Below are 95,179 nucleotides of genomic sequence, written 5' to 3'. Positions count from 1 at the left end.
CCACCAAATTTGGCTGATAGCACTGTTGCGATCGCGGCCGTCAGGGTCGTCTTCCCATGGTCGACATGACCAATGGTACCAACGTTCACGTGCGGCTTAGTCCGCTCGAACTTTTCCTTTGCCATTTTCAGACTCCTAACGGTATCTTGTTACCGAATCGCTCAGCATAATTGTCGCTTCGCATTATTTTTCTCTGGTGCCCATAGGCAGGATCGAACTGCCGACCTCTCCCTTACCAAGGGAGTGCTCTACCACTGAGCCACATGGGCTAAACCGGCTACTTCATTGCAATTTCCTGGAGCGGGTGAAGGGAATCGAACCCTCGTCATAAGCTTGGAAGGCTTCTGCTCTACCATTGAGCTACACCCGCTAAGCGCTATTTTCGCAATGTAAAATCAAATCTTGGTGGAGGGAGTTGGATTCGAACCAACGTAGGCGTAAGCCAACAGATTTACAGTCTGCCCCCTTTAGCCACTCGGGCATCCCTCCGAGTCAATCGGTCATTATGGAGATGTTAATGTAGTTTGTCAATTACTTCGATAAGAAGAAATGATTGTATAAATATTTATCCATGTTCAATATTACCGAGAACTCGATTGCAAGTTGATCATGGTTTTATTGGGTGTTGATAAATAAATCTTGCTGCCTGTGATTTGAAACTATAACAGAGTTTGTCCTTATTTCTATGACAACGCTGCATTTGCACGGTTATATCATTTTCTGATGTCGTTCAGACGGTTTCGTTAAAAACCATATTGGTTAGCAATTCCGACGAGATTTTTTGAACGAAGTTAATGCGATGATTATATTTCGGTTTTTAATGTTTTATATGCTGACATATATGCAATTATTGTGTGTGGAGTTGACGAATAGGTTGCGTCTCAGATAGAGATATAAAAACTGAAATTACCGCGTCAATGCTTGGAGGGGTACATGACGGCATACTTAAGCTTGGGATATATAATAATAATATCGCTGGAACCATCGCGAAAATATATTTAATCTCTCCTTCTTAAGAAGGAAGCATGCTTAATTTTTGCCTTTTAAGTGTGGTGTTTTTATTGAGTAATTTAAGGGGGTCTATGGGATAATGCAAAGCCACGCTATATCCGTGCCGTTTTTTGTGCGATCAGTTCGACTTTCCGTCGGCACTTGGTCTGGTGGGCTATTTACCTCCGTAACTCGTTGTATATAGTATAAGTATCATAGGATGATGTGTTCATGATAGGCATCGACTGTCAAAGAATTTCCGATATTGCCGCGAAAATACTTCTTGAAGTGGGGGCGGTGCATTTTAGCGTAGAGAAACCCTACATCTTGACTTCAGGCTTGGCTAGTCCAGTGTACATGGACTGCCGTAAGCTAATTTCTTATCCTCGTGTCCGTCGAACATTGGTTGATCTGGCCGAAGCAGTTATCGTACAGGACATTGGCTGCGAGCAATTCGATTCGATTGCTGGAGGGGAGACGGCAGGTATTCCATTTGCGGCTTGGATTGCCGACAAACTGATGTTGCCGATGCAGTACGTTCGAAAAAAACCGAAGGGTTTCGGACGAAATGCCCAAATCGAAGGTTATTTGCCTGAAGGTTCTCGCGTGCTTTTGGTTGAAGATTTAACGACCGATGGCCGTAGTAAGATTAACTTTTGCAAGGCATTGCGTGATGGACAGGCGAGTGTAAGTCATATTTTTGTAATTTTTCACTACGATATTTTTCCGGAGAGTCGTCAGACGTTGAAGGACATCAAAGTCGATCTTCACGCTTTGGCTACATGGTGGGATGTGCTTCGTAATGCTAAGCAGCAGGACTACTTCAACACCAAGACTTTAGATGAAATCGAGAAATTCTTGCATGCTCCTGCAGCCTGGTCGGGCGAATGTAGAGATGCAAGGTGCTTTCCGAAGGATTAACGATTATGGAGGATTCTTTGAAACAAAGTGCGTTGTCATATCACGAAAATCCGCGTCCGGGCAAAATCTCCGTGACACCGACCAAACCATTATCAAACCAAATTGATTTGTCGTTAGCCTATTCTCCGGGGGTTGCTTACGCCTGTGAGGTGATCGCGGCAGATCCATTGAGTGTTAATCGTTATACGTCACGTGCTAACTTGGTTGGAGTGATTACTAACGGCACCGCAGTGCTTGGTTTGGGTGATATTGGTCCACTCGCTGCAAAGCCTGTAATGGAGGGAAAAGGTTGTCTGTTCAAGAAATTCGCCGGCATTGATGTTTTTGACATTGAGTTGGCTGAGCATGATCCCGACAAGCTTGTTGACGCAATTGCAATGCTTGAGCCTACGCTGGGTGGTGTCAATCTTGAAGATATCAAGGCGCCAGAATGTTTCTACATCGAAAAAAAACTGCGTGAGCGTATGAAGATCCCGGTTTTTCATGATGATCAGCATGGTACAGCCATCATCGCTTCGGCTGCAATTTTAAATGGTTTGAAGGTGGTTGGTAAAGACATTGCCAACGTAAAATTGGTTTGTTCAGGTGCCGGTGCTGCTGCGATTGCCTGTCTTGATTTACTGGTGAATCTTGGATTGGCTCGACACAATATTATTGTGCTTGACTCGAAGGGTGTAATACACGTGGGTCGAGGTAAGCTTGATGAAAGCAAAGCGAGCTACGCTGTGGCAACAGAGGCTCGCACGCTTGGTGATGCTATTCAGGGTGCGGATGTTTTTCTTGGCTGTTCGACTGCCGGGGTGTTAAGCGGCGAGATGGTTAAGAATATGGGATCCAAGCCGTTGATTCTTGCACTGGCGAATCCGGAACCCGAGATTCGTCCTGAAATCGCGAAAAATGCACGTCCGGATTGCATTATTGCTACTGGGCGTTCGGATTATCCGAACCAGGTTAACAACGTTTTGTGCTTTCCATTCATTTTTAGGGGGGCGCTTGATGTCGGTGCAACTACCATCACAGAAGCGATGAAATTAGCCACCGTTCATGCAATTGCCGAACTCGCACAGGAAACTCAGCAGAGTGAAGAAGTGGCTCGGGCTTACGAAGGACATATACTCGAATTTGGCCCGGAATACATTATTCCGAAGCCGTTCGATCCACGTTTGATCATCAAAATCGCTCCGGCCGTGGCTAAAGCTGCGATGGATTCTGGTGTGGCTACTCGTCCGATCGCCGATATGGAGGCATATCGTGAACAATTAGGAGCAACAGTTTATCGAACTGGCATGGTGATGCGTCCAGTATTTGCTGCTGCTCGTGCTCGTTTCACATCTGCCCCAGCTCGCATAGTATTCTCGGAGGGGGAGGATGAGCGTGTGCTTCGGGCGGCACAATTTGTTTTGGCCGAGCGCATTGCGAAGCCGATTATTGTTGGTCGTCCATTGGTCGTCGAGATGCGACTGAAAAAAATCGGTGCTCGACTGAAAGCGGGAGTAGATTTTGAACTGGTAAATCCAGAAGATGATGCCCGTTACCAACGTTGTTGGCAGGTGTACCATGAAATTGGTGCACGCCACGGTGTGACTCCAGATGTGGCCAAAGCTGCTATGCGAAAAGACAATACTCTGATCGGCGCGATCCTAGTGCATTTGGGTGAGGCCGACGGCATGATTTGCGGTATGATCGACACTTACCATCGTCATCTCGATATCGTGGATCAAGTAATTGGCAAGCAAGCAGATGCGGAGAACTACTTTGCGATGAATTTGCTGATGCTGGCTGGGCGAAATCTTTTTATCAGTGATACATACGTTAATGAACTGCCAAGCAGTGAGCAACTTGCCGAGATGACGATATTGGCTGCATCGGAAATCGAGCGTTTCGGTATAACCCCGAAGGTTGCATTGTTATCCCACTCAAACTTTGGCAGCGTGACTTCAAATTCGTCGAAACGTGTATCTAAGGCAAGAAATTTATTAGCCGAGCGCTCTCCTTATCTCGAGGTGGATGGTGAAATGCATGGGGATGCTGCATTGTCGGAAACGATCCGACGTATAGCATTCTCTGCGTCGCGTTTGACTGGTGAGGCTAATTTGCTGGTTATGCCCAATGTGGAAGCGGCGAATATCACATATAACTTACTCAAGATGACGAGTGGCGAGGGTGTGACGGTCGGGCCATTCCTGCTTGGATGCGCGAAGCCAGTGCATATTCTGACGCCGGCTGCCACTGTACGTCGGATTATCAATATGACGGCTGTTGCTGCCGCTAACGTTAATTTGGTTGCTTGAAGGCCATTATGATGATTTTTGCGGGTGGTCCCATTGCTGCAAAAATAGCTTTCAGGTTGAATTTTTTTCTTACTTTAAATGTTTGGAAGGGATATGGAGGTTTTTTGACAAGTTTTTGAGTTTAATGTTGGTCGTGTTGTTGGCGCGCCAAGCTGCGCCAGAAGTTCTTTTACTAACGCTTCTACTCGCCGCTTAGTGCGCAAGTGTTAACTGAGTACGTTAAACCTGAAAAGATTATATTTGTTTTTTATGCTTTTTCATGAGACTTCTTTGATTGCCATGTTTTAAGAATTTCACTGTAGTTAGACGAAACTTTCTGAGAATTTAGCAATGAATGTCAAATTAATAGCTTGCGGACCATGCTATTTTATTAGTCTCTAGCATATAGGTTTATAGTCCGCGATTTTTAGAACTAAAAGTCTTCTGATACGCTATTTGGAGTAATCATATAGATTTTGGTCTGCTATGCGTTTGTCGTAATGTAATCACGGTTTTGGGTTCGGTATGGCCTATTTTATTTCCGCCAAATTGACTTGACACCAGAGCTTGAAATATTATTCTGTTTGGAGTTTGCTAAAGGGGTTCGGTTCGATTATTCTCAGAAAGCTTAAGCTGACATATGGCAACTCAACCTTGTTTTTAAGTAGTCTGATAGAGATATAGGTTTGTGAGATAGAAATATCCTTTGCATTCGAAGTGGTACTATGGACAGCAGGCTATCTCCTGCTCCCCTCTTCTTTGTAATCTTCAAGTTTGATGGAATCTATAGTATCCCTTATCATTTTCGACTCTAAGTTGGAAAGTGGAATTTCGACTATTGAGATTGATTTCTTGGTGTGACGCTGACTCCAGCGTAGCCCAATAACATAGGTGCTTATATACTAAGCTTAAATTGTTTTAAATCCTGTGAATGCAGGGAGTTGGTTGTGTCATCGGTTTTTATCGTTTCTATCACTGCCCATAGCTTAGTTGGATAGAGCATCGGCCTTCTAAGCCGACGGTCGGGGGTTCGAGTCCCTCTGGGCAGGCCAGTCAAGTAATAATGGCTTGTTCGAAGTTGACTATTATTTTTTTGGATATTATAGACGTAATAATCGAATTCAAAGTGCTGAAAAAGTATTCTCAGTGTCTGCTCTGCTTCGAAAAAATTATCATTTTTTAGTAGGTGGCTATATGAGAAAGCTCTTTTTAGGAGTATCTCTGGAGGAGAAATGATGGTTTTGAAGGAGACCTAAAGAGAAAACCAACTGACAGAAATGAGTGAGCAGATTTATTCGGCGAACTCCTCTATATATTAAGCCTACCACACTGCGTTGCTTACTTAATACACCAAAAAGCAACAGATAGCCGTCTGTACCAGACCATCCAAGATCAAAAAATATATGTTTTTGCTTGCATGTCTTTTTTCACTTAATATTTCACGTGAAACAATTCATGGTTTATATACAAGTATGTGTATGTGGTTCGCTATAATTTTAGCATTACATATTTTTGAGAATTTATTGATTCTAGTGGAATAAAGATGCTTTATCCAACCGAGTTCAATGTGATTGTGGTGGGTGGTGGTCATGCAGGGACTGAGGCCGCACTTGCGGCAGCCCGTATGGGTTGTAAAACATTACTACTAACCCATAATATTGAAACACTTGGTCAGATGAGTTGTAATCCATCTATTGGCGGAATTGGGAAAGGGCATCTTGTGAAAGAACTGGATGCTCTGGGTGGCGTTATGGCTGCTGCTACAGATGAAGGGGGTATTCAGTTTCGCATTCTTAACTCATCGAGGGGGGCTGCAGTTCGGGCGACACGTGCTCAAGCTGATCGCTTGCTATACAAGCAAGCCATTCGTTATCGCTTGGAAAATCAGCCAAATCTCTGGCTTTTTCAGCAGACAGTGGAAGACTTGATAGTTGAGGGGGATCGCGTTGTTGGCGCTGTGACCCAGGTGGGCTTGCGATTTCGTGCTCATTCGGTTGTCCTAACGGCAGGGACTTTTCTTAATGGAAAGATTCATGTTGGCCTCAATAACTACGGTGGTGGACGAGCTGGAGATGCAGCTGCAGTCACATTGTCATCACGTCTCAAAGAGTTAAACTTGCCGCAAGGTCGACTGAAAACTGGCACACCGCCGCGTATTGATGGGCGTAGTATCGATTTTTCGGTCTTGTGTGAGCAGGCCGGCGATATTGATCCTGTGCCGGTATTTTCATTTCTCGGGCGTGCTGAACAACATCCTAAACAAGTGTCGTGCTGGGTGACCCATACAAATGAACATACGCATGAAATTATTCGGGGGGGTCTCGATCGTTCGCCGATGTATGTTGGCCTGATAAAGGGTCTTGGGCCTCGATATTGCCCCTCGATTGAGGACAAAATACACCAATTTGCTGATAAGGAATCGCATCAAATTTATTTGGAGCCAGAGGGACTAACGACAAATGAGTATTATCCAAATGGCATCTCCACTAGCCTACCATTTGACGTTCAATTAGCACTTGTGCGTTCCATACGTGGTATGGAAGGTGCTCATATTTTGCGTCCCGGTTATGCCATTGAGTATGACTACTTCGATCCACGTGGATTAAGGAGATCCCTTGAGACTCGTGTAATTTCTGGGCTCTACTTTGCCGGACAAATTAATGGAACTACTGGATATGAGGAGGCTGCTGCACAGGGTTTGCTGGCAGGTATCAATGCGGCACGGCAAGCAAAAGGTCAAGAGGCATGGTGTCCCCGACGGGATCAGGCTTACCTCGGTGTGCTTGTCGATGATCTGATCACGAGGGGGGTATCTGAGCCTTATCGGATGTTCACTAGCCGCGCGGAATATCGACTATCATTGCGTGAAGATAATGCCGATATCCGTTTGACAGAAAATGGACGAGAACTCGGTGTGGTGGATGATTTTCGTTGGGAAATTTTTCAGCGTAAGCGTGATGCTGTTTCACGTGAAACAGAACGATTAAAATTCACATGGGTGAATCCAGAAACACTACCGGAGAAGGATGCGCTCCCTCTGTTAGGCAAAAAAATTGAGCATGAGTATTCGTTGGCTGATTTGCTGCGTCGTCCTGAAGTGCGTTACGAAGATTTGATGGCATTGCAAGACGGAAAATATGCGTTAGAGACCTTGTTTTCAGAGGATATTGCACAATCCGCACAAATTCGCGAACAGATTGAAATTACCATAAAATATCAAGGTTATATTAAGCGCCAAGCAGACGAAATTGACCGTAAGAAAGTAAATGAGAGGATGATTTTGCCATCAAATATGAACTACAATGAGGTGCGTGGCTTATCAATTGAAGCTCGTCAAGCTTTAATTGCACGCCGGCCGGAGACGCTTGGACAAGCATCGCGTATCTTCGGTGTTACTCCTGCAGCAATTTCACTGCTTCTAGTGTATCTCAAGAAATGCGTTGATCCTACTTATTCTCAAGACAGCGTAGTACACATTGATGATAAAAATCATTTGACTCGAATTTCACAAGAAGGATGCGATAGTGACTTTGCGTAATTAGCACAATGACAATCTTATCTAGGCTGTTGACTGCTGGCATTAAGCAGATTGGAGTGCCGATCGACGTAACGCAACATCAAAAATTACTTGACTACCAGATTCTATTGGCGAAATGGAACGGAGTCTATAATTTGACTGCTATTCATGACTCGCGTCAGATATTGATTCAGCATGTGCTAGATTCACTCTCTATCCTACCTCGCCTGATGCATGAATCAATCCATCGTATTCTCGACGTTGGGTCAGGGGGCGGATTACCAGGAATAATTCTGGCTATTGCTTGTCCGGACTGGCAAATTACAGTGAATGATATTGTCCGAAAGAAGACGGCATTTTTAATTCAAGCCAAGGGAGTGTTGGAACTTCCTAATGTCACTGTGGTTACGGGGCGTGTGGAACAATGCAAGATAGGCGAAGAAATCCCAGTCTTCTTTGATGCAATTGTTTCTCGAGCTTTCTCGGATCTATCTAATTTTATCCGTTTGACACGGCACTTATTGGCACCTGAGGCTAACATCTGGGCTATGAAGGGCCTGGTGTCAGATGACGAACTTGCGCAGATACCAGAAGATTCGCAACTATTGGAGTGCATTCCTCTTCATGTTCCATTTCTTGAGGCAAAGCGTCATTTGTTGCGTATTAAGGTTGATATCGTTTAGCTTTTGATGACAGCGCATACAATGAGTGCATGCTTTTGGCCGATTGGAACTTTAGCCTTTGGTTAGCTACGAAACTGCTTTGGAAAGTAATTCATATTTTAACCTCTTGGCAAGAGGTTAACGAGATGTATTGGGCTAATGAATTTTTGTAATAAGGTTCTGTGCCGCTCCCCTCCTAATCTCAGTTTGACTATCTTGGATGTTTTATTCCTCGATAAGCTGTTTTTTATGTGGAATGATGAATCGGCATTGTGTTGGAATTAGCAGATTGATCCATAATTTTAAGGTATGACATACTTTGTTGCGTGATTGTGCAATTGCTTCAAAAAATTGAGGGATAATACTTCTAAAAGAGTTTCTAATCATGAGAAAAATAGGCAGCCTAAATTAAAAATCTGAGCATTACTCAGATAAAGATAATTCCATCAAATTATCACAACAGCATCTCCGAGGATCATATCACGATGGGAAAAATTTTCTGTGTGGCTAACCAAAAGGGAGGGGTTGGCAAAACCACTACTGCGGTCAACTTGGCTGCTAGTTTGGCCACGCAAGGACAGCGTGTGCTATTGGTGGATTTGGATCCACAGGGGAATGCCACGATGGGTAGCGGTATCGAAAAAGCTAGACTTGAAAGTAGTGTGTATGAGGTATTGGTCGACGATATAGATGTTTTGGAGAGTTGTCTACACTCGGCTTTTGGAAATTATGACGTGCTGCCCGCAAATAGAGAACTGACAGGTGCGGATTTTGAATTAGTAGCATTGAATAACCGCGATGTGCGATTGAAGCAGGCACTGAAAAAGATTGAACAACTTTATGATTTTGTATTGATTGATTGCCCACCGACACTCTCATTGTTGACCCTTAATGGGCTTTGTGCTGCGCATGGTGTGATTGTTCCTATGCAGTGTGAATATTTCGCTCTCGAAGGCTTAAGCGATCTTTTAAACACTATTAAGCATGTTCATGCGAATTTAAACCCTGAACTACAGATCATTGGATTATTGCGTGTGATGTTCGATCCACGTATTACGTTGCAGCAGCAAGTCTCTGAGCAATTGAAACAACATTTCAGGGACAAAGTGTTCAATGCGATTATTCCGCGTAATGTCCGGCTTGCGGAGGCGCCGAGCTACGGAATGCCTGGTGTTGTTTTCGATCCTCGCTCACGTGGTGCGAAAGCATATCTACAATTGGGAGTAGAAATGATTACACGTATCCAAAATATGTAGGATCATCGCGAGATAAAATAATTCAATGTCGACTAAAAACAATGTACGTAAGAAAAAAGGCTTGGGCCGTGGTCTTGAGGCTTTGTTTGGTGTTAGTTCTGAAGCTGTCGTCCCTGTAGCTACAGAAAGTGTTCCAGCAGTGCTTGAGCTTGGTTGCTTGCGGCCTGGAAAATATCAACCACGCACGCGTATGGATGAAGCTGCTTTACAAGAGCTTGCGGCAAGCATTCATGACCATGGTTTGATCCAGCCCATTCTTGTGCGACGTTTGAGTGATGAGAAGCAGAAGCAGTATGAAATTATTGCTGGTGAAAGACGTTTTCGTGCGGCGAGTGTTGCGGGTCTTTCTGAAGTGCCTGTGTTTGTGAAAGAAGTTTCTGATGAAGCCGCTGCGGTGATGGCACTCATCGAAAATATGCAGCGAGAGAATTTGAATCCCATCGAAGAAGCACATGGGATTCAAAGATTACTGAATGATTTTAATTTTACGCATGAAAAAGCAGCAGAGTCTTTGGGACGTTCACGTAGTTCGGTGTCGAATTTATTGAGGTTGTTAAGTCTAGCACAGCCTGTACAGACGATGTTGTTGTCTGGTGATTTGGACATGGGTCATGCAAGAGCATTGCTTTCGGTCGATAGTGAGACGCAAATTGCGCTCGCGAATCAGGTGATTAATGAAGGTTTGTCGGTTCGAGATACTGAATGCCTTGTTAATACCTCTCTCAAACTAAGTGGTAAGAAGATTCATCTGCGTTTTCAACAAGAGAATGTTGGGGATGTGAGGTGCCTAGAAGAAGAACTTTCGGATTTGTTTGCGTCAACGGTGAAAATTAAAATTGGTCGAAGGGGAGCAGGCAATCTGATGATTGAGTTTGGTTGTCTTGATGCGCTTGAAGGCATAATCGCACGTATTCGTGCCAGCTAGTTAATGTTTCTCTAGTGGATTAGGTGCCATTCTTTTGATTGATATGATCTATGGATCTATGATCGTGCCACTTACAGTGCTACGAAGTGATAAGTGAAGTGAAGTTCAGAAGTCAACCATCGTCTTAATAGAGCTGGAAGGAATTGTTTAGGCAACAAAAGGAATCGAATATATTTCATGTTCCATCGGATGGACGACTGTTATTACTTCTTCGCAAACCTAGCTGCATGGTTTAACGAAAGCCTGAGCGGGATATCCGATGTGTTATTTGGTGTTAGCTAACAAAACTAGAGTTTTTGAAGTATCGAAATTCTTTGAATATTTTCTTGGTGCCGGGGACCGGACTTGAACCGGCAAGCCTGAAGGCGGCGGATTTTAAGTCCGCTATGTTTACCAATTTCATCACCCCGGCAAAGGGCGTGCATTCTAACACTCCAAACTATTTACAGCCAATTTGGTATTAGTGAGCCAAAAGAGAATGTTTCTACTGTCATGGCAATACCCGCTATATTTAATACAAGTAAATTGTCCTAGGACTTACACGACAATTGTTAACTATATAACTATACACTATTGCTAATGGCACCATTCTAAATTTTTAATCGATGTTATGCATTGAATCTATCTATCTTCGATAGTTTGATTTTGGACTGCCACCAGGGATATGGGCTGAAAGTCCAGTGATATAATATTGTTGGTGTGAGTACAAGAGTGGCCGGTAAACGGCCGATAGTCACACTTGCTTTGGTTTTTACTGGCATGAGAAACAGTGAATTTTCCTGCCGTATTCTCCAAAGTGAACACTATATCGATATTATACGACTGGCATAGCACCAGTATTACAGATGAAATTCACATCGCAACGATTATTGAAAATAAACAATGCATAAAGCAATAATCTAAAAATAAAAATTTCCTTTGCTATGCTCATTATTCAAAAATAATTGCGAGGTATTACTTATCAATTTCTCAGTTTTTTTCTCAATAGTTCATTGATTTGTGCGGGATTTGCTTTTCCTTTTGTTGCTTTCATAGCCTGCCCAACGAGAGCATTAAACGCTTTTTCCTTACCAAGCAAAAATTCTTCAACCGATTTCGTGTTAGAAATCAATACCTCTTCAATGATTGTCTCAAGCGCTCTTGAATCCGAAATCTGTGTCAATCCTTTTGATTTGATGATTTGGTCAACAGCATCGTTATCACTATTGGGTTTTTCCCAGAGGGTTTGAAAGACGTCCTTAGCTATTTTTTTTGAAATCGTGCCGTCCGCGATGCGACTTAACAACAAAGCTAACTGAGTTGGGCTTACTGGACTTTCTTTAATGTTTATGGAGTCTCGATTGAGTAGAGACGACAATTCTCCAATAATCCAGTTGGCCGCCTGTTTTTCGTTTCCTATTCCAAGATTAGCGAGGACTTCTTCAAAATAATTTGCTTGTGCTTTCGATTGTGTCAGAACGGTAGCATCATATTCGTTTAAACCATATTGCTGGATGAAACGGGTTTGCATGCTATCTGGCAGTTCCGGTAATGTTGCACGTATACATTCAATCCAGTTTTGCTCGATCATAAGCGGCATCAAATCTGGGTCTGGAAAGTAACGGTAGTCGCAGGCATCTTCCTTGATACGCATTGTCCTTGTTTCCTTCTTATGTGTATCGTACAGCCGTGTTTCCTGAATTACTTGACCACCGTCTTCAATTAGCTGGATTTGACGAATTACTTCGTAATTGATACTTTCCTCCAGGAAACGGAACGAATTGAGGTTTTTGATCTCGACTCGCGTACCGAATTCTTTTTGTCCGACTGGGCGTACCGATACATTCGCATCACAGCGAAACGAGCCATCTTCCATATTGCCGTCACAAATACCAAGCCATACGAGCAGGTGGTGCAGGGTCTTGGCGTACGCAACAGCCTCGGCAGGAGTGCGCATGTCTGGCTCTGTCACGATTTCCAGCAGAGGTATGCCAGCCCGGTTTAAGTCGATGCCAGTCATTCCAGAAAAATCCTCATGCAGTGATTTGCCAGCATCCTCTTCGAGATGGGCACGTGTTATCTGGATAATTTTTTTATATGAGGGTTGCTTTGTTTTGGAATTCGAGGGTACCTCAATTGTCAAGGTACCTCCTTGCACCACTGGAATTTCATATTGACTGATCTGATAGCCTTTCGGCAGATCAGGATAAAAGTAATTCTTTCGTGTAAAGACGCTGTGTGGCGCGATTGTGGCGCCGATAGACAAACCGAACTGGATAGCTCTCTCGACAGCACCTCGATTGAGTACCGGTAGAGTACCTGGCAATGCAAGATCGACGGGACACGCTTGTGTGTTAGGTGGTGCGCCGAACTGTGTTGATGCCCCAGAAAAAATCTTTGAAATAGTGGAGAGCTGGGCATGTGTCTCCAATCCGATCACGGCTTCCCATTGCATATTTTTACCCTTCTTCAATCAAGTGAGCTTCGACATATTTACGAGCAGCTGTCTTTGGCCTCTTCTAATACTTTTTATAAACCGGTACGGTTTATCCTATCTATTTTCGCTAGTTGGTTGGTTTTCGACCATAACAGGTTAAATTTCACTGTAAATAACTCTCTCATATATCACAAGGTTTTGTCAGAATAGTTCGACTGCGTCAGTTTGAAACCGCTATGAATCTTGTCATTAAACGCTGATGACCGAGTGGCGTTGATTGAATATATTGATATTTCCAGAGCTTCCTCGTTAGTTTGTGAAAAATAAGGCTGGCTTAGAGCGAAAATCCAGCAAATACTGGCAATGCTCCACGCTTATACATCGCTGTTCAAACGGGTATCATGACACCCGTTTGTTAGGAGCGCGTTGATGCCAATCAGTCACACGTTGCAGTGCATCTGCCACTTGTAGTAGAAGGGCTTCATGGAAATAGTTACCAATGATTTGCAGCCCTACTGGAAGGTTATTAGCTCCATGACCTGCGGGTACACTCATGGCAGGTAAACCCGCTAGACTTGCTGATAACGTGTAAATATCGGCCAGGTACATTTGTATGGGGGTACTCTTTTTCTCTCCAAGGTTCCAGGCGACGGATGGCGTGACTGGACCCATTATTACATCGCATTTTGAAAATACATTCTGGAAATCCTCGGTAATTAGGCGGCGAATCTTCTGTGCTTTCAGATAATAAACATCATAATATCCATGTGAAAGCACGTAGGTGCCCATGACAATTCGACGTTTTACTTCTATACCAAAACCCTCAGCGCGCGACTTTTTATACATGTCCATCAAATCGCTATAAGTTGTTGCACGATGGCCAAAACGTACCCCATCGAAACGAGATAGATTCGAAGCTGCTTCGGCTGCTGAAAGAATGTAATATAATGGGATTGAAAGCTCTGTTTTTGGTAACGACACTGATACTCGAATAGCTCCTAGTTTTTCATATTCACTAAGCGCCGTTTCAATCGCAAGGTATACGTCGTCATCTAGGCCTTCACTAAAATATTCTCTAGGAAGACCAATACGCAGTCCGGCAAGCGGTTTATTGGTAGTGCTGCCGCTTAGCGCACGGCCGATCCCCCGTGCGTAGTTTTCTTTAGGACATGCTAGACTTGTGGAATCGCGTGCATCGAAACCGACCATGCTATTCAGGAGCCAAGCGCAGTCGGCCGCACTGTGTGCAAGCGGTCCTGCTTGATCGAGCGACGATGCAAAAGCGATCATGCCATATCGCGATACATTGCCATAAGTTGGTTTAATCCCTGTGATGCCACAGAACGCCGCAGGCTGACGGATTGACCCACCTGTATCTGAACCCGTGGCAGCAGGTGCCAAATGGGCAGCTACAGCCACGGCCGAACCACCAGATGAACCACCTGGCACTGCGTTGAGATCCCATGGATTACGCACCGGACCGAAGCATGAATTTTCATTTGAAGATCCCATTGCGAATTCGTCCATATTGGTTTTGCCAAGCGTAACCATGCCTGCTGCGCTTAGCCATTCAACCACTGTGGCATCAAAGGGACTCACGTAACTTTTAATTATTTGTGATCCCGCAGTGCTCCGCCAGTTACGTGTCACAAAAACGTCCTTATGAGCGATAGGAATACCGAGTAACGGTCCTGTTTCGCCAGTGGCTAAGCGGGCGTCGGCGGCACGTGCCTGCGCTAGGCTTGCATCAATATTCACATCCACGAAAGCATTTAAGTCGCCTGCTAGAGCGATACGATCGAGATAATATTGCGTTAATTCAACGCTCGACACGCGACGGGTGTCGAGCGCGTCGCGTAGGTCCTGTAAATCAATCAGATCTTTTTCCATAACAACGGGAAAGTGGGAATACGAAAAATACCAGAGACAGTCAGTAGTCAATCTATAGCTGGCAACGAGATGAGACAAAAATGGTTTGTGTGCGCACTTTATTTATTCAATTACTTTGGGTACTAGGTATAGGCCATCTTGGGTAGCAGGTGCTAGCTGCTGATTATCTTGGCACACTACTGTTTCGGTGACGATATCTTCCCGCAACCGTTGCGTGATTGTTTGAATCTGTTCAATTGGATGTGCGAGTGGTGCGACGTTTGTGGTATCGACTGCTTGTATCTGTTTTAGTAGGGTTAAAAATTTATTTAACTCGCCTCCCATGTGGGAGGCTTCATCATCACTCAATTCCAAACAAGCAAGATGAGCTATACGTTTTATATCAGAAAGATTCAGAGTCATGAAAAATCCAAGAAAAATGTGAATTTGAAAATGACCTAATGCCTCGGGCCACACACTCTTTTTTCGAGCATTATGCGAGTCTATTCTCTTTGAAATGGGCATCGATGTCATTTGTGCCTTTTGGGAATAGCCAATAAGCATTTATGTCGCAAATTGGAGGTAACATCATCCTACTTGCTTTTCCTTCAAAATTATAAGGTATCATTGCAGAATTAATTCTGCCTTGAAGCGCGTTATACGCTATCAAGTGTGGTGCCGCGCAGGCTGTCCGTATAATTCAGGGACGTGGCACAACATCGCGCAGTGGATGAAAACTCTCTGACGCGACAGAAACTGCAGTATGGTGAGCCGCAGCTGTTCGTTACAGTATTTTGACTTATTTTTAATCATCTAAACTACCATCCTTTGGTAGCATAAGATTTGATTGCAAAATAGGCCGAAATCGTAAATAACAGAGTATTTTCTCAGTCCCATCTTTTATGGGATACCTTCACGCAAACACAGGATTTTGCATGTTCGGTTTTCTTCGTAGTTATTTTTCTAACGACTTGGCCATTGACCTTGGCACGGCCAATACCCTTATTTATATGCGCGGCAAAGGTGTCGTGCTCGATGAGCCTTCTGTTGTCGCAATCCGCCAAGAAGGTGGTCCGAGCGGCAAAAAAACCATTCAAGCCGTCGGCAAAGAAGCTAAGCAAATGCTTGGTAAGGTGCCGGGTAATATCGAAGCTATTCGTCCGATGAAAGATGGTGTGATCGCCGATTTCACAGTGACTGAGCAGATGATTAAGCAGTTTATCAAGATGGCGCATGAATCTAGTATGTTCTCGCCGTCACCGCGTATCATTATTTGTGTGCCTTGTGGCTCGACTCAGGTCGAACGCCGCGCTATTAAGGAGGCTGCACATGGTGCTGGCGCTTCGCAAGTATATCTCATTGAAGAACCTATGGCGGCTGCAATCGGTGCAGGCTTGCCTGTCTCGGAAGCTACTGGCTCTATGGTTGTTGATATCGGCGGTGGAACAACCGAGGTTGGTGTAATTTCGCTCGGAGGTATCGTCTACAAAGGCTCGGTACGTGTGGGTGGTGATAAGTTCGATGAGGCCATTGTCAACTATATCCGTCGCAATTACGGTATGTTAATTGGTGAGCAAACAGCTGAGGCTATTAAAAAGGAAATTGGTTCAGCATTTCCCGGGTCTGAGGTTAAAGAAATGGAAGTTAAGGGGCGCAACCTGTCGGAAGGTATCCCGCGTTCGTTTGCTATTTCTAGTAATGAAATTCTTGAAGCTCTAACAGACCCACTTAACCAGATCGTATCGTCGGTTAAGATTGCGCTAGAAAAAACCCCACCGGAACTTGGTGCAGATATTGCGGAGCGTGGAATGATGTTGACGGGCGGTGGCGCGTTATTGCGCGATTTGGATCGTCTGCTTGCTGAGGAAACTGGTCTTCCTGTACTTGTTGGGGAAGATCCATTAACTTGCGTAGTGCGTGGTTCTGGAATGGCGCTTGAGCGCATAGAGAAGCTCGGTGGGATTTTTTCTTATGAATAAAAATAAAGCTTACGAGTGAGCCTATGTTTCATTTTCACTAGGTGCACCGTCAAGTTTATCAACTCAGCGTATCTGATAACAATATGCTTTTGAGCCATCGACGAAATCCCTCACATGAGGTCATTCATCGGGCTGAGGTGTTTCTGGCACCACACAATATTTCTGTGTGAGTGTTTTCCTAAAGGGTCGCCATCCATGCAGCGGTACAGTCCTCCACCAATCTTCAAGCAAGGACCGTCAGCGTTGGTGCGACTGATTTTTTTTGTCGCACTCGCTATCGGCTTGCTTGCGATCGATATCCGCTACCAAACATTGGAATGCGTTCGCAACGTGATTGGCAAAACACTCTATCCAATGCAGCGTTTGATGTTGCTACCTCGTGACGTTCTCTTAGAGATTACAACTTTCTTTTCTAGACAAGATTGTCTCATCACACAAAATCGTATCCTGCAGACGCACAATCTCGAATTATCGATGCAAGCACAGCGCAATAATTACTTGATGGCTGAGAATCAGCACCTGCGTCAACTGCTCTCACTGCATAAATTGATGTCCATCCAATCTATTCCGGCTGAAATTGCGTACAACACGCAAGATCCTTTTACGCAACGCGTAATCATCGATCGTGGCACGACGCACGGTGTAAAAATCGGCGCACCAGTCGTCACTGAGCAAGGGTTGATTGGTCAGGTTTCACGTGTCTTCGATTTTCAATCGGAAGTGATGTTGATCACTGATAAAGAGCAAGCAGTACCTGTGCAAGTCGCACGCAGTGGTGTCCAGAGTGTTATCTATGGAGAACTGCATAGCGGTATCCTCGATTTGCGTTTCATTCCGTTATCAGCGGATGTGAAAATTGGTGACGAAATCGTTACCAGCGGCCTCGATGGGATCTATCCGGTTGGATTGCCAGTTGCACGTGTCACTCAGGTTGATCGCGTGTCAGATACCGCTTTCGCTAGGATTTTTTGTCAGCCAGTGGCTCAATTGCTGACCCAACGACAAGTACTTGTGCTGCAATATCCAGCATCATTTTTTCTACATTCACGGACTGTGGAAAATCTAACAAAAATGCCGGATCCTGCTAGTAGGTAAAAATTTCTAGTAAAGATGTATATCTACGTTAAATCACGGCTTACATCTGCGAATAAAGAGCCTTAAGGAATTGATATGAATCGCCCACAATACGTTCTCCTACGGGTCAATCGGTATTTCATCACACTTAGTCTTGTGCTGGCATTCTTACTCAACCTGTTGCCTTGGGGAAAAAATCCTATGACACCAGATTTTTTCGCGCTTGTTCTGATCTTTTGGAACATTCATCAGCCACGTAAAGTTCGCATGAGCGTGGCGTTTATCGTTGGTGTGCTCATAGACGTCCATCGGGCAGTGTTCCTTGGCGAACATGCCCTAGTCTACACGCTGTTGTCTTATGGTGCGATTATGATTCACCGACGTGTCCTTTGGGTTACACCCTTAGGACAAACGTTGCACGTGTTGCCCTTGCTATTGCTTGCCTATATTGTTCGGTTCATCATCCGACTTGTGGCTGGTACTAAATTTCCAGGGTGGCTTCCGTTGGCCACTGGCTTTATTGAAGCCTTATTGTGGCCAGTCATCTGTCTTTTGTTGCTTGCCCCACAAAAATGCGCTGTCGATCGTGATGACACACGTCCGATTTGATTACTTTTTGTCAGTTAATTTATTATTTTACGCGGCGATTGGGTTGCATGACCGAATTTAAGAATCCGCAGCTACAGCTCCAGACATTCCATTTACGATTGACCGGTGCGCTGTGGTTTGTGATGATCTGCTTCTTTTTACTTGTTGTGCGCTTCGTTTACTTGCAGGTCTTTCGTCATAATCAGTACTCGTTGCAAGCTAACGAAAATCGAGTCTCAATCGCGCCGATTGTACCAAACCGTGGTGTCATTATGGACCGTAACGGTGTTGTATTGGCGCGTAACTACTCAGCCTATACACTTGAAATCACACTATCAAAACTAGATCGACCGCTTGAGAAGGTTTTGAGTGAGTTGGCTGAGGTTCTAGAGATCACGACACGCGACAGACGTAAGTTCAAGCGTTTAATAGAAGACAGCAAACGTTTTGAGAGTTTGCCTATCCGTACACGGCTTAGCGATATCGAAGTTGCACGATTTACTGCCCAGCGCTTTCGCTTTCCAGGAGTTGATGTACATGCACGTTTATTCCGGCAGTATCCATTGGGTGAAACCGCTGCACATGTTATTGGTTACATTGGTCGCGTATCGCAAGTCGACCGTGAGCGTATTGAATTCATGAGTTATGAAAATGACCGTGACAATTTTAAATATGATATCCGGCGCGATGCAAAAAATTACAAAGGAACTGACTACATCGGTAAAATTGGTGTCGAGCAAAGCTATGAAATACAGTTACACGGTATTGCTGGTTTTGAAGAAATCGAGGTCACCGCTGGCGGCCGTCCCGTGCGTACTATTTCACGAGTACCTCCCACTCCCGGAGATAATCTAGTATTATCTATCGACATCAAGCTCCAACAAGTTGCAGAAAAGGCGTTGGCTGGCCGACGTGGTGCAGTTGTGGCGATTGAACCAAAATCGGGTGATGTACTCGCGTTTGTGTCTGCTCCGAGTTTCGACCCTAATTTATTCGTCGAAGGCATCGATCAGCAAAAATGGGATGCGTTGAATAGTTCGCCCGATAAACCTTTACTGAATCGTCCGTTACGCGGCACATATCCGATTGGTTCAACTTATAAACCATTTATGGCGCTCGCAGCACTTACTTTGAGTAAGCGCACCCCCAATTGGGGCTTCCAAGATTACGGCTCATTCACGCTTGGTAATCATACTTTCCGCAATGACGTACGCAATGGCCAAGGTTGGATCGACATGTACCGCTCAATTGTTGTTTCAAACGATACATACTACTACATGCTTGCACATGATCTAGGAGTCAATGCAATGCATGATTTTATGAAGCCATTAGGTTTCGGTCAGCTCACTGGTATTGATGTCGAGGGCGAAGCACGAGGTATTCTTCCGTCGACGGAATGGAAACGACACACCCACAAAAAACCAGATATGCAGAAATGGTATGATGGGGAGACAATTAGCCTTGGTATTGGACAGGGTTATAATTCATTTACAATTCTACAGTTAGCTCATGCGACCGCTACTCTTGTCAATGGTGGCGTGGTCATGAGTCCTCACCTCGTCAAAGCTGTCGAAGATCCAATTTCACACAAACGTATACCGAAAGTTCCGAAAGAAAGTGCGCGACTTCCTTATAAGCAGATAGATCTTGATGTTGTTAAACGTGCGATGGTTGGTGTTATTAGGGAAGGTACGGGCCGTCAGGCATTTGCTGGTATACCATACTCTGCGGGGGGTAAAACAGGTACAGCACAGGTTTATTCGCTCCGTAAAAACGAGAAATATAGCCACAACACAGTATCTGAATTCAAGCGCGATCATGCTTTGTTTATTGCTTTTGCGCCCGCAGAGGATCCGAAGATTGTACTTGCACTTATCGTTGAAAATGCAGGCTGGGGTGGCTCTCAAGCTGGTCCAGTAGCACGTAAACTGCTTGATTATTACCTCCTCGATGAGCCGAAGGAACGTGCGGCTGGCCAGGGAACGCTGATGACGCGTAATTCGGATTAGTCGATGAATGCTACGATTGGTTTCAGCAGAATTAGATGCCCGAACTGACCAGTGTTGCTTTGACAAGAAAAGTTTTGTCATCAGCCCTATATTCTCAGATATCCTTTATGATTAGCTTAATGGTCGCTAAAGAAGTTGGTCACGGAGCTGCGATTTAAAGAAAGGATACTGATCGTGTTTAGGATGGCAGGTGAGGAGCTACTCTGTGATGACGTTAAATAAAGAGCAAATTAAACGTTTATTCATAGGCTTCGACAAACCACTTGCTCTGGTCATTTTCTTATTAATGTGCGTGGGCCTTATTGCACTCTACAGTGCAGCTATCAACATGCCAGGACGCGTTGAAGATCAAATCAGGAACATTGTACTTACTTTTATTTTGATGTGGGCGGTGGCAACATTATCTACGCAAACCTTGATGAAATTCGCAGTGCCGCTTTACACCATTGGTGTTGGGCTGTTGATCGCTGTTGCGGTATTTGGACTCACAAAGAAAGGGGCTAAGCGTTGGATCAATTTAGGAATAGTGATCCAACCGTCTGAAATTATGAAAATTTCTATGCCACTGATGTTGGCGTGGTATTTCCAGAAACGCGAAGGAAATATTCAGTGGTTTGATTATGTTGTGGCACTTTTGTTATTGGTCTTACCTGTTGGTTTGATTGCTAAGCAACCAGATCTTGGTACCGGTTTACTTGTAGCCGCGGCAGGCTTGTATGTAATTTATTTAGCTGGCCTCTCATGGAAATTGATCTTTCCTGTACTGATAGCAGGACTGTTATGCATTGGCACAATTTTGGCCTTTGAAGACAAAATTTGCCAGCAAGATATCAAATGGCACATACTTCACGATTATCAGAAGCATCGCGTTTGTACCTTGCTTAACCCAACTTCAGACCCTTTAGGGAAAGGTTTTCACACGATTCAATCGGTTATAGCTATTGGATCTGGCGGCCTCGTCGGTAAAGGTTGGCTAAAAGGCACACAATCCCACCTGGAATTTATTCCGGAAAAGCACACAGACTTTATTTTTGCAGTATTCGCCGAAGAGTTTGGCTTGCTTGGCGAATGCGCACTTTTAGTACTTTTTTTGTTATTAATCGCACGTGGGTTGGTTATTTCAGCGTCAGGTGCGACTTTATTCGCGCGCTTACTCTCTGGAGCAATCACGATGGTTTTTTTTACATATGTCTTCGTGAACATGGGGATGGTCAGCGGGATTTTACCGGTCGTTGGAGTGCCATTACCATTTATGAGTTATGGTGGTACTGCACTGGTGACTCTTGGTCTTGGATGTGGAATTTTGATGATGGTTGCACGGGAGAAACGGCTGATGCAAAGTTGATAGGACTAAATCACTTCTAGTGAATCACTTCTAGTGAAAGGCGATTCAACGGATGGGGCAGGTTGTGTTTTGTTGTATTTTTTTGTCATATAGCGATGTGAGGTTTGGATATAGGGTAATGTTATTGGATAAATTGTAAATGTTGAGCGATTTTGAGTGGTTATTTCGCATTGACATAAGACTTCAATGGAGTTCAAGGACGTCGTATTCTGAGTGTAGTTTGGCTGATCAAGCCTCAATGTTGGGATAGCCTGGACTGGTGAGTGTCTGTTGATTCTTTGTGTATTAAGTAATGTGCAGCAGTAAGCTAGTATACAAATCCGCTCGATGAATAAATCTACTCTCTCCAATAAAAAACTTCTTACTACCTCATTTCTCAGTTGGCTTTCGCTTTAGGCCCCTTCAAACCATCATGCACTCTCCGTAAAATTATTTTTTCTGCAGTGATGTTACATTAAACGCCCTATCCCTATCTTCCCTAGGGTTGGATGATGTTTTTTGAAATTTTTTGCGGTGAGATGTGAGGAAATTGCAGATGTAGCGAGGAGAGTTTGCATCAAATTAAATGGCTTCCATCGTTTTATCTGAAATTGTCACTCGTACAGGTTGACTCTCATTCGCAACATCTCGTAGAATCTCGAGGGATTTGTATGCTGATGAGGCTGTGTTTATTGTCCAATGCATTTCTCAGAGTCAGTTGTCGGAAGTGGTTGCTCAAAAATGGTTGAACGTGGGATCGAAAAATCAAACACGGGTATATCAAGAATTAGAGGATTGTTGGGGATGTCAAGGACAAGAAGTCCTTGTTCCTCTCACCCGCGCTCAGGCCCAGCATTTATTTGGTCTCGAAATCTGTCGTTTGTCCCGTGTAACTCCATTTAGAGTGGTGGTTGGTCAAATCATATTGTCATTAATTATGACGGCGATTTGGGCTATTTTTTCAGCACGGCCACAAGTGGCGGCATTGTCAGCATGGCTGGGCGGAATGTTGTGTTGGTTGCCGAGCGGGATATTTGCGCTTTGTCTCAGGATGTCAGGTATTCGCTTCATTGTCACTTCATTGGTCATGGGAGAGGGAATCAAGGTAATAGCAACAATTGTGCTGTTGGGTTCCGTTGCGGTCATTTACCGGGATGTCTACTGGGCGGCAATGTTATCGTCCTTCATCGTAACATTGAAAGCTTATTGGTTTGCGATGGTATTCCACTAACGGAAGTCCATTTTCCGATTTGAGGTACTGTTCTTATGTGCGAATATTTTTCATTATTGGGTGTTTGATACGCTATGTCGGTAGAAAAAATTGATCCGAATCCGTCCGAGTATATCTCGCATCATTTGGCTAATTTCGCAAATGCGACGCAAACCAGGATCGTCGATTTTTCCATTATCAATTGGGATACTATATTCTGGTCAGTCATGATGGGGATTTTGGGTAGTTTTTTGCTGTGGTTGGCAGCGCGTCGAGTGACTTCCGGTGTTCCTGGTCGTTTTCAGGCTGCGGTTGAGATGCTCGTCGAAATGGTAGAAGACCAGTCAAAGGGGATTGTTCATGGAGACCGTAAGTTTATCGCTCCACTGGCTTTGATCGTATTCGTCTGGGTTTCACTGATGAACTCGTTAGACTTTCTGCCGGTCGATCTGCCATCAAAGATCATCGAGTGGGTTGGTCTCTCATCTGTGATCACACATCACCGTATTCTTCCTACTGCTGATCTTAACGGGACTCTCGGGATCGCTTTGGGTGTCTTGATTCTTATGATCTATTACGGTTTGAAGATCAAGGGTTTACATGGTTTTATGTATGAACTTTTTACAGCTCCGTTTGGTAATCATTTTCTGCTTTGGATTCCCAATTTTGCGCTGAATATCGTTGAACTACTTGCTAAGACTGTTTCATTGGGTATGCGATTGTTCGGGAATATGTATGCCGGCGAATTATTGTTCCTTTTGATCGCTTTGTTGGGTGGCCTTTGGAACTTTGGTCCTGACGCTTCAGTGTTTGGTTTTTTTGGTCATGTCATTGCCGGTACTGTATGGGCAATTTTCCATATTTTGATCGTATTCTTGCAGGCATTCATTATGATGATGCTTACTCTAGTTTATATTGGTCAGATGCACGATCATCATTGATTTTGACGGACCAAGTTTAAAATATTTACTAGTTATTTGGTTTTTAAATTTAAAGTTTTAAGTCTTTAACTCAAAGAGGAGTCATTATGCAAGCTTTAGTCGCTAACGTTCAAGGTCTAACTGCTATTGCTATCGCTATAATCATTGGACTGGGCGCAATCGGAGCCTGTTTGGGTATTGCATTAATGGGAGGCAAGTATATCGAAGCATGTGCACGTCAACCAGAACTGATGAATCCGCTACAAACCAAGATGTTTCTATTGGCTGGGTTGATCGACGCTGCATTCCTGATCGGTGTAGGTGTCGCAATGCTATTTGCGTTTGCAAATCCACTTCTTTCACCGCTTGGATAATTTTTTTAGGGTGTCGTGTTGGCCCCATGGATATATATACATGAACCGCATCCTCAAACAATAAGGCTGTGCTATTTTGCTAATTAATTTCTTAACACCGAAAGGAAACACGTGAATATTAACGCAACATTGTTTGCGCAAGTCGTTGTGTTTCTGATCTTAGCTTGGTTCACCATGAGATTTGTGTGGCCACCGCTGATTAGTGCTATCGACGAACGCGCTAAAAAAATTGCTGATGGGTTAGCTGCTGCTGATAAGGGTAAGGCTCAGCTGGAAGCTGCAAATAAGCGCTCTAATCAAGCCCTATCGGAAGCGCGGGAGGAAGGAGCTAAGCGCATTGCAGATGCTGAAAAGCGTGCGCAAGTCGTTGCAACAGAGATAAAGCAAGCTGCTGAAGGTGAAGCTGCTCGTATCATTGCGAATGCTAAAGCAGAAGCCGATCAGCAGACGAGGTATGCGCGTGAAGTACTGCGTGGTGAAGTGGCTGGTTTGGTGGTGAAGGGTGCTGAGCAGATTCTAAGGCGTGAGATTGACGCGAACGCGCATGCTAAACTGCTGGCTCAACTCGAGGCTGAACTCTAATTATGGCTGAACTTTCAACCATTGCTCGCCCATACGCTGAAGCATTGTTCGACGTCGCGCAGTCTGGTGATATAAATTACTGGTCCGAGCTTGTGCAGGGTTTAGCTGATGTGATACGTTTACCTGACGTTGCTGCTTTAATCGACACTCCAAAAGTATCGCCAGCGCAAGTCGTTGATTTTCTTTCAAACGCTGTTAAAGCGCCGAACAACACTACGTTGTGTAATTTCTTATCGGTGCTCGCGGAGAGAGGTCGCCTATTATTGATGTCGGAAATTTCTAAGCAGTTCGACGTTCTCAAAAACACTAGCGCCGGTTCGGCGGACGTTCAAATTGAAAGTGCTTTCCCTATTGATGATACGCAATTGTCGGATTTGGTCGTGGTACTCGAGCGCAAGTTCGACTGTAAGCTTAACGCCAATGTGAGGGTTAATCCATTGTTATTGGGTGGGGTGCGTGTGGTCGTTGGTGACCAAGTGTTAGACACTTCTGTTCGCGCTCGCCTTGTTGCCATGCAGGCGTCACTAATGGGGTAGGCTTATCAATAGTCTATCCGCCTGACTCCATATAGAATTGAATATCAGGAGCACATATGCAACTCAATCCCTCTGAAATCAGCGAACTGATCAAGAGTCGGATTCAAGGTCTAGAAAGCGGTGCCGAGGTTCGTAACCAGGGTACCGTTATTTCCGTGACCGATGGTATCTGCCGCATCCACGGCTTATCGGATGTGATGCAAGGTGAAATGCTCGAATTTCCGGGTGACACCTTTGGTCTAGCTCTGAACTTGGGGCGCGACTCTGTCGGTGCCGTGATTTTGGGTGATTACGAACACATTTTGGAAGGCAATACTGTTAAGTGCACGGGCCGTATTCTTGAAGTACCAGTGGGTCCAGAGCTGAAGGGCCGTGTTGTTGATGCCCTTGGTCAACCGATTGATGGTAAAGGTCCGATCAATGCTAAAATGAAAGATTCCATTGAGAAGATTGCACCAGGTGTGATTTGGCGTAAATCGGTGTCGGAGCCAGTACAAACAGGTTTGAAGTCGATCGATGCCATGGTGCCAATCGGTCGTGGTCAGCGTGAATTGATCATCGGAGATCGTCAGACGGGTAAAACTGCTGTGGCGATCGATACGATCATTTCCCAGAAAGGTAAGGGAATGACATGTGTCTATGTCGCGATCGGTCAGAAGGCTTCTTCGATTATGAATGTCGTACGCAAGCTCGAGGAACATGGTGCCATGGAGTATACCATCATCGTGACTGCAACGGCATCGGAATCGGCTGCTATGCAGTTCATCGCGCCGTATTCTGGGTGTTCGATGGGAGAATATTTCCGTGATCGTGGTGAAGATGCGCTGATCATTTATGATGATTTGACCAAGCAGGCTTGGGCTTACCGTCAAATTTCACTTTTGCTACATCGTCCGCCAGGTCGTGAGGCTTATCCGGGAGATGTATTCTATCTGCATTCACGTCTTCTCGAGCGTGCTGCTCGGGTCTCGGAAGAATATGTTGAAAAATTTACTAACGGAGAAGTTAAAGGTAAGAGTGGATCGTTGACTGCCATGCCTGTAATTGAAACGCAGGCCGGTGATGTCACCGCATTCGTTCCGACTAATGTGATTTCGATCACCGACGGCCAAATTTTCTTGGAAACTGACTTGTTTAATGCAGGCGTCCGTCCAGCAATTAATGCTGGTATTTCGGTCTCGCGCGTTGGAGGTGCTGCACAGACGAAGGTCATTAAGAAATTGTCGGGAGGTATTCGTACCGATTTGGCTCAGTACGGTGAGTTAGCTGCCTTCGCGCAGTTCTCGTCCGATCTCGATGAGGTTACCCGAAAGCAACTGGAGCGTGGTCGCCGGGTGACTGAATTGCTGAAGCAGCCGCAATATCAACCGTTGCAAGTCTGGGAATTGGCTGTTTCTCTCTTCGCTGTCAATAACGGTTACCTAGATGATCTGGAAGTATCGGCAGTCTTAGGCTTTGAAAAGAGTTTGCGTGAAATTCTGAAGACTGGTTATGCTGCGTTGATCAATCGTATTGAGGAGAATAAAAGTCTCTCGGCCGATGACGAAGCATTGCTACATGCTGCGATAAAGGACTTCAAGAATGCTATTGCTTACTAAGACTGATTGAATCTAACACTATTCAACAGTCAAAAGACTACAGATGTCCGTCATCTTGAAAGTTAAGATATGCCGGACTCAGAAAAGGGGCAAGCAATGACGGGAATGAAACAAATTCGTGGCAAGATCAAGAGTGTTCAGAATACATGCAAGATCACTAAAGCCATGGAAATGGTGGCCGCGTCGAAAATGCGTAAGGCGCAAGAGCGCATGTGTCGTGCTAGGCCTTATGCGGAAAAAGTGCGTCAGATTGTGGCTCACATGAGTCGGGCGAATCCGGAATACCACCACCCGTTTATGGTGCGGCATCCGGAAGCGAAGGCAGCTGGTGTCATTGTGGTAACGACTGACAAAGGGCTTTGTGGCGGCTTGAATACGAATGTACTTCGTGTTTTGCTGCGTAAGATGAAGGAAATGGAATCCGAATGTCTTGAGATCCAGGCCACCACTATTGGAGGTAAGGGATTTGGGTTCATGAATCGAATTGATGCAAAGATTGTTTCGCATGTCATTCAATTAGGTGATACCCCACATTTAGATAAATTGATTGGTGCAGTAAAGGTGCAGCTCGACGCATATGCGGAAGGGAAGTTTTGTGCCGTATATCTAGCCTATACTCGTTTTATTAACACGATGAAGCAAGAGCCGGTCTTGGAACAGTTATTGCCTTTGTCAGGAAAATTGGAAAATTCTGATGATGCATTGCTCGAACACTCACTGACTCGGAGTATATCTTCACATCATGAGTGGGATTACATCTATGAACCTGATGCACAGATGGTAGTTGATGCGCTTTTGGTGCGTTATGTCGAAGCGATGGTGTATCAGGCCGTTGCCGAGAATATGGCATCAGAGCAATCGGCCCGTATGGTAGCGATGAAGGCTGCATCGGATAATGCAAAAACAGTGATCTCGGAATTGAAGATGGTTTATAACAAGAGTCGTCAAGCAGCGATTACCAAGGAATTGGCTGAGATCGTGGGCGGTGCCACTGCTGTTTAGATAGTGTTGGCTGATTTGATGGGCCGCGTATGGCGAAATGATTTGAGTATCTAAAGGAAAAGCGATGAGTACTGCTTTGGTAGAAGGCAAGATCGTACAGTGCATCGGCGCTGTGATCGACGTGGAATTTCCGCGTGAGAGTATGCCGAAGATATACGACGCACTCATTATGGATAGTTCGGAATTAACGCTTGAAGTTCAGCAGCAGCTGGGAGATGGCGTGGTCCGTACAATTTGTTTGGGTTCCTCGGAAGGTTTGCGTCGCGGTATGATAGTGAAGAATACCGCCTTACCAATCACAGTGCCAGTTGGAAAGTCAACTCTTGGCCGTATAATGGACGTTCTTGGTCGTCCGATTGACGAAGCTGGTCCAATTGCACAGGATCATATTCGTTCGATTCATCAAAAGGCGCCTGCATTCGATCAGTTATCGCCGTCGACAGAGCTACTAGAAACCGGCATTAAAGTTATTGATTTGATTTGCCCGTTTGCTAAGGGTGGTAAGGTTGGTCTATTTGGTGGCGCAGGCGTGGGTAAGACTGTCAATATGATGGAGCTCATCAATAATATAGCCAAGGAACACGGTGGTTATTCTGTTTTTTCTGGCGTAGGTGAGCGTACGCGTGAAGGGAACGACTTCTACCACGAAATGAAAGACTCAAATGTTCTGGATAAAGTTGCGCTTGTGTACGGTCAGATGAATGAGCCGCCGGGTAACCGTCTTCGCGTTGCGTTGACTGGCCTGACGATGGCTGAGCATTTTCGTGATGAAGGTCGTGACGTACTATTTTTCGTAGATAATATTTACCGTTTCACGTTAGCTGGTACTGAAGTATCGGCACTGCTGGGTCGTATGCCATCTGCCGTAGGATATCAGCCAACGCTGGCTGAAGAAATGGGCCGTTTGCAAGAGCGCATTACTTCGACTAAGACGGGTTCGATTACCTCGATTCAAGCTGTATATGTCCCTGCAGATGACTTGACTGACCCCTCGCCTGCGACGATTTTTGGCCATTTGGATGCTACGGTGGTGCTGTCGCGCGACATTGCATCTCTTGGGATCTATCCAGCCGTTGATCCGTTGGACTCAACCTCGCGCCAGATCGACCCAAATGTAATTGGTGAAGAGCACTATTCAGTAACTCGCAGTGTGCAAACTACGCTGCAACGTTATAAAGAACTGCGTGATATCATCGCAATTTTGGGTATGGACGAACTGTCACCAGAAGATAAGCTAGCAGTTTCGCGTGCGCGTAAGATTCAGCGTTTTCTGTCACAGCCATTCCACGTTGCGGAAGTGTTTACTGGTTCGCCTGGCAAGTATGTTCCGTTGAAGGAAACGATCCGTGGCTTCAAGATGATCGTGGAAGGGGAATGTGACTACTTGTCAGAACAAGCATTCTATATGGTAGGTACGATCGACGAAGTTTTTGAAAAAGCGAAGAAGATGCAGTAATGGTTGATTGCTTGGCATTGCACGCGTTGTTATCCCGTGTGTGATGTTCAAGTGACTGCCCGCTGGGCCAAGAAAACGTTAAGCGCATCTGTGTAAGGACTCTATTTTGGCTACATTCATACCCCACTCTAACGGGAGCGATTATGGGAACCATTCAGGTAGATGTAGTCAGTGCGGAAGAACAGATCTTCTCTGGGAAGGCACGGTTTGTTGCATTGCCCGGGGAAGCCGGTGAACTTGGTATTTTGCCTGGACATGCCCCCCTAATTACACATATTAAGGCAGGTGCAGTGCGCATCAAGGATGAAAGCGGTAACGAAGAATTTGTTTTTGTCGCTGGGGGTATTCTCGAAGTGCAGCCTAACATGGTAACTGTGTTGGCTGATACTGCAATTCGTGGTAAGGATTTGGACGAGGCAAAAGCTACGGAAGCTAAGCGTCGTGCTGAAGAAACTTTGTCGAACAGAGGTTCAAAGATAGAATATGCTGCTGCTCAAGCTGAGTTGGCAGAATCGATTGCACAGCTTGCAGCGATCGCTAAGTTCCGGAAGGTTAGTCGATAAATTCTCATTATCACGTATTAGTAGTTACTTTGGATGGCCCATGTGTGGAAGTTCCTCACGTTTCGTGTGGGAAGTGTGCCATGTTTTTTCTCGCCGTAGATGCTAATACGGCATGCATAAAACAATATAACCGAGGCTATATCACTTAGATCATATGAGACAGGATGATCGATAAAGCTTCAGGAATCCCTAGTCGATTGATTACTTGGAAGGATTTATTAACGTAATGTTATATACAATCGCCTAGTGTGCTTGAGAGGTTTTTATTTATCGTTACGTTGTGGACCTTAAATTGTAATTTAACTACTACCCTGAAACCCTGCTGAATTTTTTGATTTAGGAACAAGGTATGCTTGTTTTCTTGATTCAATGAAAACAAGTTATTAAAAATGTAGTTTATTTATTAAGTGATCTATCATACAGTGGTTATTTCACTCATCAGTCTAGATGATGTTCGCGTCACTGGGTTTGGATACTAATGAAAATTCTAGTCTAAGAGAGTTTGGTGGTATCTGATTTTTGGATTTATGTCCAGGTACTCTAGTGACTCCTAATAGTCTTGAGCAACCACTAGAATATTTTTTACCCCGTCAGACTCCCAAGTCTAATGACTTCTAGTTTTTTATGTTCCGAATGCATGCTCATTATTTTCGCACAGTTTTTATTCTCGGCATCTTGTCTGCTATAGGTTCATTGTCGATTGACATGTATTTGCCTGCGTTGCCCGCAATCGCAGAGGAGTTGAATACGACGGACTCTGCAGTACAGCATACACTCGCGACGTTCTTCATTGGACTTGGTGTTGGGCAACTAATTCATGGTCCCATTGCTGACCGTTTTGGTCGTAAACGTCCACTTTATGTGGGATTTGCTATTTATACGTTGGCGTCTGCAGGGTGTGCTCTTGCACCAAATATTGTGATTTTAATCATCTGTCGTTTGCTGCAAGCCCTTGGAGGATGTGCCTGTTTCGTAATCGCAAGAGCGATGGCACGTGATTTATTTGACACGAAGACGGTTGCTCGTGTGTTTTCACGGATGACCCTTATTATGGGTGCTGCACCGATTTTGGCGCCGTTGGTAGGTGGACAGTTGTTACTCATTGCGAATTGGCGGTGGATTTTTTGGGGATTAACGGTTTTTGGTGCGCTTTGTTTTTATTTATCTTGGCGTGGTTTGCCGGAGACACGTCATGCTGAGGCCGGACCAAGGCATTGGCTTTTTATGGCATGGGATAATTATCGGTTTCTCCTGCGTGATCGTGAATTTATGGGTAATGCCCTAACAGGCGGGTTCGCTCAAGCTGGGATGTTTGCATACATCACTGGTTCTCCATTTGTTTTTATTGAGCTGTATGGTGTACCACCTACTAGCTATGGTTGGTTATTTGGGCTAAATGCATGTGGAATCATATTTGGTTCACAGGTCAATGCTCATTTATTACTTACCCGTCGTCCAGCAGATGTTTTGCGTACCACAAATAATTTGCTTGCACTCCTGGGTATGCTTATGCTTATCGTGGCAATTTTTGAGATTGGCCAGCTAGCTGGACTAATGACATTGCTATTTGCTTATGTGACCAGCTTGGGATTTTCTCAACCGAACGCCATGGCTGAGGCACTGCATCATCAGCGTGAACGGGCGGGTGCTGCTGCCGCTCTTCTGGGTGCGCTACAATTTCTTGCTGCCGCTTGCGCAAGTGCCACTGTGGGTGCATTACATGCACGATCATCGGTACCTATGGCTGCGGTGATTGCTGTTTGTGCTGGACTTTCGTTATGCTTTCATACGTGTTTTATCCGTTACAACCCCCGCAACAGTGTTTAATTTCCCGCTACATTTAGATATGTATATTTTCTCCGGCACTACAATTGCCACGAGCTGCCAGAATGGAATCTTTCAATTGTAAGTGGATTGCTGATACTGTGTAGACTTTATTGCAAGCAAACAATGGACCGATTCAATCAAGAGGCGTGAGTTGCTTGATTTATGGTGGCTCGAGTGCGTAGCCGCAGTGTCAGGGTGCTTAACGGAAGTGATCACAGCAACCTTGTGCGCCGCATTTTTTACCTTGATGGCAAGCGATGAAAGATTCCATGACATTATGGTGCGCCCGACTGGAATCGAACCAGTGGCCCTCGGCTTCGGAGGCCGATACTCTATCCCCTGAGCTACGGGCGCGGACTTAACTCGAGCATGTGCTGTCTCATAGCTATAAGAATAGCTATTTTGTGTGCTGGCGTCTATATTTCTTGTCTTATATGTTGAAATACTCAACATTATTTGAACGAATTTTAGTTTCAAACGCCTTTGGATTTTCTTTATGACAGCGGGTTAATTTCAACAAATGGAGAGCTAAGAGTTAAACGTGATAGGTGGATTTAGTTTATGCATAAATTTCAGATTTGGGATACAACACGTGAGTCTTGCTCATGCATCTTAATATTTATCGCAAAAAGTACATAGATTTATGTATCAAAATGAATATGATGGAGCAAGTACTCTCTAATGGAAGTTTGGACATAGACACTGTCATTAGGTTGATGCTTTACCCTCACGGGTGAGCATTGCTTTGAGGCTCGCGAGCCGTTCCTTTGGGCTCATTGTGTTTTCTTGAGGAGTAGTAGGCGGTAGGGCTTCGTCAAGCTGCATTTCAGATACGAAACGTGACATTTGGCAGACTATCGTTTTTCGACTACGGTTGCGTTTTTTACACCATGATAGTTGAAGAGAGCGTTGTGCACGGGTAATTCCGACATACATCAGACGCCGCTCTTCCTGAATTTTTTCATCAGTCAAATTTTCATTGTCACGAATGCTTGGTAGAATGCCTTCTTCTGCGCCAACTAAGAAAACGTGTGCATATTCAAGGCCTTTTGATGCATGCAAGGTGGAGAGTCGCACGGCATCTGGGTCTGCATCACGCTCATCGAGCATTGACATCAGCGCGATGGTTTGAGTCAACTCCATCAAACTTTTGCTTTCATCACCAAATCCATCCGCATTGTGGAATCCGCGGGAGTGTCGATCCTCATTTTCTGGGTGCGTGCCTTTACGTTTTAGCCATTCTATGAATTCGAACACATTAGTCCAGCGAGATTTTGCTTGCCGTTCTTCAAACGTATCGTATAGATAGGTTTCGTAGTGAATGTTTTCTATGAGTTCTTTGATGACTTCCGTAGCAGGATCTCTCGATGCACGTGTAGTGATGTGCTGGATAAAATTGCAAAATGCGCGAAGTTGTTCTAGCTGACGTGTTTGCACGCGTGCTTCAATCGCCCCCATATATACGGCTTCGAATAGTGATACTTTCGCTTGCCCGGCAAAACAACCAAGTATCTCGAGTGTTGTAGTGCCGACGCCCCGTCGAGGGGTGGTGACAGCTCGGATGAAAGCGGGATCATCATCTGGGTTACCAATTAGACGAAGATAGGCACATATATCCTTGATTTCTGCTTTATCAAAAAAAGATTGACCGCCAGAGAGGATATATGGAATTCGCTCTCGGCGTAGCACTTGCTCGAAAATTCTCGCCTGATAATTGCTACGGTACAAGATCGCATAATCGCGGAATTGCGTATGTCGCTCAAACTTGTGTGCCGACAAGCGAAACACGATAGATTCTGCTTCATGCTCTTCGTCGTTCATCGGTGTTACTGTGATTGGATCGCCAAGTCCATGTTCACTCCACAATTTTTTTGCGAAAAGCTTCGGATTTTTTGAAATGATGTTATTTGCGGCCGTTAGGATACGAGATGTTGAACGGTAATTTTGTTCGAGTTTGATGATCTTCAGCGTTGGGAAATCAGTTTGCAATTGCTGGAGATTCTCGAGAGTGGCGCCTCGCCATCCGTAGATAGCTTGATCGTCATCGCCTACTGCGGTAAATGCAGCACGAGGACCTACTAGCAGTTTGAGTAATGTATATTGGGAGATGTTGGTATCTTGATATTCGTCGATTAGCAAATATCTCAACCTGTTTTGCCAGCGTTCACGAATAGGTTCATCTCGAGCGAATAATTCTGCTGGTAAGCGGATAAGATCGTCGAAATCAACGGCTTGATAGGCTTGCAAAGTTGCTTTGTAATTGCGATACACCATTGCGCACTGATATTCATCGTCATTTTTGGCAGTAGCGAGTGCATTTTCTGGGGAAACGAGACGATTTTTCCAGAGTGAAATTGCCGTTTTTACACTATGAATTAGGTTTTTGTCAGTAGTGCTAAGCTGTTCTTGGATTAGTGCAAAGCAATCGTCCGAGGGCATTATTGAAAAATTTGGTTTGAGGCCAATGTTTCCAGCTTCTTTGCGTAGAATTTGTGCGCCAAGGGAGTGGAACGTACAAACCGTCAGTTGATTGACAGGGACTTTTTGACCTTCTTTGCCAGGAGTTGTGAGTACTTTGTTTTGGAGTAACTTTCCGACTCGTTCGCGCATTTCAGTAGCAGCTTTGTTTGTAAAGGTGACTGCGGCGATGTTTTTTGGCTCAAAGCCTTTAGTTTCAATGAGCCATGCAATTTTTTTTGTAATGACACGTGTTTTCCCGCTACCAGCACCTGCAATCACGAGGCATGGTTCATCGAAAAAGTGGATAGCCTGATTTTGGGGAGCATTTACCGAAATGTTAGACATAATGAAAGGCAATCGGTGAAGCGACTGGAGGAGGCAATGTAGCGAATGCAAGTGCATCGTTGCCCTTTAGGTTGGAAAAGATGTCGTAGGCGTATGCTAGACATCTTTTGTTTTTAAATTTTTATGGGGATAAAAGGCTAATGTTGTTGCGTGACTTTCCTATGATATATTGGAAAAGTCATCGTACCCTAAATGGAATACTGAGCGCTTTTTGTTTATCGTTCTCAATACACCTGGTGAGTCGTGTTCTTTTGCTCATGATTCGAATGGGCTGCTAGCGCTTTTATCACTTTTGTGATTTGATGAGCTATATGCGCCAGAATGATGGCGGGGTTGATGACTAAGTAGGCCTATATGGTTCTTTGGGATTGCTGTAATGTTTTTTGCGTTACGCGAGTGTATTCTGAATTTTTTATTGAAGAAAATTCCCAGTGTTTTCGTTGAAGAAGGAACTACTCGTTTGATGAGCTTCAATTTTTATGACCTCCCGATTGACTCCTGTGTTGTTTATGGCCAAAGCAATATCTTTTTTTTCTGAATATTGCTGAGTAATTTTAGATGGATTTTTTCACATTATCACAAGTGTTTTGGTTCAATTACAATGTTGTTCTAGCCTTGGCTTCATAACTTTTTATTGTGTAGGTTGTCCTTCAGAGTTCAGAGTACACATGATTATGTCTGTGTGCGGTCCAATTCTCACTAGAAAATTTTGGAAATTAATGATGGCGGTCTCAGTATTCGATCTTTTCAAGATAGGCATTGGCCCATCGAGTTCACACACTGTTGGCCCCATGCGAGCCGCGATGTTGTTTGTACAAGGCTTGGATCGGGACGGTTTTTTGCCGAAAGTAGCGAGCGTCCGCGCAGAGCTTTATGGATCGCTTGGTGCTACAGGTAAAGGTCATGGGACTGACAAGGGTATTTTGTTAGGCCTCATGGGTGAAGCTCCTGATACCGTGGATCCAGTTACTATTGGCGTACGGCTCGAGCAAGTACGGAAGGAAAAAATGCTCAATCTGCTTGGTAAGCACATGGTCTCATATATTGAAAAGGAACACATGGTTTTCTACCGTCGTGAGGCTATGGCTGAACATCCGAATGGCATGAAGTTTTACGCTTTTGATCCCAGTGGTGAGTTGCTTCGCGAAGGTCGCTATCTTTCGGTTGGCGGTGGCTTTGTTGTTACCGTCGATGCTGCGAATACTCAGGTGCTAACGGCACATGATCAATTGCCGTATCCTTTTAGAACAGGGCGAGAGTTAGTAGCGATGTGCCATGAATTTGATAAAAGTATTTCTCAATTGATGTTGGAAAACGAACGAGTCTGGCGTAGCGATGAAGACATTCGCAGCGGTTTACTGCGAATTTGGGATGTAATGCAGTCGAGCGTATCCCGAGGCTGTGGTATTGATAACCGTGAGGCGAATGGCGAGTTACCTGGTCCATTGCATGTCCGTCGTCGTGCTCCTCGCATGTATTGTCAATTAACACAACGCGCTGAACGGACGTTGTCTGATCCATTATCTATCATGGATTGGGTGAATCTCTATGCAATCGCCGTCAATGAAGAAAATGCGGCAGGTGGGCGCGTCGTAACGGCCCCGACAAATGGAGCTGCGGGCATCATCCCATCGGTTTTGCATTACTATGATCGCTTTGTGCCTGGTGCAAATGAAGGTGGTATTATCGATTTTTTGCTCACAGCGGGTGCTATAGGCATCCTTTACAAATGTAATGCCTCAATTTCGGGAGCGGAAGTGGGTTGTCAGGGAGAAGTTGGGGTAGCGTGTTCTATGGCAGCCGGTGGTTTAGCAGCGGTTCTAGGTGGTACGGTGAATCAGGTTGAGAACGCTGCTGAAATTGGCATGGAGCATAACTTGGGTTTGACATGTGATCCTGTTGGAGGATTGGTACAAATTCCTTGTATTGAGCGTAACGCAATGGCGTCTGTGAAGGCGGTGAATGCATCGCGAATAGCTTTGCGCGGTGATGGTTCGCACTATGTATCTCTTGATACTGTGATTAAGACGATGCGTGAGACAGGCGCTGATATGAAGATGAAGTACAAGGAAACAGCCCGAGGCGGTTTGGCTGTGAATATTGTGGAGTGCTAAAAACGACTGATGTGTCAATGTCTTTGTGAATCAATAGCGCATCGACAGGATGAATCAATTTTTTGTTGATAGTGTCGATGAAGTTTGCCAAGGTATCTATTCCCACCAGCCATCATTGTGTGTGTTTTGATTGATGAGATGTAATTTCGAGATGTGTGTCCTACTTTAAATCCATTAAATGCTACTAACAGGGAGGAGATAAACGGTATCTTTTGGTAAGTATCTGTGTCTTTTTACGCTTTATACTTTGCGCATGGCTAAATTTCCAGCGGATCCACTTCGATATGCCATCGAACTGGAGAACGAAGAGAGCGCAACTTTACTATCCATACACTTAAGAAACTTTGCAGTGCCGTGCGCGAGGGACTTTCAATCACCAATTGTGCCCGTTCGATGCCAGAAATGCGAACCATTGACATCGGTACAGGATCCCAGAGTGATAGGAGTGGATCGGCTAGTTCTGAGATTTTAGCCATTGTACGAGCAATTTTAAGGAAATCCATCGCCTGTGCGAGTTTTTTACTTTCGGCTCGAAGGAGTGCTTGGTGGGTGTAAGGTGGTAGAGATGCTTGGCGACGCTCTTCTAGCTGTTGGTTCGCAAAACCCTCGTAATCGTGACGTATTAATGCATTAAACAGAGGGTGATCAGCATAGCGTGTTTGAATTAACACGTCACCAGGGCTATCAGCACGGGCAGCCCTGCCAGCGCGCCCAGCCACTTGCATTAGTTGGGCGAAAAGTCGTTCTGCAGCGCGGAAGTCATGTGAGAAAAGTGCTGCATCGGCATTAAGTACTCCAACGAGGGTAACGTTTCGGAAATCGTGACCTTTTGTGATCATCTGTGTACCAATGAGGATATCCACGTGCCCTGCGTGCACCTTCTCAAAGAGTCCCTGTGCACTTCCTTTTCGTCGTGTGCTATCCGCATCGATACGTGCCAAGCGCGCATTTGGGAAATGCTTCGAAAGAGCCTCTTCGATTCTCTGAGTACCTCGTCCGAGTGGTGCGAGGTCCAGATTGCCACAATTTGGACAAGTATTCGGAATTCGTGATTCTATGCCACAATGGTGACAACGCAAGCATCGTTCAAGCTTGTGCAGTACTAGATGAGCACTGCATCTGGAACAATCGTTTACCCAGCCGCAAGCATCGCATGCGAGTACAGGCGCGTAGCCACGACGATTCAGATACAGTAGGCTTTGTTCACCACATTTGAGGCGATCACGTACGGCGTCGAGCAACTGTTGAGAGAGGCCCTCTTGAACGACGATGCGCTGACGTTTTTTTTCGATCTCCAGATCGATCAGTGATACGGTTGGTAATACTGCGTCAGGTGACCCGCGTTCAGGCATTGTCATGCAAATATAGCGGCCTTTTTTCGCATGCTTCCAGCTATCGAGTGAGGGAGTGGCCGAGCCAAGTATCACAGGTACTTTCAAGTGACTACCACGCCAGATAGCTAAATCACGTGCAGAGTAGCGCAAACCTTCTTGCTGTTTGTATGACGGATCATGTTCTTCATCGACGATAATTAAGCGCAGATACGGCATGGATGCGAGAACCGATAGGCGAGTACCTAGGACGATGCGAGCCTTGCCCCGATGGGCAGAGAGCCAATTCTGAGCACGATCTCCTTCTGCCAGGGCACTATGGAGTATGACAAGAACTTCCCTCGGGAAACGTGCACGAAACACGCATTCAAGCTGAGGGGTGAGGTTGATTTCTGGTACTAGGATGAGTACCTGTGCTTTGTGCTCCTGCAGAACTTTGGCGACGGTTCGTAGATATACTTCTGTTTTGCCACTGCCTGTTACACCATGAAGTATGAAAGGGGTGAATGGTGAATTTTCTAGCCGCGTATCGATTGCTTTCGCAATGGTGGAGACGGCATGAGCTTGGCAAACGGTCAACGTTTTCTCATCAGAACTACTTGATGTGCTTTTGACGTCAGCAGTGAGGCTGGCATCTTTATATATATTGGCAACCTTGATTTGCGCGATATGTTTTGCGTAATCATTGTTTGTGCTGGAGTTCAGGACATTGAATGTCGATTCGGCGGAATTTAAGGTGACAGTTTCAATTGTCACCCAGCCGCCGGCGACCCATTGCTTGATAACTTCTGACGCCTTTGAGCAAAGTGTACGAGCTTTTTGGGCATCGAGCACCCCGGATTCGATGAGTTCCATTGCTAGCCGACGTTGAGCTCGCAACCGGATAGGAACGTTGTCGCGTAGCGAGACAGCAGCTCCTTCTACTAGTCTATAGCACTGGATACTACTCAATGAGAAGAGGCGTGCCCACCGCGTGGGGGTACGCAGATGACCAGGTAAAGCTTGTAAAGCTACTTCGCCAATGCCACGGTGATAGTAGTTGGCAGCAAATGCGATAAGATTCCGCCATTCTTCACTGAGCGCCGGCATTTCTACTAAGACGGTACTGATGGCGCGTAGCCTATCTGGTTTAACTTTACTTTTTTGTGCTAATTCCCAGGCAATGCCAACTATTTGGCGACGTCTGAAGGGTACTTGCACCAATTGTCCGGGTGTGACAGATTGTTCGGTTCGATAGTCGAACAAGGTTGGAAGCGGTGTGTCGAGAGCGACACGAACGATTCGTACCCTACCAAGAACTGGTGATAGATGGTTGGTGCTCTGGGAGGTGAGAGTTGTGTCGAGGTTATGGGAGGCAGTACGATCCAAAATTAAAAAATTCCTGAAAGTATTGGTGAAACCGAATTTCAGTTGGTTTTCCCGACAGCAGCCAAAACCTGTGGATAACTATGTTAAGAACTTATTGAAATTTTCTATTGAGCCTATTTACATCGGGAACACACGTTTCATGTACTTTGCGTCTTTATCAATAAAATCCTTTTTTATCAATGGGTTTTGTATTTTTTTTGAAAAAATGATGCCCTTCGATAACATAAGCTGGGCTTAATGGAAATTTGTGAATAAGTGGATGATTTTTATCGTGAATTTTTATGTGACTGTCTGATTTTTTGCTGAATTTCAAAATTTCAAAGGGTATTTTTGAGTGCTCGACGATACAGGATACGGCTGGCCGTTGTGTATCGTCGTAGAAATTTTTTCGGAAGGTATTCAGAGTGTTTGGCGAAGTTTTCGGCTAAATGAATGAACTTCGTCGACTAACGCGACGACATTTTCTGGTGGTGTAAATTGAGAAATACCGTGACCGAGATTGAATACATGGCCGGGCGCATTACCGTAAGCATTAAGCAACCGACGTGCTTCAGCACGAATGGCTTCTGGGGGTGCTAACATGGCGGTTGGATCGAAATTTCCTTGCAATGCACAACGGTCGCCAACTTGTTGACGTGCATTAGCTAGGTTAATTGTCCAGTCGAGTCCGATGGCATCTGGTCCTGTCTGTGCGATATCTTCAAGCCATTGCCCTCCACCTTTTGTGAAGACGATATGCGGTATGCGTATACCCTCCCATTCTCGATGCACATTCGATAACGCTTTTTGCATGTAATTTAGGGAGAAACGTTGGTAGATGCCATCGGCCAATGCGCCACCCCATGTATCGAACACCATAACGGTTTGTGCGCCTGCTTCGATTTGTGCATTTAGGTATGCACCGACAGCTTGGGCATTCGTTTCGAGGATGTGCATCATGAGATCTGGCCGCTTGTACACCATGGTCTTGACGGTGCGCAAGTCTGTCGAGCCTGCTCCTTCGACCATGTAACAAGCGAGCGTCCATGGACTGCCAGAAAAGCCGATAAGTGGTACACGGCCTTCGAGCGCTTTCCGGATTTCCGAGACGGCATCGAAGACGTAACGGAGTTTGTTTAGGTCTGGAGTGGTGAGCTTGAGAATATCTGCTTCATCGCGTAACGGGTTCGAAAACCGGGGTCCTTCTCCGGCTTCGAATGATAGACCGAGTCCCATGGCGTCCGGAATTGTTAGGATGTCAGAAAACAGAATTGCGGCATCGAGTGGAAATCGGGCTAAAGGTTGCAGCGTGACCTCTGTTGCAAACGTCGGGTTTTTGGCGAGGGCGAGAAAACTGCCAGCACGGGCACGCGTGGACTTGTATTCCGTTAGATAACGGCCCGCCTGACGCATTAGCCAAATTGGCGTGTACTCGGTTGGCTGGCGCATTAATGCGCGTAAGAAAGTATCGTTTTTCAGGGCTTGGGACACGGTGTTAATTTGAGTTGAGACAATCGCTTATTCTACACTACGTCCCATGATGGGAGGTGCGGGATCTGCTCTAAAAAATTAATGGATTGAGTGGAAGAATTACCTTCTATTCGTCAATTGGTTAACGTTTTTAAAGCATTTTTGGTGCTGTAATTGCGCACATTTTATTGCTGTATTAGTAAGGAGTTCTGAGCATAAGTAGCTACATCACTAGATTACATCAAGAGATTGATGCAGCTGGTGTTAGTCTTTGTAAGACTATAAAATCCAGGCGCTATATGCTTTTCATAGCAATAGTGGTTATCGTGGAATAGTGATGAGCATACATGAATACTTTGCCTCTTTATCCTTCGATGAATCAAACTGATCAACTTGGTTAATTTTCATACTGGATGCATAGGGGAATGTCTCAACCTTTTATGCCACCACTCGAGCTGAAGCTTATTTGAAATATGGTTGGGTTCAATATGAATGTTGAGAGATAATTTTTTGAACGGCCATGGATGAATCATTTGATGTGAGCACGGTGTCCGCTACGTACGGGTTGGTTTGTCGTTCTTGACCAAAAGTAGACATTGGGCCGTGGCCTGGAATGAAAGTAACGTCGTCACCTAACGGCCAGAGTTTGGTGCGAATTGACTTAATTAAATCGACATAATTACTTTTCGGAAAGTCGGTACGGCCGATAGAGCCCGCGAAAAGAACATCGCCGACGGAAGCAAGCCTTTTGTTGTCTGAGAAGAAAACGATGTGTCCTGGAGTGTGTCCAGGACAATGGAGAACATCCAAAGTCACGTTGCCAAATGCTACGGTATCGCCATCCTTTAGCCATCGGTCGGGAGTGAAAAGTTGTGTTTTTGAAAATCCGAAACGCGCACTTTGGGTGAGGAGTTGGTTAATCAAGAAGGCATCGTCGATGTGAGGACCTTCAATAGGCACTGACATGTACTGTGCCAGTTTACCGGCTGCACCGCAATGATCTAAGTGTCCATGAGTAAGAAAAATCTTTTCGAGTGCGACACCCTGGTGCTCAATCTCGCTAACAATCCGCTCAATATCTCCACCGGGATCAATGACCGCTGCCCGCTTTGTGGTATTGCAGCACAACACTGTACAGTTTTGTTGGAACGGCGTTACTGGAATTAGAGTGACATTCATGGGATTGCGAGTCCTTTTATTGTAAATTTTCTCAGATATTGATTTTTGTTGACATCGTGCTTTTTAAATTTTGAATACGACGTATTTGTATTTGAAAATCAAGAATCTTCTTCTTTTTGAAAGAGGTATGCAGTGAAAACATAAAAAGTCTAACGTCATGGTAGAATAACTCCTTATGCAAGTACATGATAGGTTCACAAAGTTTGTGGTGGCGGGTGTTGCTGTGTGGTTGGTATCTGCCTGTGTAGTTCCGCTGGTATTCGCCCTGAGAGTACCAGGAAAAACGTTGATTCATTTGCCAGAGGAAAATGCAACTCCGGCAGCAAGTTTTGATTTGCACTGGCCAGGCAGTATACGGGGGAGTGTCGAGGGATTCTCCCTTGAGAATGGGAATGTGCCAAGGCCAGTTGGGGAAGTACCTTTGTGTGCTGGTGGTGATATATTTACTCAGACTGGCACAGCGTCGTGGTATGGCGAATATTTCCATGGCCGCCCTACAGCTGCGGGCGAAACGTTTGACATGAATGAGCTAACGGCAGCACATCTTACCTTGCCACTTGGCAGTTTCGCTTTGATTCGTAATGTGACGAACAATAAGCGTCTTGTTGTAAAAATTAATGATCGAGGTCCCTTTATTAAGGGACGGATCATCGATGTCTCTTATGGCGCTGCCAAGCAACTGGGTTTTATCAAACAGGGCAAAGCGAAGGTTGAAGTCCGCCCTTTGTCTCGCAAACAAGTTAGATCCCTTAATCCGTTGACTGGCGGAAGCGATAAAACCTAAATTAGGTTATCCCCAATGTTAGTTCACTTTATGTATTTTGAGATAAGTCTAAATTGAGGTATATACGAATTTTCCACACTCGTGTACCGGTGGAATCCATTTAGACTTTTTTTGGTCCATCTGAATAGATGTTTTTTATAGTTTTGATCTTGAGGATCGGTAAAATTTCGCTAAAAACGTTGCTTTATTTAGCAGCCTTCCGGAAGGAAGGCTGCTATTTTTGATAGATCATTCTGTTGTTAGGAAAAATTTGAAGCTCTTAAAATGGTGATTTATTTAAAAATCTTGTTAAATATGAAGTGAGTTTGTATGAAGTGAGTTTGGTTTTTGCTGAAGAGCCTTGTTAGCAAGCCTGAAGAAATTTCCGACTCATCAGATGATAGTGAAAATTCGAGATTCTTGGTACAGTTGAGAGGTTTTTATTGATTCATTTTTTTCAACATTAGTGCTCGATTATAAAGTTTATTCCTGGCTGTGCCGGTAATCGCAGAGGTTAGCTGGACTGCATTTTTTATTGAGAGTTCTCTCAAGAGTAACGTGAGTACACGTTCGGTTTCAGAATTTATCCCCGCACTTGCTGTTTCTTCAAGCGCTCCTTCTACCGCTAGAACAAATTCACCACGTTGTCGATTTGTGTCCTTGCCGAACCATGTGACTGCGTCATGTAAGTTGCATTCATGAATTTGCTCGAAACGTTTTGTCAATTCTCGACCTATCAGCAAACGCCTATCTCCGCCGAGTACTTTGGTCATTGTGCTGATTGTTTCCACAATCCGATGTGGGGCTTCGTAGAAAATCAATGTTGAAGTTTCATTTTTGAGTGTTTTTAGCATACTTTCTAGCCTTGTTGATTTGCTAGGCAAAAAGCCGAAAAATATGAACCTTTCGATCCATGAACCTGCTGCAGAGAGCAATGTAACCAGAGCACTAACTCCAGGGATCGGCATGATTTGTAGCCCGGCAGAGCGTACAGCATCAACTAATTGTGCCCCTGGATCGGAGATGCCTGGGGTACCTGCATCCGAAATGTAGGCAATACGTTCGCCAGTCCGTAAGCGCGAGACAAGTTCTTTGGCCACTACGCTTTCGTTATGTTCGTGAGTAGCTATTAGCGGTTTGTCGATGCCGTAGCGCGATAAAAGTTGGCTGCTATTGCGTGTATCCTCGGCAGCGATGACATCAACCATCATTAGCACGTGAAGGGCTCGTAATGTGATATCTGCAACGTTGCCCAAAGGTGTTGCAACGACATATAGTGTTCCGGCAGGATAGGATTGATTGTAAGCAAGTGATAATAGACAATCGTCCATTAGATGATCTCCATGATGGGGTGGGGCGCATGAAGTGCGTTGTAGAGTAAAAAATAACGATTGAGTTATTACATCGAACATACATGAACGTGGGATTCACTCGATGATGCACTTGAAAGCAGTATCGAGGAATTCTTTTGAAGTTGTATGGCAGTATCCGTAATTATTTGTGCTGCTAAGGAGAAATCGAGCTCATTATCCACGATCGTGGAAGCGTATGATGAGGAATAGAGGAGGTGGTTTCGAATTGAGCACTTGTTTTTTGGACTTTCCCCATGTTGTTTAACGTACTAAACCATGTATTTTCATTGATGTATCAGGGATAGTCATTATTGTTTGCGTTGGAGTGGATTGTATCAATTGTCACACTTGTGACGGACTTCCTATGGCGGATGATAGATTCAATTTCGGGTATCGAACTGGATTCGCATTCAGATACGATATTTTTTAACAATCTCTTCGTAAAATAGGCTGCTTTACAGTCATGCTGATTGAACGAATTCAAAAAAACTTCAGGGATAGCGCTGAACTCAAGATGGCAGCGCTTGAAATTTTGGCCGGCCCCATCGAGCATGCTACAGATATTATGTTTGACACCTTAGCTAATGGTAATAAAGTACTTGCCTGTGGTAACGCTGGTTCGGCGAGCAGCTGTCAGAGCTTTGCTGCCGAATTGATTGGCCGTTTCGAACGGGAACGTCCAGGACTACCGGCGATCTCGTTGACGGCAGATTCCTCGATATTGACGGCAGTCGGTAACGATTATCATTTCGAATCCATTTTCTCAAAACAGGTGCGTGTACTTGGACAGCCTGGTGATCTTTTGCTGGCGATCTCGACTTCAGGCAATGCAGCGAATGTATTGGCTGCAGTGGAGGCTGCTCATGAGAGAGAAATGAGCGTGGTTGCTTTGACGGGCTGTAATGGCGGAAGAATGAGTGATACGCTTGCCGAGCTTGATGTACATATTTGTGTGCCACATGAACGTAGGGCCAGAATTCACGAAGTGCATCTGCTTACGATTCATTGTCTATGTGATGGCATAGATGCGATGTTGCTTGGGGATGAATAAACTGAACGTTATTGATTAATGAGGGCCTAGTGCTCTAGATTGACACCCACATGTCTTGGCGATGGTGGCTGCCGTATCGTTGGTGGATTTCCTTCCAATAATACAAGGTATGCGTAGCACTGGTTTTTTGGAGCTCCGGTGAGTTTGACTGAAACAAGGAGAAAGTTTGATGAATGTGCAACGTGTGACTAATTTCGTATGTTTGACTGTTCTTGTAGTCTTCGTGCTGGGTGGATGTGCTCCCTTGATATTTGGTGCTGCAGGGGGGGGAGTTCTTTTGGCGACTGACCGCCGTTCAATTGGTTCACAAACCGAGGATTATGAGATTCAAGTCAAGGCAACGGTTGAACTTGCCAAAAAAATCTCCAGCGAAAAGCACGTTAATGTAGCATCCTTCAATCGTCGTGTGTTGTTGACAGGTGAAGTGTCAAATCAAGTATTGAAAGATCGTATTCTTAAACTGGTGCACGAGCTGAACAATGTTCGTGAAATTGTTGATGAGCTAGTCATTAAAGATGCTAGCTCGTTCCGCTCTCGTTCCAACGATGCTTGGATAACTAGCAAGGTAAAAGCTGCTTTGATCAACACGAAAGAAATATCGGCCAACGTGTTTAAAGTAGTGACAGAGCGTGGCGATGTATATTTGATGGGAATAGTCTCGGCAGCCGAAGGTAAGATTGCGTCGGATGTTGCTAGCCGAGTTAATGGGGTTCGGCGAGTTATTAAACTCTATGAATACCTGTCTTCTACCGAGGCGAAAGGACTAGCAGAGGAATCTGCTAAGCAGGGTATGTCGCCAGATTTGCAAGATGAAACGGTAGAGGTCACAACGACTCCGATTTCGTCTGGGTCAGTCACCCAGACACCGTTGACTAATCCTGCATCAATCATTGATGGGGAAGTGAAACGAAAATAGGCCGCTAGCTTAACCTGGAGTTAATTGGTTTTGCTGCCCATTATGTGACTACTTCTATATATTTTTTTCGATATTTGCATGGTTATGCAGTAGGCCGTTCATTTTAGGTTTTTTTATTTCATTGCGCATTTGACTTTGTTTTATTTTTTATGTTGCGAAATTAATGTAAATCGCTTCAGCATGAAGAAAACCACAATCTGTTTACTATATTCATTTAGAGATTGACGCTAGAAACAAATAGCCGATGGTTAACAATAGAAGACATTACATGCTATCTATGCATTACCACAACACCTATGGATTATTTTTTGTTGGGTACATGTCAACTGATGAGTAAATGCTGCTAACAGCATTACGCTGCCAATAAGGTTCGATGTTTCAGAATTAAAGGACGACAACTTGTCTCTCAAGTCTGTTAACTGAGGCTTCCCCTTAAATGGTGAACTCAAAGAATATGATTAACTTATTTGATAGATCGAGTGGTTGCTAGACGTTGGTTTTTGGGATTTCGAATTAATATTCGAGAAAATTTTGAGCTATAAATTCTTTATGAGGGGCATTGAGGGGCTTTGCAGTTGCTGTTGTATGTGGTGCGTCGTTAGATAGTTTAAAGCTGGCGTGTCTTGATAATCAAATAAAACTCAAAGGAGCTTTTTTTATGAAGTCACGAGTAAACGGTGGAGTATTCATGGTACTGCTAATGAGTAACCTAATGATTTGGACATCGTCAACGCAAGCGCTTGATATCACGAAGGCTAAGCATATCGCCGTTTCGAATGCCTGTATGGGTTGTCACACTTTCGATAGAAAGATAGTTGGCCCAGCTTATAAAGATATCATCAGGAAGTACAATGGAGATAAAAATGCTGTAGCGAAGCTCGTTAAGAAGGTTAGGACGGGTGGTTCTGGTGTGTGGGGAGCAATTCCAATGCCAGCGTATCCTGGATTGAGTGATGCTGATGCGAAGACGGTAGTTGACTGGATTATGATAGGAGCACCAATGAAGTAAGTGTGGGGCAACCCAGTTAGAACATCCTGTTGTATGTATTCGAAGAAGTTCGGAAGTTTGATTAAACTATGCTTATTGATTTCGCGCTCAGATGGTTGTGACGGAAAATGATTTTCCTAAAATAAAAATTTACTTATGGGATGAACGATGGTGTACTCTAATTACCGATCCCATGATCAACAGATCCTAGTTTGCGGTCCGGTAGGATGTTGGGATTGACAAGGGATGTGTGGTTCCCATTTAGAAAATCGATGATGTGTTGGAATGCACTTCTGAAATACACGGCATAACTTTCACGTTCAACATATCCAATATGAGGCGTACAGATGCAATTTTCGAGGCGCAATAGCGGGTTGCCTTGCAGGATTGGCTCGCTATCGAATACATCGATGGCTGCCATACCGGGATTGCCTCGATTGAGTGCTGCGATTAGTGCATTTTCCCCGATTAGTTTGGGATGACTTGTGTTAACGAACAGTGCGGTCGATTTCATCTGCAGGAGATCGCTGAGTTTGACGATGTCGTGTGTCTCTTTGTTTAAACGCAAGTGTAACGATAACACGTCGCTGTTCGTGAAGAGTGCTTCACGGCTGGCCGCGATTTTAAAGCCATCGTTTGCCGCAGCCGTACAGGAGTCATCACGTCCCCAAATAATGACTTCCATCTCGAAGGCTTTGGCAAAGTGAGCCACTTGTTTGCCAATTTTTCCGTATCCCCAGACCCCGAGGGTTTGGCCACGAAGAACTTGTCCTAGCCCAAAATTTGCTGGCATACCGGATGATTTTAAACCGGACTGTTGCCATGTGCCGTACTTCAAACTCGCGATGTATTGTGGAATACGGCGCTGAGCAGCCATAATTAAAGCCCATGTGAGTTCGGCAGGGGCGGTCAGGGGATCTGCACCTTGCAGTACTGCTATCCCACGGGCTGTGCAGGCATCAACATCAATATGATTGCCGACTTGACCCGTTTGGCTGATAATTTTCAGGCCAGGTAGTTTATGTATTAACTGGGCAGTGATAGCAGTACGTTCGCGGATGAGTACCAATATCTCGGCGTCGCCGATACGCGAGGTGAGTTGGCCGACACCCTTAACTGTATTGTTGAATACCTTGACGTTATGGCCTGAAAGAAGAGAAAAACATTCAAGCTTGCGAACAGCGTCCTGGTAATCGTCGAGAATGACAATTTTCATGATAAAACGAAATCAAGCGAATCCAGGTAAGAAAGAATGTAGTCGTTTGGTCGAGCGATGATTATGTGTGATACGTGATAATCACTTGTCACGATTTCTATTTCGACGCAGCATTGATGCTTTTTATACAATGGTATGCTTAAACCTTGTTTGGTCATAATAGTATGGCAGGTGTATTGCAATGGCTGGTTAGGTGATCTTGTTATCTCGATCGAAAACGACTACAGAGACACTGCTACGAGTTAGGCTTCATGCGTTTTCTGATTCATTCGCGATGTGGTCAATTCTGTATCGCCGATGTCAGTAACTATTTGGAGAATTTGTCCTCCTCATTGATCTAAATACTCGGAAAGTCAAGACGTCTTTTCCCCATGCAGATTGCTCTACCTTGATAGTTATGTGAAATGAATAGAGAGAAATTCTTATGTTTTTTAAATCTTTCACGACACGTTGACTAAATTTAAATATACTTCAGCTGATTGGGGCTTCTCTGACTGACCACGCTTTAATTCCTATTCTAATTCATTTGCTATTGCAAACTTGATGAGTTTTGCTTGTCCCTCGATATTCAACTTACGCTTGATATTTAGCCGGTGTGTCTCCACTGTTCGTACAGACAAATCGAGTTCTTGCGCAATTCGTTTGTTAGACAGTCCGCCTGCAATCCTCGTCAGGATTTCGCGTTCACGGGGCGTTAATGAGTCGATGGTGGCGTACGTAGTTGATGCCTGTAAAACTCGGGAAGCGATAGTTGCACTGTAATAAGTCTCTCCTTTGACTACCTTCTCAATGGCCGTGATAATCTCTTGAGCCGGTGCATCTTTCAAAATATAACCACGTGCGCCAGCGCGCACGGCTTGTCGTACATATTCTAGATTATCGTACATCGACAAAATCAACACAGCGATATGTGGAAAACGCGTACGAAATTGGGCTGTTAATTGGAGTCCGTTGGTACCTCTCATGTTGATGTCCATCAATGCTAAATCTGGGACGCTGATCACAGCACGGGCAATAGCTTCATCCGCATTGCCCACTTCTCCTACCACAAGCAATTTTGAAGATTTTTCAAAACAGGCACGTAGCCCATCTCGAACAAGTGGATGATCGTCAATCAATAATAAACGAATGGTGGGAAACATTATGAAGATATAGATTGAGGTAGAGGCACCCAAACATGGATCGTGGTCGCCCCAGAACGTGATTGAATTTTGAGAACACCACCGATAGTTTCCAGCCGTTCATGCATATTGCGCAGACCGATGCCCCATTTTGGGTCACGATAGTCCTGTGCATTATCGAAACCTGCGCCGTTGTCAGTAATATCTAGAAGAATGCCGTCTTTGTCGAACATCAACGAGATGGTTATTTTTTTTGCATTTGCATGGCGATTAATATTCGTCAGGGCTTCTTGTGTAATGCGAAACAATACGGTTTTGAGCGTATGATCTATCAATCGATCTTCTCCCGCAATGATTACTTCAACCGTCAGGTGTGCATGCTGGCCGAATTCGAGCCCTAATTTTTCGATTGCGTCACCAATGCCAAGCTCATCGAGCATTGCTGGGCCTAATGCTTTTGAAATTCGTCGCACTTCCATCAGTACGTTGTTTAGATGTTCGATCGCGACACTCAACGTGAGGTTTGCAGCTGCGGGGGCATTCATTATTTGCATCGCTGTCGATTCCAACAATAATTTGACTGAAACGAGCAATTGGCTAATACCATCGTGCAAATCGCGTGATATCCGTGTACGCTCGATTTCCCGCGATTGGACGACCTGACGTGCTAATTTTTTGAGCTTCAAGTCTGTGTTGCAGTACGATATGAAATTGACCACCAGCCCAGCAATACCTGCGGCCATGAAGCAGCATGCTCCGATCAGTGTAGTCCACAAGAGCGTGAGATTAATAGTCAACTTATTTATGGTGATTTGAACGTCATCGCTACACAGATTACTGCCGATTATCCAGTTCCACTTGTTTAGTTTGATCACATAACTGAACTTCGACATGATTTGCTTTGATGATGGATTTTTACGCATATATCTTACTAAACCTCCACCAGCTTTTCCTTTCTCGATAAGATATTGAGTAATGGACTCATTCTGAACATCTTGAATTTCTTGTATATATTGACTGTGACAGGTTGCAATATCTCCCTTTATAAGGCTTTCACCATTCAGATCGTAAATAAAGAAATAATTTTCTTGTCCGACTGATAGTCGGGATAGCGTGTCGATGATAGCCTTACGCAATTCTGGTGTATCAGGACCATTATGCAATAGTTCGACTATATTACATGCGAGTTTTACGTGATTTTTGAGTTCGATTTCCTTTGCGGAGAGATAGGTTCTTTCTACTATTTTAAGTTGCTGACGTGATAGTACGATGGCCTGATAGAAGATCATCAGTGTGATAGCGATTAGTGCAAAGCTCGCTGGCAGAATCACCAGTGACCAGAATTTTTGTCGTGAGTTCATAAGTTGAGGATCACGGGTTCCTAACAAAGTTAAATATACGTAATATTACTTATCATGTCTACGTAGTTTTACGCTTGTGGCACAACGTACAATTGCCAATACTACAGCCCTTGGCCATGCTTTCGAATTGTTGACCATGCCTGCTGCAGGTTGCCGTGACTCTGTTTACGGTGCGTTCATGCCAAAAAAAAGAAGTGCCGCCAAAGAAGGTGGTGTCGAGGAGAGACAATGAATTATAAATGGCAACATTTGCCGTGGGCCATCGTCGCTGTGCTGGGTGCGTTTTCGCTCGGTACTGTAGCATTAGCACGTGGGGAATCTATTAGTGCCCTTTGGGTAGTAATTGCCTCAGTGTGTGTTTATTTGATTGCTTACCGTTACTACAGTTTATTTATCGCTACTCGTGTTGTGCAGCTCGATGCAACCAGGATGACGCCAGCCTATCGCCATAACGATGGGCTTGATTATGTTCCGACAAACCGATACGTTTTGTTTGGCCACCATTTTGCAGCGATTGCTGGTGCAGGCCCCTTGGTTGGACCTGTGCTGGCTGCGCAGATGGGTTATTTGCCAGGAATGCTTTGGATTTTGGCTGGGGTTGTGTTTGCTGGTGCAGTGCAGGATTTTATGGTACTTTTTATTTCGACGCGCAGAGATGGTCGGTCGCTCGGTGATTTGGTTAAAGCTGAACTAGGCCAGATTCCTGGTGTAATTGCACTATTTGGCGCATTCTTAATTATGATCATCATTTTGGCAGTGTTGGCCCTGATTGTTGTCAAGGCTCTCATTGGCTCTCCTTGGGGTACTTTTACAGTTTCTGCAACTATTCCGATTGCCCTTTTCATGGGGATTTACACACGCTATATTCGTCCAGGCCGGATCGGTGAAGTGTCAATCATCGGTTTTGTGTTGTTGATGGCTGCGATTGTTTTTGGCCAATACGTGCATGACAGTGCTACATTTGCCCCGTTGTTTACGTTTGATGGTAAAGCGCTAACTTGGATGTTGATTGGCTATGGTTTTGTGGCATCAGTGCTCCCAGTTTGGTTATTGCTTGCTCCGCGTGATTACCTCTCAACATTCCTTAAGATTGGTACGATTTTGGCGCTAGCCATTGGTATAGTGGTTGTCGCTCCTGACCTCAGAATGCCAGCCCTGACAAAATTCGTTGATGGTAGCGGTCCTGTTTGGTCGGGGAATTTGTTCCCCTTCTTGTTTATCACGATTGCCTGCGGTGCAGTTTCTGGCTTCCATGCTCTCATCTCGTCGGGTACTACACCGAAGTTGATTGATAATGAGCGTAATATACGTTTTATTGGTTACGGCGCGATGCTTATGGAATCATTCGTTGCGATTATGGCGCTTGTTGCTGCGTCGGTGATTGATCCGGGTGTGTACTTCGCCATGAATAGCCCAGCTGCTCTCATTGGTACAACGCCAGAGGCAGTTGCAGAAGCTGTGTCGAGTTGGGGTTTTGTGCTGACACCTGAAATATTAACGCAGACGGCCCATGCAGTTGGAGAGAATACCATTATCTCGCGTGCCGGTGGTGCGCCCACCTTGGCGGTTGGAATGGCACACATCCTGCACCAGGTGATGGGTGGTGAGGTGATGATGGCCTTCTGGTACCACTTTGCGATCTTGTTCGAAGCACTGTTTATTCTCACAGCCGTTGATGCAGGTACACGTGCTGGTCGTTTCATGCTTCAAGACTTATTGGGTACTTTCGTGCCATCGCTTAAGCGTACGGAATCTTTGGGAGCGAACTTGTTGGCGACTGCGCTGTGTGTGGCTGCATGGGGTTATTTCCTTTATCAAGGAGTGCTTGATCCACTGGGCGGCATTAACACGTTGTGGCCACTGTTTGGTATTTCGAATCAGATGTTGGCAGCGATTGCTCTGATCTTGTCAACTGTAGTGCTCTTTAAACTCAAACGTCAGCGCTTTGCTTGGGTTACGGCTTTCCCGACGATCTGGTTGCTCATTTGTACACTGACGGCAGGTTGGCAAAAAATGTTTGATCCGAGTCCGAAAATTGGTTTCTTAGCACACGCCGCCAAATATCAAACGGCGATTAATGAGGGGAATATTATTGCTCCTGCTCAGTCATTCGCACAGATGAAGCAGATTGTATTCAACGATTATGTAGATGCCGCATTGTCAGGCGTCTTTATATTCGTCGTGTTTAGCGTCGCGTTATTTGCTATTCGCGCAATCTGTATTGCGTACTGTGTTGAACATGTCACCGTGCAAGAAACGCCGTTCGAGCCGTTATCTCCTAGTCACAAGGTTTGAGAGCGAGAAATACTATGTTTGATGACCTTGGCAAGGTGGGCAAGGTTGGGAGCTATCTTGGTCAGACGATACGTCTGATGGTTGGAATCCCAGACTACCAGACATATGCATCGCATATGCGAGAGAATCATCCTGGCCAGCCGGTGATGAGCTACGAGGAGTTCTTTCGTGAGCGACAAGAGGCTCGTTACGGTGGTAAGAGCGGCAGTAGCAGATGTTGCTGAGTATAGATATTGCTGGGTACTGAAAAAATGATTTCCCCATGTGTGTGGAATATTGCACGCATGGGTTAAAGGTCTTTCTTGTTTCTTTGGCGTAATTTTTTCGCAGACGACTTCTCCATCGATTTTTTTACGATTTTTTTGGGCGCTTTGACTTCAAACTCGAAGCCAATCGAGCCGTCTTTCTGCTTAGCGAGATATGCTTTGAAATTTCGTCCAGTGCGTAAAGATTTGAAATTTGTTAGCAAGTCTGTTTTCCCATCGTTGAGCAATTTAATAATTTGCTCTCGTGATATCTCCTGTTGCAGGATAATTTTTCCGCTGGTGAAATCACAGCTTTTGGGATTCCGTGCTGTATTTTCGCAGATATAGCGCATTCCATGTTCGAAAACACGGCTCTTACATTTTGGACACTTTCCCAATGCTTCATGTCCTGTGAAATCCGGTGCTGATTCAACATTTGCATCACTAATTTCATTTCCGAAGTCAAATTCAAGCTTATAAGCGGCTTCATCATCTTTCGATAGCTTTAAAATAGCAGAGAATGGACGGCCTGTCTTACTTCGAAAGCCTGAAAGAGGGCCGATTTTTTTGTTTCTCAGAAGTTCTTCAACCTCGAGAATTTCGAATTGACGACTACCAGGGATTTTTGAGATCGAGAAGCTGCACTGTGTGCAGGCAAATCGTCGATAATTTTCCTTCACTATACCAGTGCAATGAGGGCATGGTGTTGTTAGTGTTTCATAATCGCCTGGAATTGTGTCGGAATCATATTCCTTTGCACGTTTGACGATGGTCTGCGTCATCTGTGTAATCTCACACATGAATGCATCGCGTGTGAGTCCCCCATGTTCTATCTGTGAGAGTTTCGTTTCCCACTCACCGGTTAATTGAGGTAAGGTAAGTTCGTCCACACCTAGACCACGTAACAATGTCATAAGCTGGAAAGCCTTTGCTGTGGGTTGCAACTCACGTCCTTCACGGATGAGATATTTTTCACCTAGCAAACCTTCAATGATTGCCGCCCGTGTTGCTGGCGTGCCTAGTCCTTTGTTTCTCATTGCTTCTCGCCACTCGCCATCGTCAATGAACTTTCCTGCCCCCTCCATGGCTGAGAGCAAAGTTGCTTCACTGTAGCGTATGGGTGGTTTGGTCTTTAGATCTATGATATCCAGGTTGTCGATAGCAATTTTTTCATCTTTCTCGATAGGTACAAGGTTTGGGTTGTCATTTTCCTTTGCGTTAATGGAAGTGTCCGTTACTTTGCCGTAAACGGCTGACCAACCAGCCTTGACGAGAACTTTACCTTCAGTTTTGAAATGATGGCCGCTTACCTCTGTGACACGTTTGGTGACTAGATGTTCGCTGGCTGGAAAGAACACTGCAAGGAAACGCTTTACTACGAGGTCGTAGATTTTCTGCTCAGATTCGGAGAGATTCTTCGGTGTTTGAAGTGTCGGTATGATGGCAAAGTGATCATTAATCTTGCCGTTGTCGAAGATCCGTTTGTTCGGTTTTACCCAGTTTTTCGTGAGGATTTGGTTTGCAAACTGGTAATAGTTATTGTTTTCTTTGAGGACCGTGATTGTTTCTTTGACTGTCATCAAATAATCTTCAGGTAAAGCACGCGCATCAGTACGTGGATACGTAAGTGCTTTGTGCTTTTCATACAAAGCTTGCGCTAGTCCCAAGGTATTTTTAGCTGAAAAGCCAAAACGGTTATTTGCTTCACGTTGCAGGCTGGTAAGATCGAAAAGTAGTGGAGAGAGTTGAGTCATCGACTTTGATTCTTCGGTCGCTGTACCATATTTACCCCGAGTGGTAGCGACGATGGATTCCGCTGATGCAAGACTCCACAGCCGTGAATCACGTTGCTCAGAATCGGATTCGTTTCTCTTGAATTGCGGATCGAACCAACGGCCTTCATAGAGGCCGTTGGCACAGAGAAATGAAGCTTTTACTTCCCAATAATCACGTGAGATGAATTTACGGATTTTTTCTTCTCGCTCAACTACGATTGAGAGTGTGGGTGTTTGCACGCGACCAACGGTCGTTAAGAAGAAACCACCTGCTTTGCTGTTAAAGGCAGTCATAGCGCGTGTGCCATTGATGCCAACCAGCCAATCGGCCTCAGCACGGCTACGTGCAGCGTTCGACAACGGCAACATATCGGTATCGGGACGCAAGTTTTCGAAACCATCCCGAATTGATTGGGGTGTCATTGATTGGAGCCATAAACGTTTGATTGGCTGCTTCGCCTTTGTGTGCTGTGCGATTAGGCGGAAAATTAGCTCTCCCTCACGTCCTGCATCACAGGCATTGATTAGAACGTGAATATCCTTGCGTTTGATGAGGCGTGTAAGTACCTTCAAGCGTGATTCGCTTTTTGTAATCGGCTTTAGATCGAAGTAGGGCGGGATGATTGGTAGATGCGCGAAGCTCCACTTGCCGCGTTTGACTTCGTAATCTTGAGGTGCCCCAATTTCGACTAAATGACCCAAAGCTGATGAAATGACGTAATCATCTTTTTCGAAGTACTCGTCATGTTTTGTGAAGCCGCCCAGTGCCTTTGCAATGTCATTTGCAACAGATGGTTTTTCCGCAATGATCAGAGCTTTAGACATGGCGTTCGGTAATACGTTCGGTAATAGAGTAGAAAGTTTAGCCTCGCGTCATTTCTTTGTCTTCATAACAAAAAAATGCTGTCGGCACCCTTGTAAGGCTAAGAGTCAGAAGCGGCACATAATAAGCGCTTGCTTAGCAATCGACAAGGCATCGCGTGATGATAAACCCATGATTCCAGTGAGTCGAGAATTTTGGGGTGATCAAGTTTTTGAAGTGGATTTTGGCACGTTCGGTAAAATTTAGATCATGCGTAAGTGGGGACGTAAATCTGGTGCTGGCACAATGTGGTTGTCAAGTGTTTCACTGTCAAGCATGCGTTCCAGAATGCCAATGATTGGCAAAAGAGGGCCAAAAAATTGAGCTGTGTCAGGTTCGGAAGAGCTTTCCTGAATCAGCAGTGTTGGAAAATTTTCAATTTCGAAGTCTCCTAGCCAATCGCCATGTTTTTCGATATCAATCCAGATAAAGTAGAGATCTGGCCGGCGTGCAGAAAGTGTATCGAATGCTTCGCGGTACTCCCTGCAAATGCGGCACCAGTCTGTACACAAACACGCGATAAGACGTGTTTGTGGTGTGGCGATTGCTGTTTGCAAATCTGCGCGATCAGTGACAGGGTCGAGGATAGCCATAAAGTGAATGAATGTGCTCAATGTAACAGGGGCATCGGTTAACATCTGATTTACAAGATACAACGATGTCCGGCGATCAGAAGGTAATATACTTAGCAAATGCCGTGCGTAAATACTTTTCGGAATGTCCCCGTTTGCTGATAGCTTATGCTCGTCCTGGAATCATACATCAATGGGTGGTATCGTTGAGCGTTGAACTTGGAAAAGAATTTTCTAGTTTTTATTCTGATAATCTTATTTCCTCTTTGTTTGAGATGTGTCCTTAATGTATTGCAATGACATGTGTTTGTTATCTACATCATTGGCATCTCTGATTCTAAATTATTAAAGTAGGTAGAATAATCCTGTTGTCTGCATATGTGTATTCGAATATTGGCATTTGAAATTATCCGTAACCAATGGATCGAGGGATGTGATAAAATAAAAGACGTACTTAGTTATTGCACGGTTTCGTTGTCCTGCATGTCTTCTGTGCCAGTAGTGTGCATTGTATAACTTTCACTATGACTGTACTCGATATTCTTCAATATCCTGATCCTCGATTGTTCCAGATCGCCAAGCCTGTTTCGCAGATAGATGACCGGATTCGTCAATTAATTTCTGATATGGCTGAAACTATGTATGGGGCGCCGGGCATCGGATTGGCTGCAACACAGGTGAATGTGCATGAGCAAGTTATCGTGATGGACTTATTGGAGACACGCAATGCTTTGCGTGTTTTTATCAATCCGGAGCTTGTTTGGTGCAGTGATAAACAGAAAATTTATGAAGAAGGCTGTCTGTCGGTACCAGGTATTTACGAGGAAGTTGAGCGTTCGGATCGTGTGCGCGTTCGTGCGCTCAATGAGAAAGGTGAGCGTTTCGAGATTGAAGTGGATGGTTTACTGTCGGTATGTATTCAGCATGAGATGGATCATTTAAATGGGCGTGTTTTTGTCGAGTATTTGTCGCTCCTCAAACGAAACCGTATTAACAAAAAACTGAAAAAGTTTAGGCGCATGCCTCATTGAATTTGATCTCGCAGTATCTTTTTGAGTGTGTCCTCTATGACTGGACTGCCTGTATTTCTTAGGTTGTCAATTCAGTCGTATCTACATGTTTCTGTCAAACTTATCTTGTATCTTGAAGAAACCATCATTTGATGTATTGAATGGTACGGTAAATATCTAAAAACTGATGATTGATGTTTTACACTCCTAGTAGGAACGAATGGAGGTTAAGTCGGTAAAAGATTGGAATAGTCCGTGTCTGGCGGTAAATGAAGATTTTATAGTGTTTTGGGTGCTTCTCTTTTTTAGCAAGACTAAATATCGATAAAACTTCATTCGGTTTCATTTATTTAGAATGGATTGTAGGTAATATGTCTCTTTACCATTCCGAATTTTGGAGTCCTCTGTCGGCTTGATTAACGTATTTTTTATCGGGCACTTTATCTAGTATCTCGATATGGATCAAGTTTTCTTTGGAAATTTTGCATGACCTTAAGCGTTGCATTTGCCGGTACTCCTGAATTTGCAGAAATCGCGTTGTCTGCGATCAATAGAGCTGGATTCTCTGTCGTGTACGTGTTGACACAGCCAGATAGGCCTGCTGGACGTGGGATGAGGTTGCAGGTAAGCTCGGTCAAACGTTATGCTGAGTCTCATGGTATGTTGGTGGCTCAGCCGCGTTCATTGCGTTGCGATGGAAAATATTCTGTAGAGGCTACAGCGGTGCTGGGACAGCTCCGCGCGCTTGCGCCAGATATCATGGTTGTCGCGGCCTACGGTTTGTTGTTGCCACAAGTGGTACTTGATTTGCCTCGCTACGGTTGTCTCAATATACACGGATCATTACTGTCTCGCTGGCGCGGTGCCGCACCGATTCAGAGGGCCATTGAAGCAGGTGACCTTCAAACAGGCATCACGATAATGCAAATGGATGCAGGCCTTGATACAGGTGCTATTATTTCTTCTGGGATCGAGGAGATTTACGATGACGATACTACAGCCACACTACACAAAAGATTAGCTAACCTAGGCGGACGCATGGTTGTTGAAGCTTTACAAAAATTAGCAAATAATGGCTATTTGCCGGCCACGCCCCAGTCGACTGATGGCGTAATGTATGCGCCGAAACTTACTAGAGCAGAAGCGATGCTTGATTGGAGCCGGTCATCAGATGTTCTTGCACGTCAGATCCGAGCGTTTGATCCGTTCCCAGTGGCATTTAGCATTCTCCGAGGAGTCCCTCTGAAACTTTGGCGTGCGACCAGTGTAGTTTTTGAAGGAAGAGCGCTGCCAGGTACAGTCGTCGCTGTCAATGATGATTCAATGACCATCGCTTGTGGTGATGGTGCCTTGTGCGTAACGGAATGTCAGAAACCTGGAGGGAAACGCTTGCCTGCAAGAAGTTTTTTTACAGGTTTTTCAGTGAAAATTGGTGATGTTTTCGGGGCGTGTTGATTTTTTTACTGTCTCCCCCCATCTAGTAAGAAAAACGTTGTGAGCAAGGATAATAACTGTGTATTGGCTAAGAAAAGCTCACTGAGGTGGTCTTCATGGGGAAACCAAATCAAATTACCAAGTAAGGAGAGCAGAATGTTCAACTGGATGAAAACCACCATGCTGATGGCCGCTATTACCGGGTTGTTCATGGTGGTGGGTGCCATGATTGGAGCACAAAAAGGAATGATGGTGGCGCTATTCTTCGCACTCGGCATAAATTTTTTCTCATATTGGTTCTCCGACAAAATGATTCTCCGCATGTACAACGCAGAGAGAGTCGATTCATCTAGTGCGCCACAGCTTTACAATATAGTACGTGAGTTGGCAGAGCGTGCGAACTTACCAATGCCGAAGGTGTATCTAATTAACGAAGATGTACCGAATGCTTTTGCAACGGGCCGCAATCCAGACCATGCCGCCGTAGCGGCTACTACTGGTATTTTGCGTTTATTATCTGAGTCCGAACTGCGTGGCGTGATGGCGCATGAACTTGCACATGTGAAGCATCGAGATATCCTAATTTCAACAATTTCAGCTACGATGGCAGGTGCAATTTCCGCATTGGCTAACTTCGCGATGTTTTTTGGGGGGCGTGACGAGAATGGTCGTCCAACGAATATGATTGCGAACATTGCTGTGTCATTTCTTGCTCCATTTGCAGCCTTGTTAATTCAGATGGCCATTTCGCGATCCCGTGAATTCGAGGCGGATCGTGGTGGTGCGTATATCTCAGGTGATCCACGGGCCTTAGCTATGGCGCTGAATAAGATTCATCGTTATGCTCATGGTATGACTTTTGTGGCGGCGGAAGCAAATCCGGCCACGGCACAGATGATGATCATAAACCCTTTGTCAGGCAGTAAAATTGACAATTTGTTTTCTACCCATCCTGATACGGAAGATCGAATTACGCGCCTCATGGAAATGGCGAGAACTGGACAATATCCTGCTTGATTGAGGGCGTGATCTGTTTATTCTGTCAGGGGATCGATTGCTCACGCATCTCTTTCTCTCATTTTTGCTACAGATACACTCGAATCCAATTAATTCATACTCGTCCTTATGCGGGTATCTTTTTTTGAGCGCTGATGTTCCAATCTGTGCTACCAACCGAATCTTTAGCTCATTCGTTGCAACGTGCTGCGCAGGTTCTTGAAGCTGTGCAAAATGGTGCTGGCTTACCAATGGCCCTTGCTCAGGCCATATTGAAGGCACCTAATGGATCTCGTGGGGCTACTCAAGATCTTGCTTACCGAGCGGTGCGACACCTCGGGAGTAGTCGTGCTTTATTGAATATTTTAGTCAAACCTATCTTGCAAAGACGTGTGAGGGATATTTTGCTTTGTGCATTGGCTTTGCTTCAGGAGCCTCGTGAGCATGCTGCATATAGTGATTTTACCGTAGTTAATCAAGCCGTTGAGGCAGTCGCTTTAGGAGTTAAAACTTTCGGGGCTAAAGGACTAGTTAATGCTGTTCTGCGACGCTTCTTGCGTGAACGTCATGCTTTGCTCTCACAGATTGCATTGCAACCAGAAGCACGATGGAATTATCCACAATGGTGGATCGATGCTGTGCAGGCGGCGTGGCCAAAACAATGGATGTCTTTGCTCACTGCTGGCAATCAACGTGGCCCGATGACATTGCGTGTTAACACACGCAAGTTATGTATCGATGCGGCTAAAAAAATGTTAGCAGAGGAAGGAATACTTTCCCATGTAGTTGGTCCAGCAGCTTTACGATTGGCATTTGCGGTACCAGTGAATCGTCTACCTGGTTTTTATGAAGGGCTCCTCTCTGTACAAGATGCAGGTGCTCAGCATGCGGCGGCACTAGTGGGGGCGAAAGACAGAATGCGTGTGCTCGATGCTTGTGCGGCACCTGGCGGTAAAAGTGGACATCTTCTCGAATTGGCCGATATCGAATTACTGGCTCTGGATAGAGACCTCATACGTGTGAATCGAATTTACGAAAATCTCGAACGCTTAGGATTTAGCGCGAATGTTAAGATTGGTGACGCTGGAGATCCAAAGAAATGGTGGGACGGACAACCGTTTGATCGAATTCTTGCTGATGTTCCGTGTTCTGCAGCAGGAGTCGTGCGACGTCATCCCGATATTCGCTGGTTAAGGCGTCCGAGCGACATCGACTCACTAGTCAAGGAACAGCGCCGTATCCTTAACGGGTTGTGGTGTACTTTAGCCAGGGGGGGGCAGTTGTTGTACGTGACTTGTTCGATTTTTCCCGCTGAAAATGAAGCACAAGCGCAATGGTTTGAAAATGCCCATCCGGATGCGGTACGATTGAGTGCTCCTGGTCAATTATTGATGACCCCTGACGGTGACCATGATGGTTTTTTTTACGCACGTTTCCAGAAAAGGTGATGCGACTATCACGTTTCCTTAGTTACCTACTCCCCCTGATAACATCGTTTGCCCTGTGTTTTACAGGTACTGTGCTTGCCGACAATGAAATTCAGGTGCGTGAGGCACGGATTAAATCTGTTGACTCTGGCTGGGCACTTGATGCTAGATTTGCATTCGATTTGAACAACAACCTAGAAGATGCTGTAAAACGAGGAATTTCGCTTTATTTTACAACGGACTTTGAGTTGACGCGTTCACGCTGGTATTGGTTTGATCAAAAGGTAGTAAACAGTTCAAAAAGCGTGCGACTTTGGTTTCAGCCGCTTACTCAACAGTACCGAGTATCGAGCAACGGAGGGTTGCAGCTTACTTTCTATTCCCTCAGTGATGCACTGGTGATGGTGCGCAATGTGAGTGGTTGGCGCATCATCGAGGAAGGACTTGTTAAGCGGGATAATGTTTACCATGCGTCAGTCCGGATGCGTCTTGACAATGCATTGATGCCAAAACCATTCCAGATCAATGCTGTTAATAATCGTGACTGGAAGATGAGTTCGGATTGGGCGAGATTCCTATTTGTTCCTGCTGCTTCTGAGCATATGCACGAGTCTTTTTTAATTAACGTGGTATCAGAGTTGCATTTATCGCTTTTATCACAGAGTCTTAATCGTGTTTGGTAATAACAGCACTCTATTTAAGCGAATTGTGATACGTACTTTGGTCTGTACCATGGCTCTTGTGGCTTTGGGTTTGTTCGCTTTGCTAGCTATTGCGAGTGCCAATACTGAATTCTTTGATCGTTATTATTCATTGTTGTATGCGGCGAATGTTGCTGTAGCCTGTATTTTTGTCTTCATTTTAGGTGGTTTGGTTTTCTTGATTTTGCTACGATTACGTCAGCGAAAATTCGGTACGCGACTGCTCTCGAAGCTGGCAATTTTCTTTGCATTAGCTGGAGTACTGCCAGGAGGGATAATTTATCTAGTTTCATTACAGTTTGTTTCACGTAGCATTGAATCTTGGTTCGACGTTCGTGTTGAAAAAGCACTAGATTCTGGTCTTGAACTTGGCCGTGCGGTACTCAAGAATGGACTTTCGGATATTGGGACTAAAGCACAGCTCCTTGCTGATGCGCTTGCGGCCGATGGAGACAAAAATACTACACTCATGCTGATTCGTATGAGCGACCAATTTCGCTTGCAACATGCGACTGTAATTAATGGTGCAGGGCGTGTACAGGCTTCCGCTTCGGGTAACTTTACGTCACTTTTACCTGATTTGCCCACTTCTCTAATGTTGCGACAGGCGCGGGCACATCCTCGTGGTTATATGGCAATTGAGGGTGGTGGTGAAGGTTATGACTGTCACTCGCAAGAGGCGAACGATCAGTTGCGTTGGAGGGTTGTAGTACGGATTCCCTCAATCTATTCGTCACATTTACAGAATGGCGAGCGTTTTTTGCAAGTAATTCAACAGGTGCCATTTAACTTGACACAGAATGCAGAGGCTGTGCAGGTGGCGTATCGTGAATATCAAGAGAAGGCACTTGGTCGTACTGGACTACGAAAAATGTATCTTGGCATGTTGACATTGTCACTCTTTTTGGCGCTGTTTGTTGCGATGATATTAGCGTTGGCGCTGGGTAATCAGTTGGCTCGACCTTTGTTGATGCTCTCGCAGGGTACGCAGGAGGTGGCGGCGGGTGATTTATCCCCGAAGGGTGAGCTTCAGACAAATGATGAACTCGGGTTCCTGACCCAGGCCTTTAACGCAATGACGCGACAATTATCTGATGCGCGTGCGACTGTTGAACGCAATAGGGTAGCTTTGGAAAGCTCGAAGGCTCACTTAGAGAGTATCCTGTCTAATTTGACTGCAGGGGTATTTGTGTTCGATTCTGAATTCCGATTGACAATAGCAAATTCAGGGGCTGAACGCATCTTCAAGCAAAGTTTTCATGGAAAATTTAAGCGTATGCCAGCCCAGATTCCTGCGCTTGTCGAGTTCACTGAAACATTACACAATACTTTCTCGGCTCGAGAGGCGAACAACGAACCTAATCCTGTACATTGGCAAGAGCAGATCCAGTTGACTTTGCCTGGAGAAAAAGATGCAGTGATTTTACTTGTGCGTGGAACCCGTTTACCCGAGCCGTCTGGTAAAGTGGATGTCGCGAAGAAGGCTGTTTCGGGCGGTGAGTATGTGGTTGTATTCGACGATATCAGCGATGTTATTTCAGCACAGCGCTCAGTTGCGTGGGCAGAAGTGGCACGGAGGTTGGCACACGAGATTAAAAATCCGCTTACGCCGATTCAACTTTCAGCAGAGCGGTTACAGATGAAGTTGGCTGATAAATTATCCCCGTCAGATGCTATGGTGCTCAAGCGTGGTGCAGAAACTATCGTTAACCAGGTTGCCGCGATGAAGCGGATGGTTGACGATTTTCGTTATTACGCCCGTTTGCCTGTGGCAGTAATGCATTCCTTACAGCTTAATGAATTGGTCGGTGATGTATTAACATTGTATGGTGTGGATGAGGGGCGCTGTGCGATTTGTTCAGTGTTAGAGAATAATTTGCCAGTGATTCGAGGTGACTCAACACAATTACGTCAAGTGATTCACAATTTGTTAAAAAATGCACAAGATGCGGTAGGTGTTGCCGATAATAATAGGCCGATTATCGTGGAAACGAAGACGGTAGAGTATGTGAGTGTGGATAGAGAACCAAAACGCACCGCAGTGCGTTTGACGATCACGGATAGTGGCCCAGGGTTTCCAAATCACATTTTAGCTCGTGCTTTCGAGCCATATGTGACCACGAAGTCTAAAGGTACTGGATTAGGGTTGGCAATCGTCAAAAAAATTATTGATGAACATTTGGCGCATATCGATATTCGTAACCGCTCATTATCGGAAAATGAAGGCAGTGGTGGTGCGCAGATCTCGATTTTATTCACTCAACTGGCTGTCGATTTAGAACTGCCAAGCATGAAATCGACAGGCAATACGAAGGTAGTGTAGATGGCAACCATTTTGGTGGTAGATGACGAAATGGGTATTCGGGAACTGCTCTCAGAAATCCTTAGTGATGAAGGACATGTTGTCGATATCGCAGAAAATGCGCAAGAAGCGCGAATTTACCGTGAACGGCTTACACCGGATCTTGTGTTACTTGATATTTGGATGCCTGATACCGATGGTCTGATCTTGCTTAAAGAATGGGCAGAAAAAGGGCAGTTGACGATGCCAGTGATTATGATGTCAGGACATGCAACGATCGATACTGCGGTAGAAGCTACTAAGATTGGAGCACTCGATTTTCTTGAAAAACCGATTGCGTTGCAAAAGCTGTTAAAGTCTGTGGAGAGTGGGCTGGCCCGTGGTAAGCAAGCACCAGCTTTGGTGCCGATCACATTTGAAATCGATGATGAAAATGAATTAGGAGTATTGACTGGAAATGAGGTGTGGGGAGAATTCTTAGAGTTTAATGGGAATGGTATCGCTGCAGTTCATGTTCCTGGAAGAGACCATGTTAAGGGGCCTCTGCTGGAAGAGGAAACATCATTTTTTGATATTGCGTTTGATGTGCCGTTTAGACAGGCACGTGATGCCTTTGAGCGTGCTTATTTTGCATATCATCTTGCAAAGGAGAATGGTAGTATGACCCGTGTTGCAGAAAAAACTGGCCTTGAGCGCACTCACTTATATCGTAAGCTTAAACATTTAGGCGTGGAGCTGAATAAAAGCAAGCCTTGAATTGATAAATGTAAGATTATTTGGTGGTTATTCTTTTGGGAGATCAGTATTTTCCGAATTCTTTCTCGGTGAGAAGTGAAAAATAAAAGATTTGCAGTGACTCAAAGAGTTGAATATAATTCTCGGGTCTTGGCCCGGTAGCTCAGTTGGTAGAGCAGCGGATTGAAAATCCGCGTGTCGTTGGTTCGATTCCGACCCAGGCCACCAAAATCAAAGGGCTTGCTTTAAAATGCAAGCCCTTTTTTTCTTTGAAAAGACGAGTTGCCATTTTTAGTAGCATGTTGCGTTAATATGGAGTTTCAATCGGCGAGGAGCGTTGGGGGGTACCGCTAATTGCTCTATCGAGTGACTTGTTATTTTCCTGACTTTCTGGATGATCATGACATCAGCCACTGATACCGCTTTAGTTCTGTTCTCTGGGGGACAGGATTCCACGACTTGCTTGGCTTGGGCATTGTCGTGTTATTCGTATGTCGAGACGATTGGTTTCGATTATGGCCAGAGACATAAAGCAGAACTTAGATGCCGTATTGATGTACTGGCCAAAATTCGAGAGTGTTTTCCAGCATGGGCATCTAAACTTGGTGAAGACCATCTGATCGATTTTTCGGTGTTGGGTAAAATTACGGATAGCGCTTTAACACAAAAGGTGGCCATCACTATGGAGGCTGGTAATTTACCGAATACGTTTGTGCCTGGCCGTAATCTGTTGTTTATGACGATAGGTGCAGCCATCGCTTATCGCCGTGGCTTAGGCGTTTTGGTGGGTGGAATGTGCGAAATAGATTTTTCCGGCTATCCAGATTGCCGTGACGATACTATGAAGGCTCTGCAGGTCGTGCTCAACCTAGGGATGGACTCACATTTTATTATCAAGACACCATTGATGTGGATTGACAAGGCAGAAACATGGCAGCTAGCAAATGATCTTGGTGGTGATAGACTTGTCAAATTGATTTGTGAGGATACACACACGTGTTATTTGAACATACGCGATGAGTTACATCCGTGGGGATATGGCTGTGGCAAATGCCCGGCTTGTCAGTTACGCCGTCGAGGTTTCGATGCATGGTGTGATAGAAAAACGGTGACGCAATTTATATCAGAATCACAGGATGGCGAGAAAGGTAAAGCAAATGGCATATGCTGTTAAGGAAATCTTCTATACTTTGCAGGGTGAAGGAGCTAATGTTGGCCGTCCGTCGGTATTTTGCCGTTTTGCGGGATGTAATCTATGGAATGGACTGGAAGAAGATCGTGCAGAGGCTTTTTGTCAATTTTGTGATACCGATTTTGTTGGCACTCACGGGGAGAATGGAGGTAAGTTTCGGACACCTTCTGATTTGGTTACGCAAATTGTGGCGCGGTGGCCTGAGGCAGACCAGTTTAATCGATTCGTTGTATGCACGGGGGGGGAGCCTCTGCTGCAATTGGATGCACCACTCATCGATGCTTTGCATATGGAAAACTTCAAGATTGCCATTGAGACCAATGGTACGCAGCCGGTGCCTGCTGGAATTGATTGGGTGTGCGTCAGTCCGAAGGTGGGTGTGCCTCTCGTCGTTACGCAAGGTGATGAGCTAAAGGTCGTAGTCCCACAAGGCGGCCAACTTTTGAAAAATTATCAAGAACTCGATTTTAAATACTTCTATCTTCAACCGATGGATGGGCCGTTACGTGAAAGAAATACGCGATTAGCAATTGATTATTGCAAGCAGGATCCACGTTGGTCGTTGTCCATTCAGATGCACAAATACGTCAATATCCCTTGAATTATCCGTGATTACGATTACTAGAAAACTTGAATTTGATGCAGGTCATCGCATTCCCGATCATCGTAGCCAATGTCGTAATTTGCATGGTCATCGTTATGTCCTGGAGATTACCCTGATGGGGGAAATGAAGCGTGAGGAGGGTGCTTTTGATAACGGTATGGTAATGGACTTTGCTGACGTTAAAGCACTGGCTAATGAGCATTTGGTATCAATGTGGGATCACGCATTTATCGTATATCAAGGTGATATTGAAGTACGCAATTTTTTGACATCCCTGAAAGACCATAAGACGGTTGTTCTTGATTGTATCCCGACTGTCGAGAATTTAGCCAATATCGCGTTTAAGATGCTTGTAGGTATTTTTGATGCGTACTATGGTTCGAATCTCTGTCTTACTCACGTACGGCTTTATGAGACTCCAAATTGTTGGGCTGATGTTAAGTCTTGAGAATGGGTGCACACTTTTATTATTTCGTCGTGTCGATTCAAGTTTCTCTCTCCATTTCTGATTGGCGGACATGTACTGCTCACATAGGTGAGCGAAGCCCTCTTCTGTGCGATAGATAGTAAGAGCAGAGGAGGGAGCTCAATAGTCCGCTTTATTTTGAAGAAGAGCGCTATGATCTCAAAATAGATATCGACTGACATTTTGGCACTTGATTTTTTTAGCGGTTACATTGCGACCCGCTTGGGGTTTTCTAGATCTGGCAGGAAAAGTGTGAAAATCCCAAGTAGTGGTAAAAATGAACAAATATGGTAAACAAAGTCAATGTTTCTGACATCTGCCAGTATACCCAACGCCGCTGCACCGATACCCCCCATGCCAAATGCGAAACCGAAGAAAAAACCTGATACCGTACCGACTTTGCCTGGTACCAACTCCTGTGCATATACTAGAATTGCAGAGAATGCTGATGCCAAAATCACGCCGATCAATATGGTGAGGATGGTTGTCCAAAATAAATTGGCGTAAGGCAATATCAATGCAAATGGCGCTGACCCTAGGAGAGATCCCCAAATTACAGCTTTACGACCAATGCAGTCGCTCAATGGCCCGCCAATTATTGTGCCTACTGCTACAGCGAATAGAAAAACGAACAAATGTACCTGTGCATTTTGCAATGAAATATGAAACTTACTAATAAGGTAGAACGTTAAATAACTATTGATGCTTGCTAGATAGAAATATTTTGAAAAAATGAGCAATAGCAAAATACCAATCGCGAGTAGCACTTTATTGCGATTTAAAGACATTGAATGTCTACGAGTCTTAGTAGGCTTGTTCTTCTGTACTACACGTTGTATTGCATACCAACGACTTACTTGTATCAAAACAAAGATTGCTATGAGTGCGGCAAGTGAAAACCATGCTAGGCTACCTTGTCCGTTCGGGACTATGATTAGCGCTGCCAACAGTGGGCCGAGCGACGAACCAACATTACCGCCAACTTGGAATAGCGACTGCGCCATGCCATGCCGCCCTCCTGAGGCTATGTGTGCAACGCGTGACGATTCCGGATGAAAGACTGATGAACCAATTCCCACGAGGGCTGCGGCAACGAGTAGGCATACGAAATTTGGTGCAAAAGACAGGGAAAGAAGCCCCATCAGCGTGAAGCCCATTCCGATAGGTAAAGAATAGGGTTTGGGATGGTGATCTGTATATATACCGACAAGGGGTTGTAGTACCGATGCCGTCATTTGGTATATGAACGTAATGAGGCCAACTTCTGAAAAACTTAGGGAAAACGAGATCTTCAGTAATGGATAGACTGCTACAATTAACGATTGCATCATATCGTTGAGCAGATGTGAAAAACTGAGGGCAGCTAACACACTAAATGACGCACCTTGCGTGATTAACGCGGAGACTGCCACGGAAGGGGTAGCAGATTGACTCGACATGAGAGATAAACGAAAAAGACAGGTTTTAGAAACCAGTTGTATTGGATCTCAGAAACAAAAAAAGCCACAATCATCTTCTGATGATTCTTCATGACCCTACGTAAGGCTCAATTGTAACATGTACTGTTGTTATAGTTGTAATAAAGCACGTTCGTGGTTTTAATAGTTCGATGCCGATGAAATTTGAACTTGCCACTTTCTATGGATTAAAAAATTCTTAACTGGCAAGTACACAATCTCGAGATCTATCTAAGTAACTGCTTAATCTTCCTTAAACTGGATGTGTCATACTGACTAGCAACATGCCACTATATTTACTTTACTAAACCAAATACTTTAGAGTAACAGCTCGTTGTAACACGTCATGCTAAAATATTCCTTTTGAATATTTGTGAAAATCCGTTCTGACGATGTATCCAGAATCGGAGTGAATCGCAGTCATACTAACTAATGATCCGATGATCCCTGGCCTTCTCCAAAAAATATTTGGCAGCCGCAACCAACGGCTCATCAAGCGCTACCAGAAAATTGTCGAGGCAATTAATGCAATCGAGCCAAAAATCGTTGCTTTGAGCGATACTGAGCTGCGCGGCAAGACCGATGAATTTAAGCAACGCTTAGCGCAAGGAGCTGTCCTCGATTCGCTCCTCGTAGAAGCATTCGCGGTTTGCCGCGAAGCCGGCCAGCGTGTACTCAAAATGCGTCATTTCGATGTACAGTTAATTGGTGGGATGGCATTGCACTACGGTAAGATTGCTGAAATGCGCACGGGCGAAGGAAAAACGTTTGTAGCTACGCTGCCAGCCTACCTAAACGCACTTGCTGGGAAGGGCGTTCATGTGATTACAGTGAATGATTACCTGGCGCAGCGTGATGCTGAATGGATGGAGGGACTGTATAACTTCTTGGGTCTGTCAGTTGGTATCAATCTTTCTGAGATGCTGCATGCACAAAAGCAAGCCGCTTATGCTGCAGACATCACTTACGGCACCAATAACGAGTTTGGTTTTGATTATCTACGTGACAACATGGTCTACGAGACTAATCAACGCGTGCAACGCACTTTGTCCTACGCAATTGTAGACGAGGTTGATTCCATTTTGATTGACGAAGCACGTACACCGTTGATTATTTCAGGTGAAGCGGAAGACAACACTGAACTGTACCTTAAGATAGACGGCTTGCCGAAACTGTTGAAACGTCAGATTGGAGAAGAAAAATTAGATGGAACAGGTGTCGAAGTGCCGGGTGATTATACTCTCGATGAAAAGGCTCGACAGGTTTTTTTAACTGAACAAGGTCACGAAAAGGCGGAACAGATTTTGTTACAGTGGGGCATGATCTCGCAAGGCGAGAGCCTTTACTCCCCGCATAACATTTCTCTGATGCATCATGTGTACGCTGCCTTACGCGCGCGGGCGCTGTTTCATCGTGATCAGCATTATGTTGTGCAGAACAATGAGATTATTATTGTTGATGAATTTACTGGTCGTTTGATGAGCGGTCGTCGTTGGTCGGAAGGCTTGCATCAAGCTATTGAAGCAAAAGAGCGTGTTCATATCCAGCACGAAAATCAAACGTTGGCGTCGATCACTTTCCAGAATTATTTCCGCATGTACGCGAAGCTTTCTGGGATGACAGGTACCGCTGATACTGAAGCCTACGAATTTAATGAGATTTATCATCTTGAGACGGTTATTATTCCTACTAATCGTCCAAATAAGCGTCAGGATCGCCAAGATCAGATCTATAAAACGGCGAAAGAGAAATACGATGCGATTATCAAAGATATTCGGGGTTGTGTCGAACGTGGGCAACCAGTGCTTGTTGGGACGACATCGATTGAAACCTCAGAGTATCTGTCGCAGTTACTAGTCAGCGAAAAATTATCTCACCAGGTGCTCAATGCTAAGCAACACTCACGTGAGGCTGAAATTGTTGCTCAGGCAGGGCGTCCGGGAGTGATTACAATCGCTACAAATATGGCGGGGCGTGGTACGGACATCGTATTGGGGGGTAATGTTGAAAAGCAGGCGGCTATAGTTGAGGCCGATTCGACCATTACTAGTCAGGAAAAGACTAGGCGCGTGAAGCAATTGCATGATGAATGGCAAGGTTTGCATGAGCAGGTCACAGCGGTTGGTGGTTTACATATAATTGGCACTGAACGTCATGAATCACGCAGGATTGATAATCAATTGCGTGGCCGTTCTGCTCGACAGGGGAATCCTGGCTCTTCACGTTTTTATTTGTCACTGGAAGATCCGCTCTTACGCATCTTTGCAAGCGACCGAGTGCGCGCTATCATGGACCGTCTAAAAATGCCGGAAGGTGAGGCGATTGAAGCTGGTATCGTGTCACGTTCGATTGAGTCGGCGCAACGTAAGGTCGAAGCTCGTAACTTCGATGTGCGTAAGCAGCTACTTGAATATGATGACGTAGCGAATGATCAGCGTAAGGTTATTTATCAGCAGCGTAATGAGTTGCTTGAAGCCATCGATATTTCTGAAAGTGTCGCCAGTATGCGTCAAAGTGTATTTGATGACATTTTGCGTAACTTCGTACCTATTCGCTCCTTCGAGGAGCAATGGGATCTGCAGGGGCTCGAAAGGAAATTATCGGAAGAGTGGCAGCTCGATTTGCCATTAATATCAAAACTTGATAGTGTTGATCTTGAGGATGAAGATATCCGCCAACAGGTGTTGGCGGCTGCTGAAGTCTCATATAACGCTAAGGTTGCTCAGGTCGGCCGAGAGTCATTTTCTGGTTTTGAACGTTCCGTAATGTTACAAAGTATAGATATACATTGGCGAGAACATTTAGCGGCGCTTGATCATTTGCGTCAGGGGATTCATCTACGAGGCTACGCACAGATGAATCCGAAACAGGAATACAAGCGTGAAGCGTTTGACTTGTTCTCGCAGTTGCTGGATGCCATTAAGTTCGACGTGACGCGTGCCATCATGAATGTACGTATTCAATCCTCGGAAGAAATTGATCTGGTGTCGGAGGAATTTGGGCGTGGTATCAGTCAATTGGCTAACGTTGATTTACAGCATGGAGAGATGGCCGAAAACTTAAGAGGCGACGCATCGTCTGCGTTTCCCATTTCTACTTCGGCCGAAAGTGAACTTTTTTTACCGAAGGTTGGGCGCAATGAGCCATGTCCTTGCGGTCGCGGCAAAAAATATAAGTATTGTCACGGCAGACTGCTTTGAGATATGTAATGTGTAAGCTGTAGGATTTCGGTTCTTTTCCATAAGCTATTTTGACGTCAATGTGTTTTCTTTCCTTCTTTTGGGTTGGTACTCATGGCTGTTAATTTCCCCTTGATCAAACCTGTGCAATTATATGCCGTCCCCGGTATTGAACTAGGATGGGCTGAAGCGCATATCCGCAAACCAAATCGTAAAGACTTGTTAGTCATTCATTTGGCTGAATGTAGTAGAGTCGCAGGAATTTTTACGAAGAATCGATTCTGTGCGGCACCAGTGACCGTGTGTCAGGAACATCTTTCTGCGAGTGCTGGTATTCGGGCGCTCGTTGTGAACACTGGTAATGCTAATGCAGGTACTGGCGAATCGGGTATTCTGGCAACACGTCAGACGTGCGCTGCACTCGCAGATTTGTTGAGTATAGAGCCGAATCAAGTACTACCATTTTCCACAGGCGTTATTATGGAGCCACTGCCGGTGGATCGTTTAATTTCAGGATTACCGCAAGCCATTGGAAATTTAAAGAGTACAAATTGGTTTGAAGCCGCTCAGTCGATTATGACGACGGACACCCTGCCGAAGGCAGCTTCGCATCAAATCACGATCAATGATCATTGTGTAACGCTAACAGGTATCAGTAAGGGTGCTGGCATGATTCACCCGAATATGGCGACCATGTTAGGTTTTGTATGTACTGATGCTCGTGTAACGCAGCCTGTGCTCAATACATTGGTGAAAGATGTGGCCGACCTTTCTTTCAATGCTATCACAATAGATGGAGATACCTCCACGAACGATTCATTTATCGTTGTTGCGACTGGACAGACGGATTTGCCAGAAATTACACGAACTGATTCTCCAGAATACTTTATCCTCCGCAATGCCATATTATCTCTGTCGCAGAGATTGGCACAATTGATTGTGAGGGATGCTGAAGGCGCGACCAAATTTATTACAATTACTGTTGAGGGGGGGGGTAACGTTTCCGAATGCCGTCAAATTGCTTATGCCATCGGCCATTCACCGTTGGTGAAAACAGCCTTCTTTGCTTCGGATCCAAACCTAGGACGTATCCTTGCTGCTATTGGTTATGCAGAGGTGCCCGATCTTGATGTGAGTCAAATTGATTTATATCTTGATGATGTTTTTGTTGCTCGTGCGGGTGGTCGTCATCCCGAGTATCGTGAGGAAGATGGTCAGCGTGTCATGCAGCAATCGGAGATCATAGTGCGCGTAGTGCTTGGACGTGGTGATGCACATGCGACAGTGTGGACATGTGATTTATCGTATGATTACGTGAAAATAAATGCTGATTACCGTTCTTGATTATTTTTACCTGATAAGTACTCATTTTCAGAGCGTGTGAGGCTCTTTGATACATATGGATAAGCTTGATCAATTTTTGACACGTGCCGAAGGCGTGCTGACACGTCTGGAATCCATGTTGCCGCCTGCTGTGCCGCAAATCGATTGGTATACAGCGAGGGCGTTTCGCTGGCGTAAAAAGCAGGGGTCCGGCTATTTACAAGTGGTGCCCCGTGTTATTCCTATTAACCTGCGAGATTTGAAAAATATCGACCATCAGAAAATGGTGATTGAAAGAAATACATGGCAGTTCGTGCGTGGTAAGCCGGCGAATAATGTGCTATTGACAGGTGCTCGTGGTACGGGAAAATCCTCGTTGATCAAAGCTTGTCTGAATGCTTATTCCGAGCAAGGATTGCGTCTCATCGAAGTTGACAAGGATGATTTATCAGATCTTGGTGATATTGTTAGTCTTATCTCTGAACGTATCGAGCGATTCATCGTATTTTGCGATGATTTGTCCTTCGAGGAAGGAGAGTCAGGCTATAAGGCACTTAAAGTGGCACTTGATGGGTCGATTGCCGGCTCATCGGATAATATTCTGATCTATGCAACTTCAAATCGTCGGCATTTGATGCCGGAATATTTGCGTGACAATGAAAGTTATCGTCACACAGAAGATGGCGAAATTCATCCAGGCGAGGTAATTGAGGAGAAGAATTCATTGTCAGAACGTTTTGGGCTGTGGATGAGCTTCTATCCCTTTAAGCAAGATGATTACCTGATGATTGTTGAACATTGGCTTAAACACTTTGGTATCGCAGAAAACACCTTTGATTTGGTACGTCCAGAAGCGCTGATGTGGGCGTTAGAGCGTGGTTCACGCTCGGGTCGTGTCGCTTTTCAGTTTGCACGCGATTGGGCGGGGAAAAATTGTGATGCTATCCAGTCCAGCTCTTTTAAATAAATATCCTTATGATTGCTGCTGTTATTAATACAGCGCTGGACCGGCGTCCTGTCATCGAAGTTGCTGTCGGTATAATGATCGATCAGCCCGATGACGTTGTATTGCTAGGACAGCGGCCAGCCGGTAAATCCTATGCAGGTTATTGGGAATTTCCTGGGGGAAAGATTGAAGTTGGTGAGACGGTTGAGGCTGCACTTGAGCGTGAATTACATGAAGAGTTGGGGGTGACAGTTAAGCGTTGTGAACGATGGAAAGTGTTAGAGCACTGCTATCCGCATGCTCATGTACGTTTATATTTCTGTAAAGTGAGAGCTTGGACTGGCGTACCTCATGGTCGTGAAGGACAGGTGCTGATGTGGCAAAAGCCACCGTTCAGCTTGGTACCACTATTACCTACAGTATTATCTATAGTGAATTTTCTGGTGGCAGAACTGGTGGGGGATGATTGATGATACTCTACGCGAAAGAGAGTGAATTGGATATCTAGAAAAATCTTAACTGGTTTTGTATTTGCGCTTTGAGATATGTTGTGGAATATCTTATAAATCCTCGATGGAGGGAAGCAAGTTTTTCCTTGCTGGATCTTCCGTTGTTTCTGATGGAATAGTGTATTTCTCGGTGGCCCAGGCGCCCATGTCAATTTTTTTACAGCGATCACTACAAAACGGACGAAAGAGTGCTTCTGGCCCCCATAATATTCTTTCCCCACAGTTTGGACAGTTGATGAAAGTCGTCATAAGATTTAAAGACTACAGAGAGTGAGTAGGAAAGGCACATTGCTAGTAATGCGCCTTGGGCGCATGTCACCATCTTGGTCAGTGAAGCGTACCCATAGCATGTATTTGTTGGCACTAGCCTCAGGAATGACATTTAAAGTAGCAGTTACTTGTACTTGTATGAGTTGATAGAGAACCCGCCCTGTCAGCGTTTTTTGATAGCTACCATTTTCCGCTATAACTTTGCTGATATGACCGGTTTCTCTGGTAAGCCCGAGGATGATAGTGATTGCATCGTTTAGTGGTAACAGCGGCGCAATCCATTTTTCGATGTCTTCCCTACGTTCTTCTGCGGGGTGATGACGCCACGCGTAATAAGCAGGTAAATCAAAACAGCATGTCCCCCCAGGAATCACGGAACGATAACGAATGGATGATAACCATTCGTTATCATTGAGATGATGCCCTAGTTTTCCAATAATTTTATTCAAATCTAGCAATGTTCGCTTAATTTTTTCGATAAGGTTTTCAAGGGTATCTATCTGGATATTAGGGTTTCCACGATATGTTTCTAGCCCTTGCCGCTGACGGTCGAGTTCTTTGATGAGATCAGTCTTCAGGTCGGAGCGGCCGGCGATATCAGCGATCTCGAATAGTTTGATAAGTGCGGTATGATGATTAAGTGGTTGATTTTGAGCGATGAAGAATGTGAAGTGTTGGAACAATTCTTCCAGTCGCAGTAGTGTTCGAATGCGTTCGTTTAGTGGATATTCGTACAGGATCAAGCGCGTCAGTCCAAGAAGTTAATGTAGTATCTGCCATATTCTAATGCCCTACTTCGCACAGTGGCAATGTGTATGGTTTTATGGACTTTACAATGGATTCACGAAAAACCTACATATTTTTATTGCCATGAGATCTCCTTGGCTGTCTTTTTTGCTAAGCTGAGATAGCGTTTGTGCAGGCACTTTACCTGCAAGGTGATCGGTGGAGCACGGTCGTTATTGTCGATAATGTCATCCGCAGATGCTCGTCGTTCGGCACGTCCAGCTTGTCGCGCAATAATGGAGAGTACTTGTTCACGTGTGAAGTTGTTGCGGGCCATTACACGTGCGATTTGAGTTTCTTCCTCGCAATCGATGATCACAATGCGCTGTATGCGTGGCCGCCACCATGCCTTGGATTCAATGAGCAGGGGGACAACGAATATTAGATAAGGTTCATTGGATTTAGAAGAAGCTTGCTCACATTTGGCGCGTATGAGCGGGTGAGTGATCGCTTCAAGTGCTGCTTTTGCTTTTTTATCTTTGAAAACAAGTGCTCGCATGCGGTTTCGGTCGAGTGAGCCGTCTGGAGCGATGAAGTTTGAGCCAAACGTTGTTCGGATTGATGTCATGGCTGCACCATGAGATGAGGTTATTTCGTGTGCGATGCTGTCTGTATCGATAATAGGGACGCCATGTCTGGCAAAGAGGTTTGCGACAGTTGTTTTACCACTGCCGATTCCACCGGTTAGGCCAATTCGATATATCACGAAGAAATGTCCAACCAGTATGTGAATCCATCTCCCCATAATAAGGTAACGAGACCAGCTGAGGTGAGGAATGGCCCGAAAGCAAATGGTTGATGACGCTCGAGGGGCCGATTCAGCCATATTATGCCTGTCACGAAGAGTGCGAGAAGCGATGCGATTGTGAAAATCTGAAGAAGTGCTTTCCATCCGAACCATGCGCCTAGCAGAGAGGCTAATTTGAAATCGCCGAACCCCATGCTTTCTTTCTTCTGAAACAACTTGTAAAGCCAGTAAAGCAGCCATAGGCTTAAATAACCAACAGCGGCACCGATCACAGCAGTTGGCAATGAGGTGAACCAATGACCGAGATTGCACAGCAGTCCAACCCATAAGAGTGGCAGCACGATGATATCTGGTAACAGCTGCGTATCGGCGTCTATTACTGCAAGCGTGATTAACGCATAGGCTAATATCATTGCTCCTATTGCCTGCCATGTTGGACCGAAGCGCGATCCAATCAACGTGCCGAGTATTATCGATGTGATTAGGATGATGGTGCGTCTAGTGCGGTTATCTGATGTCGTTGAATGAAAACAATTTAGGATAGATTCTTTTCCACATACTGATGAATAGCAGCGGATATCTGTATTGTTTGTGCTGTGTTGCATGGTCAGAAATTCGATCTGCCAAGTGCGTTCGATGATTACTGGTAGGTACTTGATAGTCATGTTGACAATCAGTCCACCAATGAGACCAAGAAGTGCGAAAAGTGTAAAATAAACCCCGATGGGGAGTTGTACGAGAATCTTTACGAATAGTGGATTTTGTAAATGAAGCATTGCTGATAGGGCTGTAGGCCTTATTCATATGGCACCAGAGTTGGCATTGGTGATACATAGTGATGGAAAAATCTGTACGATAGCTAAGGCTGGTGCGCATATTATTTCGATCACTAACATGAATGTAGTGGACCTGTTGTGTTAAGTCATTAACCAGTAGGTTGAATACCCTGTTGATTTATTCACTTTGAGTTTAGCTGGTTTCATCGGTGATGGATGTTGTTTATGAAATAAATTTCTGAAAGGCTTTACTGAGACTTAAGGGTTGTTTATAGCGATGCACATCTCGCTGCATGAGGTAGGCTGCCATTCTCAAAGCTAACACAATGGCTGCTAAGGTTGTCCTGAAATGTTTATTGTTAGGTGGTAAAAGCCTACACAATTCCTCGAACGTCGAGACTTCAATGTCGAAGCCGCTCTAATTCCATCTTTGAGTGATCTTGGATAAGGACATGGAGGAACTAATCATTCATATCATAAAAAGGTTGTCAAAGATATTGATCTCACATGAAAAATCTGTCTATTTTTAAAGCACTGACTTGGTTTCTATAAGTATCAGTTTACGTTTGTGAATAAATTGCTATGTATTGAGTGGATATAGCATCTTCTAGCAACGATTTTTCTATAATTTTGAGATGTAATTAACACGACCTTAATTTTTGCGTATTGTATGTCGATGATGGTATCTTTGCTTGTTCATCATAATCTATGAGGATCGATGTTCTCTGCCGCAGAAATATATCATATAGGCAAGTGGATGAGGCAAAAGAAAAGCGATTAAAAGAAATGGGAGACACTCCCAAACGATTCTTTGATATTAATAATTAAATCTTAAATCAGAAGTCACTTATGGGTTCTTTTTGAAGCATGATGAGTTAGTTTTAATCTTATTAATGGTCTTGTACGATAGGTTTTAAGGCTGGTCGGAAAAGACGTACGGTTTGAATTGCTTGATTATCGATTTTCATGATTTCCATGCGGCAGCCGTCGATTTCCATACTGACGCAGGCTTCTGGAATTTCGCGTAGCGTCTCGAGAATCAGCCCATTGAGTGTTTTCGGGCCTTTTGTTGATAGTTGTATGCCAAGTTGGCGGTTGATATCGCGTAGGCTCACCGCGCCGTTAATGATGCAGTCCCCCTTCAAGGTCCAGCCTGATTGGTTATAGTTTGAGATAATACGTAAGTCGTTCGTGAATTCACTAATTAGCTCTTTAATAATGTCTTCACTTGTTATGAGTCCTTTCACCTCACCATATTCATTAACGACTAAGCCGACGCTCCGGTGATTTTCTTCAAAGTATTGAAGCTGTTGCAACGCGGACGTGTCGCTAGGGATGAAGTATGGTTCTACCAATTTATTTCGAAGCGTGTCGACTGTTAAATTATCAGAATTTCGGAGGACCGAAAGCATGCAACGTATATGAAGGATGCCGACGATATTATCAATTTCAGTGTCGTAGACAGGTAGTTTGTTGTGGTAGCAGATCTCCAATTGTTGTAGAAGTTCCTCTAGTGGGGCAGAGATATCAAGTGCTTCGATGTGCGCACGTGGGACCATCACATCTTCAACTGTGATCTTTTTAAGATCTAGAAGGTTAAGCGGTAGACTGCTTGGTTTTTTCTGTATGTAATTACTAGTTTTGAGGATGACAGGGTGGAGTTCGTCTCTGCTTATTTTTGCTTCTGTTATGGTTTTTCGCTTAAAGATTCCGAAAACTTTTAATAACGCTCGCACGAAGGTATTCAGTGCCATATGAGTGGAGATGAGAGGCTTATGAGGAGTTTGAGAATGAAAGGAGTAGGTATTCTATGTATTCAAGAAACGTAAATTGACAATTTTGTATGGTCTCTCAGAGAAGAAGACGAGATATCATCATTATCAAAGTAATGCAAGGACTGGAGGGATGCTAAATTTGGTATGAGAAGCTTCCATCACGGTTTTGCAGCAGATGCTGAGTGCTGTGGTACTCATTAATTGCACAAGTAGTAGATAATTAAGTACCACAACGCTTGTGATATCGAAAAAAACGGAAAAAAAATCAGTAAATGGATCAAGTTATATGCATAACAATCAGAGGCTCTTAAGAGGATGAAGAAGCAGTCTGTGTATATTCTATTTGAGAACGCGAGAGGAACATATTAAATGTCAATATTTGCTGCGCGCAAGGCATTCGTTTCGATGAATGCACGTCGCAATTCGACATCATCACCCATCAATGTTGTAAAAATGTCATCAGCAGCGATCGCATCTTCGATCTTAACCTGTAGTAAACGGCGCGTCATTGGATCCATCGTTGTGTCCCAAAGCTGCTGAGCATTCATCTCACCCAAACCTTTATAGCGCTGTTTACTAACATTACGCTCAGCATCGGTCATTAACCAACGCATCGCACTCTTGAAGTTCCTCACAGCTTGTGAACGATCACCGCGCTTAATCAGTGCACCTTCACGGATTAAGCCATTGAATGTCTCAGCAGTCTTTTGTAATTGCTCAAAATCTTCTGTCTTCAAGAAATTTTCATCAAGAATACTGACCTTTACGTTGCCATGGTGACGCCGCTCCACACGAAGTGAAGCTTGATGCTGAGCTGTTTCATCGAACAAGGTATGTACAACAATTTCTTGTGCCAATGGATCATCTTTCAAGACGTTGCGTAGAATTTGTGCTGTTGCGTTAGCAGCTGCCTCATTGCTCAAGTCGATAATGATGCCATCCGTAATCGCATGGAGAACCACTGGCTCGATGAATCGTCCAATACGTGTAATTATTTCGTCTGACAGCAAATACGAACGAGCTAATTTTCCTAGCGCTTCTCCTGTGATTGGCGCAGCATCTTTCATTGGAACCAATGCTGCGTTTTCCAGTGCCAAGCTTATCATATGGTGATGTAGCTCTGTCGCATCCTTTAAATAACGTTCATCTCTATTCGATTTAATTTTGTATAGGGGCGGTTGTGCAATATATACATGACCATTCTCGATCAGTTCCGGGAGCTGGCGATAGAAGAACGTCAGGAGTAACGTACGAATATGTGCGCCATCTACATCGGCATCTGTCATGATTATGATACGATGATAACGTAGCTTTTTGATATTGTAGTCATCCTTACCAATTCCACAGCCCAATGCAGTAATTAGTGTCACAATCTGATCGCTAGAGATCAGTTTTTCGAAACGCGCCTTCTCAACGTTCAATACCTTGCCACGTAGCGGTAAAATTGCCTGAAATTTACGATCACGTCCTTGCTTAGCTGATCCTCCTGCAGAATCACCTTCGACAACATAGATCTCGCACAATGCAGGGTCCTTCTCCTGACAGTCTGCTAACTTGCCTGGTAGTCCAACTCCGTCGAGCACGCCCTTACGGCGTGTCATCTCTCGCGCGCGCCGCGCTGCATCTCGCGCACGTGCTGCTTCGAGAATTTTGTTGCAAATTATTTTTGCGTCGCCCGGGGTCTCCTGCAGAAATTCTTCAAGTGCCTTGGCTACATATTCCTCCACTGGCGCTCGTACTTCACTCGATACCAGCTTATCCTTGGTCTGTGAGGAGAACTTCGGTTCCGGTAGTTTCACCGATAGCACACAGGTTAGTCCTTCGCGCATATCATCGCCGCTGGTCTCAACTTTGGCTTTCTTCAGCAGCTCATTGACATCGATGTACTTGTTAATCACACGTGTCATCGCTGCCCGCAAGCCTGTCAAATGCGAGCCGCCATCACGTTGCGGAATATTGTTAGTAAAACACAGTACATTTTCGTTGTAGCTATCATTCCACTGCATAGCGACTTCTACACCAATACCTTCTTTTTCACCCTTCACGTGAAAAACATTTGGATGCAAAATGGTCTTCGATTTATTGATATATTGGACAAAGCTTTTGATGCCACCCGAAAAAGCAAATTTCTCTTCCTTACCTGTGCGCAGATCTGACAAACGAATCTGCACACCATTGTTTAGAAATGACAACTCGCGCATGCGTTTGGCCAAAATGTCGTAATGAAATTCGACTTTACCGAAAATGCTTTCATCCGGGAAGAAATGCACTTCCGTACCACGTTTTTCCGTATCGCCAATTACCTTGAGAGGAGATATCTCAACACTATCCAGCATTTGGATCTCTGGATTTTGTGGCACGCCATGACGAAATTCCATCTGGTATTTCTTGCCGTCACGTCGTATTGTCAAATGCAAAAAATCTGACAATGCATTTACACATGAAACCCCAACCCCATGTAAACCACCCGATACTTTGTAGCTGTTCTGATCAAACTTCCCGCCAGCGTGTAGTTCCGTCATGACAATCTCTGCTGCACTACGCTTTGGTTTATGCTTGTCATCGAACTTAATGTCAGTTGGAATGCCACGACCATTATCTTTGACGGAAATAGAATTATCTGCGTGAATCGTGACATGAATGTCATCGCAATAACCTGCAAGTGCCTCGTCAATTGAGTTATCTAGTACCTCAAACACCAAGTGGTGTAGACCTGTACCGTCGGAAGTGTCTCCGATGTACATACCCGGTCGCTTACGTACAGCTTCGAGACCTTCAAGGATCTGAATTTGAGCGGCGCCGTAACCATTCTCGATCCGCTGCCTCTGTTCTGCGCTCATGATAATCTTTGATTTACTGTGTGATTACTTATTTGTCACAAAAAATGGACAAACCTCTAGAAAACCCCAAAATTTGCTAGGCTCCTGTACATGTTGAGATACTGATCTTAAATGCGCATCGGCATTACGACATATTTGAATTCATCGCTATCAATCAACGTGATTAAGGCTGACGAATTTGCGTCGCCTAGGCTAATTTTGAGCTGTGTCACTTTAAGATTGGCAAGTACATCTAAAAGATACGTAACATTAAAACCAATTTCGAGTACATCACCACTGTAGTCGATTTCAAGCTCTTCTTGTGCTTCTTCGTTCTCAGCGTTGTTCGCACTAATTTTCAGTAGATCATCACTCACTGCAAAACGTACACCTTTGAATTTATCAGAGGTAACAATGGCCGCGCGTTGCAAAGAACGATAGAGCTTTTCACGGTTAATTACAAAACTATTCTTGTACTCGGCTGGAATTACTCGAGTAAAATCCGGAAATTTACCTTCCACAAGTTTTGATACAAGCTCGACCTGTTTAAAATGGAACTTAACTTGGTTCTGTGCGATGTCGATTTGCAGAGTGTCGTCGATGTCTTCTATTAAACGGTGTAGCTCTAGAATCGTCTTGCGCGGAATAATTACTTCTTGGAGAGTAGTAAATTTTTTGCCATCAATCTTTGTGCTGTAATAAGCTAAACGATGTCCGTCTGTCGCCACAACAATGATTTTTTCGCCGTCGACTATGAGTAACATCCCGTTCAGGTAGTAACGGATGTCTTGTTGCGCCATCGCAAAATGCACCATGGTCAGTAATTGACGAAATTTGCGTTGTGGCAACTTAAAGCTTGCAGTGTAATCTGTGACTTCGGCCATCGTTGGAAAGTCTTCAGAAGGCATCGTTTGTAACTGAAAACGACTTTTGTTAGCTTGCATTATTAGTCGTTTTTCAAACAAAGATATCGTTATCTCGGTGTCAGGCATAATGCGGAGAATGTCTAGTAATTTACGCGCTGCTACTGTGGTGGCAACTTCACCTTTACCAGCTCCGCAATCTGCTGTCGTGGTGATTTGCAACTCAAGATCGGTAGAGAGGAAAGAAATGTCCGGTCCTTTTTTACTGATTAGCAAATTGGCCAGAATTGGCAACGTGTGGCGACGCTCAACGATCCCGCTTACGACTTGTAATGGCCTGAGCAGTGTATCTCGTTGCGTTTTGACCAACTGCATATGTATCCTTTTTAGTAACTATTAACCTGGTAAAACACTGACTCCTCGTAATTTTCTTGCCCATTAATAAATAGTGGCCGGGATAATAACAAGAGAGGCTGAGGAGTACATCAGCATTGTGCCTTAAAATTCCATTTTATCCAAAATCACACTGAACGTAGCCACCATCAATATGAAGGTGGTCATCATCCATTTTTTCAGCATGCCTTCATACGGATTTTTATGCAAAATAGACAGTTTTTAGTACTTATATTTTATCTTTGATCTTCGATGCATAATTTCATCCTTTGAGAGTTTGCTCTAGCACATGCAACTCGTGATTTAGCTGCATATCCTTACTTCGTTCATTCGCAATTTTTCGAACAGCATGCAACACGGTTGTGTGATCACGTCCACCGAACAATTCACCAATTTCTGGTAAGCTCTTCTGCGTTAATTCCTTCGCGAGGTACATCGCAATTTGACGCGGACGAGCGATATTTGCCGGACGTTTTTTCGAATACATGTCTGCCACTTTAATATTATAAAAATCTGCAACGGTCTTTTGAATGTTTTCGACCGAAATCTGGCGGTTCTGAACCGTCAGTAAATCTTTCAGTGCTTCTTTAGTTAACTCGATTGTAATTTCTCGAGCGTGAAACTTTGAATATGCCAAAATTTTACGTAATGATCCCTCGAGTTCTCGTACATTCGATCTAAGATGTTTCCCGACAAAAAATGCCACATCCTCTGATAGGTCAACACCCTCGGCTTTTGCTTTCTTGATCAGAATTGCTACGCGCATTTCGAGCTCGGGTGGTTCGATGGCGACTGTCAGTCCTGAATCAAAACGCGATATGAGGCGATCGTCGATACCTGTGATTTCCTTTGGATACGTATCACTGGTTATAATCACCTGCGCACGATTTGCAATCAGTGCTTCGAATGCATAAAAAAATTCTTCTTGCGTACGACTTTTCCCGGAAAAGAACTGAATATCATCAATTAGGAGCAAATCGAGCGAATGGTAATAACGTTTGAACTCGTCGAAAGCTTTACGTTGATATGCCTTCACTACGTCTGAAACATACTGTTCTGCATGAATATAACGAATCCGGGGATTTTTTTTGTCTTGTAATAATTGATTGCCAATTGCATGAATCAAGTGTGTTTTGCCAAGACCGACACCACCGTAGAGGAAAAGAGGGTTGTATGATGTGCCTGGGTTGTCCGCCACTTGAACTGCCGCTGCACGTGCAAGTTGGTTCGATTTGCCTGTGACAAAATTATCAAAGGTCAGCACTGTGTTAAGCCTGGATCGTTCATAAATTGATTCAATCTCATTATTGAGAGCCGGCACTTTTGCTGGAACACGCCAGTTACGACTTAATACATTGGCTTCGCTCGCTTCTAAATTTGCATGCTCACCATCTATAAACGTATCAGGCGAGGCCACATTCATGTTGACATTCGGTGTAACAATAGGGCTTGATACCGGTGTTGCGGCGAAACCTGTTTTTGTTTCTAGCACGAAAACTACTTTGATAGGTGCATCCCAAAATTTAGTGGCCATGTCTCGAATACGTTCGGAGAACTGGCTCTTGACCCAATCAGCTTTGAAACGATTTGGTGCGCTAATTTTGAGTGTGCGTGATGTCTCGTCAAAATCTACAAGTGTGAGCGGCTTAATCCACGTCCGAAATTGCTGGGGAGTGAGTTCTTGCTCTAGGTGGGTGGCACAGTGTTGCCAAAAATCATCCATGCAGCGTGTGTTTCCAAAGGGACAGAGATTGCCAGCTCGATTTCCTCTTTCATCAATTTGGAAATCGACTCTGGTAAGCTATTTGAATCAGTGAATGCAGACTACCGGTCATGCTCTTACATGTTGCCGAGTGCGGTATGTAGTGATAGCTTGAAATATCTCAACAAACCTTACTTTGTCGATTATCAGCATCAGCAGACGGACAAAAACAGAACACTATTTATAATGTGACGTTACCGGAAAGTCTGCGAATTAATTTTTTAGCTTCCAATTTTACCGCCAAAGTGCTTAGAAGGCGAGTTATCCACAGGGAATTGTTTGCGCTCGGCATAAAAAATAGCAGATGAATAAATAAACCAACTTGGTTTTCGCAAAAGCATTTCTTAATGCCGGCCCATGGCATGGGATATTGAGATGTTGACACAGAATAGGAAAAGCGATTAAATGGAGGGCTAGTTATAAAAGCCCTCCAACTTTTCCTCGATTTTACTGTTACAGGTAAGATATATTGAAGTCTGGATTTTTGCCTGTTGCGCTGACTAAATTTTCCAGATTTTTTACCCAGTGAGTGGATAATGAAACGTACTTATCAACCTTCCGTGACGCGTCGTAAGCGTACTCATGGCTTCTTGGTCCGAATGAAGACCCGTGGAGGCCGCAAGGTTATTTCTGCTCGTCGTGCTAAAGGGCGTCACCGTTTGGCTGTCTAAGTTGGCTTTGGCTAACTTAGACGCAGTCTTACTCCTTGGATTTTTTGTGTGAATTCCGTAAAGCACGAGGAGGAGGATATTACAGCTTGCTTCCCGAGGGCCATGCGGCTTCTCAAAACGGATGAGTTTTCATCCGTTTTTCGTTGTCGTTCTTTGCGTCGTTCTGCGCATTTCGTGTTGTATATGAGACCGCGTGAGCACTTTCATTCACCCATCGTGAGAGCTTTTTTTGAGAGTGATGAAGCAAAATTTTCAAAAACGTCACTGTCAGGAATAGGTGAAGCACTCATGATCGAAAAGATGAACGAATCCTGTGTTCCTAATATTGCTCATGTCAGTCTAAATATGGGCCGCATTGGGATTGTGATTGGAAAAAAACATGCGCCGTGCGCTGTGACGCGAAACTTGATCAAGCGTCAAGCACGAGAGATGTTTCGTCGACGCAGTGCTGAATTGGCTGGATGGGACTTCGTGTTGCGGCTTGCCTGTCGCTTCGATAAAGGCGCTTACGAAGCTGCCGGCGCGCCTGTTTTGAAAACATGGGTGAAGACGGAATTTGAACAGCTTTTTTCTGAGGTGCTCGATCGAGCGTGTTGTGACAAACCTGCCTGAAATTCGATTGGTATCCAATTCCTCGAAACAGGTGCAGTCGACTAGGCCTTAAAACTGGATTGAGAGGCGTATCGAAATGCGAAGCGTGTTATTGTGGATCTTGCGGGCTTACAAGCTAGCGATCAGTCCTTGGCTGGGTATGCGTTGTCGCTTTTATCCGAACTGCTCTGATTACGCACGCATGGCACTTAAAACGCATGGTACAGTCTATGGGACTTATCTTGCCGCACGGCGATTGTTTCGCTGTCATCCATTTCATTCAGGTGGTCTCGATTATGTGCCACCGACCAAAAGCGTTGACGCTTGCCCAGACGATGGAGTTTGTACCCGCCTATCTCTTCCTGTTCGTCGAACCTGTCTCATCGGCGCGGCTTGCAGGCCTTTCCTGATTGCGTCCAATAAGAGTTTCCGCATGGACATGAAACGTACCATACTTTGGAGTATCTTCGCCCTGTCAATAGTTCTGCTTTTCGATAACTGGCAGAAGGCGAATGGCCATTCATCTTTGTTCTTTCAAACACCTGAAGTTGCAACTTCAGCAATGGAGAGCAGGAGTAAAGTCGCAGTGAATGAATTGCCATATATCACGCCAGGCAATGTTTCTATTGGTGAGGCATCAAAAAAATTGCGTGTCAAGACCGATGTGTATGACTCGGAAATTGATATGCGAGGAGGTACGTTCTCGTACCTTGCTCTCACTCAATGGAGGGGCGACGGTGAGCTTGATAAGCATGTCTTATTATTCAATAATACCCCCACACACACGTACCTTGCTCGTTCAGGTTTGATCGGCGGTGATTTCCCGAATCACAATGATACATTTACGCAAGTGCCAGGTCCTACAGAAATGACCGGCGATACACTTACGATTAAGCTGCAGTCTGCGGAGAAAGGTGGTTTGCAACTCATTCGTTCCTACATATTTCATCGTGGTAGTTATGTAATCGACGTTTCAAATCAGATCATCAACGTTGGAACTGTTGCTGCAAAACCAACGCTCTACATGGAGTTGGTGCGTGATGGTAGCGAGATTAGCGGCGCAAAGTTTTCGCACACGTTTACAGGTCCGGCTGTTTTTAGTACACAAGACAAGTTCCAAAAGATCTCATTTAGCGATATTGACAAGGATAAAGCCACCTATAACAAACATTCCACTGATGGTTGGATCGCGATGGTGCAGCATTACTTCGCATCTGCATGGATTCCTAAGGAAAATACAGACCACGATAACTATATCAACAAACTGGGCAACGATTTGTATCGTGTTGGTATGAAAACGTCTGTTGCTAACATTTCTCCTGGACAATCGGCGACGGTTGATGCGCGTTTATTTGCTGGTCCTCAAGAAGAGCATATGCTAGCTAAAATTTCGCCGGGATTAGAACTGACAAAGGATTATGGTTTCTTCACAATTCTAGCTAAGCCTTTATTTTGGTTGCTCTCGAAGATCTACAGTATCCTCGGAAATTGGGGCTGGGCGATAGTTGCAGTGACCGTTATCATTAAACTGATTTTCTTCCCACTCTCAGCTACAAGTTATCGATCGATGGCACGTATGAAGGAAATTACGCCCCGCATGCAAGCTTTGCGTGAGCGTTATAAAGGCGAACCCCAAAAAATGAACGCCGCCCTCATGGAGCTATATAAGATTGAAAAGGTTAATCCATTTGGGGGATGTCTGCCGATTTTGATTCAGATTCCAGTTTTCATCTCTCTGTATTGGGTTTTGCTGTCGAGTGTGGAAATGCGTGGCGCACCCTGGCTAAGTTGGATTCACGATTTATCGACGCCCGATCCCTTTTATATTTTGCCGGTGCTGATGGCAGTGTCGATGTTCATCCAGACTAAACTGAATCCGACACCGACGGATCCAATGCAAGCAAAGATCATGATGTTTATGCCCTTGATTTTTTCGATTATGTTTTTATTTTTACCATCAGGTTTGGTATTGTACTACGTGGTAAATAATATTTTATCCATAGTACAGCAATGGTCTATCAACCAGATGTTAGAAAAAAAGAAAACAAACAAGTTTATTTGACACGGCAAATTACCTAGAAAAATTTTTCCGCTCGCGGGTCTTTTCTCGTGGGCGATTTTATTTTTTGCAGCTGAAATTGGATTGTATTTAAAAAAGCATATTGCCCCTATGAGTAATACGAATATTTCTGTACCGATTGCCGCCATTGCTACTGCCTGTGGACGAGGAGGCATTGGCGTCGTGCGCGTTTCATTCGGTACACAGCGTGGCTATGCCGTGCAGGAGGTAATTAAAAAACTCGTTGGTCAAGTGCTTAAACCTCGTCATGCTTCATATCTGCGGTTTTTGGATGGTATCGGGAGCACCTTAGATCAAGGGATTGCACTGTATTTTCCAGGGCCAAATTCTTATACAGGTGAAGATATGTTGGAGCTGCAGGGGCACGGTGGTCCGATTGTTTTGAAATTATTGTTGCAACGCTGCTTGGAGGCTGGTGAAACGTTAGGAATTCGTCTCGCATCCCCAGGTGAATTTACGCATCGTGCTTTTTTGAATAATAAGCTGGATCTAGTGCAAGCTGAAGCCGTCGCAGATTTGATTGAGGCAAGCACAGAAGCCTCAGCACGTTCGGCCAGTCGATCTTTGGAAGGCAGGTTTTCAGAAGAGATTCATCAATTGGTTGATCGGGTTATTAATTTGCGCATGTTAGTAGAAGCGATACTAGATTTTCCAGAAGAGGAAATCGATTTTTTTGAAATAGCAGATGCACAGGGACAGTTATCCAGTATTCAAATGCAATTAGACCGCATACTCGCTCATGCAAAACAGGGCGCTTTATTACGTGAAGGGTTGAGTGTGGTACTTGCAGGGCAGCCAAATGTCGGAAAGTCCTCGCTAATAAACGCATTAGTTGGGACAGAATTGGCTATTGTGACACCGATTGCAGGTACTACGCGTGATAAGGTCCAGCAAACCATTCAAATAGATGGAATTCCACTGCATATTATTGATACGGCTGGCCTGCGTGAGACGCATGATGAGGTGGAATTAATGGGAATTGCGCGCAGTTGGGGTGAAATTGCGAAAGCAGATATAGTGCTGCATCTTCTTGATGCTCGTGTTGGTATGACGGACGAGGATGAAGACATCGCTAAGCGTTTGCCAACGGGTGTGCAGGTTATCCGCGTGTTAAATAAAATCGATTTGCTCAGTGAGCCTTCGGCTGTCACTCACGCATATGCTGACCTGCCGATGTCAATACTGTTGTCAGCAAAGGAAGGGAATGGGATTGACTTACTACGGGAAGAGCTGTTAAAGATTGCTGGCTGGCAAACGGGGAATGAAGGTTTATTTTTGGCGCGTGAACGTCATCTTGCGGCTTTGCGTGAAGCACGTGCGCATACTGAAGCTGCCGCTGCTCACGTCATACAGAATGGAGGAGTACTCGAGCTATTCGCGGAGGAACTTCGGCTCGTACAAGAACAACTAAACGCTATCACCGGCGAATTTACGTCCGACGACCTGCTAGGCTTGATTTTTAGCCGGTTTTGTATTGGTAAATAGTGGAAATATATTTTTCTGTTGTAGGTTTGCATGACTTTTTTCATTAATGATTTTATCTCCGTAAATTCTCTCAGTATCAAAGCTAAGAAAAAGCAGAAATTAATCAAAATATTTCTTTTTCTCTCAGGTTGGGCTGTTACTAACCACTAGGCTTTCGTATCGGTTATGGCGCTTAGGAGACTTGATTCTGGCTTTTGCTCGTTTCTTTAATTTGACTAAAAACACCTATAGAAAAGCTTTCTTATGATTACAGTGTTTTTAGGAATTCTGGCCAGATCTTTGTCGTGTAGGAACTTGCTGGTATGGATCGCGAGATCATCTATCATATGGCTTTTTGTGTTGGCTTCACTATCGCGCTAGAGATGACCTCCAATATTATCATTATCGAGGAAAATCCATCTCCATCGTGGCGAGAAATGACTGCGAGAAACTGTGCGTCATCACAAATAACATCACACAACATGATTCTGGCTATCACCACCCTCCCCAGCGGGCGGCTAGCGCAGCCAGTACCGCCACACTGGCGGTTTCTGTGCGCAAGATCCGTGCGCCTAAATGAATACAAGTGAAGCCATTTGCTTGTGAGGCGGATTCTTCGGCCTCGGATAAGCCACCCTCAGGACCGAAAAGTAACACCCCGGGGGAGTGTGGAGCCTGTATTGGTAATATTTCGAATCCTTCTGAGGCCTTTGGCGACAATAATATGCGCCACTGAAAATCTTTAGAGCTTGAACTGAGCCAGCGAGTGAGTGTTTGTATTGGATTGATCGATGGGATGCGGTTTCGTCCGCATTGTTCGCAAGCAGCTCGTACCAGATTTTGCCAATGTGTAACACGTTTGATAGCTCGTTGACCAGAAAGTTGTGTAACGGCACGTTCGGTTGTTAGCGGTTGTATTGCAGAAACGCCGAGTTCGACTGCTTTTTCGATGATCCAATCCATCTTTGTACCACTGGCAATACTTTGGGCTAGCGTGATGTGATACGGTGACTCGGCTTCGCGTATGATGTATTCAATAACCTGTGCAGTTGCCTGTTTTTTGCAGATATTAAGTAAAATGGCGCGATATTCCCCACCGGTGCCGCTGAACAGAGTAATGATATTACCTTTTTGAAGGCGCAGAACCTGGATGTGGTGGACGAGATTTCCAGGTAAATTGATTGGTAAACCAACCTGAAGGTCCGCATCGATAAAAAATCGTGGCATAGACTGACGTCAACCGTAATATGAGACATATCGGAAAATAACAGCAGATTTCCTGAAAATTTTTTTAGTACTAAAATTCGTATTTTTTCGCGCTAAATGCGCGATTTTTTTCAAAAAATTGCATCTGTAGCTAGTTTAAGGTTTTAAATTGACAGGGTTGGTTCCAAAAAATTAAACATAAATAGAAGCAAAAAATCTGCATTTTCAGTGTGTCAAAAAAATTTTGGATCAGATCAAGATGACTACCCTTCTTTTTTAATTTTTAAATGTGTACCCGAACCGGTTCTGGAAAAGTAGAAGCATACACAATATGCTCAACTTGAGCTATCAAGCGTAGATTTTATATGAATTTATGTACAACGTTCTCTTTGTTTATGACTCATTTATTTGTGAGATCACGACCAACTGTCGAAATTAGTCAATAGACTCCTCACGCAGTAATGCGTGTATCTGGTAAACTGAAGGGGTTTCTCAGTTTTTTGATTTCTTATTTATACGCAACTTAGAGTTTCCGCGGGTAAATCACGCTCCTCCGATTGGTCACTATGACGAATTTTTATTCTTCCGTTTCTGCTACGCTGATGGCTAATGCCATTCGTGTCCTTTCCATGGACGCCGTTCAACAGTCCAATTCCGGTCATCCTGGGGCCCCGATGGGCATGGCTGATATCGCGGTAGCGTTATGGGGGCGCCATCTTAAACATAATCCGGTTAATCCCCATTGGGCCGACAGAGACCGCTTCGTATTGTCGAATGGGCATGGATCAATGCTGATTTATTCCTTATTACATCTCAGCGGTTATGATCTATCTATCTCAGATTTGAAAAATTTTCGTCAGCTTCATAGCAAGACACCTGGTCATCCGGAAGTGGGTGTTACGCCTGGGATAGAAACGACCACTGGTCCACTTGGGCAAGGTATGGCCAATGCTGTTGGATTTGCATTAGCCGAAGCATTGCTGGCCCAAGAGTTTAACCGGCCAGATTTATCTATTGTCGATCACTATACGTATGTTTTCCTTGGGGATGGTTGCCTAATGGAAGGTGTTTCACACGAGGCTTGTTCACTGGCGGGTACGTTGCGTTTGAATAAATTGATTGCTATTTACGACGATAACGGTATTTCGATCGATGGTGACGTGGAGTACTGGTTCGCTGATGATACCCCGAAGCGTTTCGAAGCCTATGGCTGGAATGTGATTCGCAACATCGATGGCCATAATATCGATGCGGTCGATGCAGCTATTGCGAAAGCTCGTAATAGCGATCGCCCGACGTTGATTTGCTGTAAGACTCTTATCGGAAAGGGTGCTCCGAACAAGCAAGGGGGGCACGATGTCCATGGTTCGCCACTCGGTCCCGATGAGGTCGACGCGACGCGTGCTGCTCTAGGCTGGTCACACATACCTTTCGAAGTGCCAGCCCATGTCTATGCTGCTTGGGATGCGAAGGTTGCCGGCGCTAAGGCAGAAGCGGCTTGGAACGATAAATTTAACGGTTACACTAAGCAGTATCCGACGCAGGCCTCTGAATTCCTCCGTCGTATAAAGGGTGAATTACCAGCTGATTGGAAGTCGAAAACAGATAAACTGATTGCTCGTATCGATGAAAAAGGAGAGACTGTCGCAACGCGAAAAGCTTCTCAGTTCGCGATTGAAGGACTTGCTGCTGTATTGCCTGAATTTCTTGGTGGTTCGGCTGATTTGACAGGTTCAAACCTGACAAATTGGAAAGCTAGCAAAGCAGTTCGAGTAGCGCATGAGAAAGGTGTCAAGTTCGGTAATTACATTAATTATGGTGTGCGCGAGTTTGGTATGAGCGCTATTATGAATGGTATCGCACTGCATGGTGGTTACATTCCGTTCGGCGGTACATTTTTGACTTTCTCTGATTATAGCCGTAATGCGTTACGTATGGCTGCACTGATGAAAACTCGCTCAATTTTTTTATTCACCCACGATTCGATCGGTCTAGGTGAAGATGGCCCGACCCACCAATCAATTGAGCATGTATCTAGCTTGCGTTTGATTCCGCAAATGGATGTTTGGCGGCCTTGTGACACTGTGGAATCTGCGGTAGCGTGGGTTCACGCTATTGAACGTAATAGAGCAGTTGATCGTGGTCCAAGTGCGTTGATTTTTTCCCGTCAGAACTTGCCGTTTGTTCCGCGTGATGATAAAAAAATCGCAGCGATCCATCGGGGCGGATATGTTTTACATGATGCTGCCAATGTCAAAGTTGTGTTGATTGCCACGGGCTCAGAAATCGATTTGGTACTGAAAGCCGCTGAACTCTTGGCGGTTGAGAATGTGGGTGCAAGGGTTGTATCAATGCCATCGACGAATGTGTTTGATCGTCAGGATAAGGAGTATCGTGAAAGTGTGTTGCCGCATGGTTTACCACGTGTGGCGGTTGAGGCTGGTGTTACTGATTTCTGGCGCAAATATGTTGGCCTTGAAGGTCGGGTAGTGGGTATTGATACCTTTGGTGAGTCGGCTCCCGCTGAAATATTATTCAAGCACTTTGGTTTTACTGTTGCCCATGTGGTTGCAACGGTCAAGTCCGTACTGGACTGATTCCATTTGATTTAACGGAGAACCTCTATGACCATTCGTGTAGCTATCAACGGCTATGGCCGCATTGGCCGCAACGTTTTACGTGCCCACTACGAAGGTGCTAAAAAGCATGATATCGAAATCGTCGCCATTAACGACCTCGGCAATGCAGAAACTAATGCGTATTTGACGCAGTATGACACAGCACACGGAAAATTTCCGGGCACGGTGTCGATCGGTGTTGATTCTATGATTGTCAATGGCGACAAGATTCGCGTGTTGGCGAAACGCAACCCTGCCGAATTGCCTTGGGGTGAGTTGGGAGTAGACATTGTACTCGAATGTACAGGTTTTTTTACCTCAAAGGAAAAATCCAGCGCTCATCTGAAGAGTGGTGCGAAAAAGATTATTATCTCCGCGCCAGGTGGGAATGATGTCGACGCAACAGTTGTGTTTGGTGTTAACGAGCATGTTTTGAAATCCACACATACGGTAATTTCGAATGCATCGTGTACGACTAATTGTTTGGCGCCGTTGGTGAAACCATTGCATGAGAAAATTGGTGTTGAGAATGGGCTGATGACTACGGTCCATGCTTACACTAACGATCAAGTTCTAACTGACGTTTACCATGAAGACCTACGCCGTGCACGTTCGGCGACCATGAGCATGATTCCGACGAAAACCGGTGCAGCATCGGCGGTCGGTTTGGTAATGCCAGAATTGAATGGCAAGCTGGATGGTTTTGCCATTCGCGTGCCAACGATCAACGTTTCTGTTGTCGATCTGTCTTTCATCGCTGCGCGCGAAACAACAGTTGATGAAGTTAATACAATTTTGAAGGATGCAGCTGAAGGTCCGTTGAAGGCAGTCGCTACATATAACAGTGCACCCCTAGTATCTATTGACTTCAACCATAATCCTGCTTCTTCAAACTTTGATAGCACCTTAACCAAAGTGTCAGGTCGTTTGGTCAAGGTGACTTCGTGGTATGACAACGAGTGGGGTTTTTCAAACCGTATGCTTGACACCGCTGTTGCTCTGATGAATGCTAAGTAATAAATAAAGAATCAATCATGTGACTGTTTTAATTTTTCCATAATTCTTGATTTGGTAATGATAGTCAGCATCTCCTTCAGATCTTTTGTGCGTACCATTTTAGTAGGGTTTATAGCTTTTTCAGCACGTCTGGAAAGAAAATCCTAATCTGATAAAAAAAGTTGAAGTGTTTTTGAATCGAGGTGGTTCTTATACAATTTATTAAATCAAAGTGGCTAAAATATTGCATGTAGAATTTTTATCTACCACCTATCGTAGGTCTCTCGCATTCAAAAATTGATTGCCTTGTATAGCTTTCGTTTTGGAATATTGTGAGTGTCGAGCGCTTTTTAGCGAATCGCCATGTCTAGCTAGTACATATTAAAAAAGATTCAGGCATGAAGATCAGTGGGTATCTAATCTTACTGAAGTGGCTTCGCAGATGAGCA

67 protein-coding genes, 7 tRNA genes and 8 pseudogenes are annotated in these 95,179 nt (G+C 44.7%); 53 read left to right on the top strand and 29 right to left on the bottom strand.

Translation table 11 applies throughout. From position 1 onward, the window contains the following. The 4 genes from BZL35_RS03545 to BZL35_RS03530 form a co-directional block, all read right to left on the bottom strand. On the bottom strand, positions 1-125 hold a 125-nt coding region (locus BZL35_RS03545; RefSeq protein WP_230081277.1), incomplete at its 3' end, for a GTP-binding protein. Positions 126-194: 69 nt separating this feature from the next. Beyond that, positions 195-269: transfer RNA gene (locus tag BZL35_RS03540), tRNA-Thr, on the bottom strand. 27 nt (positions 270-296) lie between these two features. Beyond that, positions 297-370: transfer RNA gene (locus BZL35_RS03535), tRNA-Gly, on the bottom strand. A 33-nt stretch (positions 371-403) separates the two neighbouring features. Further along, a tRNA-Tyr gene (locus tag BZL35_RS03530) sits at positions 404-489 on the bottom strand. A gap of 732 nt (positions 490-1,221) precedes the next feature. Between BZL35_RS03530 and BZL35_RS03525 the strand changes: the two genes are divergently transcribed. The 8 genes and pseudogenes from BZL35_RS03525 to BZL35_RS05100 all read left to right on the top strand — a co-directional run. Then, a complete protein-coding gene (locus BZL35_RS03525) occupies positions 1,222-1,911 on the top strand; it encodes an orotate phosphoribosyltransferase (RefSeq protein WP_106182790.1) in 690 nt (229 codons plus the stop codon). A gap of 5 nt (positions 1,912-1,916) precedes the next feature. Further along, positions 1,917-4,202 carry an NADP-dependent malic enzyme gene (locus BZL35_RS03520; RefSeq protein ID WP_106182789.1) on the top strand — a complete coding sequence of 762 codons (2,286 nt, stop codon included), beginning with the start codon at positions 1,917-1,919 and terminating at the stop codon, positions 4,200-4,202. 954 nt (positions 4,203-5,156) lie between these two features. Then, positions 5,157-5,233 (top strand) — tRNA-Arg (locus BZL35_RS03515). 491 nt (positions 5,234-5,724) lie between these two features. After that, positions 5,725-7,617: pseudogene (gene mnmG / locus BZL35_RS03510) on the top strand (tRNA uridine-5-carboxymethylaminomethyl(34) synthesis enzyme MnmG); the annotation flags it as partial. Positions 7,618-7,727: 110 nt separating this feature from the next. Beyond that, on the top strand, positions 7,728-8,381 hold the full coding sequence (gene rsmG, locus BZL35_RS03505; RefSeq protein WP_106182787.1) for a 16S rRNA (guanine(527)-N(7))-methyltransferase RsmG: 654 nt from the start codon (positions 7,728-7,730) through the stop codon (positions 8,379-8,381). A 464-nt stretch (positions 8,382-8,845) separates the two neighbouring features. Next, positions 8,846-9,616, top strand: coding sequence for a ParA family protein (locus BZL35_RS03500; RefSeq protein ID WP_106182786.1), 771 nt, complete (start codon positions 8,846-8,848; stop codon positions 9,614-9,616). Between the two features lie 25 nt (positions 9,617-9,641). After that, positions 9,642-10,329: pseudogene (locus BZL35_RS03495) on the top strand (ParB/RepB/Spo0J family partition protein); the annotation flags it as partial. 62 nt (positions 10,330-10,391) lie between these two features. After that, positions 10,392-10,541 (top strand): annotated as a pseudogene (locus BZL35_RS05100) (ParB/RepB/Spo0J family partition protein); the annotation flags it as partial. A 327-nt stretch (positions 10,542-10,868) separates the two neighbouring features. Here the strand turns inward: BZL35_RS05100 and BZL35_RS03490 are convergent. The 4 genes from BZL35_RS03490 to gatC form a co-directional block, all read right to left on the bottom strand. Continuing rightward, positions 10,869-10,953, bottom strand: a tRNA-Leu gene (locus BZL35_RS03490). Between the two features lie 549 nt (positions 10,954-11,502). Then, entirely contained in the window at positions 11,503-12,975 is a 1,473-nt protein-coding gene (gene gatB / locus BZL35_RS03485) for an Asp-tRNA(Asn)/Glu-tRNA(Gln) amidotransferase subunit GatB (RefSeq protein WP_106182784.1), read from the bottom strand. Between the two features lie 381 nt (positions 12,976-13,356). Beyond that, positions 13,357-14,847 (bottom strand): Asp-tRNA(Asn)/Glu-tRNA(Gln) amidotransferase subunit GatA, encoded by a 1,491-nt coding sequence (gatA, locus tag BZL35_RS03480; RefSeq protein ID WP_106182783.1) that lies wholly within the window; start codon positions 14,845-14,847, stop codon positions 13,357-13,359. A gap of 102 nt (positions 14,848-14,949) precedes the next feature. Continuing rightward, positions 14,950-15,249 carry an Asp-tRNA(Asn)/Glu-tRNA(Gln) amidotransferase subunit GatC gene (gene gatC / locus BZL35_RS03475; protein WP_106182883.1) on the bottom strand — a complete coding sequence of 100 codons (300 nt, stop codon included), beginning with the start codon at positions 15,247-15,249 and terminating at the stop codon, positions 14,950-14,952. 512 nt (positions 15,250-15,761) lie between these two features. Between gatC and BZL35_RS03470 the strand changes: the two genes are divergently transcribed. The 15 genes and pseudogenes from BZL35_RS03470 (at position 15,762) to BZL35_RS03400 (ending at position 31,868) form a co-directional block, all read left to right on the top strand. After that, entirely contained in the window at positions 15,762-16,805 is a 1,044-nt protein-coding gene (locus BZL35_RS03470; protein ID WP_106182782.1) for a rod shape-determining protein, read from the top strand. A 195-nt stretch (positions 16,806-17,000) separates the two neighbouring features. Continuing rightward, entirely contained in the window at positions 17,001-17,900 is a 900-nt protein-coding gene (gene mreC / locus BZL35_RS03465; RefSeq protein ID WP_106182781.1) for a rod shape-determining protein MreC, read from the top strand. Between the two features lie 75 nt (positions 17,901-17,975). Further along, a complete protein-coding gene (mreD, locus tag BZL35_RS03460) occupies positions 17,976-18,488 on the top strand; it encodes a rod shape-determining protein MreD (RefSeq protein WP_106182780.1) in 513 nt (170 codons plus the stop codon). A gap of 47 nt (positions 18,489-18,535) precedes the next feature. After that, positions 18,536-20,437, top strand: a pseudogene (gene mrdA / locus BZL35_RS03455) (penicillin-binding protein 2); the annotation flags it as partial. 247 nt (positions 20,438-20,684) lie between these two features. Further along, complete coding sequence (rodA, locus tag BZL35_RS03450) at positions 20,685-21,821, top strand: rod shape-determining protein RodA (protein ID WP_106182778.1); 1,137 nt, start codon at positions 20,685-20,687, stop codon at positions 21,819-21,821. A gap of 664 nt (positions 21,822-22,485) precedes the next feature. Beyond that, positions 22,486-23,031 carry an ATP synthase subunit I gene (locus tag BZL35_RS03445; RefSeq protein ID WP_146128574.1) on the top strand — a complete coding sequence of 182 codons (546 nt, stop codon included), beginning with the start codon at positions 22,486-22,488 and terminating at the stop codon, positions 23,029-23,031. A gap of 74 nt (positions 23,032-23,105) precedes the next feature. Then, on the top strand, positions 23,106-23,951 hold the full coding sequence (gene atpB, locus BZL35_RS03440) for a F0F1 ATP synthase subunit A (protein WP_106182776.1): 846 nt from the start codon (positions 23,106-23,108) through the stop codon (positions 23,949-23,951). Positions 23,952-24,037: 86 nt separating this feature from the next. After that, a complete protein-coding gene (gene atpE, locus BZL35_RS03435) occupies positions 24,038-24,304 on the top strand; it encodes a F0F1 ATP synthase subunit C (protein WP_106182775.1) in 267 nt (88 codons plus the stop codon). Positions 24,305-24,415: 111 nt separating this feature from the next. Continuing rightward, the gene (locus BZL35_RS03430; RefSeq protein WP_106182774.1) at positions 24,416-24,886 is read left to right on the top strand and encodes a F0F1 ATP synthase subunit B; all 471 of its coding nucleotides are present in this window, start codon (positions 24,416-24,418) and stop codon (positions 24,884-24,886) included. A 2-nt stretch (positions 24,887-24,888) separates the two neighbouring features. After that, the gene (locus BZL35_RS03425; protein ID WP_106182773.1) at positions 24,889-25,422 is read left to right on the top strand and encodes a F0F1 ATP synthase subunit delta; all 534 of its coding nucleotides are present in this window, start codon (positions 24,889-24,891) and stop codon (positions 25,420-25,422) included. Positions 25,423-25,478: 56 nt separating this feature from the next. Next, on the top strand, positions 25,479-27,020 hold the full coding sequence (atpA, locus tag BZL35_RS03420; protein ID WP_106182772.1) for a F0F1 ATP synthase subunit alpha: 1,542 nt from the start codon (positions 25,479-25,481) through the stop codon (positions 27,018-27,020). 96 nt (positions 27,021-27,116) lie between these two features. Beyond that, positions 27,117-28,022 carry a F0F1 ATP synthase subunit gamma gene (atpG, locus tag BZL35_RS03415; protein ID WP_106182882.1) on the top strand — a complete coding sequence of 302 codons (906 nt, stop codon included), beginning with the start codon at positions 27,117-27,119 and terminating at the stop codon, positions 28,020-28,022. Positions 28,023-28,086: 64 nt separating this feature from the next. Continuing rightward, complete coding sequence (gene atpD / locus BZL35_RS03410; protein ID WP_106182771.1) at positions 28,087-29,478, top strand: F0F1 ATP synthase subunit beta; 1,392 nt, start codon at positions 28,087-28,089, stop codon at positions 29,476-29,478. A gap of 143 nt (positions 29,479-29,621) precedes the next feature. Then, positions 29,622-30,041, top strand: coding sequence for a F0F1 ATP synthase subunit epsilon (locus BZL35_RS03405; RefSeq protein WP_106182770.1), 420 nt, complete (start codon positions 29,622-29,624; stop codon positions 30,039-30,041). Positions 30,042-30,665: 624 nt separating this feature from the next. Then, entirely contained in the window at positions 30,666-31,868 is a 1,203-nt protein-coding gene (locus BZL35_RS03400) for a multidrug effflux MFS transporter (protein ID WP_245916327.1), read from the top strand. 278 nt (positions 31,869-32,146) lie between these two features. Here BZL35_RS03400 and BZL35_RS03395 read toward each other — a convergent pair. Together BZL35_RS03395 and BZL35_RS03390 are read right to left on the bottom strand one after the other, a co-directional pair. Beyond that, a tRNA-Arg gene (locus BZL35_RS03395) sits at positions 32,147-32,222 on the bottom strand. Positions 32,223-32,576: 354 nt separating this feature from the next. Further along, positions 32,577-34,673, bottom strand: a complete 2,097-nt coding sequence (locus BZL35_RS03390) for a UvrD-helicase domain-containing protein (protein WP_106182768.1) — start codon at positions 34,671-34,673, stop codon at positions 32,577-32,579. 722 nt (positions 34,674-35,395) lie between these two features. Between BZL35_RS03390 and BZL35_RS03385 the strand changes: the two genes are divergently transcribed. Beyond that, positions 35,396-36,787, top strand: coding sequence for an L-serine ammonia-lyase (locus tag BZL35_RS03385; protein ID WP_106182767.1), 1,392 nt, complete (start codon positions 35,396-35,398; stop codon positions 36,785-36,787). 257 nt (positions 36,788-37,044) lie between these two features. Here BZL35_RS03385 and BZL35_RS03380 read toward each other — a convergent pair whose 3' ends face one another. From BZL35_RS03380 to BZL35_RS03370, 3 genes are all read right to left on the bottom strand, one after another. Beyond that, entirely contained in the window at positions 37,045-39,486 is a 2,442-nt protein-coding gene (locus tag BZL35_RS03380; RefSeq protein WP_420837016.1) for a primosomal protein N', read from the bottom strand. A gap of 399 nt (positions 39,487-39,885) precedes the next feature. After that, complete coding sequence (gene hemE / locus BZL35_RS03375) at positions 39,886-40,956, bottom strand: uroporphyrinogen decarboxylase (protein ID WP_106182766.1); 1,071 nt, start codon at positions 40,954-40,956, stop codon at positions 39,886-39,888. 462 nt (positions 40,957-41,418) lie between these two features. Beyond that, positions 41,419-42,114, bottom strand: a complete 696-nt coding sequence (locus BZL35_RS03370; protein ID WP_106182765.1) for an MBL fold metallo-hydrolase — start codon at positions 42,112-42,114, stop codon at positions 41,419-41,421. Between the two features lie 175 nt (positions 42,115-42,289). Here BZL35_RS03370 and BZL35_RS03365 point away from each other — a divergent pair, with 175 nt between their 5' ends. Continuing rightward, the gene (locus BZL35_RS03365; RefSeq protein WP_106182764.1) at positions 42,290-42,898 is read left to right on the top strand and encodes a septal ring lytic transglycosylase RlpA family protein; all 609 of its coding nucleotides are present in this window, start codon (positions 42,290-42,292) and stop codon (positions 42,896-42,898) included. Positions 42,899-43,317: 419 nt separating this feature from the next. On the opposite strand, the gene rsmI is transcribed toward BZL35_RS03365, so the two are convergent. Beyond that, positions 43,318-44,208 (bottom strand): 16S rRNA (cytidine(1402)-2'-O)-methyltransferase, encoded by an 891-nt coding sequence (gene rsmI, locus BZL35_RS03360; RefSeq protein WP_106182763.1) that lies wholly within the window; start codon positions 44,206-44,208, stop codon positions 43,318-43,320. 484 nt (positions 44,209-44,692) lie between these two features. On the opposite strand from rsmI, the gene BZL35_RS03355 reads away from it, so the two are divergent. The 3 genes from BZL35_RS03355 (at position 44,693) to BZL35_RS03345 (ending at position 47,205) form a co-directional block, all read left to right on the top strand. Further along, positions 44,693-45,280, top strand: coding sequence for a phosphoheptose isomerase (locus BZL35_RS03355; protein ID WP_106182762.1), 588 nt, complete (start codon positions 44,693-44,695; stop codon positions 45,278-45,280). Positions 45,281-45,449: 169 nt separating this feature from the next. Then, positions 45,450-46,196, top strand: a complete 747-nt coding sequence (locus BZL35_RS03350) for a BON domain-containing protein (RefSeq protein WP_106182761.1) — start codon at positions 45,450-45,452, stop codon at positions 46,194-46,196. A 712-nt stretch (positions 46,197-46,908) separates the two neighbouring features. Next, positions 46,909-47,205 carry a c-type cytochrome gene (locus tag BZL35_RS03345; protein WP_245916344.1) on the top strand — a complete coding sequence of 99 codons (297 nt, stop codon included), beginning with the start codon at positions 46,909-46,911 and terminating at the stop codon, positions 47,203-47,205. 157 nt (positions 47,206-47,362) lie between these two features. Here the strand turns inward: BZL35_RS03345 and BZL35_RS03340 are convergent, their stop codons facing one another. The 3 genes from BZL35_RS03340 to BZL35_RS03330 all read right to left on the bottom strand — a co-directional run bounded on the left by BZL35_RS03340 (position 47,363) and on the right by BZL35_RS03330 (position 50,882). Next, entirely contained in the window at positions 47,363-48,400 is a 1,038-nt protein-coding gene (locus BZL35_RS03340; protein ID WP_106182760.1) for a D-2-hydroxyacid dehydrogenase family protein, read from the bottom strand. Positions 48,401-48,912: 512 nt separating this feature from the next. Then, positions 48,913-49,542 carry a response regulator gene (locus BZL35_RS03335; RefSeq protein ID WP_106182759.1) on the bottom strand — a complete coding sequence of 210 codons (630 nt, stop codon included), beginning with the start codon at positions 49,540-49,542 and terminating at the stop codon, positions 48,913-48,915. Then, complete coding sequence (locus tag BZL35_RS03330) at positions 49,542-50,882, bottom strand: cache domain-containing protein (protein ID WP_146128573.1); 1,341 nt, start codon at positions 50,880-50,882, stop codon at positions 49,542-49,544. Before BZL35_RS03330 ends, BZL35_RS03335 begins: the two co-directional genes overlap by 1 nt. 76 nt (positions 50,883-50,958) lie before the next feature. On the opposite strand from BZL35_RS03330, the gene BZL35_RS05040 reads away from it, so the two are divergent. Genes BZL35_RS05040 through BZL35_RS03320 form a run of 3 tightly spaced genes read left to right on the top strand, consistent with a single transcriptional unit; the run spans position 50,959 to position 53,401 of the window. Continuing rightward, a complete protein-coding gene (locus BZL35_RS05040) occupies positions 50,959-51,114 on the top strand; it encodes a hypothetical protein (protein ID WP_181276541.1) in 156 nt (51 codons plus the stop codon). Beyond that, on the top strand, positions 51,111-53,177 hold the full coding sequence (locus tag BZL35_RS03325; RefSeq protein WP_106182757.1) for a carbon starvation CstA family protein: 2,067 nt from the start codon (positions 51,111-51,113) through the stop codon (positions 53,175-53,177). Before BZL35_RS05040 ends, BZL35_RS03325 begins: the two co-directional genes overlap by 4 nt. Before the next feature lie 14 nt (positions 53,178-53,191). Then, positions 53,192-53,401, top strand: a complete 210-nt coding sequence (locus BZL35_RS03320) for a YbdD/YjiX family protein (protein ID WP_106182756.1) — start codon at positions 53,192-53,194, stop codon at positions 53,399-53,401. A gap of 98 nt (positions 53,402-53,499) precedes the next feature. Here the strand turns inward: BZL35_RS03320 and BZL35_RS03315 are convergent. Continuing rightward, positions 53,500-56,022 (bottom strand): annotated as a pseudogene (locus tag BZL35_RS03315) (DNA topoisomerase III); the annotation flags it as partial. Between the two features lie 240 nt (positions 56,023-56,262). Then, a complete protein-coding gene (locus BZL35_RS03305) occupies positions 56,263-56,652 on the bottom strand; it encodes a thioredoxin family protein (protein ID WP_219860854.1) in 390 nt (129 codons plus the stop codon). 503 nt (positions 56,653-57,155) lie between these two features. Between BZL35_RS03305 and def the strand changes: the two genes are divergently transcribed. From def to queD, 11 genes and pseudogenes are all read left to right on the top strand, one after another. Further along, entirely contained in the window at positions 57,156-57,662 is a 507-nt protein-coding gene (def, locus tag BZL35_RS03300; protein WP_106182752.1) for a peptide deformylase, read from the top strand. Between the two features lie 465 nt (positions 57,663-58,127). After that, positions 58,128-59,096 (top strand): methionyl-tRNA formyltransferase, encoded by a 969-nt coding sequence (gene fmt / locus BZL35_RS03295; protein WP_106182751.1) that lies wholly within the window; start codon positions 58,128-58,130, stop codon positions 59,094-59,096. Between the two features lie 135 nt (positions 59,097-59,231). After that, positions 59,232-60,092 carry a zinc metalloprotease HtpX gene (gene htpX / locus BZL35_RS03290; protein WP_106182750.1) on the top strand — a complete coding sequence of 287 codons (861 nt, stop codon included), beginning with the start codon at positions 59,232-59,234 and terminating at the stop codon, positions 60,090-60,092. Positions 60,093-60,226: 134 nt separating this feature from the next. Next, positions 60,227-61,519: a 16S rRNA (cytosine(967)-C(5))-methyltransferase RsmB gene (rsmB, locus tag BZL35_RS03285; RefSeq protein ID WP_106182749.1), complete on the top strand. Its 1,293-nt coding sequence runs from the start codon at positions 60,227-60,229 to the stop codon at positions 61,517-61,519. Continuing rightward, a pseudogene (locus BZL35_RS03280) lies at positions 61,519-62,100 on the top strand (DUF4390 domain-containing protein); the annotation flags it as partial. The gene rsmB and the pseudogene BZL35_RS03280, both read left to right, overlap by 1 nt. Before the next feature lie 130 nt (positions 62,101-62,230). Beyond that, the gene (locus BZL35_RS03275; RefSeq protein ID WP_106182747.1) at positions 62,231-64,522 is read left to right on the top strand and encodes a sensor histidine kinase; all 2,292 of its coding nucleotides are present in this window, start codon (positions 62,231-62,233) and stop codon (positions 64,520-64,522) included. Beyond that, the gene (locus BZL35_RS03270; RefSeq protein ID WP_106182746.1) at positions 64,523-65,257 is read left to right on the top strand and encodes a response regulator; all 735 of its coding nucleotides are present in this window, start codon (positions 64,523-64,525) and stop codon (positions 65,255-65,257) included. A gap of 131 nt (positions 65,258-65,388) precedes the next feature. Then, a tRNA-Phe gene (locus BZL35_RS03265) sits at positions 65,389-65,464 on the top strand. Positions 65,465-65,630: 166 nt separating this feature from the next. Continuing rightward, positions 65,631-66,410: a 7-cyano-7-deazaguanine synthase QueC gene (gene queC / locus BZL35_RS03260; protein WP_106182745.1), complete on the top strand. Its 780-nt coding sequence runs from the start codon at positions 65,631-65,633 to the stop codon at positions 66,408-66,410. Next, on the top strand, positions 66,394-67,029 hold the full coding sequence (gene queE, locus BZL35_RS03255) for a 7-carboxy-7-deazaguanine synthase (protein WP_106182744.1): 636 nt from the start codon (positions 66,394-66,396) through the stop codon (positions 67,027-67,029). Before queC ends, queE begins: the two co-directional genes overlap by 17 nt. A gap of 7 nt (positions 67,030-67,036) precedes the next feature. Further along, positions 67,037-67,480: a 6-carboxytetrahydropterin synthase QueD gene (queD, locus tag BZL35_RS03250; RefSeq protein ID WP_106182743.1), complete on the top strand. Its 444-nt coding sequence runs from the start codon at positions 67,037-67,039 to the stop codon at positions 67,478-67,480. A gap of 224 nt (positions 67,481-67,704) precedes the next feature. Here the strand turns inward: queD and BZL35_RS03245 are convergent, their stop codons facing one another. After that, positions 67,705-68,937: an MFS transporter gene (locus tag BZL35_RS03245; RefSeq protein WP_106182742.1), complete on the bottom strand. Its 1,233-nt coding sequence runs from the start codon at positions 68,935-68,937 to the stop codon at positions 67,705-67,707. A gap of 458 nt (positions 68,938-69,395) precedes the next feature. On the opposite strand from BZL35_RS03245, the pseudogene secA reads away from it, so the two are divergent. The 5 genes and pseudogenes from secA to BZL35_RS03225 form a co-directional block, all read left to right on the top strand. Then, positions 69,396-71,997 (top strand): annotated as a pseudogene (gene secA / locus BZL35_RS03240) (preprotein translocase subunit SecA); the annotation flags it as partial. A 77-nt stretch (positions 71,998-72,074) separates the two neighbouring features. Continuing rightward, a pseudogene (locus tag BZL35_RS05095) lies at positions 72,075-72,155 on the top strand (SEC-C metal-binding domain-containing protein); the annotation flags it as partial. A gap of 93 nt (positions 72,156-72,248) precedes the next feature. Then, positions 72,249-73,478, top strand: coding sequence for a bifunctional glutamate N-acetyltransferase/amino-acid acetyltransferase ArgJ (argJ, locus tag BZL35_RS03235; protein ID WP_106182740.1), 1,230 nt, complete (start codon positions 72,249-72,251; stop codon positions 73,476-73,478). A 55-nt stretch (positions 73,479-73,533) separates the two neighbouring features. Then, positions 73,534-74,424: an ATP-binding protein gene (locus BZL35_RS03230; RefSeq protein WP_106182739.1), complete on the top strand. Its 891-nt coding sequence runs from the start codon at positions 73,534-73,536 to the stop codon at positions 74,422-74,424. An 8-nt stretch (positions 74,425-74,432) separates the two neighbouring features. Continuing rightward, positions 74,433-74,873 carry an NUDIX domain-containing protein gene (locus tag BZL35_RS03225; RefSeq protein WP_106182738.1) on the top strand — a complete coding sequence of 147 codons (441 nt, stop codon included), beginning with the start codon at positions 74,433-74,435 and terminating at the stop codon, positions 74,871-74,873. Between the two features lie 90 nt (positions 74,874-74,963). On the opposite strand, the gene BZL35_RS03220 is transcribed toward BZL35_RS03225, so the two are convergent. The 8 genes from BZL35_RS03220 to dnaA form a co-directional block, all read right to left on the bottom strand. After that, the gene (locus tag BZL35_RS03220; RefSeq protein WP_106182737.1) at positions 74,964-75,161 is read right to left on the bottom strand and encodes a DNA gyrase inhibitor YacG; all 198 of its coding nucleotides are present in this window, start codon (positions 75,159-75,161) and stop codon (positions 74,964-74,966) included. A gap of 5 nt (positions 75,162-75,166) precedes the next feature. Next, positions 75,167-75,925 (bottom strand): cell division protein ZapD, encoded by a 759-nt coding sequence (gene zapD / locus BZL35_RS03215; protein WP_106182736.1) that lies wholly within the window; start codon positions 75,923-75,925, stop codon positions 75,167-75,169. A gap of 119 nt (positions 75,926-76,044) precedes the next feature. Continuing rightward, on the bottom strand, positions 76,045-76,671 hold the full coding sequence (gene coaE, locus BZL35_RS03210; protein ID WP_106182879.1) for a dephospho-CoA kinase: 627 nt from the start codon (positions 76,669-76,671) through the stop codon (positions 76,045-76,047). Further along, positions 76,671-77,381, bottom strand: coding sequence for a prepilin peptidase (locus BZL35_RS03205; protein ID WP_181276540.1), 711 nt, complete (start codon positions 77,379-77,381; stop codon positions 76,671-76,673). Before BZL35_RS03205 ends, coaE begins: the two co-directional genes overlap by 1 nt. 1,001 nt (positions 77,382-78,382) lie before the next feature. Beyond that, positions 78,383-79,246: a transporter associated domain-containing protein gene (locus BZL35_RS03200; RefSeq protein ID WP_106182734.1), complete on the bottom strand. Its 864-nt coding sequence runs from the start codon at positions 79,244-79,246 to the stop codon at positions 78,383-78,385. 386 nt (positions 79,247-79,632) lie between these two features. After that, positions 79,633-82,107 (bottom strand): DNA topoisomerase (ATP-hydrolyzing) subunit B, encoded by a 2,475-nt coding sequence (gyrB, locus tag BZL35_RS03195; protein WP_106182733.1) that lies wholly within the window; start codon positions 82,105-82,107, stop codon positions 79,633-79,635. A gap of 107 nt (positions 82,108-82,214) precedes the next feature. Then, on the bottom strand, positions 82,215-83,324 hold the full coding sequence (gene dnaN / locus BZL35_RS03190; RefSeq protein ID WP_106182732.1) for a DNA polymerase III subunit beta: 1,110 nt from the start codon (positions 83,322-83,324) through the stop codon (positions 82,215-82,217). A 280-nt stretch (positions 83,325-83,604) separates the two neighbouring features. Continuing rightward, positions 83,605-85,065: a chromosomal replication initiator protein DnaA gene (gene dnaA / locus BZL35_RS03185; protein WP_106182731.1), complete on the bottom strand. Its 1,461-nt coding sequence runs from the start codon at positions 85,063-85,065 to the stop codon at positions 83,605-83,607. A gap of 575 nt (positions 85,066-85,640) precedes the next feature. On the opposite strand from dnaA, the gene rpmH reads away from it, so the two are divergent. From rpmH to mnmE, 4 genes are all read left to right on the top strand, one after another. Continuing rightward, positions 85,641-85,775, top strand: a complete 135-nt coding sequence (gene rpmH, locus BZL35_RS03180; RefSeq protein WP_106182730.1) for a 50S ribosomal protein L34 — start codon at positions 85,641-85,643, stop codon at positions 85,773-85,775. Positions 85,776-85,877: 102 nt separating this feature from the next. After that, positions 85,878-86,387, top strand: coding sequence for a ribonuclease P protein component (rnpA, locus tag BZL35_RS03175; RefSeq protein WP_106182729.1), 510 nt, complete (start codon positions 85,878-85,880; stop codon positions 86,385-86,387). 76 nt (positions 86,388-86,463) lie between these two features. Beyond that, positions 86,464-88,428, top strand: a complete 1,965-nt coding sequence (yidC, locus tag BZL35_RS03170; RefSeq protein ID WP_106182728.1) for a membrane protein insertase YidC — start codon at positions 86,464-86,466, stop codon at positions 88,426-88,428. A 108-nt stretch (positions 88,429-88,536) separates the two neighbouring features. Further along, positions 88,537-89,931 (top strand): tRNA uridine-5-carboxymethylaminomethyl(34) synthesis GTPase MnmE, encoded by a 1,395-nt coding sequence (mnmE, locus tag BZL35_RS03165; RefSeq protein ID WP_106182727.1) that lies wholly within the window; start codon positions 88,537-88,539, stop codon positions 89,929-89,931. A 474-nt stretch (positions 89,932-90,405) separates the two neighbouring features. Here mnmE and BZL35_RS03160 read toward each other — a convergent pair whose 3' ends face one another. Further along, positions 90,406-91,137, bottom strand: coding sequence for a 16S rRNA (uracil(1498)-N(3))-methyltransferase (locus tag BZL35_RS03160; RefSeq protein ID WP_106182726.1), 732 nt, complete (start codon positions 91,135-91,137; stop codon positions 90,406-90,408). A 545-nt stretch (positions 91,138-91,682) separates the two neighbouring features. On the opposite strand from BZL35_RS03160, the gene tkt reads away from it, so the two are divergent. Both tkt and gap read left to right on the top strand, forming a co-directional pair. Beyond that, the gene (gene tkt, locus BZL35_RS03155; RefSeq protein ID WP_106182725.1) at positions 91,683-93,713 is read left to right on the top strand and encodes a transketolase; all 2,031 of its coding nucleotides are present in this window, start codon (positions 91,683-91,685) and stop codon (positions 93,711-93,713) included. A gap of 27 nt (positions 93,714-93,740) precedes the next feature. Beyond that, complete coding sequence (gap, locus tag BZL35_RS03150; protein WP_106182724.1) at positions 93,741-94,751, top strand: type I glyceraldehyde-3-phosphate dehydrogenase; 1,011 nt, start codon at positions 93,741-93,743, stop codon at positions 94,749-94,751. Positions 94,752-95,179 lie beyond the last annotated feature (428 nt).

Origin of the sequence: Candidatus Pandoraea novymonadis, from assembly GCF_003004665.1 — a bacterium.
In the GTDB taxonomy this organism is placed as follows: domain Bacteria; phylum Pseudomonadota; class Gammaproteobacteria; order Burkholderiales; family Burkholderiaceae; genus Pandoraea; species Pandoraea novymonadis.
Note: the sequence above shows the minus strand (reverse complement) of the source record. Positions and strands in the feature narration are given on the sequence as shown.

Bases quoted from the DNA above. Each gene is read 5' to 3' on its own strand.
- BZL35_RS03525 (WP_106182790.1), top strand. From the start codon at position 1,222: ATGATAGGCATCGACTGTCAAAGAATTTCCGATATTGCCGCGAAAATA.
- BZL35_RS03520 (WP_106182789.1), top strand. From the start codon at position 1,917: ATGGAGGATTCTTTGAAACAAAGTGCGTTGTCATATCACGAAAATCCG.
- rsmG (WP_106182787.1), top strand. From the start codon at position 7,728: ATGACAATCTTATCTAGGCTGTTGACTGCTGGCATTAAGCAGATTGGA.
- BZL35_RS03500 (WP_106182786.1), top strand. From the start codon at position 8,846: ATGGGAAAAATTTTCTGTGTGGCTAACCAAAAGGGAGGGGTTGGCAAA.
- gatB (WP_106182784.1), bottom strand. From the start codon at position 12,975: ATGCAATGGGAAGCCGTGATCGGATTGGAGACACATGCCCAGCTCTCC.
- gatA (WP_106182783.1), bottom strand. From the start codon at position 14,847: ATGGAAAAAGATCTGATTGATTTACAGGACCTACGCGACGCGCTCGAC.
- gatC (WP_106182883.1), bottom strand. From the start codon at position 15,249: ATGACTCTGAATCTTTCTGATATAAAACGTATAGCTCATCTTGCTTGT.
- BZL35_RS03470 (WP_106182782.1), top strand. From the start codon at position 15,762: ATGTTCGGTTTTCTTCGTAGTTATTTTTCTAACGACTTGGCCATTGAC.
- mreC (WP_106182781.1), top strand. From the start codon at position 17,001: ATGCAGCGGTACAGTCCTCCACCAATCTTCAAGCAAGGACCGTCAGCG.
- mreD (WP_106182780.1), top strand. From the start codon at position 17,976: ATGAATCGCCCACAATACGTTCTCCTACGGGTCAATCGGTATTTCATC.
- rodA (WP_106182778.1), top strand. From the start codon at position 20,685: ATGACGTTAAATAAAGAGCAAATTAAACGTTTATTCATAGGCTTCGAC.
- atpB (WP_106182776.1), top strand. From the start codon at position 23,106: ATGTCGGTAGAAAAAATTGATCCGAATCCGTCCGAGTATATCTCGCAT.
- atpE (WP_106182775.1), top strand. From the start codon at position 24,038: ATGCAAGCTTTAGTCGCTAACGTTCAAGGTCTAACTGCTATTGCTATC.
- BZL35_RS03425 (WP_106182773.1), top strand. From the start codon at position 24,889: ATGGCTGAACTTTCAACCATTGCTCGCCCATACGCTGAAGCATTGTTC.
- atpA (WP_106182772.1), top strand. From the start codon at position 25,479: ATGCAACTCAATCCCTCTGAAATCAGCGAACTGATCAAGAGTCGGATT.
- atpG (WP_106182882.1), top strand. From the start codon at position 27,117: ATGACGGGAATGAAACAAATTCGTGGCAAGATCAAGAGTGTTCAGAAT.
- atpD (WP_106182771.1), top strand. From the start codon at position 28,087: ATGAGTACTGCTTTGGTAGAAGGCAAGATCGTACAGTGCATCGGCGCT.
- BZL35_RS03405 (WP_106182770.1), top strand. From the start codon at position 29,622: ATGGGAACCATTCAGGTAGATGTAGTCAGTGCGGAAGAACAGATCTTC.
- BZL35_RS03400 (WP_245916327.1), top strand. From the start codon at position 30,666: ATGTTCCGAATGCATGCTCATTATTTTCGCACAGTTTTTATTCTCGGC.
- BZL35_RS03390 (WP_106182768.1), bottom strand. From the start codon at position 34,673: ATGTCTAACATTTCGGTAAATGCTCCCCAAAATCAGGCTATCCACTTT.
- BZL35_RS03385 (WP_106182767.1), top strand. From the start codon at position 35,396: ATGGCGGTCTCAGTATTCGATCTTTTCAAGATAGGCATTGGCCCATCG.
- BZL35_RS03370 (WP_106182765.1), bottom strand. From the start codon at position 42,114: ATGAATGTCACTCTAATTCCAGTAACGCCGTTCCAACAAAACTGTACA.
- BZL35_RS03365 (WP_106182764.1), top strand. From the start codon at position 42,290: ATGCAAGTACATGATAGGTTCACAAAGTTTGTGGTGGCGGGTGTTGCT.
- rsmI (WP_106182763.1), bottom strand. From the start codon at position 44,208: ATGGACGATTGTCTATTATCACTTGCTTACAATCAATCCTATCCTGCC.
- BZL35_RS03355 (WP_106182762.1), top strand. From the start codon at position 44,693: ATGCTGATTGAACGAATTCAAAAAAACTTCAGGGATAGCGCTGAACTC.
- BZL35_RS03350 (WP_106182761.1), top strand. From the start codon at position 45,450: ATGAATGTGCAACGTGTGACTAATTTCGTATGTTTGACTGTTCTTGTA.
- BZL35_RS03345 (WP_245916344.1), top strand. From the start codon at position 46,909: ATGATTTGGACATCGTCAACGCAAGCGCTTGATATCACGAAGGCTAAG.
- BZL35_RS03340 (WP_106182760.1), bottom strand. From the start codon at position 48,400: ATGAAAATTGTCATTCTCGACGATTACCAGGACGCTGTTCGCAAGCTT.
- BZL35_RS03335 (WP_106182759.1), bottom strand. From the start codon at position 49,542: ATGTTTCCCACCATTCGTTTATTATTGATTGACGATCATCCACTTGTT.
- BZL35_RS03330 (WP_146128573.1), bottom strand. From the start codon at position 50,882: ATGAACTCACGACAAAAATTCTGGTCACTGGTGATTCTGCCAGCGAGC.
- BZL35_RS03325 (WP_106182757.1), top strand. From the start codon at position 51,111: ATGAATTATAAATGGCAACATTTGCCGTGGGCCATCGTCGCTGTGCTG.
- BZL35_RS03320 (WP_106182756.1), top strand. From the start codon at position 53,192: ATGTTTGATGACCTTGGCAAGGTGGGCAAGGTTGGGAGCTATCTTGGT.
- BZL35_RS03305 (WP_219860854.1), bottom strand. From the start codon at position 56,652: ATGGCTATCCTCGACCCTGTCACTGATCGCGCAGATTTGCAAACAGCA.
- def (WP_106182752.1), top strand. From the start codon at position 57,156: ATGACTGTACTCGATATTCTTCAATATCCTGATCCTCGATTGTTCCAG.
- fmt (WP_106182751.1), top strand. From the start codon at position 58,128: ATGACCTTAAGCGTTGCATTTGCCGGTACTCCTGAATTTGCAGAAATC.
- htpX (WP_106182750.1), top strand. From the start codon at position 59,232: ATGTTCAACTGGATGAAAACCACCATGCTGATGGCCGCTATTACCGGG.
- rsmB (WP_106182749.1), top strand. From the start codon at position 60,227: ATGTTCCAATCTGTGCTACCAACCGAATCTTTAGCTCATTCGTTGCAA.
- BZL35_RS03275 (WP_106182747.1), top strand. From the start codon at position 62,231: ATGGCTCTTGTGGCTTTGGGTTTGTTCGCTTTGCTAGCTATTGCGAGT.
- BZL35_RS03270 (WP_106182746.1), top strand. From the start codon at position 64,523: ATGGCAACCATTTTGGTGGTAGATGACGAAATGGGTATTCGGGAACTG.
- queC (WP_106182745.1), top strand. From the start codon at position 65,631: ATGATCATGACATCAGCCACTGATACCGCTTTAGTTCTGTTCTCTGGG.
- queE (WP_106182744.1), top strand. From the start codon at position 66,394: ATGGCATATGCTGTTAAGGAAATCTTCTATACTTTGCAGGGTGAAGGA.
- BZL35_RS03245 (WP_106182742.1), bottom strand. From the start codon at position 68,937: ATGTCGAGTCAATCTGCTACCCCTTCCGTGGCAGTCTCCGCGTTAATC.
- argJ (WP_106182740.1), top strand. From the start codon at position 72,249: ATGGCTGTTAATTTCCCCTTGATCAAACCTGTGCAATTATATGCCGTC.
- BZL35_RS03230 (WP_106182739.1), top strand. From the start codon at position 73,534: ATGGATAAGCTTGATCAATTTTTGACACGTGCCGAAGGCGTGCTGACA.
- BZL35_RS03225 (WP_106182738.1), top strand. From the start codon at position 74,433: ATGATTGCTGCTGTTATTAATACAGCGCTGGACCGGCGTCCTGTCATC.
- BZL35_RS03220 (WP_106182737.1), bottom strand. From the start codon at position 75,161: ATGACGACTTTCATCAACTGTCCAAACTGTGGGGAAAGAATATTATGG.
- BZL35_RS03205 (WP_181276540.1), bottom strand. From the start codon at position 77,381: ATGACTATCAAGTACCTACCAGTAATCATCGAACGCACTTGGCAGATC.
- BZL35_RS03200 (WP_106182734.1), bottom strand. From the start codon at position 79,246: ATGGCACTGAATACCTTCGTGCGAGCGTTATTAAAAGTTTTCGGAATC.
- gyrB (WP_106182733.1), bottom strand. From the start codon at position 82,107: ATGAGCGCAGAACAGAGGCAGCGGATCGAGAATGGTTACGGCGCCGCT.
- dnaN (WP_106182732.1), bottom strand. From the start codon at position 83,324: ATGCAGTTGGTCAAAACGCAACGAGATACACTGCTCAGGCCATTACAA.
- dnaA (WP_106182731.1), bottom strand. From the start codon at position 85,065: ATGGATGATTTTTGGCAACACTGTGCCACCCACCTAGAGCAAGAACTC.
- rpmH (WP_106182730.1), top strand. From the start codon at position 85,641: ATGAAACGTACTTATCAACCTTCCGTGACGCGTCGTAAGCGTACTCAT.
- rnpA (WP_106182729.1), top strand. From the start codon at position 85,878: ATGCGGCTTCTCAAAACGGATGAGTTTTCATCCGTTTTTCGTTGTCGT.
- yidC (WP_106182728.1), top strand. From the start codon at position 86,464: ATGCGAAGCGTGTTATTGTGGATCTTGCGGGCTTACAAGCTAGCGATC.
- mnmE (WP_106182727.1), top strand. From the start codon at position 88,537: ATGAGTAATACGAATATTTCTGTACCGATTGCCGCCATTGCTACTGCC.
- BZL35_RS03160 (WP_106182726.1), bottom strand. From the start codon at position 91,137: ATGCCACGATTTTTTATCGATGCGGACCTTCAGGTTGGTTTACCAATC.
- tkt (WP_106182725.1), top strand. From the start codon at position 91,683: ATGACGAATTTTTATTCTTCCGTTTCTGCTACGCTGATGGCTAATGCC.
- gap (WP_106182724.1), top strand. From the start codon at position 93,741: ATGACCATTCGTGTAGCTATCAACGGCTATGGCCGCATTGGCCGCAAC.